General features: G+C 58.6%; 112 protein-coding genes (2 of these 112 running past the window's edge). 50 read left to right on the top strand and 62 right to left on the bottom strand.

The genetic code is table 11. The features are described 5' to 3' along the window. The 5 genes from atuD to ppnP all read left to right on the top strand — a co-directional run. A protein-coding gene (atuD, locus tag KSS91_RS08305; RefSeq protein WP_015094073.1) for a citronellyl-CoA dehydrogenase crosses the window boundary here: on the top strand, nt 1-155 show its 3' end. The gene continues 1003 nt to the left of window position 1, outside the view; 155 of the gene's 1158 nt are visible here — the last part of the coding sequence; its start codon lies off the left edge, out of view; it ends in the stop codon at nt 153-155. Further along, nucleotides 152-949, top strand: a complete 798-nt coding sequence (locus tag KSS91_RS08300; protein WP_217837571.1) for an enoyl-CoA hydratase/isomerase family protein — start codon at nt 152-154, stop codon at nt 947-949. Before atuD ends, KSS91_RS08300 begins: the two co-directional genes overlap by 4 nt. Before the next feature lie 110 nt (nt 950-1059). After that, nucleotides 1060-3021, top strand: a complete 1962-nt coding sequence (locus KSS91_RS08295) for an acetyl/propionyl/methylcrotonyl-CoA carboxylase subunit alpha (RefSeq protein ID WP_217837570.1) — start codon at nt 1060-1062, stop codon at nt 3019-3021. A gap of 71 nt (nt 3022-3092) precedes the next feature. Then, on the top strand, nt 3093-3635 hold the full coding sequence (locus KSS91_RS08290; protein WP_126050036.1) for a 3'-5' exonuclease: 543 nt from the start codon (nt 3093-3095) through the stop codon (nt 3633-3635). 69 nt (nt 3636-3704) lie between these two features. Continuing rightward, nucleotides 3705-3989: a pyrimidine/purine nucleoside phosphorylase gene (ppnP, locus tag KSS91_RS08285; RefSeq protein WP_007940055.1), complete on the top strand. Its 285-nt coding sequence runs from the start codon at nt 3705-3707 to the stop codon at nt 3987-3989. A gap of 84 nt (nt 3990-4073) precedes the next feature. Here the strand turns inward: ppnP and KSS91_RS08280 are convergent, their stop codons facing one another. Together KSS91_RS08280 and KSS91_RS08275 are read right to left on the bottom strand one after the other, a co-directional pair. After that, nucleotides 4074-4880 (bottom strand): MOSC domain-containing protein, encoded by an 807-nt coding sequence (locus tag KSS91_RS08280; RefSeq protein WP_217837569.1) that lies wholly within the window; start codon nt 4878-4880, stop codon nt 4074-4076. 188 nt (nt 4881-5068) lie between these two features. Continuing rightward, nucleotides 5069-6004 (bottom strand): chemotaxis protein CheV, encoded by a 936-nt coding sequence (locus KSS91_RS08275; protein WP_007973464.1) that lies wholly within the window; start codon nt 6002-6004, stop codon nt 5069-5071. A 449-nt stretch (nt 6005-6453) separates the two neighbouring features. Between KSS91_RS08275 and KSS91_RS08270 the strand changes: the two genes are divergently transcribed. From KSS91_RS08270 to KSS91_RS08260, 3 genes are all read left to right on the top strand, one after another. Then, complete coding sequence (locus KSS91_RS08270) at nt 6454-6924, top strand: hypothetical protein (protein WP_217837568.1); 471 nt, start codon at nt 6454-6456, stop codon at nt 6922-6924. A gap of 470 nt (nt 6925-7394) precedes the next feature. Further along, entirely contained in the window at nt 7395-8288 is an 894-nt protein-coding gene (locus tag KSS91_RS08265; RefSeq protein WP_217838376.1) for a sensor histidine kinase, read from the top strand. Next, nucleotides 8285-8944, top strand: coding sequence for a response regulator (locus KSS91_RS08260; protein ID WP_217837567.1), 660 nt, complete (start codon nt 8285-8287; stop codon nt 8942-8944). Before KSS91_RS08265 ends, KSS91_RS08260 begins: the two co-directional genes overlap by 4 nt. On the opposite strand, the gene yegS is transcribed toward KSS91_RS08260, so the two are convergent. Next, nucleotides 8928-9845 (bottom strand): lipid kinase YegS, encoded by a 918-nt coding sequence (yegS, locus tag KSS91_RS08255; RefSeq protein ID WP_217837566.1) that lies wholly within the window; start codon nt 9843-9845, stop codon nt 8928-8930. The two genes, KSS91_RS08260 and yegS, sit on opposite strands and share 17 nt — an antisense overlap. Before the next feature lie 155 nt (nt 9846-10000). Between yegS and KSS91_RS08250 the strand changes: the two genes are divergently transcribed. Next, nucleotides 10001-10306: a hypothetical protein gene (locus tag KSS91_RS08250; protein WP_437179749.1), complete on the top strand. Its 306-nt coding sequence runs from the start codon at nt 10001-10003 to the stop codon at nt 10304-10306. A 65-nt stretch (nt 10307-10371) separates the two neighbouring features. On the opposite strand, the gene KSS91_RS08245 is transcribed toward KSS91_RS08250, so the two are convergent. Both KSS91_RS08245 and moaB read right to left on the bottom strand, forming a co-directional pair. Further along, on the bottom strand, nt 10372-11559 hold the full coding sequence (locus tag KSS91_RS08245) for a molybdopterin molybdotransferase MoeA (protein WP_217838375.1): 1188 nt from the start codon (nt 11557-11559) through the stop codon (nt 10372-10374). Nucleotides 11560-11581: 22 nt separating this feature from the next. Continuing rightward, complete coding sequence (moaB, locus tag KSS91_RS08240; RefSeq protein ID WP_015094061.1) at nt 11582-12121, bottom strand: molybdenum cofactor biosynthesis protein B; 540 nt, start codon at nt 12119-12121, stop codon at nt 11582-11584. 81 nt (nt 12122-12202) lie between these two features. On the opposite strand from moaB, the gene mobA reads away from it, so the two are divergent. After that, the gene (gene mobA, locus KSS91_RS08235) at nt 12203-12817 is read left to right on the top strand and encodes a molybdenum cofactor guanylyltransferase MobA (protein WP_217837564.1); all 615 of its coding nucleotides are present in this window, start codon (nt 12203-12205) and stop codon (nt 12815-12817) included. Nucleotides 12818-12893: 76 nt separating this feature from the next. Next, a complete protein-coding gene (locus tag KSS91_RS08230; protein WP_007973479.1) occupies nt 12894-13115 on the top strand; it encodes a YgdI/YgdR family lipoprotein in 222 nt (73 codons plus the stop codon). Between the two features lie 85 nt (nt 13116-13200). On the opposite strand, the gene KSS91_RS08225 is transcribed toward KSS91_RS08230, so the two are convergent. The 4 genes from KSS91_RS08225 to KSS91_RS08210 all read right to left on the bottom strand — a co-directional run bounded on the left by KSS91_RS08225 (nt 13201) and on the right by KSS91_RS08210 (nt 16194). After that, nucleotides 13201-14091, bottom strand: coding sequence for a pseudouridine synthase (locus tag KSS91_RS08225; RefSeq protein WP_217837563.1), 891 nt, complete (start codon nt 14089-14091; stop codon nt 13201-13203). 63 nt (nt 14092-14154) lie between these two features. Further along, nucleotides 14155-14472 (bottom strand): hypothetical protein, encoded by a 318-nt coding sequence (locus KSS91_RS08220; RefSeq protein WP_015094058.1) that lies wholly within the window; start codon nt 14470-14472, stop codon nt 14155-14157. 172 nt (nt 14473-14644) lie between these two features. Further along, entirely contained in the window at nt 14645-14881 is a 237-nt protein-coding gene (locus KSS91_RS08215) for a glutaredoxin family protein (protein WP_015094057.1), read from the bottom strand. Between the two features lie 104 nt (nt 14882-14985). Next, the gene (locus KSS91_RS08210; RefSeq protein ID WP_007973484.1) at nt 14986-16194 is read right to left on the bottom strand and encodes an ammonium transporter; all 1209 of its coding nucleotides are present in this window, start codon (nt 16192-16194) and stop codon (nt 14986-14988) included. A gap of 328 nt (nt 16195-16522) precedes the next feature. On the opposite strand from KSS91_RS08210, the gene KSS91_RS08205 reads away from it, so the two are divergent. The 8 genes from KSS91_RS08205 to KSS91_RS08170 all read left to right on the top strand — a co-directional run bounded on the left by KSS91_RS08205 (nt 16523) and on the right by KSS91_RS08170 (nt 27203). Next, on the top strand, nt 16523-16837 hold the full coding sequence (locus KSS91_RS08205) for an ElaB/YgaM/YqjD family protein (RefSeq protein ID WP_015094056.1): 315 nt from the start codon (nt 16523-16525) through the stop codon (nt 16835-16837). A 1-nt stretch (nt 16838) separates the two neighbouring features. Continuing rightward, complete coding sequence (locus tag KSS91_RS08200; RefSeq protein ID WP_015094055.1) at nt 16839-17228, top strand: phage holin family protein; 390 nt, start codon at nt 16839-16841, stop codon at nt 17226-17228. Continuing rightward, nucleotides 17225-17569 carry a hypothetical protein gene (locus tag KSS91_RS08195; RefSeq protein WP_217837562.1) on the top strand — a complete coding sequence of 115 codons (345 nt, stop codon included), beginning with the start codon at nt 17225-17227 and terminating at the stop codon, nt 17567-17569. The genes KSS91_RS08200 and KSS91_RS08195 overlap by 4 nt, the downstream gene beginning before the upstream one ends. Nucleotides 17570-17787: 218 nt before the next feature. Further along, complete coding sequence (locus KSS91_RS08190) at nt 17788-19116, top strand: deoxyguanosinetriphosphate triphosphohydrolase (RefSeq protein WP_015094053.1); 1329 nt, start codon at nt 17788-17790, stop codon at nt 19114-19116. A gap of 177 nt (nt 19117-19293) precedes the next feature. After that, nucleotides 19294-19686 (top strand): response regulator, encoded by a 393-nt coding sequence (locus KSS91_RS08185; protein ID WP_217837561.1) that lies wholly within the window; start codon nt 19294-19296, stop codon nt 19684-19686. Nucleotides 19687-19931: 245 nt separating this feature from the next. Beyond that, a complete protein-coding gene (locus KSS91_RS08180; RefSeq protein ID WP_007973494.1) occupies nt 19932-20558 on the top strand; it encodes a response regulator transcription factor in 627 nt (208 codons plus the stop codon). A gap of 8 nt (nt 20559-20566) precedes the next feature. Next, complete coding sequence (locus KSS91_RS08175) at nt 20567-24208, top strand: transporter substrate-binding domain-containing protein (RefSeq protein ID WP_217837560.1); 3642 nt, start codon at nt 20567-20569, stop codon at nt 24206-24208. Nucleotides 24209-24257: 49 nt separating this feature from the next. Continuing rightward, the gene (locus KSS91_RS08170; RefSeq protein WP_217837559.1) at nt 24258-27203 is read left to right on the top strand and encodes an HD domain-containing phosphohydrolase; all 2946 of its coding nucleotides are present in this window, start codon (nt 24258-24260) and stop codon (nt 27201-27203) included. On the opposite strand, the gene KSS91_RS08165 is transcribed toward KSS91_RS08170, so the two are convergent. Both KSS91_RS08165 and KSS91_RS08160 read right to left on the bottom strand, forming a co-directional pair. Then, nucleotides 27204-27686, bottom strand: coding sequence for a GAF domain-containing protein (locus KSS91_RS08165; RefSeq protein ID WP_095966417.1), 483 nt, complete (start codon nt 27684-27686; stop codon nt 27204-27206). Next, entirely contained in the window at nt 27683-28573 is an 891-nt protein-coding gene (locus KSS91_RS08160) for an ATP-binding protein (RefSeq protein ID WP_217837558.1), read from the bottom strand. The genes KSS91_RS08165 and KSS91_RS08160 overlap by 4 nt, the downstream gene beginning before the upstream one ends. Before the next feature lie 123 nt (nt 28574-28696). Between KSS91_RS08160 and KSS91_RS08155 the strand changes: the two genes are divergently transcribed. Further along, nucleotides 28697-31060, top strand: a complete 2364-nt coding sequence (locus KSS91_RS08155) for a hybrid sensor histidine kinase/response regulator (RefSeq protein ID WP_217837557.1) — start codon at nt 28697-28699, stop codon at nt 31058-31060. On the opposite strand, the gene KSS91_RS08150 is transcribed toward KSS91_RS08155, so the two are convergent. The 3 genes from KSS91_RS08150 to msrB form a co-directional block, all read right to left on the bottom strand. Next, a complete protein-coding gene (locus KSS91_RS08150; protein WP_015094046.1) occupies nt 31044-31505 on the bottom strand; it encodes a MarR family winged helix-turn-helix transcriptional regulator in 462 nt (153 codons plus the stop codon). The genes KSS91_RS08155 and KSS91_RS08150 overlap by 17 nt on opposite strands. Next, the gene (locus KSS91_RS08145) at nt 31502-31987 is read right to left on the bottom strand and encodes a glutathione peroxidase (RefSeq protein WP_008002671.1); all 486 of its coding nucleotides are present in this window, start codon (nt 31985-31987) and stop codon (nt 31502-31504) included. Before KSS91_RS08145 ends, KSS91_RS08150 begins: the two co-directional genes overlap by 4 nt. Before the next feature lie 102 nt (nt 31988-32089). After that, on the bottom strand, nt 32090-32485 hold the full coding sequence (msrB, locus tag KSS91_RS08140) for a peptide-methionine (R)-S-oxide reductase MsrB (protein ID WP_217837556.1): 396 nt from the start codon (nt 32483-32485) through the stop codon (nt 32090-32092). 226 nt (nt 32486-32711) lie between these two features. On the opposite strand from msrB, the gene KSS91_RS08135 reads away from it, so the two are divergent. After that, complete coding sequence (locus tag KSS91_RS08135) at nt 32712-33923, top strand: pyridoxal phosphate-dependent aminotransferase (RefSeq protein WP_007973513.1); 1212 nt, start codon at nt 32712-32714, stop codon at nt 33921-33923. Nucleotides 33924-34240: 317 nt separating this feature from the next. Continuing rightward, complete coding sequence (htpX, locus tag KSS91_RS08130; protein ID WP_007973520.1) at nt 34241-35131, top strand: protease HtpX; 891 nt, start codon at nt 34241-34243, stop codon at nt 35129-35131. Between the two features lie 213 nt (nt 35132-35344). On the opposite strand, the gene KSS91_RS08125 is transcribed toward htpX, so the two are convergent. Continuing rightward, a complete protein-coding gene (locus KSS91_RS08125; RefSeq protein ID WP_217837555.1) occupies nt 35345-36001 on the bottom strand; it encodes a thiopurine S-methyltransferase in 657 nt (218 codons plus the stop codon). Nucleotides 36002-36103: 102 nt separating this feature from the next. On the opposite strand from KSS91_RS08125, the gene KSS91_RS08120 reads away from it, so the two are divergent. Beyond that, nucleotides 36104-36871: a DODA-type extradiol aromatic ring-opening family dioxygenase gene (locus KSS91_RS08120; protein ID WP_217837554.1), complete on the top strand. Its 768-nt coding sequence runs from the start codon at nt 36104-36106 to the stop codon at nt 36869-36871. A 154-nt stretch (nt 36872-37025) separates the two neighbouring features. Here KSS91_RS08120 and KSS91_RS08115 read toward each other — a convergent pair whose 3' ends face one another. Then, nucleotides 37026-38699 (bottom strand): DEAD/DEAH box helicase, encoded by a 1674-nt coding sequence (locus KSS91_RS08115; RefSeq protein ID WP_007973525.1) that lies wholly within the window; start codon nt 38697-38699, stop codon nt 37026-37028. A 424-nt stretch (nt 38700-39123) separates the two neighbouring features. On the opposite strand from KSS91_RS08115, the gene KSS91_RS08110 reads away from it, so the two are divergent. Further along, on the top strand, nt 39124-39915 hold the full coding sequence (locus tag KSS91_RS08110; protein ID WP_217837553.1) for a crotonase/enoyl-CoA hydratase family protein: 792 nt from the start codon (nt 39124-39126) through the stop codon (nt 39913-39915). Between the two features lie 102 nt (nt 39916-40017). Here the strand turns inward: KSS91_RS08110 and KSS91_RS08105 are convergent, their stop codons facing one another. Further along, on the bottom strand, nt 40018-40773 hold the full coding sequence (locus KSS91_RS08105; RefSeq protein WP_217837552.1) for a spermidine synthase: 756 nt from the start codon (nt 40771-40773) through the stop codon (nt 40018-40020). A 150-nt stretch (nt 40774-40923) separates the two neighbouring features. On the opposite strand from KSS91_RS08105, the gene KSS91_RS08100 reads away from it, so the two are divergent. Further along, nucleotides 40924-42270 carry a class II 3-deoxy-7-phosphoheptulonate synthase gene (locus KSS91_RS08100; protein ID WP_007973530.1) on the top strand — a complete coding sequence of 449 codons (1347 nt, stop codon included), beginning with the start codon at nt 40924-40926 and terminating at the stop codon, nt 42268-42270. 108 nt (nt 42271-42378) lie between these two features. On the opposite strand, the gene KSS91_RS08095 is transcribed toward KSS91_RS08100, so the two are convergent. Both KSS91_RS08095 and KSS91_RS08090 read right to left on the bottom strand, forming a co-directional pair. Beyond that, nucleotides 42379-43608 (bottom strand): winged helix-turn-helix domain-containing protein, encoded by a 1230-nt coding sequence (locus KSS91_RS08095; RefSeq protein ID WP_217837551.1) that lies wholly within the window; start codon nt 43606-43608, stop codon nt 42379-42381. An 80-nt stretch (nt 43609-43688) separates the two neighbouring features. Beyond that, nucleotides 43689-43904, bottom strand: coding sequence for a DUF1127 domain-containing protein (locus KSS91_RS08090; protein ID WP_007973532.1), 216 nt, complete (start codon nt 43902-43904; stop codon nt 43689-43691). Between the two features lie 95 nt (nt 43905-43999). Here KSS91_RS08090 and KSS91_RS08085 point away from each other — a divergent pair, with 95 nt between their 5' ends. Next, a complete protein-coding gene (locus KSS91_RS08085; protein ID WP_116580071.1) occupies nt 44000-44854 on the top strand; it encodes a LysR substrate-binding domain-containing protein in 855 nt (284 codons plus the stop codon). Here KSS91_RS08085 and KSS91_RS08080 read toward each other — a convergent pair. Then, nucleotides 44844-45578: a sulfite exporter TauE/SafE family protein gene (locus KSS91_RS08080; RefSeq protein ID WP_217838374.1), complete on the bottom strand. Its 735-nt coding sequence runs from the start codon at nt 45576-45578 to the stop codon at nt 44844-44846. The two genes, KSS91_RS08085 and KSS91_RS08080, sit on opposite strands and share 11 nt — an antisense overlap. 125 nt (nt 45579-45703) lie before the next feature. Between KSS91_RS08080 and KSS91_RS08075 the strand changes: the two genes are divergently transcribed. The 4 genes from KSS91_RS08075 to KSS91_RS08060 all read left to right on the top strand — a co-directional run bounded on the left by KSS91_RS08075 (nt 45704) and on the right by KSS91_RS08060 (nt 49012). Then, nucleotides 45704-46660, top strand: a complete 957-nt coding sequence (locus KSS91_RS08075; protein WP_217837550.1) for a LysR family transcriptional regulator — start codon at nt 45704-45706, stop codon at nt 46658-46660. Between the two features lie 67 nt (nt 46661-46727). After that, nucleotides 46728-47189: a MarR family winged helix-turn-helix transcriptional regulator gene (locus tag KSS91_RS08070; protein ID WP_217838373.1), complete on the top strand. Its 462-nt coding sequence runs from the start codon at nt 46728-46730 to the stop codon at nt 47187-47189. A gap of 352 nt (nt 47190-47541) precedes the next feature. Then, nucleotides 47542-47961 (top strand): organic hydroperoxide resistance protein, encoded by a 420-nt coding sequence (locus tag KSS91_RS08065; RefSeq protein ID WP_095966403.1) that lies wholly within the window; start codon nt 47542-47544, stop codon nt 47959-47961. Nucleotides 47962-47995: 34 nt separating this feature from the next. Beyond that, nucleotides 47996-49012 (top strand): alpha/beta hydrolase, encoded by a 1017-nt coding sequence (locus KSS91_RS08060; RefSeq protein WP_217837549.1) that lies wholly within the window; start codon nt 47996-47998, stop codon nt 49010-49012. 183 nt (nt 49013-49195) lie between these two features. Here KSS91_RS08060 and KSS91_RS08055 read toward each other — a convergent pair whose 3' ends face one another. Next, nucleotides 49196-49765 (bottom strand): elongation factor P, encoded by a 570-nt coding sequence (locus KSS91_RS08055; protein WP_007955690.1) that lies wholly within the window; start codon nt 49763-49765, stop codon nt 49196-49198. A 48-nt stretch (nt 49766-49813) separates the two neighbouring features. Further along, a complete protein-coding gene (gene earP / locus KSS91_RS08050; protein ID WP_217837548.1) occupies nt 49814-50956 on the bottom strand; it encodes an elongation factor P maturation arginine rhamnosyltransferase EarP in 1143 nt (380 codons plus the stop codon). Between the two features lie 124 nt (nt 50957-51080). Here earP and KSS91_RS08045 point away from each other — a divergent pair, with 124 nt between their 5' ends. Both KSS91_RS08045 and KSS91_RS08040 read left to right on the top strand, forming a co-directional pair. After that, nucleotides 51081-51491, top strand: a complete 411-nt coding sequence (locus KSS91_RS08045) for a hypothetical protein (protein ID WP_217837547.1) — start codon at nt 51081-51083, stop codon at nt 51489-51491. Nucleotides 51492-51493: 2 nt separating this feature from the next. Next, on the top strand, nt 51494-51976 hold the full coding sequence (locus tag KSS91_RS08040) for a GreA/GreB family elongation factor (RefSeq protein WP_015094030.1): 483 nt from the start codon (nt 51494-51496) through the stop codon (nt 51974-51976). 6 nt (nt 51977-51982) lie between these two features. On the opposite strand, the gene cysB is transcribed toward KSS91_RS08040, so the two are convergent. The 5 genes from cysB to KSS91_RS08015 form a co-directional block, all read right to left on the bottom strand. Continuing rightward, a complete protein-coding gene (gene cysB, locus KSS91_RS08035; RefSeq protein ID WP_015094029.1) occupies nt 51983-52957 on the bottom strand; it encodes an HTH-type transcriptional regulator CysB in 975 nt (324 codons plus the stop codon). 113 nt (nt 52958-53070) lie between these two features. After that, the gene (locus KSS91_RS08030; protein WP_008023285.1) at nt 53071-53574 is read right to left on the bottom strand and encodes a universal stress protein; all 504 of its coding nucleotides are present in this window, start codon (nt 53572-53574) and stop codon (nt 53071-53073) included. Between the two features lie 95 nt (nt 53575-53669). Beyond that, complete coding sequence (locus KSS91_RS08025; protein ID WP_015094028.1) at nt 53670-54575, bottom strand: 5'-nucleotidase; 906 nt, start codon at nt 54573-54575, stop codon at nt 53670-53672. 25 nt (nt 54576-54600) lie between these two features. Next, the gene (locus KSS91_RS08020; RefSeq protein WP_217837546.1) at nt 54601-55554 is read right to left on the bottom strand and encodes a putative 2-dehydropantoate 2-reductase; all 954 of its coding nucleotides are present in this window, start codon (nt 55552-55554) and stop codon (nt 54601-54603) included. Then, nucleotides 55551-55937: a thioredoxin family protein gene (locus KSS91_RS08015; RefSeq protein WP_015094026.1), complete on the bottom strand. Its 387-nt coding sequence runs from the start codon at nt 55935-55937 to the stop codon at nt 55551-55553. The genes KSS91_RS08020 and KSS91_RS08015 overlap by 4 nt, the downstream gene beginning before the upstream one ends. On the opposite strand from KSS91_RS08015, the gene KSS91_RS08010 reads away from it, so the two are divergent. Both KSS91_RS08010 and KSS91_RS08005 read left to right on the top strand, forming a co-directional pair. After that, entirely contained in the window at nt 55936-56379 is a 444-nt protein-coding gene (locus KSS91_RS08010; protein ID WP_015094025.1) for a PilZ domain-containing protein, read from the top strand. The two genes, KSS91_RS08015 and KSS91_RS08010, sit on opposite strands and share 2 nt — an antisense overlap. Before the next feature lie 187 nt (nt 56380-56566). Beyond that, nucleotides 56567-57643, top strand: a complete 1077-nt coding sequence (locus tag KSS91_RS08005) for a 3-deoxy-7-phosphoheptulonate synthase (protein ID WP_015094024.1) — start codon at nt 56567-56569, stop codon at nt 57641-57643. 85 nt (nt 57644-57728) lie between these two features. On the opposite strand, the gene KSS91_RS08000 is transcribed toward KSS91_RS08005, so the two are convergent. Then, entirely contained in the window at nt 57729-58016 is a 288-nt protein-coding gene (locus KSS91_RS08000) for a GNAT family N-acetyltransferase (RefSeq protein ID WP_007973562.1), read from the bottom strand. A gap of 641 nt (nt 58017-58657) precedes the next feature. Here KSS91_RS08000 and oprI point away from each other — a divergent pair. Then, a complete protein-coding gene (gene oprI / locus KSS91_RS07995; RefSeq protein ID WP_003199355.1) occupies nt 58658-58909 on the top strand; it encodes an outer membrane lipoprotei OprI in 252 nt (83 codons plus the stop codon). A 123-nt stretch (nt 58910-59032) separates the two neighbouring features. Here oprI and KSS91_RS07990 read toward each other — a convergent pair whose 3' ends face one another. From KSS91_RS07990 to KSS91_RS07980, 3 genes are all read right to left on the bottom strand, one after another. After that, the gene (locus tag KSS91_RS07990) at nt 59033-60007 is read right to left on the bottom strand and encodes a L,D-transpeptidase family protein (protein WP_095966395.1); all 975 of its coding nucleotides are present in this window, start codon (nt 60005-60007) and stop codon (nt 59033-59035) included. A gap of 904 nt (nt 60008-60911) precedes the next feature. Then, nucleotides 60912-61205 (bottom strand): hypothetical protein, encoded by a 294-nt coding sequence (locus KSS91_RS07985; protein ID WP_003226812.1) that lies wholly within the window; start codon nt 61203-61205, stop codon nt 60912-60914. A 56-nt stretch (nt 61206-61261) separates the two neighbouring features. Beyond that, nucleotides 61262-61867, bottom strand: coding sequence for an arylesterase (locus KSS91_RS07980; protein ID WP_007973565.1), 606 nt, complete (start codon nt 61865-61867; stop codon nt 61262-61264). A 10-nt stretch (nt 61868-61877) separates the two neighbouring features. Here KSS91_RS07980 and KSS91_RS07975 point away from each other — a divergent pair, with 10 nt between their 5' ends. Genes KSS91_RS07975 through greB form a run of 3 tightly spaced genes read left to right on the top strand, consistent with a single transcriptional unit; the run spans nt 61878 to nt 65597 of the window. After that, nucleotides 61878-62561 (top strand): ABC transporter ATP-binding protein, encoded by a 684-nt coding sequence (locus KSS91_RS07975; protein ID WP_126049985.1) that lies wholly within the window; start codon nt 61878-61880, stop codon nt 62559-62561. Beyond that, nucleotides 62561-65065 (top strand): ABC transporter permease, encoded by a 2505-nt coding sequence (locus tag KSS91_RS07970; protein WP_217837545.1) that lies wholly within the window; start codon nt 62561-62563, stop codon nt 65063-65065. The genes KSS91_RS07975 and KSS91_RS07970 overlap by 1 nt, the downstream gene beginning before the upstream one ends. 34 nt (nt 65066-65099) lie before the next feature. Further along, nucleotides 65100-65597: a transcription elongation factor GreB gene (gene greB, locus KSS91_RS07965; protein WP_007973570.1), complete on the top strand. Its 498-nt coding sequence runs from the start codon at nt 65100-65102 to the stop codon at nt 65595-65597. A 3-nt stretch (nt 65598-65600) separates the two neighbouring features. On the opposite strand, the gene KSS91_RS07960 is transcribed toward greB, so the two are convergent. From KSS91_RS07960 to KSS91_RS07950, 3 genes are all read right to left on the bottom strand, one after another. Continuing rightward, nucleotides 65601-65909, bottom strand: coding sequence for a class I SAM-dependent methyltransferase (locus KSS91_RS07960; protein WP_217837544.1), 309 nt, complete (start codon nt 65907-65909; stop codon nt 65601-65603). A 248-nt stretch (nt 65910-66157) separates the two neighbouring features. Beyond that, nucleotides 66158-66592 carry a DoxX family protein gene (locus KSS91_RS07955; protein ID WP_095966389.1) on the bottom strand — a complete coding sequence of 145 codons (435 nt, stop codon included), beginning with the start codon at nt 66590-66592 and terminating at the stop codon, nt 66158-66160. A 103-nt stretch (nt 66593-66695) separates the two neighbouring features. Beyond that, nucleotides 66696-68117, bottom strand: coding sequence for an MltF family protein (locus tag KSS91_RS07950; RefSeq protein WP_217837543.1), 1422 nt, complete (start codon nt 68115-68117; stop codon nt 66696-66698). A 224-nt stretch (nt 68118-68341) separates the two neighbouring features. Here KSS91_RS07950 and KSS91_RS07945 point away from each other — a divergent pair, with 224 nt between their 5' ends. From KSS91_RS07945 to KSS91_RS07935, 3 genes are all read left to right on the top strand, one after another. Continuing rightward, complete coding sequence (locus KSS91_RS07945) at nt 68342-69157, top strand: TatD family hydrolase (RefSeq protein WP_217837542.1); 816 nt, start codon at nt 68342-68344, stop codon at nt 69155-69157. A gap of 190 nt (nt 69158-69347) precedes the next feature. After that, the gene (locus tag KSS91_RS07940) at nt 69348-70829 is read left to right on the top strand and encodes a methyl-accepting chemotaxis protein (protein ID WP_217837541.1); all 1482 of its coding nucleotides are present in this window, start codon (nt 69348-69350) and stop codon (nt 70827-70829) included. Nucleotides 70830-71050: 221 nt separating this feature from the next. Beyond that, nucleotides 71051-71416: an Mpo1-like protein gene (locus tag KSS91_RS07935; protein WP_095966385.1), complete on the top strand. Its 366-nt coding sequence runs from the start codon at nt 71051-71053 to the stop codon at nt 71414-71416. Here KSS91_RS07935 and KSS91_RS07930 read toward each other — a convergent pair whose 3' ends face one another. The 3 genes from KSS91_RS07930 to KSS91_RS07920 all read right to left on the bottom strand — a co-directional run bounded on the left by KSS91_RS07930 (nt 71417) and on the right by KSS91_RS07920 (nt 73586). Beyond that, on the bottom strand, nt 71417-72214 hold the full coding sequence (locus tag KSS91_RS07930) for an acyl-CoA thioesterase (protein WP_217837540.1): 798 nt from the start codon (nt 72212-72214) through the stop codon (nt 71417-71419). It abuts the gene before it with no gap. A 234-nt stretch (nt 72215-72448) separates the two neighbouring features. Next, the gene (locus KSS91_RS07925; protein ID WP_217837539.1) at nt 72449-73207 is read right to left on the bottom strand and encodes a CHAD domain-containing protein; all 759 of its coding nucleotides are present in this window, start codon (nt 73205-73207) and stop codon (nt 72449-72451) included. Between the two features lie 100 nt (nt 73208-73307). Further along, nucleotides 73308-73586, bottom strand: coding sequence for a hypothetical protein (locus KSS91_RS07920; protein WP_007973587.1), 279 nt, complete (start codon nt 73584-73586; stop codon nt 73308-73310). Nucleotides 73587-73807: 221 nt separating this feature from the next. On the opposite strand from KSS91_RS07920, the gene KSS91_RS07915 reads away from it, so the two are divergent. Further along, nucleotides 73808-74845 carry a patatin-like phospholipase family protein gene (locus KSS91_RS07915; protein ID WP_015094013.1) on the top strand — a complete coding sequence of 346 codons (1038 nt, stop codon included), beginning with the start codon at nt 73808-73810 and terminating at the stop codon, nt 74843-74845. Between the two features lie 143 nt (nt 74846-74988). Here the strand turns inward: KSS91_RS07915 and KSS91_RS07910 are convergent, their stop codons facing one another. The 6 genes from KSS91_RS07910 to kdpF all read right to left on the bottom strand — a co-directional run bounded on the left by KSS91_RS07910 (nt 74989) and on the right by kdpF (nt 83059). Further along, nucleotides 74989-75678, bottom strand: a complete 690-nt coding sequence (locus tag KSS91_RS07910) for a response regulator (RefSeq protein WP_217837538.1) — start codon at nt 75676-75678, stop codon at nt 74989-74991. Nucleotides 75679-75726: 48 nt separating this feature from the next. Further along, nucleotides 75727-78378, bottom strand: coding sequence for a DUF4118 domain-containing protein (locus KSS91_RS07905; protein WP_217837537.1), 2652 nt, complete (start codon nt 78376-78378; stop codon nt 75727-75729). A gap of 131 nt (nt 78379-78509) precedes the next feature. Beyond that, a complete protein-coding gene (gene kdpC, locus KSS91_RS07900; protein WP_015094010.1) occupies nt 78510-79055 on the bottom strand; it encodes a potassium-transporting ATPase subunit KdpC in 546 nt (181 codons plus the stop codon). 142 nt (nt 79056-79197) lie between these two features. After that, nucleotides 79198-81255 (bottom strand): potassium-transporting ATPase subunit KdpB, encoded by a 2058-nt coding sequence (gene kdpB, locus KSS91_RS07895; RefSeq protein ID WP_007973593.1) that lies wholly within the window; start codon nt 81253-81255, stop codon nt 79198-79200. An 11-nt stretch (nt 81256-81266) separates the two neighbouring features. Then, entirely contained in the window at nt 81267-82961 is a 1695-nt protein-coding gene (kdpA, locus tag KSS91_RS07890; protein ID WP_217837536.1) for a potassium-transporting ATPase subunit KdpA, read from the bottom strand. Between the two features lie 8 nt (nt 82962-82969). After that, nucleotides 82970-83059 (bottom strand): K(+)-transporting ATPase subunit F, encoded by a 90-nt coding sequence (gene kdpF / locus KSS91_RS07885; RefSeq protein WP_007899818.1) that lies wholly within the window; start codon nt 83057-83059, stop codon nt 82970-82972. Nucleotides 83060-83402: 343 nt separating this feature from the next. Between kdpF and rfbB the strand changes: the two genes are divergently transcribed. The 6 genes from rfbB (at nt 83403) to KSS91_RS07855 (ending at nt 88930) form a co-directional block, all read left to right on the top strand. Beyond that, on the top strand, nt 83403-84485 hold the full coding sequence (gene rfbB / locus KSS91_RS07880; RefSeq protein WP_217837535.1) for a dTDP-glucose 4,6-dehydratase: 1083 nt from the start codon (nt 83403-83405) through the stop codon (nt 84483-84485). Continuing rightward, entirely contained in the window at nt 84482-85357 is an 876-nt protein-coding gene (rfbA, locus tag KSS91_RS07875; protein ID WP_217837534.1) for a glucose-1-phosphate thymidylyltransferase RfbA, read from the top strand. Before rfbB ends, rfbA begins: the two co-directional genes overlap by 4 nt. A 46-nt stretch (nt 85358-85403) precedes the next feature. Then, the gene (rfbD, locus tag KSS91_RS07870; RefSeq protein ID WP_217837533.1) at nt 85404-86273 is read left to right on the top strand and encodes a dTDP-4-dehydrorhamnose reductase; all 870 of its coding nucleotides are present in this window, start codon (nt 85404-85406) and stop codon (nt 86271-86273) included. Nucleotides 86274-86531: 258 nt separating this feature from the next. Beyond that, a complete protein-coding gene (eat, locus tag KSS91_RS07865) occupies nt 86532-87896 on the top strand; it encodes an ethanolamine permease (protein ID WP_217837532.1) in 1365 nt (454 codons plus the stop codon). Between the two features lie 142 nt (nt 87897-88038). Beyond that, a complete protein-coding gene (locus KSS91_RS07860; protein ID WP_007973599.1) occupies nt 88039-88206 on the top strand; it encodes a DUF2897 family protein in 168 nt (55 codons plus the stop codon). A gap of 166 nt (nt 88207-88372) precedes the next feature. Further along, the gene (locus KSS91_RS07855; protein ID WP_217837531.1) at nt 88373-88930 is read left to right on the top strand and encodes a TetR/AcrR family transcriptional regulator; all 558 of its coding nucleotides are present in this window, start codon (nt 88373-88375) and stop codon (nt 88928-88930) included. Here KSS91_RS07855 and fabF read toward each other — a convergent pair. Both fabF and KSS91_RS07845 read right to left on the bottom strand, forming a co-directional pair. After that, entirely contained in the window at nt 88927-90201 is a 1275-nt protein-coding gene (gene fabF, locus KSS91_RS07850; RefSeq protein WP_217837530.1) for a beta-ketoacyl-ACP synthase II, read from the bottom strand. The genes KSS91_RS07855 and fabF overlap by 4 nt on opposite strands. Nucleotides 90202-90232: 31 nt before the next feature. Beyond that, nucleotides 90233-91027 (bottom strand): SDR family NAD(P)-dependent oxidoreductase, encoded by a 795-nt coding sequence (locus tag KSS91_RS07845; protein WP_217837529.1) that lies wholly within the window; start codon nt 91025-91027, stop codon nt 90233-90235. Between the two features lie 487 nt (nt 91028-91514). On the opposite strand from KSS91_RS07845, the gene KSS91_RS07840 reads away from it, so the two are divergent. Then, nucleotides 91515-92795, top strand: a complete 1281-nt coding sequence (locus KSS91_RS07840; protein ID WP_217837528.1) for a Wzz/FepE/Etk N-terminal domain-containing protein — start codon at nt 91515-91517, stop codon at nt 92793-92795. A gap of 149 nt (nt 92796-92944) precedes the next feature. On the opposite strand, the gene KSS91_RS07835 is transcribed toward KSS91_RS07840, so the two are convergent. The 3 genes from KSS91_RS07835 to KSS91_RS07825 are packed head-to-tail and all read right to left on the bottom strand — an operon-like array spanning nt 92945 to nt 97429. Further along, nucleotides 92945-94315: a TolC family outer membrane protein gene (locus KSS91_RS07835; protein WP_217838372.1), complete on the bottom strand. Its 1371-nt coding sequence runs from the start codon at nt 94313-94315 to the stop codon at nt 92945-92947. 35 nt (nt 94316-94350) lie between these two features. After that, complete coding sequence (locus KSS91_RS07830; RefSeq protein WP_217837527.1) at nt 94351-95673, bottom strand: HlyD family type I secretion periplasmic adaptor subunit; 1323 nt, start codon at nt 95671-95673, stop codon at nt 94351-94353. Between the two features lie 13 nt (nt 95674-95686). Continuing rightward, nucleotides 95687-97429, bottom strand: a complete 1743-nt coding sequence (locus KSS91_RS07825; protein ID WP_217838371.1) for a type I secretion system permease/ATPase — start codon at nt 97427-97429, stop codon at nt 95687-95689. A 289-nt stretch (nt 97430-97718) separates the two neighbouring features. On the opposite strand from KSS91_RS07825, the gene KSS91_RS07820 reads away from it, so the two are divergent. After that, nucleotides 97719-99485, top strand: a complete 1767-nt coding sequence (locus tag KSS91_RS07820; protein WP_217837526.1) for a calcium-binding protein — start codon at nt 97719-97721, stop codon at nt 99483-99485. A gap of 116 nt (nt 99486-99601) precedes the next feature. Here the strand turns inward: KSS91_RS07820 and KSS91_RS07815 are convergent, their stop codons facing one another. The 14 genes from KSS91_RS07815 to tviB all read right to left on the bottom strand — a co-directional run. Then, entirely contained in the window at nt 99602-99937 is a 336-nt protein-coding gene (locus KSS91_RS07815) for a ComEA family DNA-binding protein (RefSeq protein WP_217837525.1), read from the bottom strand. Nucleotides 99938-100049: 112 nt separating this feature from the next. Continuing rightward, nucleotides 100050-102044, bottom strand: a complete 1995-nt coding sequence (locus KSS91_RS07810; protein ID WP_217837524.1) for a polysaccharide biosynthesis protein — start codon at nt 102042-102044, stop codon at nt 100050-100052. A gap of 103 nt (nt 102045-102147) precedes the next feature. Beyond that, nucleotides 102148-103173 (bottom strand): MraY family glycosyltransferase, encoded by a 1026-nt coding sequence (locus KSS91_RS07805; protein ID WP_217837523.1) that lies wholly within the window; start codon nt 103171-103173, stop codon nt 102148-102150. A gap of 64 nt (nt 103174-103237) precedes the next feature. Further along, a complete protein-coding gene (locus KSS91_RS07800; protein WP_015093997.1) occupies nt 103238-104200 on the bottom strand; it encodes a UDP-glucose 4-epimerase family protein in 963 nt (320 codons plus the stop codon). A gap of 20 nt (nt 104201-104220) precedes the next feature. Then, the gene (wecB, locus tag KSS91_RS07795) at nt 104221-105348 is read right to left on the bottom strand and encodes a non-hydrolyzing UDP-N-acetylglucosamine 2-epimerase (RefSeq protein ID WP_015093996.1); all 1128 of its coding nucleotides are present in this window, start codon (nt 105346-105348) and stop codon (nt 104221-104223) included. After that, complete coding sequence (locus KSS91_RS07790) at nt 105341-106351, bottom strand: polysaccharide biosynthesis protein (protein ID WP_015093995.1); 1011 nt, start codon at nt 106349-106351, stop codon at nt 105341-105343. Before KSS91_RS07790 ends, wecB begins: the two co-directional genes overlap by 8 nt. Before the next feature lie 33 nt (nt 106352-106384). Then, nucleotides 106385-107242 carry a dTDP-4-dehydrorhamnose reductase family protein gene (locus KSS91_RS07785; protein WP_217837522.1) on the bottom strand — a complete coding sequence of 286 codons (858 nt, stop codon included), beginning with the start codon at nt 107240-107242 and terminating at the stop codon, nt 106385-106387. Continuing rightward, a complete protein-coding gene (locus KSS91_RS07780) occupies nt 107239-108483 on the bottom strand; it encodes a glycosyltransferase family 4 protein (protein WP_217837521.1) in 1245 nt (414 codons plus the stop codon). The genes KSS91_RS07785 and KSS91_RS07780 overlap by 4 nt, the downstream gene beginning before the upstream one ends. Nucleotides 108484-108486: 3 nt before the next feature. Beyond that, a complete protein-coding gene (locus tag KSS91_RS07775; protein ID WP_217837520.1) occupies nt 108487-109626 on the bottom strand; it encodes a glycosyltransferase family 4 protein in 1140 nt (379 codons plus the stop codon). Between the two features lie 24 nt (nt 109627-109650). Next, nucleotides 109651-111576 carry an asparagine synthase (glutamine-hydrolyzing) gene (asnB, locus tag KSS91_RS07770; RefSeq protein WP_217837519.1) on the bottom strand — a complete coding sequence of 642 codons (1926 nt, stop codon included), beginning with the start codon at nt 111574-111576 and terminating at the stop codon, nt 109651-109653. Nucleotides 111577-111610: 34 nt separating this feature from the next. After that, on the bottom strand, nt 111611-112795 hold the full coding sequence (locus KSS91_RS07765) for a hypothetical protein (RefSeq protein WP_217837518.1): 1185 nt from the start codon (nt 112793-112795) through the stop codon (nt 111611-111613). 142 nt (nt 112796-112937) lie between these two features. Continuing rightward, complete coding sequence (locus tag KSS91_RS07760; protein WP_217837517.1) at nt 112938-114161, bottom strand: oligosaccharide flippase family protein; 1224 nt, start codon at nt 114159-114161, stop codon at nt 112938-112940. Nucleotides 114162-114166: 5 nt separating this feature from the next. Then, complete coding sequence (locus tag KSS91_RS07755; protein ID WP_217837516.1) at nt 114167-115216, bottom strand: NAD-dependent epimerase/dehydratase family protein; 1050 nt, start codon at nt 115214-115216, stop codon at nt 114167-114169. A 59-nt stretch (nt 115217-115275) separates the two neighbouring features. Then, nucleotides 115276-115343, bottom strand: partial view of a Vi polysaccharide biosynthesis UDP-N-acetylglucosamine C-6 dehydrogenase TviB gene (gene tviB / locus KSS91_RS07750; protein WP_217837515.1) — the 3' end only. It continues 1210 nt past the right edge of the window; only the last 68 of its 1278 coding nucleotides appear in the window; its start codon lies off the right edge, out of view; the stop codon is at nt 115276-115278.

The raw sequence follows: 115343 nt of genomic DNA, 5'->3' as shown, positions 1-115343 counted from the left end.
TGCAGTATTGGGGTGGCATGGGCTTCATGTGGGACAACCCGGTGGCCCGCGCTTACCGCGACGTGCGGCTGGTGTCGATTGGCGGCGGCGCCGACGAAATCATGCTGGGGATCATCTGCAAGTTGATGGGCATCCTGCCGGGGAAAAAGAAATGAACAACCTGCCGGTTTGCCAGACCTTGCTGCTGGAACTGCACAACGGCGTGTTGCACGTCACCCTCAACCGCCCGGAATGCCGCAATGCGATGAGCTTGCAGATGGTCGCTGAGTTGCGCTCGGTGCTGGCGGCGGTACGCGATAAGCCAGGGGTTCGCGCGCTGGTGATCGGTGGCGTCGGCGGGCACTTCTGTGCTGGCGGCGACATCAAGGACATGGCCAACGCCCGCGCTCAGGGCCCCACTGCGCACCGGGACCTGAACCGGGTGTTCGGCGCACTGCTGCAAGAGGTGCAACACGCACCGCAAGTGGTGATCACGGTACTGCAAGGCGCGGTACTCGGCGGTGGTCTCGGCCTGGCCTGCGTCAGCGATATCGCCCTGGCTGATCACCAGGCGCAATTCGGCCTGCCAGAAACCAGCCTGGGTCTGCTGCCGGCGCAAATTGCGCCATTCGTGGTGCAACGCATCGGCTTGACCCAAGCCCGGCGCCTGGCCCTGACCGCGGCGCGTTTTGATGGCCACCAGGCACGGCGCATGGGGCTGGTGCACTTTGTCGAACATGATCCGCAGGCCCTGGCCGAGCGTCTCGATGAGGTGTTGGCCCATGTCTTGTGTTGTGCGCCGGGGGCGAATGCGGCGACCAAGAAACTCTTGCTGGCCAGTGCGGGTCAGCCGTCGGATGCCCTGCTCGATCAGGCAGCCGAATGGTTCAGCGAAGCGGTGACCGGGGCAGAAGGCGTCGAGGGAACGATGGCCTTCGTGCAAAAACGCAAACCGGGGTGGGCCTCCTGAAAAGCTTCGCTGGCAAGCCAGCTCCCACACTGGAATGCATTTCAAATGTGGGAGCGGGCTTGCTCGCGAAGAGGCCCGAACAAACACCGCAAAATCCAGAGAGCCAACCCATGCCCGGACTGAAAAAAATCCTCATCGCCAACCGCGGTGAAATCGCCTGCCGCATCCAGCGCACGGCCCAGGCGCTGGGCTATCGCACGGTTGCCGTGTTCAGCGACGCCGACGCCGATGCCTTGCACGTGCAGATGGCCGACGAGGCGGTCAACATCGGTCCGGCCGCGGTGCACCAGTCTTATTTGAACATCCCGGCCATTCTCGACGCCGCCCGGCGCACGGGCGCGGATGCGATCCATCCGGGCTACGGTTTCCTCTCGGAAAACGCCGGGTTTGCCCGCGCTTGCCAGGATGCCGGCATCACCTTCATCGGCCCCAGCCCCGAGGCCATCGAATTGATGGGTAGCAAGCGCCTGTCGAAGATCGCCATGATCGAAGCCGGTGTGCCCTGCATCAAAGGCTATCAAGGCGCCGAACAGGACGACGCCACCCTGAGCCGCGAAGCCGAGCGCATCGGCTATCCGTTGATGATCAAGGCCAGTGCTGGCGGCGGTGGACGCGGCATGCGCCTGGTGCACGAAGCCGGCAACCTGCTGGAACAGATTCGCACTGCACGCTCCGAAGCCCTGAACGGATTTGGCAGCGGCGAACTGATTCTCGAACAGGCACTGATCGAACCCCGTCATGTCGAGGTTCAGCTGTTCGGTGACCGGCAAGGCAACCTGATTTACCTCGGCGAGCGCGACTGTTCGGTACAGCGCCGGCATCAAAAAGTCATCGAGGAAGCACCCTGCCCGGTGATGACCCCTGAACTGCGCCAGGCCATGGGCGAAGCGGCGCTCAAGGCCGGCCGGGCAGTGCATTACGTCGGCGCGGGCACCGTGGAGTTTCTGCTGGATGCCCGCGGGCAATTCTATTTCCTGGAGATGAACACCCGACTGCAAGTCGAGCACCCGGTGACCGAATTGATCACCGGGCTGGACCTGGTGGCCTGGCAACTCAACATTGCCGAAGGGCAACCGCTGCCCTTGCGCCAGGAGCAGGTGCAACTCACGGGCCACGCCATGGAAGTGCGCCTGTATGCCGAAGACCCGGCCCAGGGTTTCCTGCCGCAAACCGGTCGCGTCGTGGCCTGGGAACCGGGATTGCAGGACGGCGTGCGGATCGACCACGGCCTGATCGAAGGTCAGCTCATCAGCCCCTTCTACGACCCGATGCTCGGCAAGCTCATTGCCCACGGCGCCACCCGCGAGGAGGCCCGGCGCAAATTGCTGCGGGCGGTACAGGACAGCGTGCTGCTGGGCGTGCAAAGCAATCAGCGTTTACTCGCCAGTCTGCTGGAGCACCCGCAGTTCGCCAGCGGTGACTTCAGTACCGGGTTCATCGCGCAGCACTTTGCCGACCCTGCCTGTCTGCAGTCCCATGCCCCGGACGCGCAACACCTGGCCATCGCCACCGCCCTCTTCTACCAGGCGTCGGCACAGGCTCATCCAGCCCCGCTGGGCGGTTGGCGCAACAATGCCAGCGTGCCCCTGCACTATCGCATCAGCCTTGAGGATCAGGACTGGGTGGTGACGTTGCAGGCGATCCCGGGTGAACCATTGCGCATTCAGGTCGCCGAACGCAGCATCGATCTGAAGATCCTCCACTGCGACGGGCGCCGGGCCACCCTCGAAATCGATGGCATCCGCCAGCGCCACGCCTATCGCCTGGAGGCAGGGCAACTCTGGCTGTTTACCCGGCCGGGCAGCTTGCAGTTTGCCGATCGCACTCAGGCGCAGGTTTCCAGCCGGGCCAGTGTCAGTTGCGGCACCCTCAAGGCCCCGATGGACGGTGCGATTGTCGACGTCCTGGTCAATGAAGGCAGCCCGGTCACCAAGGGCCAGCTGCTGGTGGTACTGGAAGCGATGAAAATGGAGCACCCCTTGAAATCAGGCATCGACGGTGTCCTGAAACGCTTGCAAGTCAAAGTCGGGGATCAGGTGAAAAACCGGCAGATACTGTTGGAGGTCGAATAAGGCGCTAGGCGGAACCGCCGGGTTTGGCTACGCTCAAAGCCTATCAGGACGCGGATACCAGGAACCCTGCAATGCCTCATTGGCTGGTCATTGATCTGGAGGCCACCACCGATGAGGGTGGATGGCCCGTAACGGATATGGAAATCATTGAAATCGGCGCCACCCTGGTGGACCGCAAGGGACGCGAACTGGACCAGTTCCAGCGCTTCGTCCGCCCCTTGCGGCGGCCGTTGCTGACGCCGTTTTGCCGCGAGCTGACGCACATCACCCAAGCCAACATCGATGCGGCGCAACCGCTGGGCGAAGTCTGGCCGGCATTTGAGCGCTGGCTCGGCCAACACCACACGCGACTTGAAGGCTGGGCCAGTTGGGGCGACTACGATCGCAAACAGCTGCTTCAGGATTGGCAGCAACTGGGACTTGCCAGTGCCCTGGCCAACGTGCCCCACATGAACCTCAAACAGCGCTTTGCCAAGGCCAGGCGTCTGGAACGCCCGCTGGGGCTCAACGGCGCCCTGCAACTGGCCGGCCTGCAGTTCACCGGCCAGCAACACCGGGCGCTGGAAGATGCGCGCAATACCGCACGCCTGCTGCCACTGGTTCTTCCTCTTTAGACAGGTGACGACACTCGGGGCCTTGTGCATACTGGCCGGCCCTTTTTAGCCCTTTTCGAGGAATCGCCCATGTTTAAAGTCAACGAGTACTTCGACGGCACCGTCAAGTCGATCGCCTTTGGCACCGCAGAAGGTCCAGCGACCATCGGCGTCATGGCTCCGGGCGAATACGAATTCGGCACCAGCCAGCGTGAAATCATGCACGTGGTCAGTGGCGCATTGACCGTCAAACTGCCAGACAGCAGCGACTGGGAAACCTTCGCCGCCGGCAGCCAGTTCAACGTGCCGGCCAACAGCAAGTTCCAGCTCAAAGTGGCCGTCGACACCGCTTACCTGTGTGAATACCGCGGCTAAACCCGCAGGCTTTGCCGAAATAAAGGTCAGCGCAATAAAAATGCCCGTGTTTTTCGACACGGGCATTTTTTGTTCTGCGCAAAATTATTCGAGGATCTCCACCGGCATGCCGACTTCAAGTCGACCGTTGCCGTCGTTGACCAGGTTCTGGCCAAACATCGCGCCGTCCGCCTGCGAACGGTATTTCTGCAAGGTTGCCAGGGGTTCGCGGTCGTCGCTGCGCTCGCCGGTTTGCGGGTCGATGGTGGTCAGGATGCAGCGTGAGCAGGACTTGACCACGCGGAACTCGACATCGCCGATGCGGATACGCTTCCAGCCGTCCTCGGCGAAGGCTTCACTGCCTTCGATCACCAGGTTTGGCCGGAAACGCAGCATCTCCAACGGACGCCCGACCCGTTTCGACAAGTCCTCGAGGGAGGTCTGGCCAATCAGCAACAGCGGATAGCCATCGGCGAACGCCACCTGGTCGTGATCCTTGCCGTAGCCCGCCTCCGTCATCCGCGCCCGATCCAGCGGCACTTGCACCAGACGTGTCGGTTTACCAATAAATTCGCTGACCCAGGCTGCGGCTGCATCGCCTGCATCGGGGACCCGCAAGGTATCGCGCCAGATCGTCACGCCAAGCAGTTCTGCATCAAGGCCGGGCAAGGCTACGTCGATCGGCGAATGACCAGGCGCACTGAGGGTCAGGCCGCCTGCGGCATTCCACAACGCCGACAACTGGCTCATCTGCGCCACCGCACGCTGGGTCAGGAAACGACCGCTGGCTTCATCCACCAGCATCCAGCGGCGATCGCCGTCCAGACCGAGTTTATCGAGACCGATCCGTTGCAGCGTCTCGCCCCTCGCGGACTTCAACGGATAACGATACAGCGCGCTCAGACGCAACATGGCCAGCTCCCTCTTAGGCAAAACGCCACCCTATACGAGCTTGATGACTGAATCAAAGACTGAAAACCAAACACCGTAAACCCTGTGGGAGCGGGCTTGCTCGCGAAGGCGGAGTGTCAGTCGATCACTATGCCAACTGTCACTCCGCCTTCGCGAGCAAGCCCGCTCCCACAGTTGTGCAGACCCGCTCAGGCCGGTACTTCGTCAAGCATCAGGCGCTGACGCACCACGTCGACGAGTTTGTCCGGTTGGAATTTGGACAGGAAATTGTCGCAGCCGACCTTTTTCACCATCGAATCGTTGAAGCTGCCGGACAAAGAGGTATGCAGCACCACGTACAAGCCACGCAGGCGCGGGTCGTTGCGAATTTCAGTGGTCAGGCGATAGCCATCCATTTCCGGCATTTCCGCATCGGTGAAGACCATCAGCAGTTTTTCGGTCATGTCCACGCCGGTGTCGGCCCAGGCCTTGAGCATGTTCAAGGCCTTCAACCCGTCGCTGGCGATGTGCATCTTCACGCCCAGCTGTCCCAGGGTATCGCGCAATTGCGCCAGGGCCACGTTCGAGTCATCCACCAGCAGCACCTCTCGGCCACGGGCGCGTTCAAGTACCGGATCTTCGAGCTTGTCACGGGAGACCTTGGCGTTGTACGGGACGATTTCGGCCAGGACCTTTTCGACATCGATGATTTCCACCAGTTGATCATCGACCTTGCTGATTGCCGTCAGGTAGTGCTGGCGGCCGGCGCTGCTCGGGGGCGGCAGGATGGCTTCCCAGTTCATGTTGACGATCCGGTCCACGCCGCCGACCAGGAAGGCCTGAACCGAACGGTTGTATTCGGTGACGATAATCGTGCTGCCAGGCCCCGGCACCAGCGGGCGCATGCCGATGGCCTGGGACAGGTCGATCACCGGCAGGGTCTGGCCGCGCAGGTTGACCACGCCGCAGACAAAAGGATGGCGCTGCGGCATCAGCGTCAACTTTGGCAACTGCAGGACTTCCTGTACTTTGAAGACGTTGATCGCGAACAATTGCCGTCCGGCGAGGCGGAACATGAGAATTTCCAGGCGATTCTCACCCACCAGTTGCGTGCGTTGGTCTACCGTGTCGAGAATGCCGGCCATCAATGACTCCTGGTCTTGTTCGGATGAATTCACTTAGAGAAGGTTATCGGCTGTTTTTGCCGAAGCTTGACCCGCTCTAAAATGCCACGCACAGGCATTGATGTCACATTGGCATCATGCTTTACTGGCGCTGTGATTACATCTGCTGCACGTCTGCGCCGCGACCCCGGTTCTTGCGAAAGGTTCCGCTGCGTAAGGGATTCCCCTATCAACAATCAGGTGCAACCTGATATTCGCAATATCCAATAGCCATTAATGTGACGCCATTCTCATTGCATGAACGGAGTCAGGCTTTTGTGTGCGATCGCAAGCCAGTGGCCAACCACCCTCTCGTGTTCCCCAGCCTGCCGCCGTTCGTTCGCCCGACGACTCGGCAATGCCGGGGTTCCGACCGCCCTCGTCGACACACACGATATCCCCTCATTTGACATGACGTTGTGGAGATAAGTATGCCGAACGATCGTAAAGAGTGGGCCCAGCGGCTCCCGGAGTTTCTCGTCGAAGCTGAAACACTCCTGGCTAAAACCGAGGAATGCCTGAGCCATCTGCAGTTGATCAGCAATGACAAGGACGCCATCGACTGCATGCTCAGCACGCTGCTCAAGCTGGCCAACAAGGCCGATGCCCTGGCGCTGGCGGCCGTGTCTGAGTTTTCGCTGCATATTCATGGTTTGCTGAACCACGCACAGAACAACATGAGCCTGCACGACGAGGCGCTGAGCGCCCTGAAAGACTGTCTGACCCTGATTGCCTGGCAGCTCGAACTCATCGACCAGACCACCGGGCAACTCAGCCTCGACGACAGCGAGCAGGTCACCCTTATCGAAGCCTTTGCCTTTCAGGTCGGGCAAAGCCGGTTTCAGCCACCGGTCAATTCCAGGCCGCTCACCCTCGTGCCCTATTCGGAACGACGGGCTTGAACTAATCCAACTATGCCGTATGGCCTGGTTTGGTTATCAGTACCGCACTGTTAATTGAGTGCGCACATGTCGCAAATGAATATTTCATTGCTATAAGCGACATCCTTAAAACAACCACTATTGCCTATCGACAATTGCGCGCCAGCCTTGATCGGGTATTGCCCGGTATCAACAGCCCCCGGGCTATCGGCATTTTGCGATGGCGACAACCAACTTGTTCCATTATGGAAGCATTGTCGAAACGACTGGATTCCTGACTTTTCGGACATGCATACGGACGCGACCAACGGTATCTTAAGTGCTACTATGCCGCCTGTTAGTTGACGCCAATTAATGGCTGCGTGATCGCAGCCGGACACAGCTCACTGCAGTTCGCAGCTGAACTCGTCGGCGCTCCACATAAAAAACAGGGGCCTGTCAGCCAGCATGACCGGTCAGCCCGCAGCGAACATCCATTGGCTCCATCCGCTATGTACGCCAGCCTCAAGTCAATCGCCAAGTGGCCCCCCTCCCGGGAAAATGCTCGCAGATTCACGCTGTTGCTATGCGCCTGCTCGACCCTCGGCAGTTTGCTGGTCCATGGCTTGTCCATTGCGCTGCCCCTGTCATTGCTGCTGCTCAACATTGCGGCGCTGACCAGTGTTGTCGTGCAGTACTGCCTCTCGCGCAAATCGATCAAATTCGAGCCTCAGGAGCTGGCCGACCGGCTATTGCAAGTCCAGGAAAACGAGCGTCACCGACTGAGCCGCGAACTGCATGACGACATCGGTCAATTGCTGACCGCCGCAAAATTGCAAAGTGACTGGCTCAAACGCCGGATGCCCGAAGAGCTCCAGGGACAATGCACGGTCCTGTGCGACACACTGGAAGAAACCCTGGCCAAAGTTCGTGACGTATCCGCCATTCTCAATCCCCGGCAGTTGACCAGCCTCGGGCTGGAAGCCAGTCTGCGGGCACACCTGCTCAAGACCCTGGCCAACACCCCGGTGCACTGGAGCCTGGAATGCCAGCAGCGCCTGACCGGCATACCGGAGGAAATGGCCGTGGCGGCTTTTCGCATTACCCAGGAAGCGGTCACCAACATCCTGCGACATGCCCGGGCCAAGAACCTGCTGGTATGCCTGCAGCGCCTGCCCCAAGGCCTGAGATTGCAGATCAGCGATGATGGCCAGGGCTTCGCACCCGCAACAGACCCAGGTCGCGAAGGGCAACGCGGTATGGCCGGGATGTCGGAACGGATAGATCAACTGGGCGGCACGTTGACCGTTACCAGCGAGCCGGGCAAAGGCACTCAAATCGAAGCTCTATTTCCCTGGGCGCCCCGTGCGCTCGAACGGGCCAGTTCGAATAAGGTTATGCATTGACTTGTAACTTGCTACTGGTGGATGACCACTCGCTGATCAGGGCTGGCGTGCGCGCCCTGGTAATGGACCTGCCCGGCTACGCCGTCATCGGTGAGGCCAATGACGGCTCGCAGTTGCTCGAAATGGTCGGGCATCTGTCCCCGGATATTGTCCTGCTGGATATTTCGATGCGCCAGACCGGCGGCCTCGAAGCCTTGCAACAGCTCAAGCGGGTGCACCCGCAGAGCAAGGTGCTGATCCTGTCGATGCACACCGACCCGGCCCTCATCATGCAGGCTCTGGAGTCCGGAGCACACGGCTACCTGCTCAAGGACACCACGGCGACCGAACTCGAGCACGCGCTGGACGCCTTGCGCAACAACGAGCGCTATCTGAGCCCGGCCATTGCCCACACGGTGATCACCCAGGCCCTGATCCGAAATCAGAAGCACCAGCCCGAACCTGCCGACTCGCACAACCTGACGGCACGCCAGCTGGAAATCCTGCGGTTGATCGTTCGCGGCAAATCCACCCGAGAGATTGCCAACGGCCTGGGGTTGAGCGTCAAGACCGTCGAAACCCACCGTTCGCAGATCATGAAGCGTTTGCAGATCTACGATGTGGCCGGCCTGGTGCTGTTCGCCGTGCGTGAACAAATCATCAGCCTTGATGACTAGGCACTTCACTGGCCCGTAGCAGCGGCGAGTCTTCAGGCAAATGCACGCGCAACGCCGCCGGGCGGACCGAGAAACGCAGGTTATCCCCGACCAGCGGCTCACCATCAAGGTTGATGCAGAGCCCTTCCGAGGCCTTGATCTCGACCCATGGCAGGCGCACCCGGACAAACATGCTGTCGATGCCGAAACCTTCGGTCAGCAGGTTTTTCAATGTACCGACCACCTCCTGCGGTGCCGGCAGGATACTGATGTCCAGCAAACCATCATCGACCAGGGCCTGTGGGCACAATTCCCGCCCGCCACCGGCCTGCCGGCCATTGCCGATGCCCAGCGCCAGCAGATCGCCGCTCCAGTGGAAATCCGGTCCCTGCAATTCACCGTAGGCGGTATGCAGCTCATTGAAGCGTGACAGGCCGGTGAACAGGTAAGCAGCACCACCGAGGATTTTCTTCAACTCCTCCGAGGTGTTCGCCGTGACATGACTGCCAAACCCACCGGTCGCCATGTTCAGGAATATCTGCCCGTCGACCTCCCCCAGATCAATGGCGGTCGGCGCGGTATCAAGCAACGCAAGCGCCTGATCAGGCTGCAGGGGCACGCCTGCCGCACGCGCAAAATCGTTGGCGGTTCCCAGCGGCATCAGTATCAGGCTGGCTTTTTTCGAGTGCTCCGCCATGGCCTCGGCGATATCGCGCAAGGTGCCATCGCCGCCACCGGCGATGATGTGTCGATAACCGGCCGCCAACGCTTCGCCCACCAGTCTCTGCGCATCGCCGGCTTCCCAGGTCAATCGCACAGCCAGCTCCCAGCCTTGTTCACGACGGTTTTCGACGGCGGCGCGAACCGCCTCGTTGAGTGCCTGTTTGCCATGCAGAATCAACAGCGCCTTGCGATCGCTCATTACTTCACTCCCGTTTGAATGGCATCTGGGAGATGTTGACCGCGCAGGCGCTGTTAAAGGTCGCCAGAAAACCAATTATTTCCAGTCAGGCAACTTGATCCCCTACGGCAGGATTTTTCTTACAGGACGTGAGGAATCTGCTCAATTGACCGCAAATCCGAATTGGTAGACCTTGGGGTTTCAGCAGGACACCACAGGGACGTGCCAAGCAAGGCCAAAACCCTGGATTACCGGCCAGCACAAGAGCCACGGGAGAAATTGATATGGAACCTCGCGTCACCGAGCTGGAAACACACCTCAAGCACATACGCAGGGACCTGGACGAAATCCGCGGTGACGTCAAATCCATCAAGCACAGGCTCGCCTACTCCACCTGTGGAACGGTCGTGATCCTCGGTCTTCTTGGCTGGATCGCCAATAGCCGTTTCGAGCAGGTCATTTCATTGTTCCTGGCACATTGAATGGCCATCAGGCAAAAGCCCGGTTCAATCAACCGGGTTTTTGCCTGGCTAATCCGCTGAAGCGGTCAGCTCAGTACTTCGCTCAACGGAATGAAGAAAACGCTATCGCCCTGAACCAGCGTGCGACCTTCCAGGACTTCTACCAGTCCATCAGCCCAGGCAGCGCTGCGCAGTACACCGGAACTCTGGTTTTTGTAGATCGTCGCCCTGCCGTTTTCCAGCCGTCCACGCAAATACTCCCGCCGATTGCCAGGTTGGGGCCAGTCAAACCCTGCCGGTACCTGCACCCTCAGCGGCTCGACTTCCTTTACACCCTGACGACGCAGGAGATAGGGCCTGGTCAACAAGGCAAAAGTCACAAGGGTCGATGCCGGATTGCCCGGCAAGCCGATCACGGGCACACCGCGAAAATGTCCGAACGTCAGCGGTTTGCCGGGCTTGATGGCTAGTTTCCACAGCGTCAGTTCGCCCTCTTCACGCAAGGCGATACCCAGAAAATCGGCTTCTCCCACCGATACGCCACCGGTCGAGAGGATCAGGTCGACATCCTTCAACTCACCCAATCGGGAACGGGTGGTTTGCAGATCGTCCGGAAGAATGCCCGCGTCGACGACTTCACAGCCCAGACGCTGCAACCAGCTGCACAACAACACCCGGTTGCTGTTGTAGATCTGTCCCGGACCTAGCGTCTGGCCCGGCTCAACCAATTCGTCGCCGGTCGACAGCACCGCCACACGTACCTTGCGAACGACCTCCAGCTCGGCGTAGCCCAATGAGGCAGCCAATCCTTGCTCGATCGGCCCCAGGCGTGTGCCTGCCGGCAGAATCAACTCGCCGACGGTCGCTTCCTGGCCTTGCGGACGGATGTTCTGGCCCTGGCTCAAGGCTTGCGTGAAACGCACTCGCTCATCCGCCTGGACCTCGGCGTTTTCCTGCATTTCGACACAATCGGCACCGGCGGGAACAGGCGCTCCGGTGAAAATGCGCGCACAGGTTCCAGGCTGCAACGGATCGGGGGCCTGGCCGGCAAACACCTTCTGGCTGACCACCAACGGCTCTCCCGTCCAGTCAGCCATGCGCAAGGCATACCCGTCCATGGCACTGTTGGGCCAAGGCGGCAGATCAAGGGTCGACAAAAGATCTTCAGCCAGTACACGCCCCTGCACCTGCGCCAATGGCAAGCGTTCACGCTCGACAATCCTTGAGACCTCGGCCATTTCCAACAAGCGTGCCAACGCCTCCTCGACGGGCATCAGGCTGCCGGTCTTGCCCGGCTTACCCACGGGATTCACAAGGCGCAGCCTGTTTCAGGTGAGGCACGAAATTGCACGGGCGATGCCGCGAATCCAGCTGTTCGGCCAGAATGCCGTCCCAACCGGTGCGCACGGCATTGGTCGAACCCGGCAAACAGCAAACCAGCGTGCCATTGGCCAGTCCGGCCAACGTCCGGGACTGAACGGTCGAGGTGCCGATATCGGCAACCGAGATCTGGCGGAACAGCTCACCGAATCCATCGACCTGCTTGTCCAGCAGGCAGCTGACGGCTTCCGGTGTGCTGTCACGCCCGGTAAAACCGGTTCCGCCGGTGATCAGCACCACCTGCACGACATCGTCGGCAATCCAGTTGGCGACTTGCGCACGAATTTTGTAGAGGTCATCTTTGAGCAACACCCGGGCTGCCAGGTAATGACCGGCGGCGCTCAGGCGGTCGACAAAGAGCTGGCCCGAGGTGTCGGTTTCCAGCGTGCGGGTATCGCTGACAGTCAGCACTGCAATGTTCAGCGGTGCGAAAGGTACATCAGCCTTGGCTTTCATAGGCTCGTCCAGTTGTAGGAGAAACAGCCCGGTGTTATATCACAGCGCTCCGTTTTTTCGCCGCTCCCATGGAGACCTGCCATGACCATGAATTCACAATTGCCACCCTGCTCCATTCTGCTCCTGGCGGGCGGTCGCGGCCAACGTATGGGGGGGCGGGACAAAGGGTTGCTGGAATGGCGCGGCGAACCGCTGATTGCCCACTTGCATCGCAAGACCCGCCCGCTGACCGATGACCTGATCATCTCCTGCAATCGCAACCTGGAGAAGTATGCGCCCTACGCCGACCAGTTGGTCCACGACGATGAAGGTGACTTCCCCGGGCCCCTGGCGGGAATTCGCGCGGGCCTGGAAGCGGCCCGCCATACCCATATGCTGGTCCTGCCCTGTGACGTTCCGGGCATTGATGCGGCGCTGATCGGCACCATGCTCGAGACCGCCAACCTGAATCCGGACAAGCCACTGATGGTGCGGCACGATGACCACTGGGAGCCGTTGTTGTGTGTGATTCCAGTGCTGCACAGGGCAGCCTTTGAAAAGGCCTGGAACGAGGGTGAGCGCAGCCCTGGCCGGTTGATGCGCAAGCTCGGCGCGACCGCGCTGCAATGCCCAGACAAAGACCCTAGGCTGGCCAACCTCAACACGCCGGAACTATTAAGCAGTCATGCAAGCGGTCACGACACTGTGTCAGACTGACATTGATCAGGAACTTGCGCGGACGGTTCACGTCTCAAGTTCAGCAACCAAAGAATTCATATTCGGAGACACACTCATGATGCAACGGACACTCGCCACTTTCATGCTCGCACTGGGCCTCGCCACCCTCGCCGGTTGCGCGTCGCCTACGGTGATCACCTTGAATGACGGTCGCGAAATCCAGGCCGTCGACACGCCAGAGTTCGACAAGGATTCCGGCTTCTACGAATTCGAACAGCTCGATGGCAAACAGACCCGCATCAACAAAGATCAGGTCCGTACCGTCAAAGAGCTGTAACCGGGTGCCGCCGGATACAGAAAAGCCCGCTTGATGCGGGCTTTTTCATGCCTGAAGAACAGCACTTCAGGGACGCCGTTCAGGATCACCATTGCAGGGTGATTTCACTCTCGAACTCACGCACCTGGCCTGTGACCGGATCGATGAATCTCAGCCCCTGGGCCAGCAGCTTCAAAGGATTGGCGTAGTCATCCTGCGCATCCTTGAGCACCTCGGGGTAAAACGGGTCGTTGCAGATAGCGGCGCCCAACGCCGCCATGTGTACCCGCAACTGATGTTTCTTGCCCGTCACCGGGTAAAGACCATACCGCCAGAGTTTCTCCTGTTTCTCCCTGACTTCGATCGCCGTCTCGGTGTTGCAGGCCCCCGGCCCTTCCTGCATGCGGAAGAACGGCTCGCCATCGATCAGCCGGCTTTTATGAACCCGCGGGAAAGCAAGTTCAGGCAACGCCGCTGCGATGGCCTCGTAGCGCTTTTCGATCTGCCGGGTTGGAAACAACGACTGATAAGCCGAACGACTCTGCGGATTGGCGGAAAACAGTACCAGCCCTGCGGTATGCCGGTCGATGCGATGCAATGGCACCAGATGCGGATTGTCCAGGCGACGGATCAAGCGCCTGAGCAGCGTCTGTTCGACGTATTCGCCAGCCGGCGTCACCGGCAGAAAGTGCGGTTTGTCGGCCACCACCAGATGCTCGTCCGCGTACAGAATCGACTCGATCACCGGGATCGGCTTTTCATCGGGCACTTCGCGAAAATAATGAATCCGCAAACCTTCCCTGTAGGCCAGATCGAGGGCTATCGGCATGCCCTGCCCATCGAGGACCCGGCCACGGGCGATTCTGTCCAGCCATTGTTCACGACCGATGGCGCTGAAATGCTCGCACAGACAATCGACAACGGTCTGCCACGGGCCAGGTGGCAAGTACAGCGTACTGGCCTGGCTGTGTGCCGCGGAAAAAGAAGAAGTGGACATACGAAAGTTCTAACCCTCAGTGCAGGGCGGCATTATCCAACAGCACGGGGAGTGAGCCTAGCCTCAAGCCGGAATCCGTGTGCGCGCCGCCGCTTCGGTGTATTCCTTGAGCCAGCGCAGTACATCGACCGCCTCCCAGCGAGCGGGGTCATAGAGGGCGTACAACAATCCCTGATAACCCACGACATCGAGTTGCCGGTGATAACCCGCGCGTTGAAACAAGGCTTCGATTTCTGCGAAACAGGTATTGAAATGCGTTTTGTTGAAGGGTGTCTTGCCCTCGGTCACCAGACCATCCAGACGCAACTCAAGAACAGCTTCACTCACGACGTCTGCGGACATCCGGTTCACGCTGTTCTTCAACTGTTCGACATTGACCACGATTCATCCCTCTCACGCCCGGGCTTGTCTGCTCGCTGCCGAAAATCAGCAGCGGCCATGCAAGCGCCACGAATAACTGTATGCGCATACAGTATCCGATCAGTACCGGATAAGCCAAGGGGATCAATCGCAAAGTTCGACAGGCGGGAAACACCACCAGCGCAAAAGCCGCTCAAAGCAAGAACGCCACCACCTCATCGGCACTGAATGGCCAGCCCAGTTCAGCACCGGTGTCGACCCGCCGCAACACCGGGATGCGCAGGCTGTAGGCGGCGAACCAGGTTTCATCTTCGGCGATATCCACCAGCTCCACCAGCAGACCGCGCTCGACAAACTCCATCAACATGGCTTCGGCTACTTCACAGAGATGGCATCCAAGGGTGCCGAACAGCTGACATTCGGGAAGCATGAGCACTCAACCGGAAAATGAAGTGACCATTCTAGGCCTGCTCCGAAAAACCGTCGAGCCATTGAGTCTCCTGCCTGATGCCACCGACGATGATCAGACCTGTGTCAGTCCTGGCTCACGGCGCCGATCTTGTGGATCGACAGGTCCGCGCCGTAATACTCCTGCTCCTGACTCAGGCGCAATCCATGCAGAGCCTTGATCACGCCATACACGGCGAACCCGCCGGCCAGCGCCACGGTGACGCCCAGTGCCGTGCCGATCAACTGGCTGATCAGGCTGACCCCACCTAGCCCGCCCAAAGCGCTCTGACCGAAAATGCCGCAGGCAATACCGCCCCACACGCCGCACAAGCCATGCAGCGGCCAGACACCCAACACGTCGTCTATGCGCCACTTGACCTGAGCGGCGGTAAAGCACCAGACAAACAACGCCCCCGCGACGGCGCCGGTCACCAGCGCTCCCACCGGATGCATCAGGTCCGAACCGGCGCAGATCGCCACCAGTCCCGCCAACGGTCCGTTGTGCAGAAAGCCGGGGTCGTTACGCCCGACGATCAGTGCGGCCACCGTACCGCCCACCATGGCCATCAATGAGTTCACCGCCACCAGTCCGCTGACACCTTGCAGGGTTTGCGCGCTCATGACGTTGAAGCCGAACCAGCCAACAATCAGGATCCATGAGCCCAACGCCAGAAACGGGATGCTCGAAGGCGCGAACGCGACCAGCCGACCTTCGCGATAGCGGCCATTACGCGGCCCGAGCAACAGCACCGCCGCCAGTGCCAGCCAACCGCCCATGGCATGCACCACTACCGAACCTGCGAAATCATGGAAACCGGCGCCAAAACGCTCCAGCAGCCAGGCTTGCAAACCCAGGTTGCCGTTCCAGACCATGCCTTCGAAGAACGGATAGATGAACGCGACAATCAACGCGGTTGCACACAGCTGCGGGACAAACCGGGCGCGCTCGGCGATTCCTCCGGAAATGATCGCGGGGATCGCCGCGGCAAAGGTCAGCAGGAAGAAAAACTTCACCAGTCCATAACCATGGTCGGCATTGAGCACGGCCGCCGGTTGCATGAAGGTCACGCCATAAGAAATCCAATAGCCTATAAAGAAGTAAGCCAGTGTCGATACGGCGAAGTCACTGAGGATTTTCGACAAGGCATTGACCTGGTTTTTCTGTCGCACGGTTCCGACTTCGAGAAAGGCAAAACCGGCGTGCATGGCCAGAACCATGACCGCACCGATCAGAATGAACAGCGTGTTGGAGCTATGGACCAGGGTGTCCACGGCGCTTTGCAGATTTTCCATGGGATGGGCTGACCTTATGGCAGAAAAAAGCACCAAAGCAGTTCGCGATGACAGACCGCGCACCAAGTTGCAGCCTCGAAGCATCAGAGGACTGATCTCGTTGAACCGCCATGGTGCACGGACACCGCCCGGGAAAAACCTGACCCGGACGTTTGCGCGAGTTTTTGATTGTTGGTCCTACGGTTTTACTGAAATCATGCCCGGCTATAGCGCAATGGTGCGGACCGGCGCACCACGACATAGCAAAAGTTGTACCAGTCATTTGTACTGAACCTTCGCAGAAGGCTCATACTCGAACGCATCAGAAAGCCACTTATGGAGATCCACCATGGCCCGCATCCAGGCAAAGACTGCTCAAGAAATCCTGATGAACGATTTTCAGACACTGGTCAGTGACACCGAACGGTTGCTGGAGCACACCGCGACCCTGGCCGGCGACCAGGCCGACGAGTTGCGCGAGCAGATTCACGAGAGTCTCTTGCGTGCCCGTGAAACCCTGAAGCTGACCGAAGACTCCCTGCGCGAACGCGGCAAGGCGGCTGTCACCGCCACCGAAGACTATGTCCAGGCCAACCCTTGGCAATCGGTCGGGATCGCGGCCGGCGTGGGTTTCCTGATCGGCCTGCTGGCCAGCCGGCGCTGATATGTCGATCGGTGAATCCGGCCCGTCTGCGACGGGAACAAGCTCCTCATCGCGGCGCCTGGGTGCTGCCTTCCTGGGGTTGCTGCACAGCCATGTCGAACTGTTCGGCATCGAGTTGCAGGAACAGAAAGCCCGCACCGTCAGCCTGTTGCTGTTTGCCGGTCTGGCGCTGGTGTTTGCGTTGCTGCTGCTGGTAGGGCTGTCGACCCTGGTGCTGATCGTGTTCTGGGACACCTATCGCCTGACCGCCATCATCGGGCTCTGCGTGTTCTACACCCTCGCCGCCATATTCTGCGCGATGCGTTTGAGGGCAGCGATTTTCGATGAGTCCTCGCCCTTCCACGGGACGCTGGAAGAGCTGGCCAACGATCGGGAGCGCCTGCTGCCATGAACCTGCCTGAATTGCCACGCAACAGCTCACGCACGGAAATGCGCAAGGCGCTGATTCGCCTGCGCATGGAAATGCACCGCCAGGAAATCCGCCACGAATCCGCGCAACTGCTGCAACCGTTGCAACGCGTGCGCGGGATGACGCAGAACCTGCAGGAAGGTTTCGGCATCAAACACGCTCCACTCTGGGGCGTGGCCGCCGTCACCTTGCTGGGTTTTCTGACCGGCAAGGGTGCAAAGAATGGCGGTGGCCTCAGCAGCCTGACCCGGCTGATCCGCCTCGGCACCACACTGGGGCCGTTGATCAAACTGATCATGCAGGGCTCTTCGCGCAAAGACTGATCAGTTTCTTTCTGGCTACGTTCTTGCAGTGTCGACGGGATGCCCCCTCTCTATCGAGGGGGCGCAGTCCTGTGCACCTGTCCGGTCAATTGCCCCCCTGCGAAAAAAGTTCTTGCAAGGTGGCCTCGATATCGACGGCGCCCGGTTGTAGTTCCGCTTGCAGGTCATGACGCGAAACGGGAAGCTAGGCCATCAGTCACCTGACGGAGAGTCCCGCCTTGGATTGGCACACCCTGCTTACCCGCGAACGCCTCGGAAAGCCTCTGCACAGCCCTGAAGAACTTGGCCGCAGCCCTTTTCACAAAGACCACGACCGCATCATTTTCTCGGGGGCTTTCCGCCGCCTCGGGCGCAAGACCCAGGTCCATCCGGTGTCCAGCAATGATCACATTCATACGCGCCTGACCCACTCGCTGGAAGTCAGTTGCGTGGGGCGCTCGCTGGGCATGCGGGTCGGCGAAACCATCCGCAACGCCCTGCCCGACTGGTGCGAACCCAGCGACCTGGGGATGGTGGTGCAATCGGCCTGCCTGGCGCACGACATCGGCAACCCGCCTTTCGGCCATTCCGGTGAAGACGCGATCCGTCACTGGTTCCAGCAAGCCGCCGGCCGTGGCTGGCTGGATGCAATGAGTGAAGCCGAGCGCAATGACTTCCTGAACTTCGAAGGCAACGCCCAGGGCTTTCGGGTACTTACTCAACTGGAGTATCACCAGTTCGACGGCGGCACCCGACTGACCTATGCAACCCTGGGCACCTACCTGAAGTATCCATGGACGGCCAGGCACGCCGATTCGCTGGGCTACAAGAAACACAAGTTCGGCTGTTATCAGAGCGAGCTGCCGCTATTGGAGCAGATCGCCCATAAACTCGGCCTGCCACAACTTGAGGAGCAACGCTGGGCGCGGCATCCGCTGGTGTACCTGATGGAGGCCGCCGACGACATCTGCTATGCGCTGATCGACCTGGAAGACGGTCTGGAAATGGAATTGCTGGAGTACGCCGAAGTCGAGTCCCTGCTGCTGGACCTGGTGGGCGACGACTTGCCGGAGACCTACCGCCAGCTCGGTCCCGGCGATTCGCGCCGACGCAAACTGGCAATCCTGCGCGGCAAGGCCATCGAACACTTGACCAATGCCGCGGCCCGCGCCTTCGTCGAGCAACAGCACGCACTGCTGGCCGGCACATTGCCCGGCGACCTGGTGGAGCACATGCACGGGCCCGCCAAGCGTTGCGTGTTGAACGCCAAGGACATGGCCCGCAAGAAAATCTTCCAGGACAAGCGCAAGACCCTGCACGAGATCGGCGCCTACACCACCCTGGAAATTCTCCTCAATGCCTTTTGCGGCGCAGCACTGGAGCAGCACAACGGCCGGACCCCGTCATTCAAGAGTCGCCGCATCCTTGATCTGCTGGGTAACAATGCACCCGATCCTCACGGCCCGTTGCACACGTCGTTTTTGCGCATGATTGATTTCATCGCCGGCATGACCGACAGCTATGCCAGTGACATGGCCCTGGAAATGACCGGACGTGCCAGCCACTGAGGTGCTTCGTTTGATCAGCCATTACGGCGTTCGTTTTGGCTGATCCCCCCCTCAACCTCCAACAGCACTCAAGTCTCGTCGAATTGCCCTACAACACATGGCGAGCGAACTGATCGCCTGTCCGACACTCTCGCGAAACAATCGCCCTCCCTCTGTTCGACAGATGAAATGTGCACCATGGCCGAAGACGATCTACGCATCCTCGTGGTGGAAGACCACCCCTTCCAACTGATAGCCACTCAATGCCTGCTGGAAAGTTATGGCTTCACCCGCCTGACTACCGCCGACAGCGCCAGAAGCGCCATGCAGCAGATGCTCGGGGTCGACCAGCCATTCGACATCCTTTTATGCGATCAATGCCTGCCCGATCTGACCGGACTCGATCTGGTCCGGTTCGCCAGTCAGCGAGGGCTGATCAGACAGGCGATCATGCTGAGCAGCCTGACGACGTCTGAACTGGATGAACTTGTAAAAACGGCCACTGAACACGGGCTGCCATTATTGGGCTACATGATAAAACCATTGAAACAATCTGAATTTAGAGACCTGTTGACCTTGGCACCAACATAAACAAAAAGCACATATAAGAACCGACAAATACACAGCGTAAACCTACAAACAACTTCCAAAAAAAACCCACCAGACCGCCAAATTCCCCAGACTTCCTAATAAGAAACCTAGTTAATACGTAGTCCTATTCCTTTTAATTTGTAGGATTTCTCCTATATTGCTGCTACAGCCCGGTCCGTTCATGCGTCCCTTCAAGCATCTGAGCTAAGGTGCGCGCTTTATTTGAGCTCGCATGGGACTTGATTATGAACTCCGTTTTTATTGTCGACGATCACCCGGTTATCCGCCTTGCCGTTCGAATGCTACTGGAACACGAAGGTTACAAAGTCGTCGGCGAAACTGACAATGGGGTCGACGCCATGCAGATGGTTCGCGAATGCATGCCGGACCTGGTCATTCTCGATATCAGCATTCCAAAACTGGATGGCCTGGAAGTGCTGTCCCGGTTCAACGCAATGAGTAATCCACCTAAAACACTGGTACTGACCGCACAATGCCCGACACTCTTCGGTATTCGTTGCATGCAATCCGGAGCCTCGGGTTATGTTTGCAAACAAGAGGACATCAGTGAATTGGTGAGTTCCATAAAAGCAGTATTTTCAGGTTACAACTATTTCCCGAGTGAAGCCTTGAACCCCATCCACGGAGATGAAACACGCTGCATCGAATTGGAACTGTTCAAGTCCGTAAACGACCGGGAACTGATGGTCCTGCAACTTTTTGCCCAAGGTCGCACAAACAAGGAAATTGCCAAGGGCATGTTTCTGAGCAACAAGACCGTGAGTACCTACAAAAAGCGCCTCATGCAGAAACTCAAAGCCAAATCCCTGGTTGAACTGATCGAGATGGCAAAACGTAACGCACTCGTGTGAGAACCTGGATGCCCAGCCGTTTGAAGGTCTATCTGATTCAAGTGACCGCAGGTCTATGCGTGAGCACCTCGTTGTTCGGAGCACCGGGCAATGAATTCTACACGCTGCTCAGTCGCGCGAAGGTCGGGGCGCTGGAGATTCGACTGGATGAATCCCAGCAACAATGGATAAACAACAAAAATCAACTGACGCTCGGCACGTCAGCCCCGGACTACCCCCCTTTCGACCTGACCACCAGTGGTCAGGACTATGAAGGCTTTACCGCCGATTACGCTGGCCTTCTGGAAAAAGCAACCGGTTTGCCGGTCAAGGTTCAGCGTTTCGAATCCCGAGGGGCCGCGATCGCTGCGCTGCAGAACGGCGATGTCGATCTGCTTGGCAGCGCCAATGGATTCGAAGCTGGAATTGCCGGGATTGCCCTGTCCATACCCTATGCCGTCGACCAACCCGTATTGGTGACCCGCGAAGGGGAAACCCGATCCCTCACCGATGGCCTGGCCGGATTGCGCCTGAGCATGGTGTATCACTATTTGCCGCTGGCGGAAGTCAAGGCGTTGTACCCAAAGGCGATCATCACGTCCTATCCGTCCTACCAGAATGCGATCAATGCCGTTGCCTTCGATCAGGCGGATGTGTTTCTCGGCGACACGATTTCAACTCACTACATGATCAACAAGGGGTACTTGAACAACATCCGGATGGCCAACTTCGGCAAACATGAAGCCCATGGCTTCAGCTTTGCCGTCAACAGGAACAACCCCGAGCTGCTCGGCATCATCAACGCGATGATCAAGGCCATTCCCTCCAGTGAGCGAGAAAACATCGCCAAACGCTGGAGCGCCGGCAGCGACATTCTGCTGACCGATCAAAAGCTGCAACTCACTGACCGGGAAGAACGCTGGCTGGCACATCACCCGGCAGTGCGCGTCGTCGTCAACGAAGCCTATGCGCCACTGACGTTTTTCGATAGCAATGACAACTTTCGCGGGATCAGCGCGGATTTGCTCGAGCTGATCAGGCTGCGCACCGGCTTGCGCTTTGACATCCAGCGCAGTCGAAACGATGACGAGATGATCGAACTGATCAAAAACAACCAGGCCGATGTGATCGCCGCATTGCTCCCCAGCGCCAAACGTCAAACCCAACTGAACTTTACCCGCCCCTTCCTGGAAAACTCCTACGTCCTGCTGACGCGCAAAGCCGCCGACAGCCCGACCAACCTCGAGCAGTTGCAGGACAAGCGCCTGGCCATTGCCCGCGGCAATCCACTCATGGATTACCTGCGCACGGAATTTCCCCGGATCAGGTTGATCGAAGCTCCAGATACCTTCAGCGCCGTAGAGTTACTCGACGAAGGTCAGGCCGAGGGCGCGGTGAACTCGCTGGTCATTGCCAATTACTTCATTTCGTCGCGGCTGTTCGAACACACCTTGCAAATCAGCACCACCATTGGCACCGAGCAGGCAGCGTTCTCGCTGGCCACTGCACGGGATGCCAAAGAGCTGAACGCCATTCTGAACAAGGCGCTGCTGAGCATCTCGCCGGAGGAACTGGGCATCATCAACAGTCGCTGGCGCGGCTATTCGGCGTCCTCGCAAAGCACCTGGCGCAACTATCAAAGACTGTTCTACCAAATCGTCATTGGTGCCGGTGCGCTATTGCTGATTTCCATTGCGTGGAACGACTACATGCGACGCCAGATCAAGCAGCGCAAGGCCGCCGAGCGTGCATTGAACGATCAGTTCGAGTTCATGCGATCGCTGGTCAATGGCACGCCCCATCCTATCTACGTACGTGATCGCCAGGGATTGCTGCAAAGTTGCAACGACAGTTACCTGCAAGCGTTCTGCGCCAGGCGCGAAGATGTCATCGGCAAAAGCGTCATGCAGGGGGCGATGAGCAATGTGTTCGAAGCCCGGGAGTACCAGGCTGACTATCAGCGCGTGGTGACCGAGGGCAGACCGTTGATCGTCGATCGCGAACTGCACATTGGTGGCCGGCGGCTGACGATCTATCACTGGATTCTTCCCTACCGCGATTCCAGCGCGACAGTGCAAGGCATCATCGGTGGCTGGATCGACATCAGCGAACGCCGGCAACTGCTCGATGATCTGCGTTGCGCGAAAGAACACGCCGATAACGCCAACCGGGCCAAAAGCACGTTTCTGGCCACGATGAGCCATGAGATCCGCACGCCGATGAATGCAATCATCGGCATGCTTGAACTGACACTCAAGCGTCTTGATCATCGGCACCCGGAGCGTCCGGCCATCGATGTCGCGTACAACTCGGCGAAAGGCTTGCTGGAACTGATTGGCGACATCCTCGACATTGCCAGAATCGAATCCGGGCGCTTGAGCCTTAGCCCGGAGCGCGTCAATCCGGGTGAACTCGTGGCCTCGGTCGTACGGATTTTCGATGGCCTTGCCCGACAGAAGGAACTCGAACTGAAGCTGGAGTTTTCTTCGGCCAACCCGACCTTCGATGTGTTGCTGGACCCTTTGCGCTTCAAGCAGGTGCTGTCCAACCTGATCAGCAATGCCATCAAGTTTACCGAGCAAGGCCAGGTCCGGGTCATTGTCGACCTGCACCCGGCAATGCAGCCTGATCGTGTGCAAATGCGGGTGCAGGTTCACGACAGTGGAATCGGGATCAGCGAACAGGATCAATACCGGCTGTTCGAGCCCTTCGCCCAGGCCGACAACGCCACTCAATCGGCCAGTGGGGGCGCAGGGCTGGGGCTGGTCATCAGCCGCAATCTCTGCGAGATGATGGGCGGCAGTCTGCAACTGCGCAGCGAGCCGGGTGTCGGCACTCAAGTGGAGGTATTGCTGCACCTGGAAACGTTACCGCTGCAACAATCTGCCCAGGTGGCCGAGACGCAAATTGTCGTCGCCACAACCCCATTGGATGTTCTGGTCGTCGACGATCATTCGGCCAATCGCTTGCTCACCTGCCAGCAACTGGAGTTTCTAGGCCATCGATTTACCGTCGCGGCCGATGGCCGGGAGGGATTGGAGGCATGGAAAGACCAACCGTTTGATCTGGTGATCGCCGATTGCAACATGCCGGTCATGAACGGTTACGAGCTGGCCCGTGCCATTCGCCAGCACGAAAGACAAAACCATCGCCCTCCCTGCACCGTGCTCGGTTTTACCGCCAACGCCCAACCGGAAGAAATACAACGCTGCAAACAGGCCGGGATGGATGACTGCCTGTTCAAACCCCTGAGCCTCGGGGCCTTGAGCCAGTGGATGGAAAACATTGAGCCCACCCATGCAACCCCGGCGTTCAGCCTGCACGGGTTGAAACTGCTGACCGGGGGCAACCCGATTTTGAACCGCAGATTGCTCAACGAGTTGGTCAACAGCAACCGCCAGGATCTGCAAACGCTGCTGTCGCTATCCAGCTCCGGGGATACGCAGGCGCTGCAGGACATTGCCCACAAAATCAAAGGCGCAGCCCGGATAGTGCAAGCCTCCCCCCTGATCGACCGTTGCGAGGCGCTTGAAGCCGCCTGCCATGAGGATTTCGATCGCGAAGAAGTGGCCGGATGCTGCAAATCCATGGAACGCACCATGCTTGAGCTGGAGGAGGCGTTACTACGTCAGATCAAGCATTACGACGAAGGCGCAATGACAGAGCCTTAACTATGCTTGGACCCTCAGCAGGGTGTTGACCCTCATGGAGAAACCCGCAATGCCTGACCCACTGCGCACGGATCCACGCCGGTTTCCACTGCATGTCCATATCAGCGTGATGTTCACCTTTCTGTTGTTGCTGACCGGAGTGCTGCTGGGTCTTTTCAACTACCGGCAAACGACCCAGATCATACTGTCGAGCAGTGAAAAGCTCTTCAACCGTATCGAGCAGGATGTCCGGCTGGACCTGCACGCAACCTATGAGCCCATTCGCCACCTGTTGAGCCTGCTGGCACTCAATCCGGCGGGCCAGTCCACTGATCTGGAACACCGCCTGGCACTGCTCGAACCGTTCAGCCAGTCACTCGAGGACAACCCCAATCTGGCGTCGCTGTACCTGGGATACGACAACGGCGACTTTTTCATGGTCCGCCCGCTGCGTACTCCGCAGGTCAAAGCGCTGGTCAAGGCCCCGGACACGGCGGTTTACCAGGTCTGGAGCATTGAACACGACAGCAGCGGCCTGGCTCGTTCCCAGTCTTTGTTTTTTGACCGGAACCTGGCACTCGTCAGCCGCCAGGACAACCTGAACGACACCTACGACCCTCGCAGCCGTGCCTGGTTTACCAGCGCCCGTAGCAACAATGACCAGATCACGACCGAACCCTATATCTTTTTTTCCACCCATGACATTGGCACGACGCTCGCGCGACGCAGTGGCGACAAGGCAATCATGGCCGCCGACCTGACCCTGGCCGAACTCAGCGCGACCCTGGCCAAGCACGTCGTGACCCCCCATACCGAAATCGTGCTGTTCGATGCCGAAGGCAATGCCATTGCCTACCCCGACAGCCGCAGGCTGATCATCGATGATCAGACATCGCGCCTGATCAAGGCTGCGGACCTGAGCCCCAGCCTGGGTGCGCTGCTCAACAACCCCTCCCAAGGCAGTCGCCTGGATGCCAACGGCCGGCAGTGGATCGTGGCCCGCAGCAGCATGCAGGAAGGCGGCCCCCAAGGCCTGCAACTGGCGCTGCTGGTACCGGAAGACGAGTTGCTCGTCGATGCTTACCGGATGCGCTGGCAAGGTGCGCTCATTACCCTGGCAACGCTGCTGTTATGCGTGCCGCTGGGTTGGCTGACCTCCAGAATCCTGGTCAAACCCTTGCGTGCGCTGGTGCAGGAAGCCGATGCGATTCGCAGTTTCGATTTCAATTTTCCGCTTTCCCGTCGCTCGCCGGTGCTCGAAGTCGACCAACTGAGCGTGTCGATGGCACGGATGAAAGACACGCTGGCGAGCTTCTTCCAGATCACTGACAGCCTCAGCGCCGAAACCCGTTTCGCCCCGCTGCTGGAACGCGTTTTGTTTGAAACCGTGAAAATCGGTCAGGCCCAGGCCGGCCTGATCTATCTGCGCGAAGGTGATGGCGGGTACATGGAACCCCACGGACTGGTCATCAATGACACCACCGAAAACCTGCAATCTTTCGACATCCGCGGACACTCACTGGAAAACCCGCAAAGCCCCCCATGGCTGCAGCAACTGGCAAACGTCGACAACGTCGTCAGTAACCTGGGGTTCGAGCAAGCGGACGATCTGCAGAAAGTCTTGCTCGCGCTGGAAAGCCCGCGAGTCCATCTGATCGGAATCCGCCTGCACAATCGTCACAACGAAACCGTGGGCCTGCTGGTGTTGCTATTGGCCGACAGCGGCGAGCACAGCGATCTGGACAAACTGCGACCGGACCGCATTGCGTTTCTCCAGGCGGTGTCCGGCGCGGCGGCCGTGTGTATTGAAAGCCAGCGCCTGCAGGCCCGGCAAAAACAGCTGCTGGACGCCTTCATTCAACTGCTGGCCGGTGCCATCGACGCCAAAAGTCCCTATACCGGCGGCCATTGCCAGCGCGTGCCGGAACTGACCCTGATGCTTGCCCGCGCGGCGGCGGCAAGCCAGGACCCCGCCTTCAGCGCCTATCGGCCAACCGACGATGAATGGGAGGCACTGCACATCGCTGCCTGGCTGCACGATTGCGGCAAGATCACCACGCCGGAATACGTCGTCGACAAAGCCACGAAGCTGGAAACCCTGACCGATCGCATCCACGAAATCCGCACCCGCTTCGAGGTACTCAAGCGCGATGCCTGGATCAGCTACTGGCAGGCCATTGCCCTGGGCGGTGACGAGCAAGCGCTGGCAGAACTGCGTGATGCCAGCCTGGCCGGGCTGGATGATGATTTCGCCTTCATTGCCCATTGCAATCTGGGTGGCGAAGCCATGGCCGACGCTGATCTGCAACGCCTGCGCAGCGTGGCTGAACGCACCTGGACCCGGACCCTGGATGACCGGCTGGGCGTGTCCTGGGAAGAGAACCGGCGCCAGTCCAGAACGCCCGCCCCCACCCTGCCCGTCAGCGAACCCTTACTGGCGGACAAGCCCGAGCACCTGTTCGAACGCAGCGAAAACGAAGTGATACCGCAAGACAATCCCCTGGGTTTCAAACTCGACGTTCCGCCCCACAAATACAATCGGGGTGAGCTGTACAACCTGAGCATTGTCCGGGGCACCCTGACGAGCGAGGAGCGTTATGTCATCAATAACCACATCGTCCAGACGATTCTGATGCTCAACCATCTGCCGTTCCCCGGACACCTGCGCAGCGTCGCGGAAATAGCCGGCGGGCATCACGAAAAAATGGACGGCAGTGGTTATCCGAAACGCTTGAAACGAGAAGACATGAGCCTGCCGGCGCGAATGATGGCGATTGCCGATATTTTCGAAGCGCTGACGGCCGCCGACCGCCCTTACAAAAAAGCCAAGACCCTGAGCGAGGCGCTGGGCATCATGGCGTTCATGTGCCGTGATGCACACATCGACCCGGAACTGTTCGGGCTGTTCATCAGGGCACAGATCTATTTGCAGTACGCCAGGCGCTTCCTCGAACCTGCGCAGATCGATGCGGTGGACGCATCGGACCTGCTGGCCAAGGCCGGTCTGGCGTCTTGATCAGCAGTCGGTCAGACGCAGGAAAATCGCCGCCAGTTGTTCGATACCGGCCTGGTCCTGCGGGGTGAACCGTGCCAGTTTCGGGCTGTCGAGGTCGAGCACGCCGATCAATCGGCCGTCCTTGACCAGCGGCACTACCAGTTCGCTGTTCGAGGCGCTGTCACAGGCAATGTGGCCGGGGAACGCGTGCACATCTTCGACCAACTGGGTCTGCAAGGTAGCGGCTGCCGTTCCGCAGACACCACGTCCGAACGGAATCCGCACGCAAGCGATCTGCCCCTGAAACGGGCCCAGCACCAGCTCCTCATTGCGGTTGAGGTAGAAACCGGCCCAGTTCAGGTCATCGAGCTGATTGAACAGAAACGCCGAGAACTGCGCGGCATTGGCGATGAAATCCCGCTCGTCCGCCAGCAAGGACTCAAGCTGCGCGTGCAGCATGCCGTAGCCTTCGAGGCCCTGGCCACTCTTTTGTAAATCGATCATGCCTTGTGCTCCAACAGTTTCAGCCCGACCCAGTAACGGGCAAATTGATAAGCGCAACGTCCATTGCGATTGCCTCGGCCTGTGGCCCAGCGTACCGCCAGGATGTCCAGCTCTTCGCTGCGCTGCCATGCCAGCCCGGCTTTGCCGGCCAACTGGCCGATCCAGTGTTCGACGACATTGAGGAAGTGTTCCTGGGTAAACGGATAGAACGATAGCCACAGGCCGAAGCGGTCCGACAGCGCGATCTTGTCTTCCACCGCCTCGCTCGGATGCAGTTCGCCGTCGACCCGCTTCCAGTTCTCGTTGTCACTTTCCTTTTCCGGCACCAGGTGGCGACGGTTCGACGTGGCGTACAGCAAGACGTTGTCCGGCGCCTGTTCCAGCGAGCCATCGAGTACGCTTTTGAGCACTCGGTAATCGCCCTCGCCCGACTCGAACGAGAGGTCATCGCAAAACAGCACGAAACGCTGGGGCAGTTTGCCGATCTGTTCGACCACTCGCGGCAGGTCTGCCAGGTGATCGCGTTCAATCTCGATCAGACGCAAACCGGCTTGAGCGTGCTCGGCCAACAAGGCGCGCACCAGCGAAGACTTGCCGGTGCCGCGCGAGCCCCAGAGCAAGGCGTGGTTGGCGGGCATGCCATCGAGGAACTGTCGGGTGTTGCGCCCAAGCTGCTCAACTTGCCGTTCGACGCCGATCAGGTCCGACAGGCGCATGTCGAGGCTGACCTGCAGCGGCATCAGATAACCGCCGCGTGACTCACGCTGCCAGCGCGCGGCCAGGCATTGCGTCCAGTCGATGGCTGGCCGGGGTGCCGGCAGCAACGGCTCGATACGCGCCAGAACGGCATCGGCGCGTTCAAGAAAAGCATTCAATCGGGAATCCACGACTTCTCCTCGGGCACGTTCACAGTAATGATGGTGATACAGCGACCAAACACAGCGTCACACAAGCGGCTGCCCCCGCAGTACAGGCCTCGCGAGAACATCAACAGGCAGGCATGATCGACTATGCTTGAGCAGCGAAAGGAAACGGAAGTGGTTCACCCCCCCATGGACATCAAATTCACCAACCGGCTGTCATTCAAGCAAGCCCGGCTTACCGTGCTGGTCGGTTTCATTCTGGGCACGCTGCTCAGCCTGCTGCAAATAGGCATCGATTATGCCAGTGAAGACGCCTCCATCAATCGTGAAATCCTTTCATTACTGGAAATCAGCCACAACCCGGCCTCGCGAATCGCCTACAACATCGACGCCGAACTCGCCAAGGAACTCACCCAGGGCCTGCTGCGCTCGCCGGCGATCATCGGCGCGAAACTGACCGACAACAACGGCACCGTGCTGGCGAACTCCAAGCGACCCGAGGTGCAAAACGGCTACCGGATGTTCAGTGACTTCCTGTTCGGTGCCAGCCGACAGTTCGAAGACCGGCTTTACCTGGATAATTTACCCAACGAATCCCTGGGTACGCTGCGGCTGAAGGTCGATACCTACGCCTTCGGCAACCGGTTCCTGCGCCGGGCCGAAGTGACCCTGATCAATGGCTTCGCCCGCAGCCTGCTGCTGTCCGGCATCCTGCTGGCGCTGTTCTATGTGATGCTGACCAAACCCCTGGTGCGGGTGATCCGTGAACTCAGCGGTCGCGACCCGGGCAACACCGAACCGACGTCGCTGGAGTGTCCCGCCGGGCACGCCAACGATGAGATTGGTGTACTGGTCAAGGTTGCCAACCAGCAATTCAAAAACATCGCCACCGAAATCCGGCAGCGGCGCAACGCGGAAAACCGCCTGACCGAATATCTTGGCCAACTGGAAAACATCGTCTCGGCCCGCACCGCCGAACTCAAGGCGATCAACGCCCGGCTGAGCCAATCCAACGAGGAACTGGAAGCCGCACGCAGTACCGCCCTCGACATGGCCGAAGCCCGCTCGGTGTTCCTGGCCAACATGAGCCATGAAATACGCACGCCCCTCAATGGCTTGCTCGGCATGATCGCGCTGTCCCTGGACGGACCGCTGAATGCCGAACAACAGCAACAGCTGTCGATCGCCCATGACTCGGGCAAGGTACTGGTGGAACTGCTCAACGATATCCTCGATTTGTCGAAGTTCGATGCCGGTCAACTCGAACTCGAACACATCCCCTTCGACCTCGGCTCACTGATCGAGGATACCGCCAACCTGTTGTCGCAGAACGCCGCCCCCAGCGTCGAACTGACCTGCCTGATCGATCCGTATTTCCCGACTCTGGTGCTCGGCGATCCGACCCGGGTGCGGCAGATCGTCAGTAACCTGCTGTCCAACGCCCTCAAGTTCACCCGTTTCGGGCGTGTCGACGTACGCCTGTCAACGTTCGGGGACGGCGTCAGAATCGAAGTGTGCGACACCGGCATCGGCATCCCTCAGGAAGCCCAGGCCAGGATCTTCCAGCCTTTCACCCAGGCCGGAGCCGGTATTACCCGCCAATTTGGTGGCACCGGGCTGGGCCTGGCGCTGACCTGCAACCTTTGCGAAGCCATGCAAGGGCGCCTGACGATCAGCTCCGAAGCGGGATTTGGCAGTCAGTTCTGCGCGGATCTGCCATTACCCAGCCATACCCGCGCAATGCCTGCTGCCTCGCTCAATGGCAAAGTCGTCGCCATCACGGCCGCCAGCAGCGGGCTCGGCGAACTGTTGAACAGCCTGTTGCCTGGCTGGGGGCTGGACTATGAACGGCGTTCCATGGATGACTCACTGCTTGGCCTGGCAGCCGACGTGCTCATCACCGACTGCCCCGAATGCCTGTTCAGTTTGCGCCCAGCCCTCAGTGCGCCGATCCTGTTGATCACCGCGTATGGCAATTTCATGCCCAGCGAAGAGGTAAACGCCCTCGCCCCTCTGCAACAACAGGCCCGTCCCCTGGCTCGCAATACGCTGTATCAGAGCTTGCGGCGGATCCTGCAGCCACAACCCCAGCCGATCAACGATGTCCGGCTCGAAACGCAATGCCCGCTACGCCGTGGGCGCGTGCTGCTGGTGGAAGACAATCCGGTGAACCAGTTGGTGGCCAAGGGCATGCTCGGCAAGCTCGGCTGCGAGGTCACCACCGCGGCTCATGGTGCCGAGGCTCTGGATCAACTCGAACAACGGGAGTTCGACCTGGTGCTGATGGACTGCAACATGCCGGTGATGGATGGCTATGAAGCCAGCCGGCAAATCCGCCGCAGCGGACGCTGGCCCCAACTGCCCATCGTCGCCCTGACGGCCAACGCCATGTCGGAGGAGCGCGAACGCTGTCGTGCCGCGGGCATGAGCGACTACCTGGCCAAACCCTTCCGGCGCGAAGAACTGGCCGCCCTGCTGGACTTGTGGATCCCCGCTACGACAGCGCCCTGATCTGTCCCAACAGGTGGTCGAGACCATCGCGCAAGTCGTTGAGACGATTCAGGTCGACCCCACTGTCGCACAACAACCGCGCCTTGAGTGGCCCGACCTGATCGCGCAAGGCCGTTCCGGCTGGCGACAGGCTCAGGTGCACTTCACGCTCATCGCGCGCCGAACGCTGACGCTGCACCAGATGCATTTGTTCGAGGCGCTTGAGCAAGGGTGTCAGCGTGCCGGAATCCAGGGCCAGACGCTCCCCCAATGCCTTCACGGTCGGTTGCTCGGGGGCTGCTTCCTGCCACTCCCACAGCACCAGCATCGCCAGGTACTGAGGGTAAGTCAGGCCCAACTGATCGAGCATTGGCTTGTAGGCGCGAATGACCGCACGGGAAGCTGCGTACAGCTTGAAACACAGCTGGCTGTCGAGCTTCAGGGAATCGACGGACAAGGTGTTCATTTGAGCAGGGCTTCAATCTCGCGGGTCAGGTCCTGCGGCTTGGTCGCCGGGGCGAAGCGCTTGACCAGTTGCCCGTCCTTGCCGATCAGGAACTTGGTGAAGTTCCACTTGATGCCCTGGGAACCCAGCACACCCGGAGCGCGCTTTTTCAACTGCACGAACAAGGGATGGGCGCCGGCGCCGTTGACTTCGATCTTTTTGAACAGCGGGAAGCTGACACCGAAGTTCAGCTCGCAGAATTCGGAGATCGCCCCTTCATTGCCCGGCTCTTGCTTGCCGAACTGGTTGCAGGGAAAACCGAGCACCACCAGGCCCTGGTCCTTGTAGGTCTGCCACAACTCTTCCAGGCCTTTGTATTGCGGAGTGAAACCGCACTTGCTGGCCGTGTTGACCACCAGCACGGCCTTGCCGGCGAAATCCGCCAGGGTCTTTTGCTCTCCCTTGATCGTGGTGCAAGGGATGCTCAGCAGGTTGTCGCTCATGTTTGAGGTTCCGAGTGAATGGAAGAGACAACAAAGTAGCGAGCAATTGAATTGCGTGCAATTTAAATATCCGGAAAGCGATCATCGGATCGCTTCGGGGACTTATTCGCGGGGCACCAGGTCCAGGCACACCGAGTTAATGCAATAACGCAGGCCGGTCGGCGGTGGGCCATCAGGGAAAACATGCCCCAGGTGCGCGTCGCATTTGGCGCAGACCACTTCGGTGCGGATCATGCCGTGGCTGACATCACGAATCTCGGTCATGGCGCTGTCGCCGATCGGCGCGTAGAAACTCGGCCAGCCGCAGCCGGAATCGAATTTGGTCCTGGAGTCGAACAGCGGTTCGCTACAGCAGATGCAGCGGTAGACACCGTCGGTTTTGGTGGCGTTGTATTTACCGGAAAACGGACGTTCGGTGCCTTTGAGGCGGCACACGTTGTACTGCTCTGGATCGAGCATCGCCTTCCATTCTTCCAGGGTTTTTTCCAACTTTTCCATCATCACACCTCAGCGGCTGAAAAAGCCCGATCTGTACCTTTTCCACGGATCGGGCGGCACGTATGATTGCGCCTCGTCAAACGCCAGTCTGGCAGCCAGACCACGCGCATTCAAACGGAAATATGGGTGCTGCATTTCAAGGCGTCAGGCCTGTGTGAATACGCAGGATTCCCAGCACGGCTGTCCAAGCGCCGTCTGGATCGTTCATTTTCGGGAACACATCGCCATGCAGGTCAGCAAATCGAACAAGCTCGCCAACGTCTGCTACGACATTCGCGGCCCGGTGCTCAAGCACGCCAAGCGCCTGGAAGAGGAAGGCCATCGCATCCTCAAGCTGAACATCGGCAACCCGGCGCCTTTTGGTTTCGAAGCGCCGGATGAAATCCTCCAGGACGTGATCCGCAACCTGCCGACCGCCCAGGGCTATAGCGACTCCAAGGGCCTGTTCAGTGCGCGCAAGGCCGTGATGCAGTATTACCAGCAAAAGCAGGTAGAAGGCGTCGGCATTGAAGACATCTACCTGGGCAATGGCGTTTCCGAACTGATCGTGATGTCGATGCAGGCCCTGCTCAACAATGGCGACGAAGTACTGGTGCCTGCGCCTGACTACCCGCTATGGACCGCCGCCGTGAGCCTGTCCGGCGGCAATCCGGTGCACTACCTGTGCGACGAGCAAGCCAACTGGTGGCCGGACCTGGCCGACATCAAGGCCAAGATCACCCCGAACACCAAGGCCCTGGTGATCATCAACCCGAACAACCCGACCGGCGCCGTGTATTCGAAGGAAGTGCTGCTGGGCATGCTGGAACTGGCCCGCCAGCACAACCTGGTGGTGTTCTCCGACGAAATCTACGACAAGATCCTCTACGACGATGCCGTGCACATCTGCACCGCCTCCCTGGCGCCAGACTTGCTCTGCCTGACCTTCAACGGTCTGTCCAAGTCCTATCGCGTGGCCGGTTTCCGTTCCGGCTGGATCGCCATTTCCGGTCCGAAACACCACGCCCAGAGCTATATCGAAGGCATCGACATGCTGGCGAACATGCGCCTGTGCGCCAACGTGCCGAGCCAGCATGCGATCCAGACCGCCCTGGGTGGCTACCAGAGCATCAATGACCTGGTGCTGCCGCAAGGTCGCCTGCTCGAACAGCGCAACCGCACCTGGGAGTTGCTCAACGACATTCCGGGCGTGAGCTGCGTCAAGCCGATGGGCGCGCTGTACGCATTCCCGCGCATCGACCCGAAAGTCTGCCCGATCCACAACGACGAGAAATTCGTCCTCGACCTGCTGCTCTCCGAAAAGCTGCTGGTGGTTCAAGGCACCGCATTCAACTGGCCATGGCCAGACCACTTCCGCGTCGTAACCCTGCCACGTGTCGATGACCTGGAGATGGCCATCGGACGCATCGGCGGCTTCCTCAAGTCCTACCGCCAGTAAGTGCCCTCCACCGTGCGACACGCCTGCGCGTCGCACGGTAATTTTCATCCGGCAACATTTGTTTGCATTGCGTCACTGGCAGTCGTTTTGCCCGCTGCCGAACAACGCCGTGCCTGCTCGCGCCTAACAAAGGCGGGGCGTTCGACATGAATTGACTGACAAACACTTCCTGCACTCGCGTCGGAAATGCCCTGCAAGCAGCTAAACTATTGCCGTAGGACACAGTTTGAAATAGTCACCCGGTTGAATACCCCGGTGCAGCACCTTATATACCCCGCAGTACGCTACATCTTTAGCATGAGGAGATTTCTACAACCATGATGCGCATCCTGCTGTTCTTGGCCACTAACCTGGCGGTCGTGCTGATTGCCAGCATCACCCTGAGCCTTTTCGGCTTCAACGGGTTCATGGCGGCCAATGGGGTTGACCTCAACCTCAATCAGCTGCTGATTTTCTGTGCGGTCTTTGGTTTCGCCGGTTCACTGTTCTCGCTGTTCATCTCCAAGTGGATGGCGAAGATGAGCACCAGCACCCAGATCATCACCCAGCCACGCACCCGTCACGAGCAATGGCTGCTGCAAACCGTCGAGCAACTGTCCCGCGAAGCCGGGATCAAGATGCCCGAAGTCGGTATTTTCCCCGCCTACGAGGCGAACGCCTTCGCCACCGGCTGGAACAAGAACGACGCACTGGTCGCCGTGAGCCAGGGCTTGCTCGAGCGCTTTTCGCCCGATGAAGTGAAAGCCGTCCTGGCCCACGAAATCGGCCACGTGGCCAATGGCGACATGGTTACCCTGGCGCTGATCCAGGGCGTGGTGAACACCTTCGTGATGTTCTTCGCCCGGATCATCGGCAATTTCGTCGACAAAGTGATCTTCAAGAACGAAGAAGGCCAGGGCATTGCCTACTACGTGGCGACCATCTTCGCCGAACTGGTTCTGGGCATCCTGGCCAGCGCCATCGTCATGTGGTTCTCGCGCAAGCGCGAATTCCGTGCCGACGAAGCCGGTGCAAACCTGGCCGGCACCGCCGCAATGATTGGCGCCCTGCAGCGTCTGCGGGCGGAACAAGGCCTGCCTGTGCACATGCCCGACACCCTGAACGCCTTCGGCATCAATGGTGGCATCAAGCAAGGGTTCGCTCGCATGTTCATGAGCCACCCGCCACTGGAAGAGCGTATCGACGCCCTGGCTCGTCGCCGCGGCTAATACACTCCACAGCAAAGCAAAAGGCCCGCAGCGATGCGGGCCTTTTTTTGTCTGCTTGAACACTTCGGTGTGTTTCAGGGCCTCTTCGCGGGCAAGCCCGCTCCCACAGTTGACCAGGTTAAACCAAAACCTTATGACTGGCCCAATCCCATGTGGGAGCGGGCTTGCTCCGGGCGGCGTTCCGACGAAGAGGCCGGTGCTAACACCTGGATATTATCGACTGGAAACCCTATACACCCGCTCCTCAAGTCGCGTCACACCCGCCTCCAGGAACTTCCCGCTCTCACTCAGTACGTCCTGATCCTCCAGAACCTTCAGCGACCATGACGCGCCCAACAATCGCTGCACCTCATCATCGAGCACGGCAAACGGCGGTCCGTCCATCTGTACCTGGTCATAGTCCAGCGTGATCAATAATCCGCGACACTCTTTCGGCAGAATCCGATTCAGGTGCGCCGCATATTGCTCACGCATCTTCGCCGGCAACGCAATCAACGCGGCGCGATCATAGAGCGCGGAGCAATCAGCCGTGTCACCGGCCGTCAGCTCAAAGAAATTGCCGCACCAAAGCTCGATGGAACCTGCCCGATAGACCTTGAACGGCCCCTGCTCACTGACGGCCGGATCAAAGCCATGCTCGCTGAAAAACTCCTCGATGGCTTTTTCCGACAGTTCGACTCCCAGGACCTCATGGCCTTGATGGGCGAGCCAAAGCAAATCCAGGCTTTTACCACATAACGGCACCAACACGCGCGCCCCCTCTTCAAGGCTTAACGCTGGCCAGAACCGCTTCAGATAAGGGTTCACCTGCGGCAGGTGAAAGCCGATCTGATTCGCCGCCCATTTCTTGTGCCAAAACTCCGGCTGCATAAATAACCCCGAAAATTCGATCAAAACACCCTAAAACTTATATTAGATTTAGATTAATGATCTGACTGAAGATGTTGCATCTTAACTCTCAGGAGCTCATTCATGTTCCCCAGTCTGTACATATCCCACGGCTCTCCCATGCTCGCCCTGGAACCCGGTGCCAGCGGGCCGGCACTGGCCCGCCTGGCCGCCGAGATACCCAGGCCCAAAGCCATCGTGATTGTGTCTGCGCACTGGGAAAGCAATGAGCTGCTGGTCAGCGGCAATCCGCAGCCTGAAACCTGGCATGACTTCGGTGGATTCCCCAAAGCCCTGTTCGAGGTCCAGTACCCGGCACCCGGCGACCCGCGACTCGCCGCAGAGGTTACCGAGCTACTGAAAACCGCTGGCTTTCCTGCGCGCATCGACAACAATCGGCCTTTCGACCATGGCGTCTGGGTGCCTTTATCGCTGATGTACCCACAAGCCGACATTCCGATTGTCCAGGTTTCGCTGCCCACCCGGGCCGGCCCCGCTCTACAGACCCGCGTTGGCCATGCGCTGGCCAGCCTGCGCGAGCACGGCGTCCTGCTGATCGGCTCCGGCAGCATCACTCACAACCTGCGGGAGCTGGACTGGCACGCCGGCCCTGAGAGCGTTGAGCCCTGGGCGCTGGCGTTTCGCGACTGGATGATCGAGAAGCTCGAAGCGAACGACGAAGCCGCACTGCATGACTATCGCGCGCAGGCACCGCATGCCGTGCGCAACCACCCCAGCGACGAACACCTGTTGCCGCTGTACTTTGCCCGCGCCGCCGGCGGGCCGTTCAGCATTGCCCATCAGGGGTTCACCATGGGCGCACTGGGCATGGACATCTATCGTTTCGGCTAACCAATAAAGCAAAAGATCGCAGCCTTCGGCAGCTCCTATGGAGGAATGCGATCCCATGTAGGAGCTGCCGCAGGCTGCGATCTTTTTACAGGTAAAAAAAATCCCCGAACCAGTCGGGGATTTTTCATGTTCGATCAATCAGCCCGAGAGCGGATCAATCTTCGCGGTAGCGACGCAGCTTCAACTGCTTGCCGGCAACGCGAGTGTCCTTCAGCTTGGTCAGCAACTTCTCCAGACCATCTTCCGGCAGCTCGACGAGGCTGAAGCTGTCACGCACCTGGATGCGACCGATCGCTTCACGCGCCAGACCACCTTCGTTGAGGATGGCGCCCAGCAGGTTCTTGGCGGCGATACCGTCACGCGCGCCCAGCGCGGTACGGCAACGTGCACGGCCTTCGCCCAGCGGCATCGGAGCACGACGCTCGCGGTCGCCACGCTCAGGACGATCACCGGAACGCTCTGGACGATCGCCACGCGGTGCATTGTTCGGCACCAGTGGACGCTCTTTCTCGATAGCGGCCAGGTTCAACGCTTGACCGTTGGTTGCCTTGCGCAACAGGGCTGCGGCCAGGGCACGCGGGCTGCAACCGATGTCGGCGGTCAGGCGATCGAGCAGATCACCGTGAGTCGATTCGGCCTCGGCCACCAGCGGCGACAGGCTGTTGGTCAGTTTCTTGATGCGCGCATCCAGAACGGCTTGAGCGTCCGGCAGGCGAACTTCAGCAACCTTCTGACCGGTTACACGCTCGATCACTTGCAGCATGCGGCGCTCACGCGGAGTCACCAGCAGCAGTGCACGACCTTCGCGACCGGCACGGCCGGTACGGCCGATACGGTGAACGTAGGACTCCGGATCGTACGGCATGTCAACGTTGAACACGTGAGTGATGCGCGGAACGTCCAGGCCACGAGCGGCAACGTCGGTGGCCACAACGATGTCCAGACGGCCATCCTTGAGGGAGTCGATCACGCGCTCACGCTGGTTCTGGGCGATGTCACCGTTCAGCGCAGCGGCTTTGTAGCCTTTGGCTTCCAGGGCACTGGCCAGGTCCAGGGTCGCTTGCTTGGTGCGCACGAACATGATCAGGGCGTCGAAATCTTCCACTTCCAGCAAGCTGAGAACGGCCGAAGTCTTCTGGTCAGCGTGAACCAGCAGGTGAGCCTGCTCGATCGCGGTAACGGTCTGGGTCTTGCTCTGAATCTTGACGTGCTTCGGATCGCGCAGGTGGCGTTCGGCGATTGCACGGATCGACTGAGGCAGGGTTGCCGAGAACAGTACGGTCTGACGGGTTTCCGGCATGGCCTTGAAGATGACTTCCAGGTCGTCCATGAAGCCCAGCTTGAGCATTTCGTCGGCTTCGTCGAGAACCAGGTGGTTCACGGTCGCCAGTACTTTTTCGTCGCGACGCAGGTGGTCGCACAGACGGCCCGGAGTGGCGACAACGATTTGTGCGCCATTACGGATTGCTTTCAGTTGTGGGCCCATCGGCGCGCCGCCGTAGACAGCCACAACAGTCACGCCCGGCATTTGCTTGGCGTAGGTTTCGAAAGCGGTTGCAACTTGTAGCGCCAACTCACGAGTTGGGGCCAGGATCAGAGCTTGCGGCTCGCGCTTGGACGGATCAATGCGGTGCAGAATTGGCAGGGCAAAGGCAGCGGTTTTACCGGTACCGGTTTGCGCCTGACCAATCATATCGTGACCGGCGAGAATGATCGGGATCGACTGCTGCTGAATGGCCGAAGGCTCTTCATAGCCGGTAGCGACTACTGCAGCGACAATATTTGGATGAAGTTCAAGAGCGGCGAAGCCGCCGATTTCCTGGGTCATGGGTCTGCCTCTAAGTGCATCCGCAAAGACCCATGCTCCAAAGCTGCACATGCCGTGTTGAGACTCAAGAGTCGCCCTGGCAGCTTTGTCGGCGGGGATTTGCGAAAACGAATGAATGAAAAGAATCGTAAAGGAAGAGTCCGCTGGGCGGACGTGCAGCCGAAGCTGGCTTCGGGGAATTGCGCTACCTAAACGCGGCCCGGTTAAAGGCCGGCGCGCACTATACCGGAATTCGTCAAAAAAGGGAGCTTTTTTTATCGGAAATCCACCGGATACACCGTTGTGTCACAGGCTTTGCGAATAATCGGTCAGCCGTCTATTTTTCAAAGGCCCGGCCTTGCGGGTGATGGCGCTAAAACGGTTCACCCTTTACCGTGCAGACCGCAGGTCCCCGCACGCCTTTCCCACCCCCGAGGACCGCTCCATGAATCAGTCCAGCTCCAGTCGAGTCAGCCGTGAACGGCGCGGCCATGTGTTCCTGATCGGCCTGGATCGGGTGGCCAAGCGCAACGCCTTCGATCTCGACCTGCTCAATGCGCTGAGCCTGGCCTATGGCGAATTCGAGGCCGACAGCGAAGCGCGGGTGGCGGTGGTGTTCGCTCATGGCGAGCACTTTACCGCCGGGCTCGACCTGGTCAATGCCAGCGTCACACTCGCAGATGGCTGGCAGGTTCCGCCCGGCGGCTGTGATCCCTGGGCGGTGTTCGCCGGTCCCAGGGTCAGCAAACCGGTCATTATCGCCGCCCAGGGTTATTGCCTGACCATCGGCATCGAGCTGATGCTGGCCGCCGACATCAACCTGTGCGCCAGCAACACCCGGTTCGCGCAGATGGAAGTGCAACGCGGGATCTTCCCGTTCGGCGGTGCCACCCTGCGCCTGCATCAAGTGGCCGGCTGGGGCAATGCCATGCGCTGGTTGTTGACCGGGGATGAGTTCGACGCCCGTGACGCCTTGCACCTGGGTCTGGTGCAAGAGGTCATGGCCAGCGAGGACTTGCTGCCCCGGGCGATTGAACTGGCCGAGCGGATCGCCCGTCAGGCGCCGCTCGGCGTTCAAGCGACATTGATGTCTGCGCGACAGGCCCGCTACGAAGGGGAAACCGCAGCGGCACAGGCGTTGCCGCTGCTGGTGAAGAAGTTGATGGCGAGCGAGGACGTCAAGGAAGGTGTGCAGTCGATGGTGGAGCGGCGGCCCGGTGTTTTCAAAGGCTGCTGAAAATCCGTGTAGGAGCTGCCGAAGGCTGCGATCTTTTGATCTTGAAAAGCAAAATCAAAAGATCGCAGCCTTCGGCAGCTCCTACAGGGGGATCAGTGTGCCTCAGGTTGCCGGGCGAATCGCCTTGATCAACGACTGCAACGAATACCCCAGCCGCGGCGCCAGCGTTTCGGCGCGGGCGACCAGGCCGTCCATGTCCAGCTCCTGATCCAGCTCAGAAGGCACGATCAGGATCACGTTGCCCTCCTTCACCGGCAGCTCCCAATAGTGCCGGTGATACAAACCGCGCAACAAGGCGGCGCCCAAGGGTTTGCCATCGTCGGTAGCCCACTGATTGATCACCAGCCAGCCACCCGGATTCAATCGTTTCTGGCAGTTTTCCAGGAAACTCCAGGCCAGATGCCCGACACCCGGGCCGACATCGGTATAAAGGTCGACGAAAATCAGGTCCGCCGATTCTGCGCTATCCAGCAACTCCAGCGCATCGCCAACGCGGATGTACAGGCGTGGATCGTCATCCAGCCCCAGATATTCAATGGCCAGGCGCGGCACGTCCGGGCGCAGCTCGATGGCTTCGACATCTTCCAGCGGCAGGAACTTGAGGCAGGCCTGGGTCAGCGTACCGGCGCCAAGACCGAGAAACAGTGCGCTTTCGGGCAGTTCATGGCACAACGCGCCGATCAGCATCGCCCGGGTATAGTCGTACTCGAGCCAGCTCGGATCGGCGGTGAACACGCAGCTTTGCTCGATGGCATCACCGAACTCGAGAAAACGGTAATCGGCCACTTCCAGCACACGAATCACACCGAACTCGTCCTGTACCTCGGCGAGCAGATGCTCGACGCGTTCCTCAGTCATTTCATCTCCTGACCGTCACCGGGGCCGGCAACGCAATAACACCGCGTGTAGAGAGCGGCAAAGGCGAGATTGTCAGCGATGCGACGGGAACAGGTCACGCACTAATTTGCTGATAACATGGACGTCCGAGCGAAAACACTAGAGACCGTGATGAGCCAACCCTGGAGTCCTGACAGCTGGCGCGCCCTGCCGATCCAGCAACAACCCCGATACCCCGACGCCGCGCATTTGCAGCAGGTCGAGCAGACCCTGGCCAGCTATCCGCCGCTGGTGTTTGCCGGTGAAGCCCGTGAGTTGCGCCGTCAGTTTGCCGAGGTGACCCAGGGCCGCGCGTTTCTGTTGCAGGGTGGCGACTGCGCCGAAAGCTTCGCCGAATTCTCCGCGGCGAAAATCCGTGACACCTTCAAGGTGTTGCTGCAGATGGCCATCGTGATGACTTTTGCCGCCGGCTGTCCGGTGGTCAAGGTCGGGCGCATGGCCGGGCAGTTCGCCAAGCCGCGTTCGGCCAACGACGAAACCATCGATGGCGTGACGCTGCCCGCCTACCGTGGCGACATCGTCAATGGCATCGGTTTCGACGAAAAAAGCCGCGTGCCGGACCCCGAGCGCCTGTTGCAGTCGTATCACCAGTCCACCGCCACGCTGAACCTGCTGCGCGCGTTCGCCCAGGGCGGGTTTGCCGATCTGCATCAGGTGCACAAGTGGAACCTGGACTTCATCGCCAACTCGGCACTGGCGGAAAAATACAGCCACCTGGCCGATCGCATCGATGAAACCCTGGCGTTCATGCGCGCCTGCGGCATGGACAGTTCGCCGCAGCTGCGCGAGACCAGTTTCTTCACCGCCCACGAAGCGCTGCTGCTGAACTACGAAGAAGCTTTCGTGCGGCGCGACAGCCTGACCAACGATTACTACGATTGCTCGGCGCACATGCTGTGGATCGGCGACCGCACCCGCCAGCTCGACGGCGCCCACGTCGAATTCCTGCGCGGGGTGAACAACCCGATCGGGGTCAAGGTCGGCCCGAGCATGAACCCCGACGACCTGATTCGCCTGATCGACGTGCTCAACCCGGACAACGATCCCGGCCGCTTGAACCTGATCGCACGGATGGGCGCGAACAAGGTCGGCGATCACTTGCCGCAACTGATCCGTGCCGTCCAGCGTGAAGGCAAGCAGGTGCTGTGGAGTTCCGACCCGATGCACGGCAACACCATCAAGGCCAGCAGCGGCTACAAGACCCGCGACTTCGCGCAGATCCTTGGCGAGGTGAAGCAGTTCTTCCAGGTGCACGAAGCCGAAGGCAGTTATGCCGGTGGTATCCATATCGAAATGACCGGGCAGAACGTTACCGAGTGCATCGGTGGTGCGCGGCCCATTACCGAGGACGGTTTGTCGGATCGCTACCACACCCATTGCGACCCGCGGATGAATGCCGATCAGTCGCTGGAACTGGCGTTTTTGATTGCTGAAACCCTGAAGCAGGTTCGGCGCTAGTTATTGGCTGCCTGACAAGACGCCTTCGCGAGCAAGCCCGCTCCCACACTTGATTTGTGAACGACACAGAACCAATGTGGGAGCGGGCTTGCTCGCGAAGGGGCCAGTTCAGTCACCATCAATCTGTGCCAATGCCACCCGCAACCTTGCCGCACTCGCCCGCGGGCAGTTCAACTGAACCTGCGCCAGCCCCAGCCAATCCGCCATCTGCCGCAGATTGACCGCCAACGCCAACATCCCCTCGTCATCCAGCCCCGTTTCTTCTTCATTCACCGCATGCACAGCCAAACGACCCGCCGCCCGCTCGGCACGCAGATCGACCCGTGCGGCAATCCGTTCGTTGTGCAGAAACGGCAGCACGTAATAGCCGTAAACGCGCTTGTCCTGCGGCGTGTAGATTTCCAGCCGATAACGGAAATCAAACAGCCGCTCCGTGCGGCTGCGCTCCCAGATCAGCGAATCGAACGGCGAGAGCAAGGCACTGGCCGCGACTTTGCGCGGCACCTTCGGCTCAGGCAGACAATAGGCCGGTTGTCGCCAGCCCTGGACTTCGCAGATCAGCAATTGACCGGCCTCGACCAACTCGGCCAAACGTGGACGACTGTCCGCAGGGTTCAGGCGGAAATAGTCACGCAAATCCTTCTCCGTACCGACACCCAGGGCCGTTGCCGCATGCCGTAACAGGCCGCGCTGGGCGTCATCTTCATCCAGAATCGGCTGCGCAAGAACCGCCGAGGGAATTACCCGTTCCGGCAAATCGTAGAGCCTTTCGAACCCGCGCCGTCCGGCAACGGTCACTTCACCGGCAGCGAACAACCATTCCAGCGCATGCTTTTCCGCACTCCAGTCCCACCAGGGCCCGGCACGCTCCTGACGGGTCGACAGGCTTGCGGCACCCAGCGCGCCCTGCTGCTCGACCGATGCCAGCACGCGACGAATCGTGTCTTGCTGCTCACGCCCAAAACGCGCCAATTGCTGATAGATGTCTTCGCCACGGCTCGCTCGCTGCATGCGCCAACGCATCAGCGGGTATAGGGAAAGCGGTAACAACGAGGCTTCATGGCCCCAATACTCAAAAAGTGTTCGACGCCGGCCCTGGCTCCAGGCAGCCTGGTCGAGCAAGTCGGAGGAGTAATGGCCAAGGCGGGAAAACAGCGGAAGGTAGTGCGAGCGCACCACTGCATTGACCGAGTCGATCTGCAAAATGCCCAGCCGTTCGATCAGTCGGTTGAGCGCAACTGCCTTGATCGCCGCTGGCGATTGCCGCCCGTTGAACCCTTGGGCGGCCAGCGCCAGACGCCGAGCCTGTTTGAGGGTAAAGGACAATGTTGCGGGCATGGGCATCTCCTTGTCTGCTCGCAACCTACCTCACCGGTAAGGGGTTTGTGTAGCGTGGCATTCATCATTTATTGATCGGGTCATTTATGCATCGGGTCGCTCCAGAACGGTTTGATCGACTCGTTCTCCACATCCGCACGACTCATGCCGATGTCCTTGAGTGCTTCGTCGCTCAAGCTCGCCAGCAGTTCGCGCTCGCGATGCAGTTCGTACCAGCGGCCGACCTTGTGCAGCAGATCGGATATCAGGTGAATCGAGTGTTTTTCCGCACCGTGGAACTCATGTTGACCTTTCATCTTGTTGCCCTCCGTTTGGATGGCTCCAGTCTCGCGCCGGGTCTAAGATCAATCCAACGAATGTTTCTGATGTCACATATCTCGGAGATTGATGGATGTCGGCCTACCCGAGTATCGATACCGAAGTGCTGCGCACCTTCGTCGCCATCGCCGACCAGGGCGGCTTTACCCGCGCCGGCGAAATGGTCAACCGCACCCAGTCAGCCGTCAGCATGCAGATGAAACGACTGGAAGAAGATGTGCTGCAGCGTCAGCTGTTCCAGCGCGACGGACGGCAGGTGCGGCTGACGGCCGAAGGCCAGGTGCTGCTGGGCTATGCGCGACGGATCCTCAAGCTGCACAGCGAGGTCTTCAATACCCTGCGTGAACCCGACATGGTCGGCATGGTGCGCATCGGTACGCCGGACGATTATGTGATGCGGTTTCTCCCGGGGATCCTGCGCCGGTTTGCCCAGTCCTATCCGCTGATCCAGATCGAAGTGCACTGCGAATCATCGAAACAGCTGTTGATGCGCCAGGACCTGGACCTGTCCATCGTGACCCGCGAACCGGGCAGCGAAATCGGTCAGTTGTTGCGCAAGGAACGTTTTGTCTGGGCCGAGGCGCAATGCTACAGCGCCCACGAACAGACGCCGCTGCCGCTGGCGATGTTCAACAGCGATTGCTTCTGCCGCCAGTGGGCGTGCAATGCCCTGGATGCCCGGGGGCGCGATTACCGGGTGGCGTACAACAGCGACAGCCTGTCGGCGATCATGGCCGTGGTCAGCGCCGGCCTGGCAGTGACCGCGCAACTTGAAAGCCTGATCACCGCGGACATGCGCATTCTGGGTGAAGCCGAGGATCTGCCGTTGCTGCCCGAGGCCAGTATCATGCTCGTGCGCAACCTGCATAACCCGTCACCGATCACCGAGTGCCTGGCCGAACACATCATTGATGGCTTCAAACTTTAAAAGCGAGCGTCACTGCACAGAACACCAGGAACCCGCAAAACAGCCCGCGCAGCAGCCGCTCCGGCAAGGCGTGGGCAACCTTCACACCCCAACTGATGCTCATCAACCCCCCGACCGCCAACGGTAAGCCGATCCCCCAGTTGACCTGATGGTGCACGGCATAAGTCAGCAGCGTCACCCCCGTGCTCGGCAAGGCCAGCGCTAACGATAACCCCTGCGCAACCACCTGACTGGTACCGAACAGACTGGTCAACACCGGTGTCGCCACCACCGCGCCCCCCACGCCGAACAACCCACCCATTGTGCCGGATGCAGCGCCAAGCACGCCCAGCCAGGGCCATGAGTAGTTCATCTGTGACGCCGCCGTGGTGCGGGAGGCGAACATGCGAACGAAGTTGTACGCCGACAGTGCGATCAGAAACGCGACAAAACCTATGCGCATGGTTCGCGCATCGATGCCCACCGCCCAGATCGATCCGAGCCAGGCGAAGCAGAACCCCATGATGGCCAACGGTAACGCGTGTTGCCGCTCGATCCGGTTGCGCTGATGGTAGCGCCACAGCGCCAGCATCACGTTCGGCACGACCATCACCAATGCCGTGCCTTGGGCAATCTGCTGATCGAGCCCGAACAGCACGCCCAATAGCGGAATGGCAATCAGGCCACCGCCGATTCCGAACAAACCGCCAAGCGTGCCCAGTAAGGCACCGAATACCAGGTACATCAGAAACTCAATCACGGCCAATTTCTCCTCACATCACGCCATTGATCCTACGCAGTTGCTTATGGCACGGAAACGCACAGCGACGCACAATGGCTGTGCCAAATTCGCACAAGCACAGACTTGCCATGAATCCCAACCAATTGACCGACCAACTGGCTTTATTCCTCGATGTACTGGAAACCGGCAGTTTTTCCGCCGCCTCGCGCCGTCATCCGATGACCCCTTCGGCCGTGGCACGGCGTATCGACAGCCTGGAAAACGCGGTCGGCAGTCAGCTGTTCATCCGCAGCACGCATGCGGTGCGCGCTACCCCGGCAGGATTGGCCTTCGCCGAGCGAGCACGGCGGATCGTCGCCGAGTTGCGCCTGGCCCGGGCCGAGGCCGTGTCCTTGAGCAGCGCGCCGGAAGGCCTGATTCGTATCGATGCGCCAGCAGCCTTTGGGCGCCGGCACCTGGCACCGGTGATTGCCGACTTCCTCATGCTCTATCCGGGACTCGATGTGCAACTGCATCTGATCGACAGTTTCGTCGACATGCAGGGCCAGAACCTCGGCAAGGTCGATCTGGTGCTGCGCGCCGGGCAATTGGCCGACACCCGGCTGGTGGCCACGCCACTGGCGAGCATGGTGCGTATTGCCTGCGCCAGCCCTGACTATTTGCGACGACGCGGCGTGCCGAGCGATCCATCACAGCTGAATGAACACGACGGACTCGATTGGGATGGTCTGGCCCCGCCCTTCGCCTGGCGTTTCGAACGGGACGGGCACATGCAGTTGCATCGGCCGGCACGGGTGCGCATGAGCGCCAACAATGCCGAGGCGCTGGTATGCGGCGCATTGGCCGGATTGGGTATCGCGCACCTGCCGACCTGGCTGGCCAGCGAGTACCTGTTACGGGGTGAGTTGCTGCCGCTGTTCTGCGACAGCGGTCTGCCGAAACCGGAAAACACCGGCATCTATGCCTTGCGCCTGGAACAACAACCCAACCCCCGTAGCCGCTTGTTGCTGGAGTACCTGAAAACCCGCTTCAGCCCGGTTCCGCCCTGGGATCTGCTGTTGCAAACCCATTTGCAACGGCACTGATCAAAATTATCTGGCGCATTAAAGATTCGCCCGCTAGATTCCAATGATCACAGATCAAGGCTTCGACATGAGCACCGAGCGCAACACCCCGGACAACTGCGACAACCTGCTACTGGATAATCAGGCCTGCTTCGCCCTGCACTCCACTTCGCTGATGATGACCAAGGTCTACAAGCCCTTGCTGCAAGCGCTGGGCCTGACCTACCCGCAATACCTGGCGATGATGGTGTTGTGGGAAAGGGATGGTTTGACGGTAGGCGAAATCAGCACGCGATTGCTGACCGACCCTGGATCCTTGACGCCGCTGCTCAAGCGCCTGGAAGCCGAAGGCCTGCTCAGCCGAACCCGCAGCCGCGAAGATGAACGCGTGGTGATCGTCGAGCTCACCGAACAGGGTCGGGCGTTGCGCGACAAGGCGCGTGATATTCCCCAATGCATCCTCGGCGCCAGCGGGATGACACTGGAGCGCCTGCAAAACCTGCAAGCGGAGCTGCAAGAGCTGCGTCGCCACCTGCAAGACAGCCTTTAGCCTTCAAACCACCACAAATCCCCTGTGGGAGCGGGCTTGCTCGCGAAGGCGGTGTGTCAGTCGACGTAAATTTCGAATGACACACCGCCTTCGCGAGCAAGCCCGCTCCCACACTGCTTTTGTGCGGTGCTATAGAACCCGCCGCCCCCCCCAAAAAAAGTCGCCTGTAAAACCTCAATCCGCTCTAACTCAATAGTTTCAGCCAATCCTGCTTAACCGCTCGTCGGCCCTGGCAAATTTATTTTGTTTTTTATCTTGCGCACTAAACATTAGCGCTATACATTTACTTCGTACTTACTTAGCGCGCAAACATTTAGCGCAAACAACTCAACCCCTGAACGAGGCTTTCACCATGCAAACTCTCTACACCGCAATCGCAACTTCCACCGGTGGCCGTGACGGTCGTGCGGTTTCCAGCGACAACATCCTCGACGTCAAACTCGCCACGCCGAAAGAACTCGGCGGTGCCGGCGGCGCAGCCACCAACCCTGAGCAACTGTTCGCCGCCGGCTATTCCGCCTGCTTCATCGGCGCCCTGAAATTCGTCGCCAGCCAGACCAAGCGCAGCATCCCGAGCGACGCGTCGATCACCGCCCATGTCGGCATCGGCCAGATCCCTGGCGGTTTCGGCCTGGACATCGACCTGCACATCAGCCTGCCAGGTCTTGAACAAGCCGATGCCCAGACACTGGTCGACGCCGCCCACCAGGTCTGCCCGTACTCCAATGCCACCCGTGGCAACGTCGATGTGCGCCTGCACGTAACCGTCTAAGCGCTGACTACTCAGGCCCGAACAGGAAACGAACATGAACACTTTCAGCAAAGTCTTGACCGGTACCCTTCTCGCTCTGTCGATCAACGGTGCGTTCGCAAGTGATGGGGTTGAACACAACACCCAGGCGTTCCTCGATGTGCTGAATGCCGGTACCGGCAAACCACTTGAACAACTCAGCCCGAAAGACGCCCGCGCCGTGCTGACGGGCGCGCAGGCCGGGGTGAAACTGACACTGCCAAAAGCCGATGTCAGCCAGAAGACCATTCAAGTCGATGGCCAACCGCTGAACCTGACCATAGTCCGGCCGGCCGGAGTCAAGGGTGAACTGCCGGTGTTCATGTTCTTCCACGGCGGTGGCTGGGTACTGGGGGACTTCCCGACCCACGAGCGGCTGGTGCGTGACCTGGTGACCGGTTCTGGGGCAGCGGCGGTGTTCGTGAACTACACGCCGTCGCCGGAAGCCCATTACCCGGTGGCGATCAACCAGGCTTACGCCGCGACAAAATGGGTGGCCGAGCACGGTAAGGAGATCAACGTCGATGGCAAGCGCCTGGCGGTAGCCGGCAACAGTGTCGGCGGCAACATGGCGGCCGTGGTTGCACTGATGGCCAAGGACAAGGGAACCCCGGCGATCAAGTTCCAGGTGTTGCTGTGGCCGGTGACGGATGCCAACTTCGAAACCGACTCCTACAACCAGTTTGCCGAAGGGCACTTCCTCACCAGAAATGCGATGAAGTGGTTCTGGGACAACTACACCACCGACGCCAACCAGCGTAACGAGATCTACGCCTCGCCTCTGCGCGCAACCACCGCCCAGTTGAAAGGCTTGCCGCCAGCGCTGGTACAGACCGCCGGTGCTGACGTGTTGCGCGACGAAGGCGAAGCCTACGCCCGCAAACTCGATGAAGCCGGAGTACCGGTGACCTCGGTGCGCTACAACGGCATGATCCACGACTACGGTTTGCTCAACGTGGTGAGCCAGGTGCCGGCGGTGCGCTCGGCGATGTTGCAGGCGTCTGAAGAGCTCAAGCAACACCTGAAGAAATAACGCCGTACACAATGTGGGAGCGGGCTTGCTCGCGAAGGTGGCGTGTCAGTCGACATAAATATCGAATGGGAAGACGCCTTCGCGAGCAAGCCCGCTCCCAAAGGGGGTCGTCGCTGAAGGTGAAATTCCAGGCACAAAAAAGCCCGACTCAATGGTCGGGCTTTTTCATTCCTCAAGCAGTGCTTATTTGGCACGGCCTTTGTAGGAACCGCCTTCGCGGGTATCGATCTCGATCATGTCGCCGATTTCGATGAAGTCAGCAACCGACAGCTCGGTACCGTTCTTCAGTTTGGCAGGCTTCATTACCTTGCCGGAAGTGTCGCCGCGAGCGGAACCTTCGGTGTAGTCAACCTGACGCACGATAGTGGTCGGCAGCTCTACGGAAACCAGACGGCCTTCGAAGAACACGGCTTCGCAAACGTCGGTCATGCCTTCTTCCACGAATGGCAGAACGCTTTCGATGTCTTCGGCGTTCAGCTCGTACATGGTGTAGTCGGTGGTGTCCATGAACGTGTAGGAGTCGCCGCTGATGAAGGACAGGGTCGCTTCCTTACGGTCGAGGATCACGTCGTCCAGCTTGTCGTCCGCACCGTATACGGTTTCGGTCTTGTAGCCGGTCAGCAGGTTCTTCAGCTTGGTCTTCATGATCGCGCTGTTACGACCGGACTTGGTGAATTCAGCTTTCTGAACCAGCCAAGGATCGTTGTCGATACGGATCACGGTACCGGGTTTGAGTTCTTTACCAGTTTTCATTGCGAATATCCGAATTTGGATGGGATTTACAAAAATCTAGGCCGCGTATCATATCCAATTTCCATAAAACTGTACCAGCGCCGTGGCAAGATCGGCCTGCAAGGCCTGTTCCAGACACCACGCCTCGGCGTGTTTTTCCAGCTCTGGCCAGTGTTTACGGGTGGATTGCCAGTGGTCGGGCATTTTTTCACCGGCGTTCCAGGCTCGCCAGAGACCGCTGATCGCCTCCCGTGCAGGGTCCGATAGCCCCTTCACATAGAGTTCGAGGAAGGCTTCGAGCTTGTCCAGATGGATATCTTCTTCCTGCCGATAGATGTGCCAGAGAAATGGCCGGCCCGCCCATTGAGCGCGCACAAAGGAATCTTCGCCACGCACGGCATTGAAATCGCAGCACCACAGCAAGCTGTCGTATTGGTCCTGGCGGACGAATGGCAGCACTTGCACGGTCAAGGCGTCACGCACATGCACGGCACCGGCCGCCAACCCCTGCTCACCGAGCCAACGCTCGACATCGCCGAGAATCCGCCCTTCCGGCACCAGCAGATGAGTGGCCGTCGAATCGCCAGCCATCGCATCGAGCCAACTGGCCAACCCGGTGTTTTCGTAGGCAAACAATGAGATCAACTGTGCACCGGGTGCAGGATCAATCCCTAAACCGTGCAGGAATTCTCTTTGAGCTTGCGGGTCCTGCTGAAATTGCCGACGACGCTCAAGCAACCCGCGCTCACGCAACAATCCGCCAGTGCCCTTCTGGAAACCCGGGAAGAAAAAGAACTTCTGTACGTTCTTGTATTTCACCGAGGGCAAACCGTGACAGCCGATCACCCAGTCCTCGGCACTCAGGTAGTCGAGGTTCATCCACAGCGGAGTCTTTTCCCGTTCGACCATGGCATCCATATAGGCGCTCGGCAATTGGCAGGCGAATGCAGCAATCACCACATCGGCGGCTTCAGTCCGTTGCCACTCGGCTGGCCATTGACGCACTTCGACGCCTTGCTGCCATTGCTGCGCGGCGTGGATGTCGATTTGCGGACACAGGCGCTCGAACGCTCGCAGATCATCGACCCATAGACGCACCGCCAGTCCATGTTCGGCCACCAGTTGCCGGGCCAGTCGCCAGGTCACGCCGATGTCGCCGAAGTTGTCGACCACGGTGCAAAAAATATCCCAGCGGGTTTTCAGTTCAGGCATTCCAGGCTCCCGTTGGCAAAGGCGCCGATTGTCCGCATAAATTACCCCGTGCAGAAGAGCCGACGACGATTATTCTTCATGCGACAATCGCCACTCGCCAGTGACCTTTCGCCAGGAAGCAACCATGCCCCATCGCCCCGCTCCGCGCCGATCCTTCCCGATCAGCCTCAATGCCCTGCAACTGACCGGCAGCATCGCCCTCGGCATGTGGCTGGGATTCATTGCCATTGTGCTGACCTGCTGGCTCGCTTCACGCCTGCTTTTCAGCGAACAATTGGCACCCGTGGCTGCAGCTGTGGAGCAATTGGCCAAGCCACCGGTGGTGACTCAACCGGTGCCGGACATCCCGCCACAGAGCCCGCTGTTCGAGCAATATGAAGAAAACCTGCGCAAGAGCGAACAGGCTCAACGGCTCGATCAGGCGCGCAGCAGCACTCGCAACCTGGCCAACCCGAACTGTCAGTTCTGGCTGCAACAGGACCGGACTGCACCCAGCGAAAAAAGTCGCGCCAACGTCCTGCAATTCTGCGATTGATCATGAATAAGCACACCGTCCACCAGCTGATTCTCGACAAGCTGCAGATCGATCTCGACATCGCCGAACGGGCCGCGCAAACCGCCTACGAAACGGCGACCCACGAAGAAAACATCGCCGAGAACAAATACGACACCCTGGGGCTCGAGGCGTCCTATCTCGCGGCCGGGCAAGCCAAAAGGGTCGAGGAAATCCGCCAGTCACTGAGCCTCTGCCAGAACCTGGCCCTGCGCCCGTATGACGAACAGCGGGGCATCGAAGTCGGCGCGCTGCTCGGGCTCGAAGACGAAAAGGGGCGCGAACAATGGCTGTTCCTGGCCCCTGATGCAGCCGGGTTGAAAGTCGACCTGGTGGGGCAACTGATCACCGTCATCACCCCGCGCTCACCGCTGGGCAAAAGCCTGCTGGGCAAGTTCGAGGGCGACGAGGTGGAAATCACGGTGGCGGGCGCTCGGCAACAGTTCGCTGTCACCGAGGTCGTTTAGACGGACTTAATGGACTGGCAGTTCGACACCTTCGAACAGCTCTTCCAGTTCCTGCTTGTTGTGGCATTGAATGGCCTTGGCCATGACTTCGCGGGTCAGGTGCGGCGCGAACTTCTCGATGAAGTCGCACATGAAACCACGCAGGAAGGTGCCGCGACGGAAGCCGATCTTGGTCACGCTGGACTCGAACAGTTCGCTGGCATCAAGTACGACCAGATCGCTGTCGAGTTTGGTGTCGACCGCCATTTTCGCCACGATGCCCACGCCCAGGCCCAGGCGAACATAGGTCTTGATGACGTCGGCGTCGGCGGCGGTGAACACCACTTTCGGCGTCAGGCCTCGATGGCTGAACGCTTCGTCGAGTTTCGAACGGCCGGTAAAACCGAACACGTAGGTAACGATCGGGTATTCGGCCAGCGCTTCGAGGGTCAGTTTCGACAGTTTGGTCAGCGGGTGGCCCTGAGGCACGACCACGCAGCGGTTCCAGCGGTAGCACGGCATCATCACCAGATCACCGAACAGTTCGAGCGCTTCGGTGGCAATGGCGAAATCCACGGTGCCGTCAGCGGCCATTTCGGCGATTTGCATCGGCGATCCCTGGTGCATATGCAGGGCAACGTCCGGGTATTGCTTGATGAAATTGCTGATCACCGGCGGCAATGCATAACGCGCCTGGGTGTGAGTGGTGGCAATCGACAGGGTGCCTTTCTTCTCGTTGGAGAATTCCTGGGCGATCTGCTTGATGCTTTCAACCTTGCGCAGAATCTCGCCAGCGGTGGTGATGATGCGCTCACCGGCCGGGGTGACCCGGGTCAAGTGCTTGCCGCTGCGGGCAAAGACTTCGACGCCCAGTTCATCTTCGAGCAGACGGATCTGTTTGCTGATGCCCGGTTGAGAGGTGTAAAGGCTTTGGGCTGTAGCGGAAACGTTGAGGTCGTGGTGCGCCACTTCCCAGATGTAGCGCAATTGTTGAAGCTTCATATGAATCCCTCAAAGCAGGTAGACGCCACGGGCATCAGCGACGATATATAACTATATTAATGGCTCGAAGAATAAATCTAGAACTTTTTTATCAGATTGCCATTATTCGTGTGCTAGAGGTCCCCTTGACGACGACGTTGCACCAGCGGCACCAGATAGACCGGTACCTTGGACAGTTGCAACACACGGGCGGCGGTCCGGCCCAAAGGCGTTTCCGCACCCGCACCATGGCTGTGACTTCCTACGATCAACAAATCCACGGAGAGTTTCTGCGCCTGGTCCAGAATCACCTGCGAGGGGTCGCCCTGCAGCACCCTTACCGCCTGAATTCGCTCCAGGTCGTGCTCCCCTTCATCCCCCAGTTCCTCACGAAAACTGTCGAGCACCCGCTGCTCGATACTGGCAATCACAGTATTCAGGCCCTGGCTGTGAAACTCGTTCAGCGCCTGTTCATCGAGATAACTTTGCAGCACCGATTCGGCAAACAACCCCATGGGCTCAACCGCATGCACGACGTACAAATTGGCATTGAAGGTGCGGGCCAGCTCCAGGGCATGCTGCATCACCACGGGCGCGTACAGGCCAAGGTCAGTGGCGTACAGCATCGAACGAATCATATGACCTCCTCGACTGCCAACATGGCGGACATTTGATTGAGCTTAGCAGTGCCTTGGCGACTACGACGTCCGGCGCAACACATTGAACGGCGGGCTTAAACCTTTTGCTCGTTGCTTATGCCGTGGGGCACATGACCGGTGGCGACGACTTCACGGGCCAATTCGCAGTGGCCGGCCTGATCATCGAAAAACACATCGGCGGCGAAGGCTTCGAGAAAGGCGGACTTGGTCAGGCCGCCGAGGAACAGCGATTCGTCAAGACGGATGTCCCATTCGCGCAACGTGCGAATCACCCGCTCATGGGCGGGTGCCGATCGCGCCGTGACCAGCGCGGTACGAATCGGACAGGCGTCCTCCGGGAACTCACGCTGCAACAGGTTCAGGGCCGCGAGAAAGCCCTTGAACGGCCCACCGCGCAACGGCTCGCGAGCGGCCTCACGCTCGCTGGCCTGGAACGCCTCCAGACCACCGGCCTGATAAATGCGCTCCGACTCATCGGAAAACAGCACCGCGTCTCCGTCGAAGGCAATGCGCAGCTCGTCGCTGGCCGCACGGCTGGCACCGCCAGACAGGATGGTCGCCGCGGCGAATCCGGCGTCCAGGGCATTGCGTACGTCTTCGGCGTGGGTCGAGAGAAACAGGTCGCAACCAAAGGCCTTGAGGTAGGGATACGGACTACGTCCGCCGACGAATGCCGCACGGGAAATCGCCAGTCCGTAGTGGTCGATCGAATTGAATACCCGCAGCCCGGTGTCGGCGCTGTTGCGCGACACCAGAATCACCTCGACCCGGGCGCGACCCAGGCTATTGTTGAGGTTCAGGAGTTTCTGCACCAACGGAAAAGCATCGCCGGGCGAAAGGATTTCGTCTTCGTGTTCGATCTGATACTGCCGGTAGGCTTCGACACCGCTCGACAGATAGACCTTGTGGCTTTCGCTCAAATCAAACAGCGCCCGCGAAGAAATCGCCAGCACCAGCTTGTCGTCAATTGCCTTTGGCATGCCCTTCCCCCTCAGGTCGGTCGACTCAGGTGTTGCGTCGATCAATGAAACTCAAGCTGCGATACAAAGCCTCGATGCGCGGCATTTCACATCCCGCGGCCCTGGCGGCCGCCAGTGGTCGAGCGTAGATCGCCGCCAGCTCCAGCGGCCGCTTGTGCAGGAAATCGTGGTACATGCTCGGCCAGTAGTCGGGCATTTTTTCGGTCACCATGAACAAGTGCTCGGCATACCCTGCCGGTACGTCGTGCCCGCAGGCGATGGCGCCTTGCACCACTTCAGCCATCAGCGCCCTGATTAGTTCGCGACTGTCGGCATCCGCCATCAACGGTGTGGTGCTCGCCCCGAGCAAAACCGAGAGACCGTTGTAGGGGATATTCCAGACCAGTTTTTGCCAGCGCGCCTGATGCAAATTCGCCATGGCCTGGGAATCGAGCCCGGCGCTGCGGAACAGGCCGACGCCCTCCTCGACTATTGCAGTGCGTGTCGGCCCATCGGCGGGACCGCTGTGATAACCCACGTGTACCGCGCCCAGCGCCTGATGGGTGATGACGCCCGGCGCCTCGCGATGGACGCAGATGTAGCAGAGTCCGCCGAGCACATGCAGCGAATCGGGGAGCAACTCGCGCAGGCTGTCTTCCACGTCCAGGCCATTTTGCAACAGCAGCACTTTGGCATCCGGTGCCGCCGCCTGCAGGATGGCTGGTGCCAGATCTGCGTTGCTGGTGGTTTTCGCGCCCACCAGCAGCCAGTCGCAGGGCGGCATGTCTTGCGCCTTCGAGTAAGCCTGTACCGGGTTCAGTTTCAGCGCACCGTGGGGCGCGCTATCGACTTGCAACCCGTGCTCGGCCACGGCGCAAAACTCGCTGCGCAGCAGAAAATGCACATCAAAACCGGCACGCGCCAGCATCACCCCGTAGAACCCGCCGATTGCGCCGGTCCCGATAATGCCGATTGTCGGCCTGGCAACTGTCCCCATCATGGCAACTCCTCTGCTGTTCGACTCAACGCCTGGCGCACGGCTCGATTGAGCTCTGTGTCGGTCAGGCGCGATTTCAGTGTTCCGAAGAATTCGCCGTCGCGAACGACAAACAGCGCCGGCAAGTGAAAGACCTGATAACGCTCGACCACTCCGCCGTTATTGCCGGCATCGATCCAGCACAGCCGATCGACGACCAGATCGAGTGTCGGCAATTGCTCGCGGGCAAAACGGCAGCTGGCGCAGCCGACACTGGTGAAAATAACCAGCGAAACACCGTTCATCGCCAGCAACCGTTGGTCGGCGTCAAAATCGGTCAGTTCCAATTCGACCACTATACTGGGGAGAACAATGTCAGATGGCCGACACATGGAGTCTGTGTTCATGGGACGATTCATTCCTCACCCTGACGATGTGCCTGTCGAATTAACCTTGCTCAAACCCGAGTGTATTTCGCGACGGCAGCTGCACACTATCAGCCTCGGGGGCATGGCTTGCAATTATCACCGCGCGTGGCGCTACGGCACGGCACTGGAAGTACGCATGCCGACCGTGAACCCGGACATGCGCTACCTGGGCTATGTCGCCTGGTGCCTGCGGCGCAAACGCGGTTATCTGGTGGGCATCGCCTTCGTCGACGAACAAACGCTGTTCAGCGCCCGAATGGGTGAGCAGGTGTGCCAGATCGAACGCTACTGCCGCCTGCATGAGTCCCACGAAGACTTGCAGGATGTTCAGGCCCTGGCGCTCGAATGGGTCCAGGAGCATGCCGACGAGTTCTCTCACGATTCGGTGCGCAAGGCTTTTGCGCAGCCGGTACTGGAATAGGGGTGTTCTTGATCGGTTTGCCCCTCATGGCAGGGAAACTGACTGCGAAAGCCCACCAAACCGGTGTCTGCCCATTGTCGAGCCACGGTGTAACGCGCTAAGGTTCAGCTCCCCGACGCGCTTAATCTGCTGTGCTCCGCCGCGCGGGTTCGCTGGCGGCCGGCACCCGTGACCTGACGAGTAAACGATGGCTGATTTACCGATCAACGACCTAAACGTCGCCTCCAACGAGACGCTGATCACTCCCGATCAGCTCAAGCGCGATATTCCCCTGAGCGACGCCGCACTGCGCACCGTCACCAAGGGCCGCGAAGTCATTCGCAACATTCTGGATGGCACCGACCACCGCCTGTTCGTCGTCATCGGGCCTTGCTCGATCCACGACATCAAGGCCGCCCACGAATATGCCGAGCGCCTGAAGGCTCTCGCTGCCGAAGTGTCCGATACCCTGTATCTGGTCATGCGCGTGTATTTCGAGAAGCCACGTACCACCGTCGGCTGGAAAGGCTTGATCAACGACCCGTACCTGGACGACTCGTTCAAGATTCAGGATGGCTTGCACATCGGTCGCCAGTTGCTGCTGGACCTGGCCGAAAAAGGCCTGCCGACCGCCACCGAAGCCCTCGACCCGATCTCCCCGCAGTACCTGCAGGACCTGATCAGCTGGTCGGCCATCGGCGCGCGCACCACCGAATCCCAGACTCACCGTGAAATGGCGTCCGGCCTGTCCTCGGCCGTCGGCTTCAAGAACGGTACCGACGGCGGCCTGACCGTGGCGATCAACGCCCTGCAGTCGGTTTCCAGCCCGCACCGCTTCCTGGGTATCAACCAGGAAGGTGGCGTCTCCATCGTGACGACCAAGGGCAATGCCTACGGTCACGTGGTGCTGCGCGGCGGCAACGGCAAGCCGAACTACGATTCGGTCAGCGTTGCGCTTTGCGAGCAGGCGCTGAACAAGGCGAAGATCAAGCCGAACATCATGGTCGATTGCAGCCACGCCAACTCCAACAAGGATCCGGCCCTGCAACCGCTGGTGATGGAAAACGTCGCCAACCAGATCCTCGAAGGCAACAAGTCGATCATCGGCCTGATGGTTGAAAGCCACCTGAACTGGGGCGCCCAGGCGATCCCGAAAGACCTCGCCGACCTGCAGTACGGCGTGTCGATCACCGACGCCTGCATCGACTGGACCGCAACCGAAAACACCTTGCGCAGCATGCATGCCAAGCTCAAGGATGTGCTGCCTAAACGCGATCGCAGCTGATCGCCTGACGGCTTGTTCAAAAAGCGCACACAAAAAAACGCCGGGTAGAACCCGGCGTTTTTTTATGCATTCGTTTGACTGAAAGTCACTGACTCAGCTTGGCCGCATGCCGCTGGTGACGCTCCATGTAGCGCTCGACGTAGGAGCAAGATGGAATGACGGTGTAGCCCATTTCGTCAGCGTACTCCAGCGCCTTCTCGGTCAAGGCTGCCGCAATACCGCGACCACGCAATGCGTTGGGCACGAAGGTGCGATAGATATCCAGGGTCTGTTTCCCCAGATCCATATAGGTCAGATAGGCACGATGACCGTCCACATTGGTCTCGAACTGATGACCAGCCTGGTCATGGTGGATGGACAACGCCTCGCTCATCACTACTCCTCGCGGGTCTGGAATTCCGACCCCTACCTTACCGATGTTTTTCCGGCGAAGGAACATCTACGCCACCCCGTGCCTGAATGGACACCGAGAAGAACTGCACCGATCTCGCGCTACCGAGCACGTACAAATAGTAGGCACCATTGGCAGAAATGCTCAAGGTGCGCTCGTCATCATGCAGGTTGGCGGGTGCTGCTCCGTAATCACGCAGGAATGGCTCGACCGAAGGTCACTCCGGGTCGATAGCCTGAACATTGCCGGATGTTGAGACTTAAGACGAGCGTCCGTTGTTAAAGTCACCTGAACATCGAGAAAGATAGTGAGAGGTGCCACGCAAAAGCCGAACAAAAGTGTAGACGAATCCATATAGGCGGACTTTAGCCAGCCGGGGAAAAAGAGCGCTGTGCCGAAGGAACTTTTTCTCGGCAGTTCGCTCAGCCACGGGCCTTGCAGCTGGATATTTTTTAAACAATTCAGTTAAAAGTTGCTCGAAAAAGAATCAACGCCTACAATTTTTTTTGCTTCTTGCTTCACGTCAGTTTTACTTACTACAAGTAATGGGTAGTATGTACGCCGGCTATTTCCTCAATCGGAGGAGATAGCTACTTAATAGAAAGTCCTTGAAGGGGAACACGATGAACAACGTTCTGAAATTCTCTGCTCTGGCTCTGGCCGCAGTTCTGGCTACCGGTTGCAGCAGCGCATCGAAAGAAACCGAAGCACGTCTGACCGCTACTGAAGACGCAGCTGCTCGCTCCCAGGCTCGTGCAGACGAAGCTTACCGTAAAGCTGATGAAGCTCTGGCTGCTGCTCAAAAAGCACAACAGACTGCTGACGAAGCTAACGAGCGTGCTCTGCGCATGCTGGACAAAGCTAGCCGCAAGTAATAATCCCTCGGGATTGTTATCAAGCCGACCCATTTTTTGGGTCGGCTTTTTTATTGCCCGGCGTTTCTCCAGGCAATAAAAAACCCGTCGACGCGGTCAGCGTCGACGGGCTCTTGACCCGCGTTACTGCAGCGGATCGATCGGCGTGCTCGACACCATCGGCGCGATGCCGTTGCCCGGCACAGCGATCTCTACCGGCAGGCCGTCTTCGGCGGCCACCACGTCCCGCACCACATCCCAGTTCATGCGCAGGTTGTTGGTGATGTCTTCACGCTTGAGCATCGCATTGATGACCGCTGTGTGCTTGTCGACCACCGACGGGTTGCCCTTGTCGTCCAGCGGCGTGTGCGCCTCCAGATAGACCTTGCCGCCACTCATGCCGAACTTGTACGGGTCGTTGATGATCCGTACCGAGGTACCGACCGGCACCATGCCTGCCATTTGCAGCACGTTGTTGTTGAACATGCGGAAGCAACCGTGGCTGGTGCGCATGCCGATACCGAACTTCTTGTTCGAACCGTGGATCAGGTAGCCCGGAGTGCCCAGGGTGAACTTGAACGGGCCCAGCGGGTTGTCGGGGCCTGCCGGCACAACGTTGGGCAGCGGGTCACCGTCTGCCGCGTGCTCGGCCTTGATCGACGCCGGAGGCGTCCAGGTCGGGTTAGGCGTCTTGGCGGTGATGCTGGTATGGGCAATCGGCGAGCCCCAGCCTTCACGACCGATACCCAGCGGGAACGTGTACACCACGTTCTTGCCTTTCGGGTAGTAGTAGAGACGGTACTCGGCCAGGTTGATGACGATACCTTCACGCGGGCCTGGTGGCAGGATGAAGCGGGTCGGCAGAATGATTTCCGTGCCGGCGCCCGGCAACCATGCATCGACACCCGGGTTGGCCGCGACCATTTCCGTGTAGCCCAGGTCATAGGCAGTACCAAGATCGGCGAACGTGTCTTCGTACTTGGCCTTGATCACCTGCACCTGGCCGATGATGTCCTCACCGGGCGGTGGCAGGGGCAACTCCAATGCTGCAACGGGACCGGCCACAAAAAGGGCGGCAAGAGTCAGGCAGCGGGTGACGGCAGGAAAGCGCGGCAACATCCGGAAAATCCTTCGCATGATCAACAGAGGGTATAAGCACGTGATTGTACACTGCCGCCCGTTATTTCGGGGAGATGGCCCGATTGCAGGCAGTGCAAGGTGATTTTGCGATTATCTTCGCTCCCACACTGGGCCTCTGGCCACTGAAGATCCCTGTGGCGGGCTTGCTCGCGAAGGCTTTGTGTTGGGCGATGTGTTTTTTACGGGTGTACATATCCATTGCTGCGGTCACGGCCTCTGGCGGTTCCGCTCTTACAGCGGGTCACTTTGGAAAAACGGAACGCCGCCCGGCCTGTAGGAGCGAGCTTGCTCGCGATGGAGGTCAACGTTGGTAGAAGCGCCGATGGAGGTCGTCACAGGTTGACGGACAGGCTCAGGGCGTGAGGGGGCGTACACCGCAAAAGCAAAGCGAGGCGGCCTAGCGGCCGGCCTGTTTGCTGGGTTCGTTCGCCTGTGATGTACCTGCGCCTGTCAGGCCGCCATCGCGAGCAAGCTCGCTCCCACAGAAGAGCAAAGGACGATCGGTGCCCCCCCACGCTCTTCACCACTCATCAGGCCGAGCGTTAGCTCGCCTGCCGCTCTTGATCTTGATCCACCCGCCCCCTCGGCAGGCTGAGCGCAGGTGTTCATCCGGGGATGGGCGCGCAGTGCAGTTCGACGCAGTCGAACTCATTGCATGTAGGTCGAAGCGAAGCCGACCGGAGGGCAATGCCCCCGGATGAATACCGGAGCGAAGGTACCCCGAGCCTCAGCGAGGGGCCGTACGTTCGGGGCGAGCGTTTTTTGCTTCCTTTTTTAGGCGCTTGTAAAAAAGGGAGTCGCCGTCAGGGCGAAACCATAAGCCGCCGTTACCTAAAAAACGGATATGTACCCAATCAGCAAAAGACAAGCGCACAACTACGAATCAAAGCTCAAACCGCAATTCAGGCCAGATCGGCGACGTCCCCCGCTTCTGCGACTCAAGAATGGCCCGGCACAACGAACACAGCCGCTGATCCTGAAACACCCGGCGATCAACACTCGACCAGCGCGGTTGTGCCGGCAACAGGCTGCCGCAAAGGGTCCGGTCAGCCGAGCCGCCCAACTCCAGCTGACGGGTCACCAGATGCACCCGCACTTCCTGGCAGGCGAACAGATCCAGCTGTTCGTCAGGCTCGATCAGTTGATAGGCAAATAGTGACCAGGCGGGACGCGGCATCGGGGGCTCCAAATCGGGGGCGCCACCTTAGCCGAAAGCCTGCGTCTAGAAAAGTGTCATAACAGCGGTTTTAGAGTAGGCCAGACATTTTCCAGCAACTTGTCCTGGGCCCCGGCCGCCGGGTGTATGCCGTCGGCCTGCATCAACTCCGGATGACCGCCCACGCCGTCGAGGAAAAACGGCACCAGCGGGATCTTTTTCTCATCGGCCAGGTTGCTGTAGACCTCGGCGAACGCCTTGGTGTAACGCGCACCGTAATTGGGTGGCAATTGCATGCCGAGCAACAGCACCTTGGCACCGCTGGCCCGGGAGCTGTCGATCATCGAAGCAAGATTTTGTTGCAATTGAGTTGGCAGCAAACCGCGCAGGCCATCATTGCCCCCCAACTCGAGGATCACCAGTTCCGGTTTATGCTCTGCAAGCAGCGCGGGCAGGCGCGCCTGGCCTCCGGCACTGGTGTCGCCACTGATGGACGCATTGATCACTTTGTCGTCGAAACCTTCGCGCCTGAGCCGTTGTTCAAGCAGCGACACCCACCCCAGCCGGGTATCCAGCCCGAAACCGGCGCTGATACTATCGCCAACGATCAGGACTGTACCCGCCGCTGCGTTTTGGGCCATGCACATCAAGGCCAGGCCAGCACTCAAAAACCAGACACGCATCGGACTCTCCATGGGCGCAAGCATTCTCATCGCGAAGGACCTTAGCAAAGTGGTTCCCAGCGCGGAAGGTGAACTGACCATCCTGCACGAACTCAGCCTGGAACTGAACAAGGGCGACAGCCTGGCCATCGTCGGCGCTTCAGGTTCCGGCAAATCCACACTGCTGGGCCTGCTCGCCGGTCTCGACCTGCCGAGCAGCGGCGAAGTCACCCTCGCCGGGCAAGGCCTGAGCAACCTCGATGAGGACCAGCGTGCGCGCATCCGCGCCGAGCATGTGGGTTTTGTCTTTCAATCGTTTCAGCTGCTCGACAGCCTCAATGCCCTGGAAAACGTCATGCTGCCGCTGGAGCTCGATGGCCGCAAGGACGCCCGCGAACGCGCCACCGAGTTACTCCAGCGTGTAGGTCTCGGCCAGCGCCTGACGCATTCGCCGCGCCAGCTCTCCGGGGGCGAGCAACAACGCGTGGCGATTGCCCGCGCGTTTGCCGCCGAACCCGATGTGCTGTTCGCCGACGAACCGACCGGCAACCTCGACAGTCACACCGGTGAGCGCATCAGCGACTTGCTGTTCGAACTCAACAAGGAACGCGGCACGACCCTGGTGCTGGTGACCCACGATGAACGCCTGGCCCATCGGTGCCGGCGCCTGATCCGTCTTGAAGCCGGCCTGCTGGTCGCCCCTCTGGAGCCTTGATGGCACGCCTGCCGCTGTTGCGCCTGTTCAGTCTCGCCATCCGCCAATTGCTGCGCGACGCCCGCGCCGGTGAATTACGCGTATTGTTTTTTGCCTTGCTGGTGGCCGTGGCCGCGAGCACTGCCATTGGCTATTTCGGCGCCCGCCTGAATGGCGCCATGATGCTGCGCGCCACTGAGTTTCTCGGCGCCGACCTGCTCCTCGAAGGCAGTTCGCCCGCACGCCCCGAACAGATAAGAAGCGGCACAGAGTTGGGACTGCAACATGCGCAGGTGGTGGAGTTTTCCAGCGTTATCGCCACAGACAACGGCATCCAGTTGTCCAGCATCAAGGCGGCCGATGACACCTACCCGCTTCGCGGCGAACTGAAAAGCGCGCCCGCCCCGTTCGCCACGCAAAGCGCCGGTGGCGGGCCGCAACCCGGTGAAGCCTGGGTCGAGGCACGCCTGCTGACCGCCCTGGACCTGAAGATCGGCGATAGCATCGATGTCGGTATGAAAACCCTGAAACTGGCGCGGGTGCTGACCTACGAACCCGACCGCGCCGGCAATTTCTACAGCCTGACGCCGCGGGTGCTGATCAATCTCGACGACCTTGCGGCAACCGGCGTGGTGCAACCCGGCAGCCGGGTCAGCTATCGCGAATTATGGCGAGGCAATGCCCAGGCACTCGAGATGTATCGGCAACTGATCAAACCGGGACTCGCCGCCAACCAGCGTTTGCAGGACGCCCGGGATGGCAACCGGCAGATCGGCGGAGCCTTGGGCAAGGCCGAACGCTACCTGAACATGGCCAGCCTGGTGGCGGTGTTGCTGTCCGGCGTGGCGGTGGCGTTGTCGGCAACCCGCTTCGCCACCCGCCGCTTCGATGCCAGTGCCTTGCTGCGCTGCCTCGGACTATCGCGCCGGGAAACCATGGTGTTGTTCAGCCTGCAACTGACTGTGCTCGGACTGCTGGCCAGCATCAGCGGCGCCCTCCTCGGCTGGCTCGCGCAGCTTGGGTTGTTTGCCCTGCTGCACGACTTGCTGCCGACCGACGTACCTCCGGGCGGACTGTTTCCGGCCGTCGCCGGGATCGGCACCGGACTGGTGGCCCTGGCCGGTTTCGCCTTGCCGCCGCTGGCGGCTCTGGGCCGGGTTCCGCCATTACGCGTGCTGCGCCGGGACATGCTGCCGATCCCTTCCAGCACCTGGATGGTCTACGGTGCAGCGCTGGGCGCCCTCGGCCTGATCATGTGGCGCCTGAGCCTGGACCTGGTGCTGACCTTTGCCCTGCTCGGCGGTGGCGTGATTGCAGCGCTGGTGCTGGGCGGTTTGTTGTTGCTGCTGTTGAAGAGCCTGCGGCGCTTGCTTGCGCGTGCGTCCTTGCCCTGGCGCCTGGGACTCGGGCAATTGCTGCGTCATCCGCTCGCTGCCGCAGGCCAGTCCCTGGCGTTCGGCCTGATCCTGCTGTCGATGGCGCTGATTGCGCTGCTGCGCGGCGAATTGCTGGATACCTGGCAGAACCAGTTGCCGAAAAACGCCCCCAACTACTTCGCCCTGAACATCCTGCCCGCGGATAAACAGGCCTTCACCGATCACCTGATCGCCATGTCGGCAAAATCGGCACCCTTGTACCCGGTGGTGCCGGGGCGCTTGATCAGCATCAACGGCGAACCGGTGCAACAGATCGTCACCAAAGAATCGGCCGGGGACCGGGCAATCCAGCGCGACCTGAGCCTGACCTGGGCGGCGGACCTGCCGGAGGGCAACAAGCTCACGGCGGGCAATTGGTGGAACGAACAAACGCCAGACGATATTCCCGGCGTGTCGGTGGAAGGCAAGGTCGCTGAAAGCCTGAAAATCAAGCTCGGCGATCATCTGGTTTTCAGCGTGGGCGGGGTCAATCGCGAGGCGAAAGTCACTAGCCTGCGGGAGATCAACTGGGATAACTTCCAGCCGAACTTTTTCATGATCTTCCAGCCCGGCACCCTCAAGGATCTGCCGGCGACTTACCTGACCAGCTTCTATCTGGCAGCGGGACATGACCAGCAGATCGTCGACCTGTCCCGCGCCTTCCCGGCGGTGACGATCCTGCAGGTCGAAGCCTTGCTGGAACAATTGCGCAGCATCCTCGCCCAGGTCACCCTGGCGGTGGAGTACGTATTGTTGTTTGTGTTGGCGGCTGGGATGACGGTGCTGTTTTCCGGCCTGCAGGCGACGCTGGACGAACGCATTCGCCAGGGCGCGCTGCTGCGCGCGCTGGGGGCCGAACGACAATTGCTGGTCAAGGCGCGGCGCATCGAGTTCGGTTTGCTGGGGGCGGTCAGCGGTTTGCTGGCGGCATTGGGGTCGGAACTGGTGAGTCTGGTGCTCTACCGCTATGCCTTTGACCTGCCGTGGCATCCACATCCCTGGCTGTTGCTGCTGCCACTGCTGGGCGCGGTGCTGATCGGCGGTGCCGGTGTGTTCGGCACCCGTCGGGCATTGAACGCCAGCCCACTGACAGTCCTGCGCGAGGGTTGATAGACTCCAGCCGTCTCCACCACAAGAAGTTGCCATGAGCCGTTACCGCCCTCCCCGCACCGCCGGCACCGCGCTGATCACCCCCGAGGGTGAAGCGCGGATGCGCGCCGAATTCCATGAGCTGTGGCATGTGCGTCGACCCCAGGTTACCCAGGCTGTCAGCGAAGCCGCGGCACAGGGTGATCGCTCGGAGAACGCCGAGTACACCTACGGCAAAAAGATGCTGCGAGAAATCGACAGCCGCGTGCGTTTTCTCACCAAACGCCTGGAAGCGCTGAAGGTTGTCAGCGAAAAGCCCAGCGATCCGAACAAGGTCTATTTCGGCGCCTGGGTCACGATCGAGGACGAGGATGGCAAGGAGTCGCGCTACCGCATTGTCGGGCCGGATGAACTGGACCTCAAACAAGGCCTGATCAGCATTGACTCGCCATTGGCCCGAGCCCTGATCGGCAAGGCACTGGACGCCGAAGTCCGGGTCCAGACACCGACCGGTGAGCAGTGTGTTTATATCGTGGCGATCGACTACCCGTAAACCTCAAGGGCGGGTGATCAGCCCTTGCCGGGCAACGCGAGTCAGTTGCCTGATCACTTCAGGAGCATCTTCGAGGCTGGGGGATTGAATCACTGCCAGATCAAAAGTGTCGTCGGCGAAACGGGCGAGAGACTCACCGTCTTCGACAAACTGGATCAGAAAGGCAGCGGGACCGCCGGTACGACGTGGCCAGCCATCGAGATAACGCAAGAGCGTCGGCTGATGTTTGCCGCCAAGCAGGATTTTTGGATTGCGCTGGGTGAGATGTGCCGTGATCGGCGCGGGACGTACTACCGGGTTTAGTGCATTCATTGTGTCGTGTCTCTGCCTCAAAAGTCTGCATGGCAGGTGAGAGGCAACACCGAACCAGCGCTTTAGCGGTATTTCGAAGCCTGTTCCGGCTTCTATCGGCAACTGAATGAGTCACCTGGCGCCCCGCAAGTAGCTGTTTAAATCGGCGCATGGGCAACATCCTAGAGAAGCTGACTGGACAGTGTCAAGAATGACGCTCAACAAAAAAGACCCGCACGAGGCGGGTCATTTTCGTTGAACCAGAGCGGTCAGCCGGCGATGACACGGTCCGCCGAGAGTTTGCCCGCACCTTCGATCAGCACCGCGATACTGCCACCGAGCAAGGCCAGGGCGAACTCATAACCGTTGTTGGCCATGAACAGTCCATTGCTGATGTGCACCGAGAAAATCGCGACCAGCGACAGGAAGACCAGGCCCAATGCAGCCGGGCGAACCAGTAAGCCGATGATCAGCGCCAGGCCGGCAAAGAATTCGGTGCCGCCCGCCAGTGCCGCCATCAGGTAACCCGGCGTCAGTCCGAGGCTTTCCATGTACTGTGCGGTTCCGGCCAGACCATAACCACCGAATGCCCCGAAGAGTTTTTGCGCGCCGTGAGCGGCGAAAACAATGCCGACCACGATGCGCAGAACGGTCAGGCCGTAGCCAGCGCGGGTAAACAGTACCTTGTTGATCAGAGTGCTCATGCTGTTTAAATCCTTGTCAGTGTGTGTGGGTTGGGCGCCATATTAATCAATAAATCACATGTTAAAAGCGCAAAAAACCCGCTATTACAATCAGATTAGTTGATCATTTGCGAGAGACAACCTTTTGTCCCTGGGGCTCCAACGACTCCCGCTCCCGGTCGAACGCCAAGTAATACTTGTTCACGCTATTAACATAGCTGACGGGCCCCATACCCACCTGCTCCATGGCCACGCGCTCGACCTGGAAGAACCACTGGTTGGGATTCAGTCCTCGCCGCCGGGCTTCGGTGCGCATGCCCTGAACCCGCTCCGGTCCGATGTTGTAGGCCGCCAGCACGAAGGCCATGCGTTCGCGCTCGTTGAGTTTCGGGCTGGCAAAGAACTTGCGCCGGATCATCGCCAGGTACTTGGCCCCGGCCTGCACATTGCCGTCTACGTCCTGAATATTGCTGACCCCCACCCGCTGCGCCGCAGAAGGCGTGATCTGCATCAGTCCGGTCGGGCTGCCGCCACTGCGGGCGGTGGGCTGCAACGCCGACTCCTTGAAGGCCAGCGCCGCCAGGCTCAGCCAGTCCATGCCCTGGGCATCGGCGTGTTTCTGCAGCACCGGCCGGAGTTTTTCCAGGCGCTGCCGGTCCGTCTTGGCCAGTGGATAGTGCACTTGATAGAGACGGCGATAGATGCGCAGGAATGCAGCGTCCTGATCCGATGGTTTTTTGTAGACGGTGAGGAAGCGATTGATGCTGGCCCGCAGCATCGACGCATCGCGGCGTACGAACCAGAACTCCTCGCCCGGCTCACGGATGACGACCTGCTTGTCGAAACGCAGCTTGGGCAGGATCTTGCCCCAGCGCTCGGCAATCGGTTGCTCGACGATGGTCAGGTGAAAGATTCCACCCTGGACCATCTCCAGTACGTCCTCGACGGCAAGGCTCGGATCGACCCACTCGATGTTGACCGGTGGCAGTTTGTGCAAGGCGAGCTTTTGATTGATCTGGCTGACGGCATCCCCGGCGGCGCTGCCGGCGGGTAACGCCAGGGTCTTGCCGGAGAGCTGTTCAAGCCGGGTGTAGCGGCGTTCGCCCTTGATGCCCACCAGGACCAACGGGATGTTGCTGGCAATCGGCTCACTTGTGCTGACGGCAAAGCCCGGTTGCAGATCGAGCAACTCGCCTGGCGCCACCAGATCGCCCTCCCCGCGCTGCAAGGCGCCCAGCAGTTGATCCTTGGCCTTGGGAATGATCTTGAGGGTGATTTCCTGACCGTCACGGGCGTGACCGTTGAGGTATTGCTCGAACGCTCTCAGGCGATGGTATTCAACCCCGATCGCCTGCCCCTGGACTTCACCGGAACTGTTGCGGCTCTGGTTGACCAGCACCCGCAGCACACGACTGCTGCGGATCTGCGCAAGGTCGCGCACCTCGCTGGCCGGTACGGCTTGCAGCGGCCCGGGCAGACGCGCGACCGCCGTCATCGGCAGTAGCAGCGAACAACACAGCAATAGCAAAACCGAGGGACGAATCATCCACTCTCCGGAAAGAATATGAGGCCGCGTCAATGAAACGCGACGACAAAAACAGGGTGCCCAGGGCGCTGACAACGGGCGAAAGACTGGCACAGTGATGGCAAAATTACCAAGCCAGCCTGGTCCGCGGCTCAAGAGACAGCGTTAACCCGTTGTAGTTCTTGGCTTTTCTTATAAATCCACGGCTCTGATATGCTTTCCGGCCTTTGGGCCGAGGTAGCACCATGCAACTCATCGATATCGGCGTCAACCTGACCAACGCCAGTTTTGCCGACAAACACCAGGCCGTACTCGACCGCGCCTACGCGGCCGGCGTGTGCCAACTGGTGCTGACTGGCACCAGTGTCGAGGGCAGCGAACAGGCCCTTGAGCTGTGCCGGCAACTGGACGAAAGCAATCAGCGCCTGTTCGCCACCGCCGGTATTCACCCGCACTGCGCCAGCGACTGGAACGCCGACAGCGCCCGACGTTTGCGCAGCTTGCTTGACGAGCCGAATGTGGTGGCCGTGGGTGAATGCGGGCTGGATTTCAACCGTGATTTCTCGCCACGCCCGCAGCAGGAAAAGGTGCTCGAAGAACATCTGGCCTTGGCCGTCGAATTGCAGTTGCCGGTATTTCTGCACGAACGCGACGCCAGCCAGCGTTTGCTGGAGATCCTGCGCGACTTCCGCGACCAATTGCCGGCCGCGGTGGTGCACTGCTTCACCGGGGAGCAGAAGGCGCTGTTCAGCTACCTCGACCTCGACCTGCACATCGGCATTACCGGCTGGATCTGCGACGAGCGCCGGGGCACGCATTTGCATCCGCTGGTCAGGGAGATCAAGCGCGGACGCCTGATGCTCGAAAGCGATGCACCGTACCTGCTGCCGCGCAGCCTGCGCCCCAAGCCGAAAAACGGGCGAAACGAGCCGGCGTACCTGACCGAAGTATTGCGCGAAGTGGCACTGCATCGCGGGGAAAGCCAGGAGGATCTGGCGGCACACACCACAGCCTGTGCACGCGCGTTTTATGGCCTGCCATTGATCTCCTGTTCACCATAAATCCCTGTGGGAGCGAGCTTGCTCGCGATGGCGGCAACACATTCGGTACGGATGTGACTGACAAACCGCAATCGCGAGCAAGCTCGCTCCCACAGGTTTGAAATTGATCTGCATCAAGAACCAGCCACCTGAGTAGCGGCACAATAATGGCACCTTGCCAAAACTGTTTCCGCTATCAGAGAAGACCTCCATGGGTGCCTGGCTTAGCAATATCTCGCTGAAATACAAATTCTGGGCGGTCAACGCCGTCGCGTTCATCACCACCCTGTTGCTGGTGCTATACGCGGTGCAGCTTGAGCAGCAGGCCCGCAGTCACGCCTCACAGGCTTCAGCCCAGGCCCAGGCGCGATTGCTCGAAGCCTGGCCCGCCGGGCAACCGCTGCCCCCCGCCGACAACCTGCTGGCGTTCAGCCGCGGGCAAGCCCCCATGCTCAATGAGCACCCCGTGCAAGAACTGGCCGACGCCAATGGCTGGGTCGAGATCAACCCGATGCCGCTGTTCGGTGACAACCCGTTGATGGGCGCCGAAGTGTTCGCGCGCGCCGACGGGCAGCGGGTCGCCGTGATCGCCCACGGTCCAAGCCTGGGCCAGGTGTTCAGCGAGCGCTTCGCCCACTACGCGGTGGCGGTGTTCATCCTGATGCTGGCCATGCTCGGCGCATCGCAGTTGCTGATCCGATTCCTGCTCAGCCAGCTCAACACCTTGAAAGACGTCATGTTGCACGTGGAGAAAACCGGCGACCTGTCGACCCGCGTGCCATTGGCTTGCAGCGACGAAGTCGGCCAGATGGCCAACGCCTTCAACGCCATGCAGGCCGGTTATCAACGGGTGGTCAACACCGTCGCCAGCACCGCCCGGCAACTGGATATCGGCGCCGCGCGGCTGGCGGCGAGCATGAATGAAGTGCGCCACGGCATGCTCGGTCAGCAAAGCGAAACCGATCAGGCCGCCACGGCGATCAATGAAATGACCGCCACGGTCTATCACATCGCCCAGCACGCGGGCGCCACCCGTGACCTTTCACAATCGGCCGATACCCTGGCCGGTAGTGGGCAGGAAGTGGTGACGCGGGTGCAGCGCTCGATTGCCGGGCTGTCCACCGGCGTGCAGCAGACCGCCGAGATGATTCAACGCCTTGCCGAGGACAGCCAGAAGATCAACGGCGTGGTCAACGTGATTCACAGCATCGCCGAACAGACCAACCTGCTGGCGCTCAACGCCGCCATCGAAGCGGCCCGGGCCGGCGAGATGGGGCGCGGCTTTGCGGTAGTCGCCGATGAAGTACGTAACCTGGCCAAACGCGTGCAAGCCTCCACGGACGAAATCACGATCATGGTGTCGGCGTTGCAGGCCGGGACGCGGGACGCCGTGGATTTCATGCAAGATAGCTCGTTCAAGGCCGATGACTGCGTACGACAGGCGCAAGAGGCCGGCGCAGCCCTGGCTGAAATCACCGGCGCAGTGGCACAGATGCGTGAAAGCAACACACAGATCGCCGTGGCGGCCGAGCAGCAGAGCCAGGTGGCGGAAGAGATGAACCGGGCGGTGGTGAGCATCCGTGACGTGACTGAAAACACGGTGCAGCAGACGGTGACTTCGGCGACTACCAGCAATGAGTTGGCGGCATTGGCCGGGGAGTTGAGCAAGGCGATAGGTCAGCTCAAACTCTGAGGGCCCTTTCGCGAGCAAGCCCGCTCCCACAGGTGACCGCGTTCTTTCATTGAAATACGCTCAAAATGTGGGAGCGGGCTTGCTCGCGAAGGCGTCAGAACTGGCACCATCAATTCCAGTCATGGCACCTATCAAGCCAATAGCCAGCCTTGATTCGCCGCCGGCGTTGACCGGGCCTATTCTTCATTACATGTGTTCAACATGGATCGAGGATCAGCAACATGGGCAAACGTCACCCCAACCTTCCCGCCTGGCAATGGCGAGCGTACCCGAACAATCATCAGCACCCGACCAATCTGGTGTTACACCTGATCGCGGTGCCGCTGTTCATCGTGGCGTTTCTGCTGATCGTATCCGGGGTCTTCAGCCTGAGCCTGGCCAACATCGCCATTGGCGTGATCGGCGTGATTGCGGCGCTGGCCCTGCAACGCCACGGCCACAGCATGGAGACGCAAGCCGCCGAGCCGTTCAGTGACCGCAAGGATGCAGTATCGCGCCTGTTGGTCGAGCAGTTTCTGACCTTTCCGCGGTTCTTCCTCAGTGGTGGCTGGTGGCGCGCCTGGCGTGAGCGCCACCGTCGTCACTGATCAGGCGAACACCGTCACCGTCTGCCGGCTCATGGCGATCAACCGGCCATCGGCGCTCCACATTTTGGCGGCGGCGTGCCCGTAACCGTCGGCGGCGTGCTCGGTCTCGACGAGGTATTTGCACCAGTCCAGGGTGGTCAATTCCAGCAGCGGTTGCACGAACTCGATGGTCCAGGTCAGCGTGCTGCCCATCGCCGGCTTCTTCAAAAACGGCATCAGGGCCGGCGGCCAGGCGTCCACCAGTGCGAGGATATGCGCCTCGCCGATGGCCTCTTCCTTGTCATCGCAGCGCAAGCGCACCCAACCACCCATTTGCCGCGATGTGCTACCGCTGAACGGCAGCCCGCCAACACTCCAGCGCATCGCCAGGTGCCGCATGAACTCAGGGATGACGCCTTCGATAAAAGGCAATTCCTGGCATTCGTCCCAGTGCTTCATTTCAGGTGCCGGTTCAGCGGCCACGGCCACCACCGAAGGGCGTGAAGCGCCGAAGCTCCCCTGGATCAACGTCACCACCTGGCCCTTCTGCATCACCCGGCCCAACACCTGGCTGACCGCCTTGCCTTCGCGCAATACGTCGACTTCAAAGCTGACTGGAACCTCAGGCTCAACCGGGCCGACAAAGGTGATCGCCAATGAGCGCACCGGACGATCCGCTGGTACCCGGGCACGCATGGCTTCGTACTGCAAAGCCGCCACCACGCCACCGAAACTGGCGCGCCCCTGGCCCCAGGAGGCCGGAATGGACAGCTCCAGCGGCTGGCTACGGACAGCGTCAAGCAGTTCGGAAAAACGCATGAAAACCTCAAGGGATCGGAAAAAGATGAAGGGATCTTAACCAGCCGGCGAGATGGATACATCGCCTATTCCGGACAAATTGACTGACAGATAAGTCGCGCAGGTTTCATATCGAACATAAACCTCCTGTGGGAGCGGGCTTGCTCGCGAAGAGGCCATCAGCTTCAGCATCAATGCTGACTGACACACTGCTTTCGCGAGCAAGCCCGCTCCCACATTTGTTCGGTGGTGATATCAGGATTTGAAGCAATCGCGACTGAGCTTTTCCAGCACCCGGTCCGCCCGGCTTTCTGCCTCGGCCATGGTGGTTGTCCAGACCGCGACACAGGGCCGCAAATCCGCTTCCTGCTCAGCCATGGCCAGCCATTGCACGCAATCGTGCCACTCACCCAGCGCGCCCTGAGCCGATTTCAATCGGGGCATGGCCGCTTTCGGTAAACGGTCCAGCTCGGGGTAAGCGTCGATACCATAGCGCACGCGCTTGATCAGCAGGCGTAGCCGATGACGGTCGTGGGCCGGGTCGTGCAGTGCTTCATCGAGTTTTTTCCACTGCTTGCCCAGGCGTTTTTCGATGCGCTTGCGCAGGCCCTTGAGCAATCCCTGGCGCTGGGCAGCGCGCAGAAAACGCGGAAACGCATCGAGCACGATCAGCAATTGCGCGAGCTCGGGACTGGCCGCCACGGCCGGATAAGCTTCGGCCATTTGCGCCATGCGCCACTGTGCAGCGTGAGGTTGACCGTGCTCAAGCAGGTACGCCGCCAGCACTTCGCGATCACGCAACGGCGTGGTCAGATCGCCCACCCGCGAGGCGGCCACCTCCAGTTGTTCGACACCGGGCAACCCGCGCAAAGGCCGCAACAGACTGCGTAACCGACGCATGGTTGTGCGCAGATCGTGTAAAGCTTCAGGGTCAGTCCGCTCTCTCAAGCGGGCCTGACAGGCCAGCAGACGAACTTCCAGGCCCAGGACATGAGCCACCAGCCGATCGATCATGGGGGTTTACTCCGTAAACAGCGCCAGGCTGCAAGCTACGAGCTGCAAGCCCGATGAGTCTTGCAACTCGTAGCTTAGAGCCTGCAGCTGCTTTTTGCCTTCAGCGCCCCGCGCGCGATTCACGAATATAGAAACGAGCCTTCTCGGCTTTCCTGGTGCAGCCTTCGAACCCCTCGAATTGCTGCTGGGTCTTGGCCGCGGTCAACAGCGACAGGGCCTTGGAGTAGCTGACGGTCCCGGCGAAACCTTCGGCTTTGGCCAGGTCCAGTTCATGCCATGCCGCATCCAGGTTACTTCCGCAACTGTCGCGGTAGGCGGTTTTTCCGGCACAACCGGCGAGTGCCAGGGCAATCAATGGCACGCAGATCCAGGCTTTCATCACTTACTCCTCAAAAATAGGTCAACAGTCATGCAGGTAAGACGGTGTAGCACCTGAAAAGTGCCGTTGGTCCGCTGTGCGAACTATAGCGCTGACGAGAACAACCATGTGCCGCCATGGAGTGTCGAAAATACGACGCTCTTGCCCCCTCGAACGACCATGACGATTGAAGCATGCCCCTCGATGGGTGCATTGTTGAAGCATTCAAACGAGGGCGATTCATGAAAAAGCGTGTCGCACTGGTATTGGGCTCGGGTGGAGCCCGGGGTTACGCACATATTGGGGTCATTGAAGAGATCGAACGGCGCGGCTATGACATTGCCTGTATCGCCGGTTGCTCCATGGGCGCGGTAGTGGGCGGGATCTACGCCGCCGGCAAACTCAATGAATACCGCGACTGGATCGAGAGCCTGGATTACCTCGACGTGTTGCGCCTGGTGGACGTCAGTTTTCGTCTGGGGGCGATTCGTGGCGAGAAGGTGTTCGGGCAGATTCGCAAGATCGTCGGCGAGATCAACATCGAAGACTTGCGTATCCCCTATACCGCCGTTGCCGCCGACCTGACCAACCAGCAGGAAATCTGGTTCCAGGAAGGTTGCCTGCACCAGGCGATGCGCGCCTCGGCAGCGATTCCCAGCCTGTTCACCCCGGTGATGCAGGGCAACCGCATGCTGGTCGATGGCGGCATTCTCAACCCGCTGCCGATCGTGCCCGTGGTGTCGAGCCATTGCGACCTGATCATCGCGGTCAACCTCAACTCCACCAACCAGCGCCACTATCAATTGCCGGTGATCCAGCGCCCTGCCGCGTTCAAGAGCCGCTTCGACAACCTGATGAGCTCTGTCGGCTCGAAGTTGCCGTTCCGGCGTAAACAGGCGGAACAATTGTTGATCCTGGAGCAGGAAGCGTTGAAAGCCGAAGGGGCGGATTTCAACCCGTGGATCGAGTCCGCCGAACCCGAAGCCCAACAACCCGCGGCCGCCCCGGAAGCCAGTGGCGCGCCCCGCTCCGCCACCGGTTCGTTCATCATCGACAACGTCGGGCCGGCATCCTTGCTCGACTTGATCAACCAGAGTTTCGAGGTGATGCAGACGTCGCTGGCGCAGTACAAGATTGCCGGGTATCCGCCGGACATCCTGATCAACGTGCCCAAGCGCGTGTGCCGTTTTTTCGAGTTCTACAAGGCGCCGGAGCTGATCGCGCTGGGACGGGAGATTGCGCGCGATACGCTGGATCGGTATGAGAATGAGCAGAATTGAACGTCTGAAAGTTCTCGATTGAATGTAATGCCCTCTTCGCGAACAAGCCCGCTCCCACATGGGATTTTGTGTACACCAAAGATTCACTGTGGGAGCGGGCTTGCTCGCGAAAACGCCAGATCAGTCACCACAAAATTTCAAAACTATTCACTCAACAACCGATACCCCACCCCCGCCTCGGTCACGATAAACCTGGGTTGGGTCGGGTCATCCGCCAGTTTCTGGCGCAAGTGCCCGACCACGATGCGCAGGTAGTGAGTATCTTCGGTGTGTGTCGGCCCCCAGATGTCCTTGAGCAATTGCTGCTGGGTGATCACCCGCCCGGGATGCCGCGCCAGTTGCGCCAGCACGGCGTACTCCTTGCGAGTCAACGCAACTTCGATACCGTCGAGCAATACCCGGCGATACGCCAGGTCGACCGTCAAAGGACCGAAGCTCAGCGCCGCTGGCTGGGTTTCGCCGACGGGCGCCTGGCGCAGCAACGCACGAATCCGCGCCAGGAATTCCTGGATACCGAACGGCTTGGTCACGTAGTCATTGGCGCCGCCATCCAGGGCCTCGACTTTCTGCCCTTCACTGGCGCGCACGGAGAGCACCAGCACCGGCACCGTCGACCACTCGCGAAAATCGCGCAATACCTGTTGGCCGTCCATGTCCGGCAAGCCGAGGTCGAGCACCAGCAAGTCCGGTTTGTTTAATGCAGCTTGGGCCAAGCCTTCACTGCCAGTGCCGGCCTCCAGCACTTTGTAGCCCTGGGAAGCGAGGCTGATGCGCAGGAATTTGCGGATCTGCGGTTCGTCGTCGATGACCAGTATGGTCGCGGTCTGGCTCATGAATTCACATCAACAAAAAGAAGTGGCAAGAGAGTAGCGCAAGCACGATCAGGCTTCACTCTCGTATCCCGGCTGAGCCTGTAGCGGCAGGTGTAACGTGATGCAGGTACCGCGTCCCTCGATGCCGTCGGCGACGCTGATGCGCCCGCCATGGGCACCGACCATGCCCTGACAGATCGCCAGCCCCAGTCCGGTGCCCTGTCCGCCACGATCACCTCGCGCCGCGGTGTAGAACATGTCGAAAATCTTCGCCCGATCCTCCTCCGGAATCCCCGGGCCCTCATCGCTGACCGAAAAAAACAGCTCACTGTCGTCGGCCCCGGCGCGCAATTGCAAACGCCCGTGGGGCGGTGAAAACCGCGCGGCGTTTTCCAGCACGTTGACCAATGCCTGTTCGATCAGCGCGGCGTGCACATACAGCAGCGGTAACTCGGCCGGCACGTCGGTGCTGACTTGCAGCGGCGCAAGGACTGCGCGCAAGCGATTGAGCGCACTGCCGACGATATCGGCCGGTGACACCCAGTCCCGCGCCAGCTTCAGGGCTCCGTGGCCGAGGCGGGTCATGTCGAGCAGATTCTGGATATAACGATCAAGGCGCTCGGCTTCATCGCGGGTGCCCTCGAGCAGCTCACGCCGATCCTCCAGCGGGATCGCTTCACCCAGGGCCAGCAGGCTATCGATACTGCCGCGCATGGACGTCAAGGGTGTGCGCAAATCGTGCGACACCGAAGCCAGCAAGGCACTGCGCAACTGCTCGGTTTCACCGTGCAGCCGCGCCGCTTCCAGATCATCGGCCAGTTGCGCACGGGCCAGCGCCTGGGCCAGCGGCTGGCTCAGCGCGGTCAACAAGCGACGGCGCTGGCCACTCAGGGTCTGGCCTTCCTTGGCGCACACGCCAAGCAGCGCGAGCGGGCCGTCCTCGACCGATAACGGCCACCACCACCAGCGGCCGAACGGCAAGGTGCCGGTGCCCGCACCTGCCGGTTGATCGTGCTGCCAGGCCCAATCGGCGGCGGCGCGCTCAGCTTCGGTAAACTCCAGCGGGCCACCGGTTTCGACTTTCCAGCCGCTCTGCCCGTCGCGATTGAGCAGACACAGCTGCACGTCGCTCCAACCGTTGAGGTGTTGGGCGGCCGCACTGACCACGGCCTGGCGGTCGGTGGCGGCTGTCAGTTTGCGTGACAGGTCGAGCAATTCCGTGGTCTCTTCCTGGGTATCGCGCAGTGCCTGCAATTGCCTGCGCTGGCGCGCCGCGAGGTTGCCGGTGAGGGCTGCCATCAGCAGGAAAAACAGCAAGGTCAGCACGTCTTCTTCGCGCTGGATGCTGAAAGAAAAAGTCGGTGGAATGAACAGGAAGTCATAGGTCAGAAACGACAACGCCGCACAGGCCAGCGCCGGCCCGAGACTGCTGCGCACCGCCACCAGCAACACGGCGGCGAGGAACACCAGTGAAATATTGGGCAGTGGCAATACACTCGCCACGGCCCAGGCCAGGGCACTGGCCATGACCGTCGCGACCACCGCCAACGCGTAGTCGAACCAGACCAGCGGCCCCATCGACCGCTGATGAGGTTGATGCTGTTGGTGATCGCCGTCGAGAACGTTGATTTCCAGTCCGCGCGCATTGCGCAGCAGCCGCGCCGCCAGCCCGCCACCAAACAGGCGTCGGCGCAATCTCGGCCGGGACTGGCCGACCAGCACCAGACTGGCACGACGTTCGGCGGCATGCTGGATCAAGGTTTTCGCCACCTCACCGGCGCGCAGCAACACCACTTCGCCGCCCAGGCGCTCGGCCAGTTGCTGGGCGCTCTGCAGGCGCAGGCGGGACTGTTCGTCACGCACGCGGCCGTTGTCCACGTGCACCAGGCTCCAGGGCAGGTGCCGCCGTTGGGCCACGCGACTGGCATGCCGTACCAGACGCTCGGCCTGGGCATCGCCGTCCACCCCTACCAGCAAACGCCCGCGCACGGCTGGCGCCGCTTGTCCAAGTTGGCGATAGCCCAGGGCCAGATCGTTATCGACCTGAGCCGCTGCGGTTTGCATCGCCAGTTCGCGCAGGGCTGTCAGGTTGGTCTGGGAAAAGAACGCGTCAATGGCCGCCCGCGCCTGCTCCGGCACATAGACCTTGCCATCGCGCAGGCGCTCGAGCAGTTCCCGTGGCGGCAAGTCGATCAGCAGCAGTTCGTAGGCTTCTTGCAGCACCCAGTCCGGCAAGGTTTCACGGACCTGTACGCCGGTGATGCCACGCACCTGATCGTTGAGGCTTTCCAGGTGCTGGACGTTGACCGTTGTGTAGACATCGATGCCGGCGGCGAGCAGTTCCTGAATGTCCTGCCAGCGTTTTTCGTGACGGCTGCCGGGTGCGTTGGTGTGCGCCAGCTCATCGACCAGCACCAGCTTCGGTTTGGCTTTGATCAGACCGTCCAGGTCCATTTCTTCGAGCAACACACCACGGTATTCCGAGCGCACCAACGGCTGCTGCGGCAAGCCGCTGAGCAGTACTTCGGTTTCGGCGCGGCCGTGGGTTTCGACGACGCCGGCAATGACCTTCACGCCTTGACGCAGTTGGGTGTGGGCCGCCTGGAGCATGGCGTAGGTCTTGCCGACTCCGGGCGCGGCGCCGAGAAAAACCTTGAGCCGGCCACGGCCATCGCGGGGCAGGTCTGCTAACAGCGCGTCGGCGCGGCCGGAGTTGCTCATGCTTGAAGTTCTCGTCTTTCAGATGTTGATGTAGTGATTGTCAAACCGCCTTCGCGAGCAAGCCCGCTCCCACAGGAGTACGCATTCCAATTGTGGGAGCGGGCTTGCTCGCGAATGGCAGCACCACGGATCTAAAGCTTTTCCAGCGCCAGATTCAACTCAAGCACATTCACCACCGGCGGACCTACCAATGGCTGTTCGATGTGCGCGTCCAGCAGCTGTTGCAGTGACGCGACCGGCAGATTGCGCGCCGCCGCGACACGCGCCAGTTGATAGGCAATCGCCGCCGGTGGCAAGTGCGGATCGAGACCGCTGCCCGACGTAGTGACCAGCGCCAATGGCACCGCCCCCTGGCCGGGCACCAGCAGCTTGCCGGCTTCGTCGATCACTCGCGTGGCGAGAGCCGGGTTGCTCGGCGAGAGGTTGCTGGCACTGCTCGATACGGTAGCAAAGGCACCGGCCGAAGGACGCGGGTGGAACCAAGCGTCGCCGACGAAATCCTGGGCGATCAGCGAGGAACCGCGGACCTTGCCCTCGGCATCGCGCACCAGGCTGCCGTTGGCCTGATCCGGGAACGCGACCTGGGCGACGCCGGTAACCACCAGTGGATAAGCGACGCCAGTGATCAGCGTCATCAGGACCAGCAGGCTCAGGGCCGGGCGTATCAATGTGGACATTTCAAAATCCTCGAATTCGTAATTCAATCAATTGGACCGTGTCGCATTCTTCGCGAGCAGGCTCGCTCCCACAGGGCGAAAGCATTTCAAATGTGGGAGCGAGCCTGCTCGCGAAGGCGGTGCATCTGGCCCCCCGCGCAGGTCAAACCAGATGCAACGCCGTCAACAGCATGTCGATCGCCTTGATGCCCACGAACGGCACCAGGATCCCGCCCAGGCCATAGATCAGCAGATTGCGTCGCAACAGCGCCGCCGCACTCGCCGCCTGCACGCGCACACCGCGCAATGCCAGGGGAATCAGCACCACAATGATCAAGGCGTTGAAAACGATCGCCGACAGAATCGCGCTCTGCGGACTGCTCAGGTGCATCACGTTGAGCACGCCCAGTTGCGGGTAGATCGCGGCGAACAGCGCCGGCAGGATCGCGAAGTACTTGGCCACGTCGTTGGCGATGGAAAAGGTCGTCAGCGCACCGCGGGTAACCAGCAATTCCTTGCCGATCTGCACCACGTCCAGCAACTTGGTCGGGTCGCTGTCGAGATCGACCATGTTGGCCGCTTCACGCGCCGCTTGCGTACCGTCGTTCATCGCCATGCCGACGTCCGCCTGGGCCAGCGCCGGGGCATCGTTGGCGCCGTCGCCGCACATGGCGACCAGACGCCCGTCGTTTTGCTCGTGACGAATGCGCGCCAGTTTCTTCTCCGGCGTGGCTTCCGCCAGCACATCGTCCACACCGGCCTCCGCAGCGATGGCGGCTGCAGTCAACGGGTTGTCGCCGGTGACCATCACCGTGCGAATGCCCAGCTTTCGCAACTCGGCGAAACGCTCGCGGATACCAGGCTTGACCACGTCCTTGAGGTGGATCGCGCCGAGCAACTTGCCGTCGGCGCAGACCAGCAAGGGGGTGCCGCCGCTTTGCGCGATCTTGTCGATTTCGCGGGACAAGGCCGGTGCCAGGTCAGCACGTTTCAGGCCGACGAACGCCAGCAACGAATCCACCGCACCCTTGCGGTATACGCGCCCTTGATAGTCGACACCGGACAGGCGGGTTTCGGCACTGAATGGCACGGCTGTCAGCAGGTCGGCGGACGGTTCCGGTTGCGGATGAGTGCCACGCAGGTACTCGACGATCGACTTGCCTTCAGCAGTGTCGTCGGCCAGCGACGCCAGCAACGCGCCTTCGGCCAACTCCCTGGCTGTCACGCCTGGCGCGGCATACACCGCCGAGCAACGACGGTTACCGAAGGTGATGGTGCCGGTCTTGTCCAGCAGCAGGACGTGCACGTCCCCCGCCGCTTCCACCGCACGACCGGACTTTGCGATCACGTTCAGGCGCACCAGACGATCCATGCCGGCGATACCGATGGCCGACAACAGGCCGCCGATGGTGGTCGGAATCAAGGTGACCAGCAGTGCCACCAGGAACACCAGCGGCAGGCTGCCGTTGGCGAAGTGGGCGAACGGTTGCAGGGTGACGACCACCAGCAGGAAAATCAGGGTCAGGCCGATCAGCAGGATGTCGAGCGCCACTTCGTTCGGGGTTTTCTGGCGTTTGGCGCCTTCGACCAGGGCGATCATGCGGTCCAGGGTCGACTCGCCAGGGTTGGCGGTGATCTTCACCAACAGCCAGTCGGACACCAGCCGTGTATTGCCGGTGACGGCCGAGCGGTCGCCGCCGGACTCACGAATCACCGGTGCCGACTCACCGGTAATCGCCGCTTCGTTGACCGCTGCGATACCTTCGAGCACTTCGCCGTCACCGGGGATCATCTCCCCGGCTTCGACACGCACCACATCACCTTTGCGCAGGCTGGTGGCCGGCACCACCTGGAACGTGCCGTTGCTGGTTTTGCGCCGGGCGCTCAAGCCTTCGCTTCCGGCCTTGAGGCTGTCGGCGCGGGCCTTGCCACGACCTTCAGCCAAAGCTTCGGCGAAGTTGGCGAACAACACGGTGAACCACAGCCACACGGCAATTTGCGCGGCGACGAAGGTCGGTACGGCCGTATCGGGAATGAAGCACAGCACGGTGGTCAGGATCGCGGTCAGTTCGACCACCAGCATCACCGGTGCGCGCTGCAGTTGCCGTGGATCGAGCTTGACGAAGGCTTGCACCAGCGCCGGGCGCCACAGGGCCGAGATCGCAGTTTTCGGTTGCTCCGGCGCCTTGACGGCGACGGTTTTGGATACAGGCATATTCATCTTCAACTTCCTCAGAAGGCCATGCTCAGATGTTCAGCAATCGGGCCCAGTGCCAGGGTCGGCAGGAATGTCAGGCCGCCCACCAGCAAAATGGTCACAGTCAGCAAGGTCACGAACAGGGGGCCGTGGGTCGGGAAGCTGTTCTGACCAATCGGTGCGGTTTTCTTCATCGCCAGGCTACCGGCCAGGGCCAGAACCGGGAGGATGTAACCGAAGCGACCAATCAACATGCCCAGGCCCAGCATCAGGTTGTGAAACGGCGTGTTGGCACCGAAGCCGCCGAAAGCCGAACCGTTGTTGGCACTGGCCGAGGTGTAGGCGTAGAGCAACTGACTGAAACCGTGGGCGCCAGGGTTACTCACCGAGGCCACCGGGCCTGGCAGGCTGGCGGCAATCGCGCCGAGCACCAATACGCCAATCGGCATGACCATCAGGGTCACCACCAGCAATTGCACTTCCCTGGCTTGCAGTTTCTTGCCGAGGTACTCCGGCGTACGACCGATCATCAGGCCGGCGAGGAACACTGCGATCAGCACGTTGAGCAACATGCCGTAGAGCCCGGCACCGACGCCGCCGAAGATCACCTCGCCAACCATCATGTTGACCAGGGCCACCATGCCGCTCAGCGGATTGAGGCTGTCATGCATGCCGTTGACCGAGCCGTTGGACGCCGCCGTGGTGGTCACCGACCAGAGCACCGTGGCGGTAGTGCCGAAACGCGCTTCCTTGCCTTCCAGCGGCGCAGTCTGCTCGACGGCTACGTTGTTCAGGGTCGGGTTCGGCTGGTATTCAGCCCATAGCGAGGTCGCGCCGCCGATCAGGAACAGCGCCAGCATGCAGGCGATGATCGCGCGACTCTGACGCAGGTCCTTCACGTAGTGGCCGAAGGTAAAAACCAGCGCCACCGGGATCAGGATGATCGAGGCCACTTCGAACAGGTTGCTCCAGGCCGTCGGGTTCTCGAACGGATGCGCCGAGTTGACGCCGAAGAAGCCGCCACCGTTGGTACCCAATTGCTTGATCGCAATCTGGCTGGCAGCCGGGCCCAGGGGAATGACCTGGTCAACGCCTTGCACCGTCACCGCATTCACGTACTGCGCGAAGGTTTGCGGCACGCCCTGCCAGACCAGATACAGCGCCAGCAACAGGCACAGCGGCAACAGGCCGTAGAGGGTGGCGCGGGTCATGTCGACCCAGAAGTTGCCAAGCGATGCCGTGGATTTGCGCCCGATGCCGCGGCACAGCGCAACCAGTACGGCCAGGCCAGTGGCGGCGCTGACGAAGTTCTGCACGGTGAGGCCGGCCATCTGGCTCAAGTAGCTCAAGGACGCTTCGCCGCTGTAGGACTGCCAGTTGGTGTTGGTCATGAAACTGACGGCGGTGTTGAACGCCTGCGTCCACTCCTGCCCCGGCAGGTTTTGCGGGTTCAGCGGCAAATGGTCCTGGAACAGCAGGATCGCGAACAGCAGCAGGAAACCCGCAAGGTTGAAGGCGAGCAAGGCCAGGGTGTACTTCTGCCAAGTCTGTTCGGCGTGCGGATCGACGCCGGCCAGCCGATAGCAACCGCGTTCGACCGGGCCCAGGACCGGCGACAGCCACGTGCGCTGCCCCTCCATCACCTTGTAGTAGAAACGCCCGAGAAACGGCGCCGGGACCAATACCAGGGCGAAAAACCCGAGGATCAGCCAATAGTCATAACTGTGCATAGCCGCTCCTAGTTCCGGTCCGCGCGCAACAGCGCAACCAACAGATAAATGAACAGCCCCACTGCCAACAGCAGTGACACTCCGTCCAGAACGCTCATGGAAGTTCTCCGTGTTACGGCGTATTGCCGCGTGTGGAGTCATTGTCGGAAAGGAGGCTGTAAAGGAGCGAGACCGAGGGTGCGGGCCGGACATAAAGAAAGCGTAAAGAGTGGGTTTACGCTGGGGTTACGGGGTGCGCGAAGGCCTTCCGATACGTAAAAAACCGCGAAGGTCGTACCTGGAACTCCAAATTGTGCGCAAGAGTAGTGAGTGACGGCGGCAACTCATGGATAATCGAACCTGATTGGCGCGACGCAACCAAATGGGTCAAGAACTCTTGCACCTCCCCGCTCGCGCCTGCAAGCTACCGCCATTCGCATTACTGAAAAAGGCTGGCCCAACGTGCGTATCCTTATTACCGGCGGAGCCGGTTTCATAGGCTCGGCCCTTGTCCGCGAGCTGATTCAACACACCGGGCATGAAGTGCTCAACCTGGACAAACTGACGTATGCCGGCAATCTCGAATCGCTGACCAGCATTGCCAACGACACGCGCTACGAGTTCGTTCAGGCCGATATTGTTGACCAGGCCACCGTCAGTGCAGTGCTGGCCCGTTTCCAGCCTCACGCGATCATGCACCTGGCTGCGGAGTCCCACGTCGATCGATCCATCGATGGGCCATCGGAATTCATCCAGACCAACATCGTCGGCACCTACAGCCTGCTCGAAGCCGCCCGCGCGTATTGGCAAGCCCTCCCGGCGCCCGAGAAAAGCGCGTTCCGCTTTCATCACATCTCCACTGACGAGGTTTACGGCGACCTGCACGGTGTCGACGACCTGTTTACGGAAACGACGCCCTACGCACCCAGCTCGCCCTACTCCGCCAGCAAGGCCGCGTCCGACCACCTGGTCCGCGCCTGGCAGCGAACCTATGGCCTGCCCGTGCTGCTGACCAATTGTTCGAACAATTACGGGCCTTTCCACTTCCCCGAGAAACTGATTCCACTGGTCATCCTCAACGCCCTGGCCGGCAAGCCGCTGCCGGTGTATGGCAACGGCCTGCAAGTGCGCGACTGGCTGTTCGTCGAGGATCACGCCCGGGCACTGCTCAAGGTGGTGACCACCGGAACCGTCGGCGAGACCTACAACATCGGCGGGCACAACGAACAAAAGAACATCGACGTGGTGCGCGGCATCTGCGCCCTGCTTGAAGAACTGGCACCGCACAAGCCTGAGGGCGTTGCGCAGTACGCCGACCTGATCACGTTCGTCCAGGATCGTCCTGGTCATGACTTACGCTACGCAATCGACGCCGGCAAGATTGAGCGCGAACTGGGCTGGGTGCCCGAAGAAACCTTCGAAACCGGCCTGCGCAAAACCGTTCAATGGTACCTGGACAACCTGGAATGGTGCCGCCGTGTCCAGGACGGCAGCTATCAGGGTGAACGCCTTGGCGCCATCAATCCCAAGGAGCTGCTCGCATGATGAAAGGCATCGTTTTGGCGGGTGGCTCGGGCACGCGCCTGCACCCGATTACGCTCGGCGTGTCGAAGCAACTGTTGCCAGTCTACGACAAGCCCATGATCTACTATCCGATCTCGGTGCTGATGCTGGCCGGCATCAAGGATATCCTGCTGATCTCCACCCCGCAGGATCTGCCGCAGTATCGCAATCTGCTGGGTGACGGCAGCCAGTTCGGGGTGAACTTCAGCTTTGCCGAGCAGCCATCTCCGGACGGTCTGGCCCAGGCTTTCCTGATTGGCGAGGAGTTCATTGGCGATGACCCTGTGTGCCTGATCCTGGGCGACAACATCTTCCACGGCCAGCACTTTGGCGAACAATTGCAGAACGCGGCAAAACGCTCTTCCGGCGCCACCGTGTTCGGTTATTGGGTCAAGGACCCCGAGCGCTTCGGCGTCATCGACTTCGACAGCGATGGCCGTGCGCTGTCGATCGAAGAAAAACCGAAAAAGCCGAAATCCAGCTATGCCGTAACCGGCCTGTATTTCTACGACAACGACGTGATCGAGATCGCCAAAGCGGTGAAACCTTCGCCTCGCGGCGAGCTGGAAATCACTGACGTCAACAATGCCTATCTGCAACGCGGAGACCTGCAGGTCGAGCGTTTTGGTCGAGGTTTCGCCTGGCTCGACACCGGCACCCACGACAGCTTGCTCGAAGCCTCTCAATACGTACAGACCATCGAACACCGCCAAGGCCTCAAAGTCGCCTGTCTCGAAGAAATAGCCTATGAAAATGGCTGGATCGACCGCGAACAGCTGCTGGAGCGCGCCCGGTACTTTGGCAAGACGGGTTATGGCCAGTACCTGGCCAAACTGGCAGGGGAAGCGCAATGAATCTGTGTGAGCCCGATTTGCCTCGTGAAGAGACTGGGCTGCAGCCATGAAAGTACTCATCAATGGTCGCAACGGTCAGGTCTCACATGAACTGCAACGGCGACTGGGGGCTATCGGCGAACTGATTGTATTGGGTCGCGATCAACTCAATCTCGCGCAACCCGATCAGATTCGCCGCCAGGTGCAAAACGTCAGGCCCGATCTGATCATCAACGCGGCGGCCCATACAGCGGTCGACCAGGCAGAAAGCGAGCCGCAAGCAGCCTTTGCCATCAACGCGATCGCTCCCGGCATACTCGCCGAAGAGGCGCTGGCTCTGGACATCCCGTTGATACATTACTCCACGGACTATGTTTTCGACGGGTTGAAAGCCGGTCCTTACAACGAGGACGACACGCCCAATCCGCTCGGGGTATACGGCAAGAGCAAGCTGGCCGGTGAACAGGCCATCAAGGATGTGCAAGGCAAATACCTGATCCTGCGTACCAGTTGGGTCTATTCAACCCATGGCCGCAACTTTCTACTGACGATGCAGCGATTGCTGCAAGAGAAACCGGAGTTGCGGGTAGTCGCCGATCAAATCGGAGCACCTACCTGGGCCGGCACAATCGCCAACAGCACCCTTGCCCTGATTGAACACTGGCAGGCGAATGAGGTGGCCAACTGGGGTACTTATCACCTGAGCGCTCAAGGTGAGACCTCCTGGTTCGGCTTCGCCCAGGCAATCGGCGAAGCATTGCGGCAACAGGGCAAGCCCTGCGCCGCCCTGTTACCGATCCCGTCCAGCGACTACCCGACGCCCGCCGCCCGGCCGCTCAACTCGCGCCTGGATTGCAGTCGCTTGCAACGCGATTGGGGCGTCAGTCAACCTGACTGGCAGACGGCGTTGCGCGAGTGCCTTACCGAACAAACCTGAACATCAACAGCAGCCCGCACCTGCTTTGAAATTCGACGTATCCGCATCACAGCGGCGTCGTAGCAGACATGCGGGCTTGCTCGCGAAAGCAGCATTAGTAGCAACGACGCCCCCGACTGACGCACAAAGTTCGCACATTCAGTTGCGAACATCTCCGATACGACGCCTTTCAGTCCATTACGACGCCCCCTCGAAAAATGGCACGCCCACTGCACTGGCCTCCCCCCGAGCGTTCCAAACCACTCAGGGAGCAAGCGCATGAACACACAACTCAAACCCACGCTGGGCACGTTGCATCTGTGGGGCATTGCCGTCGGGCTGGTGATTTCCGGGGAGTATTTCGGCTGGAGTTATGGCTGGGGCGTGGCCGGGACCTTGGGCTTTCTGGTGACCTCTTTCATGGTCGCCACCATGTACACCTGCTTCATCTTCAGTTTCACCGAGTTGACCACCGCCATTCCTCACGCTGGAGGCCCCTTTGCCTACAGCCGTCGTGCGTTTGGGGAAAAAGGCGGATTGATCGCCGGCCTGGCGACATTGATCGAATTCGTTTTCGCCCCACCGGCGATTGCCCTGGCCATCGGCGCCTATCTCAATGTCCAGTTTCCAGCCCTGGACCCGAAACACGCGGCAGTCGGTGCCTATATCCTGTTCATGGGACTCAACATCCTCGGCGTGAAACTGGCGGCGACCTTCGAGCTGGTGGTCTGCGTGTTGGCGGTCGCTGAATTGCTGGTGTTCATGGGCGTGGTCGCGCCGGCGTTCAGCTTCAGCAACTTCGCCCTCAATGGCTGGGCCGGCACCGACGTGTTCGGCGCCCCGGCGATTGCCGGAATGTTCGCGGCCATCCCCTTTGCCATCTGGTTCTTCCTGGCCATCGAAGGCGCCGCCATGGCCGCCGAAGAAGCCAAGGACCCGAAACGCACCATTCCCAAAGCCTATATCAGCGGTATTTTGACCCTGGTGCTGCTGGCGATGGGCGTAATGTTCTTCGCCGGTGGCGTCGGCGACTGGCGCACCCTGTCAAACATCAACGACCCGCTGCCCCAGGCGATGAAAACCGTGGTCGGCGAAAGCTCCGGGTGGCTACACATGCTGGTGTGGATCGGCCTGTTCGGCCTGGTGGCGAGTTTCCACGGGATCATCCTTGGCTATTCGCGCCAGTTCTTCGCCCTTGCCCGCGCCGGCTACCTGCCGGCGTCCCTGGCCAGATTGTCGCGCTTCCAGACTCCCCACCGTGCGATCATCGCCGGCGGCGTGATCGGCATCGCGGCGATCTACAGCGACGGTTTGATCAACCTCGGCGGCATGACGCTGACGGCGGCGATGATCACCATGGCGGTATTCGGCGCCATCGTCATGTACATCATGAGCATGCTCAGCCTGTTCAAGCTGCGCAAAACCGAGCCGAACCTGGAGCGCACCTTCCGCGCCCCGTGCTACCCGCTGGTGCCGTTCATTGCGCTGATGCTGGCGGTGGTATGCCTGGTGGCGATGGCCTGGTTCAACACCTTGATCGGCCTGATCTTCCTGGGCTTCATGGCCGCAGGTTTCGTGTACTTCACGCTCACCGCGCAATTGCGCGCCGACGCACCGGCGGATGCGATGCTGACCGGACTTTGAAAGCGTTCAAGTGAACCTTGAACAACAGGCATAGAATGGGGGTGATAGCGATGGAACTGCGATGAAACCCCGTCACTCAAAGTGCTATACGCGATCGGTTGACGAACCCTCGTCGACCCGCCTGCTTTTCAAGGAGAGTCCTATGCCCTGGTATGCCTGGTTGATTCTGGTCGTTGCCATTGGCTCGATCGTTGGTGGTCTGATGATGCTGCGCGACACCGCTCACAAAGTCGAACTGACCGAAGAGCAACGTAAGCGCGTCGCCGAACGCAATGCGGAAATGGACGCCAAGGAAGCGCAGGACCGCTGAATGAAAACCCCGCCTTGAACGGCGGGGTTTGTTTTTGCGTGGCTGCCCTGAAATCATGCCGATTTGTACCCATATCGAAGCATCTGCATGCTTTTTAGAAATAGAAGTACAGTCACCATGCAATTTTCATTGGTTAATATGGGCCGCATTGATGCGGAGATATCAGATGCGTTACTCGCAGGACCATAAAGCCCAGACCCACCAACGCATAATCAAGGAAGCTTCAGCGCGATTTAGACGCGACGGTATCGGCGCGACCGGGCTGCAACCCCTGATGAAAGCACTGGGCCTCACCCACGGTGGCTTTTACTCGCACTTCAAGTCCAAGGACGAACTGGTGGAAAAAGCCTTGCAAGAGGCTGGCGTACAAGTCGACGAGTTGTGCGCGCAAATCTTCGCCGAGGAACACCCGCTCGAAGCCTTCATCGACACCTACCTGTCCGAATGGCATCAAACCTCACCTCACGAGGGTTGCCCGCTGCCGACCATTTCTTCGGAACTGGGGCTGCGTGGTCAACCGAGCCCCACCAGCGACGTCGTGCTCCGGGCGCGACTCGAGCAGATCCGGCACACTCTTGACGGAGAGCACACCGCCGACCGTAGCATCGTCATCATGTCTACGCTGGTTGGCGCCCTGCTGTTATCACGCAGCGTGGCTGACGCCGGGTTTGCCCAACGGATTCTCGACGTCGCACGCGAACACCTCAAACACCCGCAGGATTAACCCTGCCAACGCTTGAACAGCACACTGGCATTGACCCCGCCAAATCCGAAGCCGTTGGACAACGCATATTCGATGGCCATCGGCCGTGCGCTGCCATGAACAATGTCCACGCCTTCAGTGGCAGGGTCCGGTTTTTCGAAATTGAGGGTCGCCGGCACGACCTGGTCGCGGATTGCCAGCAGCGTAAAGATCGCTTCGAGTCCACCCGCGGCACCGAGCAAATGTCCGGTCGCCGACTTGGTCGATGTCACTGCGATGCCGTTTTGCGCACCGAACAACGCCTTGATCGCCGCCAGCTCACCCAGATCCCCTACCGGAGTCGAGGTTGCATGAGCATTCAGATGCTGGACCTGAGCCGGAGAAACACCGGCCTGTGCCAATGCCAACGACATCGCTCGCCGCGCACCGCTGCCGTCCTCGGGACCGGCGGTCAAGTGATAGGCATCGGCGCTGGTGCCGTAGCCGACCAGCTCTGCCAGGGGCTTGGCGCCCCGGGCCAGCGCATGGTCCAGAGACTCGATGACCAGTAGCCCGGCCCCTTCACCCATGACAAAGCCATCGCGACCACTGTCGAAAGGTCGTGATGCGCGCTCAGGCGTTTCGTTGTAAGCACTGGACAAGGCACGAGCAGCCGCGAACCCGGCAAGGCTGACCCGATCGATCGCCGCTTCCGTACCGCCGCACACCGCGATATCCGCCTCACCCGCACGAATCATTCGCGCCGCGTCGCCAATCGCCTGAACCCCGGCAGCGCATGCCGTGACCGGCGCGCCCAATGGCCCCTTGAAGCCATGCTGGATCGACACATGACCGGCCGCGAGGTTGACCAGAAATGAAGGAATGGTGAACGGAGACAAACGCCTCGGACCACGGCTATCGGTAGTACGCACCGCGTCGGCAATCGCACCGAAACCACCCACGCCTGAACCGATGATGGTGGCCGTACGCTCCTGGGCATTGGCATCCAGCGCTTGCCAGCCGGCTTGCTCCAATGCCTGACGCGCGGCTTCCATGGCGAACAGAATGAAGCGGTCCATCTTCTTCTGCTCCTTCGGCGGGGTCGCCCGGTCCGGATCGAAACCCGCCTGCGGGTCATCCGCCAAGGTCGGCACCGCACCGCCGACCTTGGCCGGCAGATCGGCAATCACCTCATCCGGCAGATTACGCAGCCCGGAACGCCCGGCCAGCAGCCGCTCCCAGACCACTTCGACACCGCTCCCCAGCGGCGACACCAGGCCCATGCCTGTTACAACCACACGACGATCATTCATACCGCTCACACCTCAATCTGATTGATGGCACTTACCGATAACGGGCAGCAGCCTTGCTTTTGGACAGGTTAGGCGCCATCACAAGACGCGCCGCCACGAACGCATTCCAATCCGCCGCATCGGGCAATGAAGGAATAGTGATCAATTCGCCCTGATCCAGACCCGACAATGCAGCATCGACCATCTCACCCGCCTCCATCACCATGTCCGCAGGAATTTGTGACGCATCGATGCCGGAGCGCTCCCAGATCTCGGTTCGGGTTACACCGGGCAGCACCGCCTGGATCTTCACCCCGGTGCCGTCCAGTTCGGCGTTCAACGATTGAGTCAGGCTCAATACATAGGCCTTGCTGGCGCTGTAGGTCGCATTGAAACGCTCGGGAAACAAGGCCACCACCGACGCAATATTGATGATTGTGCCGCGCCCGGCCTTGGTAAAACCGGCTGCAGCCGCCGCGGCCAATCGCGTGACAGCGGTGATATTCAACTGAATCATTCGCTCCAGTTGGTCGATATCGGCATTGGCCAAAAGCCCGTCCGCCGCCACGCCGGCGTTATTGAGCAACAGACTGATACTCGAATCGCTGCGTAACCGCTGTTCGAGCTGCAGCACATCTGCTTTTTGAGTCAGGTCCGCCTTCAGCACTTCAACCTCGATCCCATGCTCCGAACGCAGTTTGCTCGCGGCCGCCTCCAGTCGCTGCTCGTCGCGAGCCACGAGCAAAAGATCAAAACCACGGGCCGCCAACCGCTCGGCGTAAACTGCCCCGATGCCGGACGAAGCACCGGTGACAAGGGCCGTACCTTGGGACTGAACTGAATTCATGACGGTGCTCCTGAAGGATGCTGAGGGACGCCTGACACCAGGGCACGCCGGCGCAAGCGGTATTTATTATAGTCATAATTCAAACGCAATATGATAGCCGTAATTTTATTTCTCGAGAAACGCTCGGCTCTCGTCGGGGGACCCTGCCAGAATGAGAGTAGACCCTGAATGAACATGAAACCTCGCCGGGCCTATACGAAGGAATGAATGGTATTGCGGACCGGCCGATAAATGGTGGGGGATGAACAAAGCGCATTAAGGATACCGAGGGGACAAGGGGCTCATGCGTAGAACCAGTCCTTGAAGCCATCGAGCGATACCAGATCAGCCCTGGGCTCGTAATTGCGAGCGTTTCTCACCCTTGCTGTTTGGTAACAAATGCAGGAAAATCCAAAAAAATTTAACCAGATGTAAATTTTTCAACCTGGATGACGATAACTTTCCAGAAACACTTTTGGAGCGTCTGTCCAAACTTTCAGAGCATGCGATGAATATTCCAGTAAATACAATTGATACCCCACGACACGAAGTTGCTGAAGTAAAGGAGCTTATTGGTAGCCTCTGGAGCCAACGGGCGATTGTTTTACTGTTTACTGCACTGACTGTTACTGCCGCTATTGCTTATGCACAATTGGCAACTCCGGAATATGAGGCTGAAACTACTATTCGCCCCGTTCCACTGGCTGACCTGGACGAGTTGAACGAGTCCGGACTTTACAAAATCCGGCCAAGTGATGCGTTGAATAACGTTGGCTCATCAATGCAGTCTTATGATGTCCGCCTGAAGTTCTTCCAGGCCAACCCGCAGTTCCTTGCGCCATTGCAGGCACCTGGGCAATCCATTGAAGAAACATTTGACAAATTCAATGAAAAAGCATTTTTGCTTGAAAAGATCGACCCTAAAAAGAGTTCCAGCCTTACCGAAGCCGTTGGCCTTAGTCTCAGGTATCCCCAGGGTGTAGATGGCGTAGGCATCTTGAAAGCCTTTACCGACTACGTCGTTAAAGCCGAGAAAGAAAAAGCTGCCGCAAACTTGAAAACACTCGTTGCCAATCGTATCGACAACGTGGAAAAGAAGCTGGAGTCAAAAAAATCCGTCTATGAGGCGGAAAGAGATTCAAAAATCGCCCACTTGCTGGAAAAAGACAAGTTAAAAAAACAAACACTTCAAGACGAACTCAAAGCATTGCGTCAACAACTGCAAAGCCGCAGACAAAACCGCATCAAAGAGCTTGACGAAGCCATCGTCATCGCCAAGAAACTCGGCATTGTGAAACCCACCACGCCCTCGGCGCTGGGAGATGGAGAGCAGGCACATCAGGGCAACATGATCCGCACTGAAGTCAACAATCAGAAAATACCTCTGTACTTCCTGGGACAGGCGGCACTGGAAGCAGAACGCGCCACCCTGGTAACTCGTAGTTCCGATGACTTCACCGAACCGCGCATTGATGAGATTCAAAAAGAACTCAGCCTGCTGGCTACAAACCGCGAAGCGGCACTTCTCAAAGAGCGGGATAATCCTGAGATGTTCGTCAAGGACTTCGCAGACATTCGCGGAGAGTTGACTCACTTGAAACAGCTGAGTGTAAACTTCGATCAATTCAACCTGGTACAAGTTGATAAAGATGCGACAGCACCTCAAGCACCTATAAAACCGAAGAAAGCCCTGATCGTCGGATTTGGCCTGATCTTCGGATTCATACTTGGCGTGGGTGTCGCCATTCTGCGTCGCGCCCTGCTTTCAATGCACCCATCTCGTCGTTGATTGTCGAGGGCTGCGCCTGCTCTGCAGGCGCAGCCCGACTTGACCCATTGCTTTAATGCCCGCCTTTATCGCCGTAAAAACCAACATCGCTTTTTCGACGCTCCAACTTGTCCAACGCGATGCGCCAAGAGCGGTTAACAGGCGACAACTTATTCGCGCAGTGTCTCTGGTGAAGTGATCGCTTGATCATTGCCACTCAACCAGACATTGACGTTCTCGACACTCTCTTGCGACAACTTTCCGGCCCAACGATTCAGGATAAAAAGGTTGGTTATAAAGTCGTACTGAGCCTTCAGCAGATCGCGACGTGCCGTGAACTCGTTCTGCACTGCAGTCAATACATCCACGGCATTGACCACACCATAGGTGAATGCCTTTTCTGCCGCGATGCGCGACTGCTCGGCCGAAGCCAGTGCATTGCGGTTGGCATGAATCTTTTCCACGCTTGAGTCTGCAGTCAAATACGCGTTAGTCGTTTCCTTGACCACCTGACGGCGTGTCGCCACCAATTGCTGTTCTGCGGTGAGCTGATCCTGATACAACTGCCTGACCCGCGCGGATGTCGCACCACCGCTATAGATCGGAATCTGTACCCCAACACCCGCGACATAGCTGTCGGTCTGCGGCGCCAACGAATTGTTGTAACCCTCGTTGGTCTGTTGTGCGCTCAGGTTCAGATTGACCGTGGGATAGTGCCCACCCTTACCGGCGCGCAGGGCAGCCTCGGCAGCCTCCTGCGCATTTTCACCGGCCTTTATCGCCGGATTATCGGCGATCGCCAAATTCACCCAACTCTCCAGGCTTTCAGCGGACACCTTCAATTGGACGTCATTACGCACACGGCTCAGCTTCTCTTTGACCGGCCGTCCGATAATCTCCGACAACGCGACGCGGCTCAGACTGGACTGGTTGCGCGCTTCGACTTCCTGGGCGGCCAGCGAATCGACTCGAGCCTGGAGCTCCAGCAAATCGGTAACCATTGCCAACTGTTTGCTGTAGAGCGCACTGACCCTGTCGAGGTTTTTCTGGGTAGCCCTGCGCTCGGCCTGCACCAGCTCAAGTTCATCATCGGCAGCCAATGCAGCGAAGTAACGCTGCGCAAGATCCACCGTGGCCTCGGCCTGAGCTTCCTTTGATTCGGAGTCCGCCTGCTTTGCCAGGCTTTTGAAGTGCTGGTAGTTTTCCCAGGCAGCCTTGTTATACAAAGGCTGGGTCAACCCCACCGAATAATTGCGGCTGTTGTAGGCCTCGTCGATCTGAATGTTGGACTGTTTGATCCGGTTGAATCCGGCGTTAGCCGTCACCGAGGGCAACAGACTGCCAAATGCCTGGTTTTGCTGTTCGACCCCGGATTGAGCCTTGGAGTAGGAAGCGATCACCCGAGGGTCTTCCAGGCGTGACTCGCGGTACAGCTGCATCAAGTCAACCGAGTAATTCTGCTTGCTGACCGAAGCCGTTGGCGGTGTCGTGATAGAGGACCGGGCGACGGGCGCTTCGGCGGCATGAACAGGCAAAGCCATCGAACCCAATACCAGGCAGGGAAACAGACGCACGATCACTCCTCGATCATCGACTGGGCGATAACGTCACGTGCCGGCTGCATCAAGTACTGCAGCATGGTGCGCTCTCCGGTGTTGATCAGCACGTCTGCCGGCATGCCCGCCAACAGCTTGCGATCACCCAGTTTACGCGCCCCTTCCCGAGTCACGCTGATCCGGGCCAGGTAATACGGCGCGCTGGTTTTCTCGTTGATCAGACGGTCGCCGGAAACACTCGTCACTCGACCTTCGATGACAGGCGTCGTGGCCGAGTTGAAGGCATTGAAGCGAATGTCCGCCAACTTGCCGACAGCGATTCGGTCGATGTCATTGGGCGAGACCTGCGCCTCGACCACCAGATCGGAAACCGATGGAACGATATCCAGCAAGGGCGTCGCGGGTCGCACAACGCCACCGATGGTGTGAATCGTCATGCCGATCACCATCCCGTCATCCGGAGCGCGGATAACCACCCTGCTCAGGCGATCCTCCAGCGCCGAGACTTTTTCCTGCAAGTCATAGGCCTTGGTCTGGGTCTCTGCCAACTGCTTGGTAACGTCGGCGCTGAAGTCCTTGTCGATCTGCAGGATCTGCAACTGGGTTTCGTTGATCTGCAACTTGGTCTTGATGTTGGTCGAGCGGTGATCCGCCACTTCAGACTTGAGCAAATCCAGCTTGCGCGCCTGTTCGAGCATCCGCTGCTTGTCGACAAAACCCTGGGCCAGCAATTCTTTCAGTTCGGCAATTTCGCCGCTATAGGATTCCTGCAAGCTGGCCTTGGTACCGATCATGGTGTCGGTTCCCTTGATTTGCTGATTCAACTGACCAATACGCTCTTGCAGGACCGAGATTTGTCCAAGTCGCGAGCTACGCCTTGCGTTGAACACCTGAGTCTCGCCGTAACGCGCTTCGGAACTGCGCTGATTGTCGGAAAGGAGGTCATTGGGGAATGCGATCGCCGGCAGGTCATCCCGCTCGGCAAGCAGGCGCGCCTCCATTGTCCTGGCAGCAATCAACTGGCTGCGGGTCATTTCGTATTCGGAGCGCAGTTGAGCGTCGTCGAGTACGATGATCGGGTCGCCTTTTTTCACGACATCGCCATCATGGGCAAGCAGGTCCTTGACGATGCCGCCCTCCAGATGCTGAACCGTCTTGCGATACGTTTGCACGGTGACGACACCCGGCGCGTAAGCCGCGCCGTCCAGCGGAGCAAACGCCGCCCATCCGCCAAACAGGCCGAACGTCACCAACACAATGAGAAATCCTTTACGGCGTACGGACCTGTCGGACATGGGCAGATCTGCGAAAGTATCGGCAGGAGTAGTGAGCGTGCGGTTCATCGATAACTTCCTGTCAAACTTCGGTCGAAGCGACTTCTGTGCCTGCCCGTGCGCCAGGCTTTTGCTGGACGGCCAATTGATTCGCGTTGAGTTGCGCCAGGACCTGATCCCGTGGGCCGTACAAACTGATCGTGCCGGCATTCATCACCAGCAAGCGGTCAAGCTGGGCCAGAATCGAGGTCCGGTGGGCGATCACGAAAACCGTTGCCCCGGTGAGTTTTATCTGTTGCAGCGCCAACGCCAGCGCTCGTTCACCGACCTCGTCCAGGTGAGCGTTCGGCTCATCCAGCACGATAAGCCGCGGGCTGCCATAGATTGCCCGGGCCAACCCGATACGTTGCCGCTGCCCACCCGACAGATTGATGCCGCCCTCTCCGATGACCGTATCGTAGCCATCAGGCAGCATCAGAATCATTTCGTGGACACTCGCGGTCCTGGCCGCCAGCACGACTTTATCCGGGTCCACGACACCAAAACGCGCGATGTTGTCGCTGATAGTGCCTTCGAACAGTTCAATGTCCTGCGGTAAATACCCGAGGTGCGGTCCCAATTGGCCTTTGTCCCAATTGGCAATATCGGCAGCATCCAGACGGACGACGCCATGCTGTGGCTTCCATACGCCCACCAAGGCCTTGGCAAGCGTCGACTTGCCCGAGGCGCTTGGCCCGACGACACCGATCATTGCGCCTGCCGGTGCACTGAAACCGATGCCTTTGATGATCGGGGCCTTTGCTCCGGGAGCGCCCAAGGTGAGGTTCTCCACCGTCACATGGCCGATTGGAGCGGGCAATGGCATACGCTCAGGTTCGGCTTTTTGCTGGTCGAGAATGCTGTTCAGACGTGCGTATTGTGAACGGGCGGCGATAAATCCTTTCCAACTGCCGATCATCAAGTCCAGGGGGGCCAGCGCTCGACCCAGCAGCACTGAACCTGCAATTACCAGCCCGGCGTTGATCTCATGGCTGACCGCCAGATAAGCGCCGAGGCCGAGAATCAGTGATTGAACTATCAGACGGAAAGTCTTTGATATCGACGTGATGATCCCGCTGCGATCGCTGGCTCGGGATTGCAACAGCAGCACCTTCTTGTGCCGCAGACTCCAGCGTGACATGAGGGAGTCAAGCATGCCCATGGATTCGATCACTTCGGCATTGCGCAAATTCTTGTTGGTTTGCAGCGTCGCGCCAATGCTCTCTTTATTGGCCTCCGCCAGAACCTTGCCCGTGGATTGTTCATTGATACAGGCCAGCGCCAGCAAGATCACTGCACAACCGATTGCCGTCCAGCCATACCAGGGGTGAAACAGGAACAGCACCGCGACATAGATCGGCAGCCACGGCGCATCAAAAAAAGCGAACAGACCGTTCCCGGACATGAATTGGCGCAGCCCGGTCAGATCGCTGAGCGGCTGGGCCGACGCGTCCTGGCCACCGCTGTCCAGTGCCCGCTTGAAACTGGCCCGGTAGACATCCCGGCTCAGCAACACGTCGAGCCTGGTGCTGACACGAACCATGATCCGCGAGCGTACCCACTCCAGCAGGCCCATGGTCACGAGCAGGAAGGTCAGAATAAGGGTCAACATGGCCAGCGTCGTCAGGCTGCCGCCCGTGACGACCCGCCCGTAGACCTGAAGCATGTAGAAGGTCGGGACCAACATCAGTGCGTTGATGAACAGGCTGAAAAAACCCACCGACATGAAACTGCTCCTGCAGGCCCTCAGGGCTTCCTGCAAGCTGTTTTCGGGTGTACTGCGTATCATCTCGGAACTGACAACCTGGTGTGTTGATCGGGGATTGCGGGGCGCGCGAGTGTATCACCTGAACAACGATTGCAGTATGAAATCGCCAGCATCCCGGCTTTGCCCTGCAATCGACGAACAGCGCTGGCCCTTACTCTCTGAGGATTTATAATTCCGTTAGAGTTGATAATGGTTCTTTAACATACCGGCCAAAGAACTGTAACATGTGTGAAATTTTGGCCAGCAACGGCGTTTGCAGAACGATTTGGATATCGGGAGCGGCCACCCAATCAATATGGAGTCACTCTTGATCAATTATTTTTCTTTACTCGCCAATATCGTCCGGGAAGAAGCGGCTGCAACCGGCGCGCTGCTGCAAGACGTCGCCCGCGAACTATTGGCCACCAATACAACTCACTCCGATGGTGCCTGGTGGGCTGCCCACGGCAATGACCCCTTCTATACCGCCGAGCAAATTTACAAAACCGTCACCGGCGACCCGACTGCCGAACGCGCAGAACTTCTGTGCGGTAATATGGTTAACGTTTTCAGCGGCCTCTGTGCGGAGCTTGGCCTGCAAAAACGCACCATCTGGACGTATTCAGACTCCCAGGGGTTCTTTCAGGGGCATACGTACCTTGAAATTTTCAATACAACTACCAACAAATGGGAAATTCAGGACGCGGACTACAACGTCTATTACACCGACGTTCGCACTGGCGAGCGTGTCGGTGTCAAGGACATGATGAACGCAGATGACGTTGAATATTTCATCCCTAATAATGCAACTGAATCCGGATGGTCAGAAACAGGCGCAGAAGCCTTGCGCCTGGCTAATCTATATGCAGCGCAAATAATCACTACAGAGCATAAGCTCTATACCAGTAACGACAGTCTGAGCGATACCTTGCTGGACAGTATTGCCAATTCTCTTAGCGGAGTCTTTGAATACACGGTAGATAGCGGTGTCGCCGATCTGACTGCCACGCATCTGACAGATAGCGACGCCGTCACCAGCAACGGTAGAGCCACTATCACCGGCAGTTCGAGCGCTGACTTCATTTCATATGATGGCAGTTCACTCAGCCCGGTGTTCGCCACACTCATCGGTGGAGCCGGTGATGACACGCTTGCGCTACGTTTTTCCGGCGGTCAACTTTACGGTAATGCGGGCAATGATGTCCTGATTGGCGGGCAGGCTGCAGATCTGCTGGTCGGCGGTACGGGTGATGACTACCTGTCTGGCGGCTACGGTGCGGACCAGTATGCGTTTTCCAAAGGCGACGGTTTCAACGACACCATCGACAGTTTCGGCGTAGGTGTCGACCAGCTTGTTTTCCTCGGCGTAAGCGGTACCGGTGGTACCGGTCGTACGAAAATTTCGGAAAAAGAGTTCAACTTCAGGATCGACCAGAAATTGACCTCGGACGGTGTCTATCTTCGCTATGACACCGATGGTGACGCACGTTTTGATGGCGGGATGCTGATCGAAGACCGTACGACACTGCTCACCGCCAACGACGCCACATTTGTATTCAACGCCGACCCACTCAAAGGCTTCAATACGACTGCCGTCGCTGGCAATCCTGGTTCCGGCTACGCCGAAAAAATCTACGGCGGCAGTGCGGCAGACAAAATCCTCTACACCGGCACGCGTGGCGCAGAACTGGCTGGCAGCACCAGCGGAGCAAACAGCGGCAATGACATTATCCAGTCTCACTCGGATGCGAACTGCTCGCTGTATGGTCAAGATGGCAATGATGTATTGGCTGGAGGAAACGGCGGCGACTTCATCGTCGGTGGCACCGGCAACGACCTGCTGATTGGTGGAAAAGGGCGGGACGTCTTCGTATTCAACGCAGGCTCGGGCGCAGACACCATCCAGGATTTCAAACAAGGTGAAGACACCCTCTACATCTACGGCTGGACGACTACCAAGTCCGTGACGCAGACGCTGCAGGACAATGGACTGGTTGTGACTTTCGACACCGCCGGTGACGGTGCTCACGGGGGCAATATCACGCTACTTGGCCAGACCACCTTGCTGAACAATGCCGACCTGTACTTTGCCTGAGTTCGGATGAGCGACCGCAACGTACCGTACAAGTAAAAAGGGCTGACCCGCCGGATATAAGTCTCGCTACAGAAAAAGGCCGATCAATGATCGGCCTTTGTCGTTTCAATCACGCCTCAGTTCACTTCGATCCTGTCGCGGTTTCTATCCAGTATCGCTTTGCCGATACCCTTCACTTCCAGTAATTCGTCAACTGACGCAAACGCACCATTACTGTCACGATGAGCAACAATCGCTTGAGCTTTGGCTTCGCCCACTCCAATCAACTCGCGTTGCAGCGTAGGTGCATCAGCACTATTGAGATCGACTTTGCCAGATTGCGTCTTGGCGACGACATCTTGCACCAACGGCGCTTTCATGACTTCAGGTGCGCTGACAGGTGCGGCGATTGCCGTAAGAGAGGTGCTGGTGAGAAGGGCAAAAACCAGAGAATGGAAACTGCTTGTACGCATTAGTGAAGCTCCATGCTGTCGTTTGAGAAAGCAGCTTTTCCGAAGCTGCTCTCCAAACTTAGGCCAATACATCGAACTGTCAAAAATGTGTACGTTACTGGATATGAAACAATCAGGGTTCCAAGCGGCGCTGCTGGTAAATCCAGTCGACAATCTCACCGTCCGGGGTATAGCCGCTGACGGTGTCGCGCAACAATTGACGGACGCGCGCATAGTCGTCCTGATCGACCGCGGCAAGCAACTCGGTCAGCTTGACCTTCAGCACATCCCAGGACAGATGATCCTCGTTGGCCGTCATGATCATCGGGTGCTGAGTGGCCGCCACGTTGTCACCAATCAGCAGCTCTTCGTAAAGCTTCTCACCCGGACGCAGCCCGGTGAACTCGATAGCAATGTCGCCATGCAGGTTCTTTTCCGAGCGCACGCTCAGGCCGGACAAATGAATCATCTTCTCGGCCAGTTCGACGATCCTCACGGGCTCACCCATGTCGAGGACAAACACATCACCACCCTGCCCCATGGAACCCGCCTGAATCACCAACTGCGCCGCTTCCGGGATGGTCATGAAGTATCGAGTGATCTTCGGATGCGTGACCGTCAGCGGACCACCCGACTTGATCTGCTTGTGAAACAGCGGAATGACCGAACCCGACGAGCCCAGGACGTTACCAAACCGCACCATCGTGAAGCGCGTTTTGTTCACACGGGAGACATTGCTCGTATCTCCGAACAAAACCGGAGCCAACTCACGACTCAGCGCTTGCAACGTCAACTCGGCAAGGCGCTTGGTGCTACCCATGACATTGGTAGGTCGCACGGCCTTGTCCGTCGAAATCAGGACGAAGTTGGCCACTCCTGCCTGAAGTGCGGCCTGGGCCGTATTAAGCGTGCCTATCACATTATTGAGCACACCCTCGGCAATGTTGTGTTCGACCATGGGCACATGCTTGTAGGCGGCGGCGTGATAAACCGTGTCCACTCGCCAGGTTTTCATGACATCCAGCAACTTGTCCGGGTTGCGAACCGATCCGAGAATCGGCAAGAGACGAATGGACAGCGACTCTCGAGCGACCCGCTGCTCCAACTCGGACAGGATGGAGTAAAGATTGAACTCACTGTGTTCAAACAGGAGAAGCGTTGTCGGGCGCAGTGCCAGAATCTGCCGGCAAAGCTCGGAGCCAATGGAGCCCCCGGCGCCCGTGACCAACACGGACTGCCCCGTGATGCAATGTTCGAGTAAATCAGCCTGGGCCGGGACGGCGTCACGCCCGAGCAGGTCGGCAATGTCTACTTCCTGGATATCGTCGACCTTGACCCGGCCACTGGCCAGATCCATGAAACCCGGGACGCTTCGAACGTGCAGCGGAAAGCCTTCGAGAAATCCGAGAATCTCGCGACGGCGGCCACGGTTTGACGAAGGAATGGCGAGGAGAATTTCCTGGGCACCGGTGTTATCGATCATCTGCTGGATGTGCTTGGGCTTGTACACCTGCAATCCGGAAATCACCCGGTCGGCGATCCCGCTATCGTCATCGATAAAGGCAACAGGCCGCATGACGCGCCCCATCCGCAAGGCTGCAACAAGTTGATTACCCGCCGCCCCTGCGCCGTAGATAGCCACTTTCGGCAGACCGTCATCGCGGCTGGTGAACGGGACGTGCTGGGCGGCGCTGAACCAGTCGCCCATAAAGTACTGACGCATGGCCAGGCGCAGACCGCCGATCATGATCAGGCTCAACCACCAGTAGTTGAAAATGATCGAGCGCGGAACGACGTTTTGATGATTGCTGTACCAGTACACCACGACGCCAAGTATCAGAGCCGATAGTGTCACCGCCTTGATAATGGCAATGAGCGCGTCATTTCCAAAGTACCGCATGACCGCACGGTACATGCCAAAGCGAACGAAAAGAGGAATGGCGATGACAGGTGCACTGACAAAAAGCCAGACGTGCTGAGTGAACGGGTTGACCAGTTCGTCCACCCCAAGTCGCACGACAAACGCCATCCACAGGGCAAACCAGACCAGCGAAATATCAGTCAGGACCTGCAGAATGCGTTTATGTCGTCTTGGCAGACTTAACAACTTTGCCCGAATCTTATCCATAACCCCTCTAAACACCTGTCGAAGCTCCTAGCATTGATACAGCAACTGCAGCTTTCGTTAACTCACTTACCGACAAAGCAATACTCAAAAACCAATGCGTTCATCACGCCTTGCCAGCGATTTCCAACTCGCCCGCGTGAAACTTGAAAGCCAGCAAGACCAGAGGCACATAGGCCAGGACCACGCCTGCCACGCCATCGATATATTGCATGACGACCAATATAGCCACTGGCACTAACCACAACAAATTGATCGCAGCAATTGTCAGCGTGACCGCCCGATGGCTGCCATATTGTCGTGAAGCATACTGGTACCCATGGCTGCGATGGGCCTCATAAACCTTATCCCCGCGCAACAGTCGACGAATGAGGGTAAAGGTGGCATCAACAATAAAGACGCCCAACAAAATGAGCCAGGCCCAGAGAAACAGTGGATTGGTCCATGCTGCATAGAGTGACATCACCGCCAGCACTATGCCCAGAAAACCACTGCCGGCATCGCCCATGAAAATCTTCGCCGGTGGGAAATTCCAGGCCAGGAAACCCGATACGGCCATCGCCAGCACCAGCGGAGCAATCGCGAGGCTGGTGTGGCCTGCGATCCAGTAGACCAGGCAAGCACCGACACAGGCACAAATCGCCTCGACGCTGGCCAGGCCATCAATACCATCCATGAAGTTGTAGAGGTTGAGCATCCAGACCAGATAGAACGCACCGATGACATACCCGAACCCGCCGAGACTGAACTCGAAGCCGAACAGGTTGATCGGCGCCATCCCGCCAATCCAGATCAATGCCCAGATGGCACCCGCGAAATGCGCAAGCAGCCGCCAGCGCGCGGCAATATGCCCATGATCGTCGAGAAACCCGATGATCGCGATCCAGCCGCCGGCCCCCAGCAGAGCCAGCGCCATCGGCCAGGCGACGGCCTCTGCCCAGGCCAGGACTGGCAACGCGATCAGAAAGCTCAGGACGATAGCCACACCACCACCCCGGGGGGTTGGGACCGAGTGTGAGCTACGCGCATTAGGAACATCTATCAAGCTGCGTGCCAGCGCGTATTTGCGCAATGCACCGGTGCCCAAGAATGAAACACCCACCACCAACGCCAACAACCATATTGTGTTCAAAGGTCAACTTCCTGAAACAGCCACAATCAATTCTGCAATTGAACCGGCATTGTCATAAGCCAGCTTAGCGCTGCCTTTCCTTGTAGTAGTTGGCAGCCGAGACAAGCGCCTCATCGACGCTGACCGGCGGAATCCAGCCCAGCAACTCTCGAGTTTTGCTGATATCGACTTGCAACGAACCGCACAGACGTTGCGACAAAGCCTTTTTGCCGAGCAACTGCGCCCCTCGTTCAAGCAACACGCTTGGCACAGGCAACAGGCGGGCAGGTTTACCCAATGCCTTTGCCATCCGCGTCAACAATTGTGTCGTGGACAAATCCTCCCCGTCGCTGACGAGGAAGGTCTGATTGGCGGCGGCTGGATGACGGATGCAGGTCACGATCAAATCCGCAAGATTTTCCAGCGCGACCAGGCTGCGTCGATTATGGATAGCCCCGAACGGCAGGGGTATTCCCTTGTCCAGCCAACGCATCATGTTCAGGAAGTTGGCTCTCACGCCCGGACCGTAAACCAGTACCGGACGGATGATCACCACTTCCATCCCGCAAGTGCTCGCAATTTCACGCAGCCCTTGCTCGGCCTCCATTTTCGAAACGCCGTACGGATCACCTGGTGCGGGCGTCGCGTCGGCGAAGTAAGGCTGATTGAGCGGCGTACCTTCGCCATTCACCTTGATCGAACTGATGAACACAAAGCGACGAACACCCGACGAGGCTGCCTGCCGAGCGAGGCTTAGCGTGCCCTCGACATTCACCTTGCGAAACGCCTCCAGCGGATCGGATTCGGTGTCATTCATGACGTGAACGCGAGCCGCGCCATGAATGACAACCTCTACTTGATCCAGCGCCTGAGACCAATCGGTATCAGCACTGAGCCCGGCGGTTCGAACGGTAATAACGCGCGACGGACAGTCAGGCAGGGCGTGCCCACGAATGGCTGCCACCGGTTCCAGATCGTCAGAGGCCGCCAAGCGACCCAATACTGCGCGACCGACGAAACCCGTAGCACCTGTCAATAAAACACGCATTTTTCAAACCTCGACGACGCTCAGGATTTCGACCAGACAGTACGATTGATGTAGTCGGTGTAACTCAGTACGACCCGAACGACCTGCTTCGACACAGGACCTGCCTGGTAATCCCTGACAACCGGGATAACGCGCTGGCTACGATCATGTTGGCTGGTGACTACACGTACGGCATCCAGAACACCCTCCACTTTCAGGCCGCTCATGATGAGAGTGCCTTCATCCATCCCTTCCGGACGCTCGTGCGCATTACGAATGGTAATGGCGGGCAGATTCAGAAGAGAGGCTTCTTCGGTGATGGTGCCGCTATCGGACAGCACGCAGAACGCCGACATCTGCAACTTGATGTAGTCGAGCAGACCGAATGGCTTCGAGAAGCGAATCAGGGGGTGGTCCAGCGATTCGCCTATCGCTTCCAAACGTTTGCGCGTACGAGGATGCGTGGAAACGATGATCGGGTACTGGTACTTGTCGGCCAGGGCTCTCAGCGTTTTGAGCAAGTCGCGAAGGTTTTCCGGCGTATCGACGTTTTCCTCACGGTGAGCGCTGATGATGAAGAACTTGTCCTGCTCCAGGCCTTCTCGCGCCAGCACGTCGGAAGTGAGGATTTTCGGCATGTAATAGTCGAGCACCTCCTCCATATGCGAGCCGGTCTTGATGATGGTTTCAGGACGAATGCCTTCAGCGATCAGGTAACGCCGGGCATGTTCGGTCAAGACCATATTGATATCGCTGAGGTGATCGAGCACCTTGCGGTTCAATTCTTCAGGGACGCGCTGGTCAAAACAGCGGTTGCCGGCTTCCATATGGAACACCGGAATCTTGCGGCGCTTGGCGGCAATGACGGCCAGACAGGTATTGGTATCGCCGTAGAGCAGAAGTGCATCAGGCTTTTCGGCCTCGAATACTTCGTCCGCCTTCGAAATGACTTCGGCGATGGTCTTGGCTGCGGTATCGCCGGCAGCACCCAGAAAGTAATCAGGCTTGCGAATTTCGAGATCATCGAAAAAGACCTGATTCAATTCGAAGTCGTAATTTTGACCCGAGTGAACCAGCACATGATTAACCTGCTTATCAAGCTCGGCAATAACGCGGCTCATCTTGATAAGTTCTGGTCGCGTCCCGACCAGCGTCATGACCTTAAGCATCAAGTTGCTCCTGAATGTATTCCAGATTCAACAGAACTTTCTTCACGCCTTCTACATCGAGACGCTCGGTGTTGTGGGAGGTGTAGTCGTCGAGATCGGAAATTTCCTGCTCGCCCTCGACAAAAAACTTCTTGTAGTTAAGGTCGCGATTGTCCGAAGGGATGCGGTAGTAGCGTCCCATGTCTTCGGCCTTGGCCATTTCTTCTCGGGAGATCAGCGACTCGTAGAGTTTTTCGCCATGGCGAGTACCAATGACCTTGACGGCATTGTCGCGAACAAACAGTTCCTTGAGTGCCTGGGCCAGGTCCGCCACTGTCGAGGCTGGTGCTTTCTGGACGAAAATATCACCTTGCTCGGCATGCTCGAACGCGTGCAGGACCAGGTCAACGGAATCCTCGAGCGACATCAGGAAACGTGTCATGTTCGGGTCGGTAACAGTCAGCGGCTCGCCACTCTGCAGCTGATTGATGAACAACGGGATCACCGAACCGCGCGATGCCATGACGTTACCGTAGCGGGTTGCGCAAATCACCGGGCCTGTCGCCGGAATCATCCGCGATTTGGCAACCATCAGTTTTTCAGCCATGGCCTTGGAAATGCCCATGGCATTGATCGGGTATACCGCTTTGTCGGTACTGAGCACGACAACGCGTTGCACGCCCGAAGCAATAGCCGCATTCAAAACGTTCTCGGTGCCCATGACGTTGGTACGCACGGCTTCCATTGGGTAAAACTCGCAGGAAGGCACCTGTTTCAGGGCGGCGGCGTGGAAAATGTAATCCACCCCCACCATCGCCTGATCCAGGCTGTCGCGATCACGCACGTCACCGATGTAGAACTTCACCTTGTCATTCGACAAGGCAATGCGCATATCTTCCTGCTTCTTCTCGTCACGGCTGAATACGCGAATCTCTTTTACATCAGTATCCAGAAAACGCTTCAACACCGTATGGCCAAACGAGCCCGTACCGCCCGTGATCATCAAAACTTTATTATCGAACATAACTACCTTCCCAAACCTGATTGAATTTAATGATCAACGCAACGCGCGCATCGACTTAACCAATTCCAACCACGACGGTGGAACGTAACCGGTTGCCGCCTGAAACTTCGAGGAGTTCAGCGAGCGATCTATAGCAACTTGACTGTCCGCGATGATCTCGATTTCCTTTTCGTAAACTTCCGCTACCAGCTTCAGAAGAGTCAACTTGTCAATCGGTGCCACCGAAACATGATACAGGCCGTGAAGCTGTGGATTCGGGATCACATAGTCGCGAATGACACGTGCCAGCTCAACGGTAGGCAGTCCTGAGAAAATGGCCTTCTCATAGCCCTTGACCGGCCCGTTCTGGGACAGGAACCAGTCCACCAGCGAGTACTGGCTCCCCAGTTCGTGACCGATGATGGAGGTGCGCAACGTGACGGCATTCAGATCCGTGTGAAGCTCGCCGATGTACTTGGACTTTCCATAGAGATCCTCCGCATCGGAGATATCTTCCTCGGTATACATGCCTTTACGGCCGGAAAACACGCAATCGGTGCTGATATGAATCAGGCGAGCACTGGACAGCGCGCACAATTTGGCAATGCGATGCGGCAACATGGCATTGATGGGCAGCGCAGAAAGTGGGTCCTTGGCATCGGCCAATTGCTTGATCAGCCCGACGCAGTTTACGACGACATCAGGCTTGACCCGTGCCAGAACCGAAACCAGTGAGTCCTGGTCAAGCACGTCGACATTACTGATCAACGAACTGTGCATGTCCTCAGAAAAGTATTTTGCGCCACCCGGATTGCGCAAAGTGCCCCACACCTCGACGTGCGGGTTTCCATGGAATTGCCTGAACACTGTGCTACCCAGCATTCCGGTGACCCCTAACACAAGAACTTTCATTTTGAGATACCTTTTAATTCATTGATCCTGCTACTGAGGATTTCGACCAAACGCTGGCTTTGCCGCTCCATCTCGAAATGCTCGAGGTAGTACGCCCGACCCGCCTGTCCCAACGATTCCCGTTCATCCGAAGTCATGCGGAAAAGTTGCTCAATGCAGTTGGCCATACCTTCGGCGTCCTGCGCCGCAGTGGTCAAACCGGCTCCGGCCTCCAGAATGACGCGCGCACCCTCGCCATCCAGCGCGGCGACAATCGGCCTCCCCGCTGCCAAGTAAGCCTGGACTTTACTGGGGATGGTATAGGAGAACGCCTCATCCTGCTTCAACGTCACCAACAATCCCTGCGCACGGCTGAAAAAATGCGGCATTTCAGTGGCCGCAAAGCGTCCGGCAAGAACAAGGTTGTCCAAACCGCGGGATTCCTTCTGGTTTTCGATCCAGCTCAACATGCTGCCGCTACCGACCAGCACAATCCTGACCTTCGACAAATGGCGAAGCTTGTCAGCGACCTCCACGAGGGTCTCGACCGACTGCGCGGTGCCCAGGTTTCCGGCAAAAACAAGACAGAAATGATTGTCGAGCTCCGCAAGCAAAGGCGCAGGAATCCGGGTCTCCTCTACACTCGGCGGCAGATCCTGATAGGAGTTGGGGTAATACACGACCTTGCCAGGGTTGGCATAACGGGCGACCGGGTCTCGAAACGCCCTCGATTGAACAAGCAGCGTATCGACGAAGGCGTAAATACCCCTCACCAGCCAGCCCACAACGCGCAATATTGCCTTGTTCTTGATGAACCCTGTCGCACTCAAACTCTCTGGCCAAAGATCTTGAACCCATACAACCAGATGGCTTTTGAGTTTCCACTTCAAGTAAATCGCCGGAATAACCGACGTAATGGGAGATGGCGCAAATACAAAAATCGCATCATAGGCCTCCCCTTTCACTGCGCGTGGGTAGTGCTTCAAGCCATTCAAGATAAATGACAAATAGTTTAGCACTAGGTTTTTTGCACCAGAAGTACCACGAGGTCTGAGCGGTGCACGAAAAACACTGACAGAGGACTCGAATACCTCTTCCTGAGCCCCGGAGGCACTGTAGCCGTTAAAGACTACACCATCCGGGTAATTGGGCTTTCCGGTAAGAATTTTTACAACATGGCCCTGGGCAGATAAAGTTTTAACCAGATCATTGATAATAAAAGACTCTGGCCAAAAGTATTGCGACACCACAAGAACCTTCATTTATCAAACACCTTTTTTGGGGCTCACGGCCAACGCCAGCAACTCTGACCATGTTTTTCTCGAGGTTTTTTCCCAGTCAAATTTATCGCTCTGGGTCACCGCCGCAACGGACAACGCCTTCAAAGTATCAGGGCTTGTCAACGCCTCAGACAACACATTTTTTATATCTTTTGAATCAAACGGAGAAAAATACAGTGCTGCATCTGCTCCAAATTCCGGCATCGGCATTACGTTGGAGCAAATCATCGGCCTTCCGGAAGCGAGCGCTTCGAGAAGAATATTAGGGCAGTTCTCGCACGATGAGGCAAAGAGATTCAGATAGGCGTGATGATAAAGTGGAGGAAGCGCCTGATAGGGAATAGCGCCCAATAAAAGCACTTGACCTTCAAGGCCTAGCGTTGCAATTAGAGACTTTACCCGATCGGCCTCCGGCAGGTTTGTTTCGCCCACAAGAACCAGTGGAAATTTTTCGCGAAGCTCCTTTGGTAGTTCAGCATAAGCGCTAACCACTTCATAATGATGTTTGTAAACATCAAATCGCGACACGTATAAAACATATTCTCCAGCTGGCAAAAAATCCGGCCGAAGGACAGCAGAGTCGCCATGCGTCCTGAATACCGAGCCGATTCCGTGAGGAATCGTAACTGGATTCTTGATATTGGTCAGCGACTCAATGACACTTCGCGCGTAATTTGAAATGAATATCGTCAGATCCGCTTCACGCATGCTCTTGAGCATAATACGATTCAACAACCAATTTCGCAGACGCTGCAATCCAAGTGGAATGCTTTTGCGTACGCGCAAATCAAATGGAATCATGTTCCGAAACATAGTCGCAACTTTGCAACCAGCTGGAGCAGAGGTGCCCACTACGCCACCGGGACAAAACAGAACGTCAGCTTTCTCAGCCTTCAAAATACCGGGCAGCACCCACCGCTCCCACACGGCTCTCACAATCGGGTTTTCAGTGGGCCATGCTGGTTCGATCCGCCTGATCCTCGGATGATCCGGCAGCTTGAGTGACGCCGGGGCGAAAACCAGAATCTCAAGATCCGCATTGTCAGGTACGAACTGAAAAAGATTGATCAGATATGTCTGACCTCCACCAAGACGGGCAGAGAGTGCATTGAAAACTATCTTCATGGAAAACCTTTTGCTCAATCTGAATTAGTGGCTATTTTTATCGAGCCAGGATTGGAACATTAGAATATTCCACAAATGAAGACTGCGATCGTATGTTCCGTTCTGATGCTGGAGCCATGCCGAGCGAATTTTCTGACAATCGAAGTAGCCCTCTCTCTTGAGCCGTTCCTCCGTCAACAGGTCCTCTGCCCACTCTTTCAGCGGCCCTCGCAACCATTGCGCCAATGGAATAGAGAATCCCGCCTTCGGCCTGTCAAAAAATGAAGTAGGAACATATCGCTTAAGAAGCTCGCGAAGCGGCCACTTCCCCACACCATTTTTTATCAGTTGGTCTGACGACAAGGAAAACGCGAGTTCCGCAACCCGATGATCAAGCAATGGAGCGCGGGTTTCCAGGCTTGCGCTCATCGCACCACGATCCACTTTAACCAGCAAATCGTCAGGCAAATACTGAGAGACGTCCCAGCGACGCATTTCCTCGACGTAATCCACTGCCGACTCCCAGGAAACTACATCTTGCCGTTGAGCATCGACACCCAGCACCACATTGTCGTTCGACTGCCACTGAGACATCAATCCGGTATACATCTGCGCCAGATTTTCAGAGCCCAACAACTCGGACATTCTGTAGATACGTCGACCATTGACTTTGGTTCGAAGGCTGCCCGGCAGAATCGAACAGACGTTGTCCCAACCTTTGGACGAAAGCGAACGAAGTGAGTAAGCCATGACCTGGCGTGCAGGCAAAGGCAGTTTCTTAATGCGCGCCCATAGCCCTGCCGTAATCTGATAACGGGGATATCCGGCAAAAAGCTCATCGCCACCATCACCGGACAGTGCTACGGACACATGCTGTTTTGTCATCCTGGAGACCAGGATTGTAGGTATTTGAGAGGAGTCAGCAAAAGGTTCGTCGTATATTTCCGGCAGGTGCGGAATTATTGAAACAGCATCATCGGCACTCAGATAAAACTCGGTGTGGTTAGTCCCCAAGTGCTTGGCAATCGCTTTGGCGTAAGGCGCTTCATCAAACTCGGGTTCATTAAACCCGATCGTGTAAGTGTTGATACTGGTAGAGCTTTGTGATTGCATCAACGACACGATCAAGCTTGAATCGACACCACCTGACAAAAACGCGCCAAGTGGAACATCGGCGATCATTTGCGACTTTACTGCAGCAGACAATCTTTGACCGACAACATCCACAACTTCCTTATCGCTGGCCTGCGAAAGCTCGTGTTTTAACTCACCAGCCGGCGGTAATGACCAGTAGGAAACGGGTTCCAGCGCACTAGAAAACGAGCCGACATTCAAATAGTGTGCCGGCTCCAACTTTTTAATGCCTTCATAGATGGACTCCGGAGCCGGAACGTAACCATATCTTACAAACTTGGCTAGCGCATGACGATCAATTCGCAGATCGCTACCAAATGCAGCCTTGATCGCCTTCAACTCGGAGGAGAAGACAAAACGGTCGCCCACAATACCGTAGTAAAGTGGTTTTTCTCCCATTCTGTCTCGTGCCAATGTAATCGTTCTGGAAACTTTATCCCAAACAGCAAATGCAAACATGCCCACCAGGTTTTCAAGGGTTTTTTGTACCCCCCACGCACCGAGCGCTGCCAGCAATACTTCTGTATCGGAGTGCCCGCGCCAGACACGCGTCAGACCTGACGCGATCAACTTCTCGCGCAACTCATTAAAATTGTAGATTTCACCATTGAAAACAATAACATACCGCTCATCATCGGAAACCATCGGCTGACTTCCGTGTACCGAGAGTTCCAGGATCGAAAGCCGTCGGTGTCCCAGCGACACTCCACTATCGGCATCTGACCAAACTGCTCCATCGTCGGGCCCACGATGTATCAGCGCATCCACCATCTTGCCAACGGCAACGGCGCCTTGCTGATCCAGCTTCCACCCGACAACTCCCGCAATTCCGCACATACCTACTCTCTCAATCCAATGAAAATATTAAAACTCACTTCAAAACCCGAACGAGTTTCATCGTGAAGAATAATCCTAATGCCATCACATAAAAAACCAATGAGTTCAGCAAGTATATTTCGCCGTACCAAACCCAGTGCATAACCGATGCAGCACACAGCATGTACAAGAAAATTCGCAAAAAATCATCCTCGCGGCAGCGCGAGTCGATCAACCGCAAGAAGCAGACACTGATGAATCCATTGAGGAAAACACCAAACAGTCCGAAATTCTCAAAAGCCACGCCGGCAACGTGGATCCCGCCGAGCCCGGTAATGTAATACCAGAGGGCAGGATTATCCACCATAATGGGTTTTTCCATACCCAAAGCCGAATAGAAAGGTGACGGTGCCAACGAAAGGAACATATCGAGGTAGGTCTGGCCGTAACGCAGGTGCTCCCCATCCCAGAAATTGGTTAACTGCTGAACAAGCGGTAAAATTATCGCATTCCAGGAGTTGAACAATAAATACTGAGTAATGTTATCCGACGTTAAGTCCACATCCATTCGGCTCATTGAAACAACAACACCGCTGACGAGCAGAAGAACCATGAATACAGCAACGAATAACAAAGCTTTAAGCTTGAAAAATTGATTATAGCGAAACAACAGCCCCAGAATCGAAGCGACAACCAGGACAACAAAATCACGATCCCCCGTCATTGCGTTGGCCACACAATAGGAAACCACTAGAGCCGCAGATACAAAAAACATCGATCTGGACGGGTAAGAAAATGCCAAGGCAATGATCGCAATGATGGAGAAAACCACCACTGATTCGATACCCGCGAACATTTCAAGCAGTGCGTTCGCGTTCACAAGCCTGAAGCTGATAAAAAAGACGGACAGCGCAAGAAAAATCGCGCCTGCCAGTTTGAAGTCCAACGCAGAAAAAAATGTTTTCCGCTCTGCGTGCAAACTTCTGGGCGGCACCAGCAATGACAATAGATAACCAACGAGTCCACCAGCAACACCAAGAAACCAGACCAACGAAAGTCGGAATACTAATAAGTCATCCAGATAAAAATCATAGTCTCCAATAGGCCAAAGTGTAATGGTTTCGCCCCACAAGCAACTGACAAGCCCCAAAAAAGGCACCGAATAGCAAACGGCGTACAACGCAACGAGATATTTCTTTGATATCAAGCACAGAACGCATTGCGTGAGCAATACCAGCAAGCACGTCGAAACCAGTAATATAACCATTAACCTTGACCAACAAAAACAAAGCAACTGAACCGTAAACCAGACTCAATACTGGCCCCAATATTACTTTCAGCCATACACCCCGTGTCACCAACACACATGTTCAACATATTCATCACTGTACCAACTTACGGCCACCCAGGACCGCCAGCACGGCAATCTGAGCTGCCAGCGCCAAAACAAATGATCTGAAAAGATCGACGGCCAACATATCGCCTTTTAACCCTGCTACTACCGTCAGCGATAAATAAACAAACGCATAAACACAGCTACCAAGAAAAACAACCCTGGTCATGTTTTTACTATGCAATATTTGAGTGACGATTGTAGTCGTGAGCCCTATGCCACCCGCCAATACTGCGTAAGACAGAAGATCATTTTTGCTGCAAAAGCTACTACCGAGCAGGCACAACCAGTAGCTCTGCGACAAGACCAGGAACACAGGCAAACAAACTGAAATTGATAGCCCGAGCATCAAGTACAGCTTACTGGCACTCTTCCCGCGCCCTGCCAGCTTTACAATGGCATAGGATGTCAGCGAGCTTGGCAGCACGGTGACCAGAATATAAAAAAGAAAAAACAGATTAAAATAGCCAATCTCCGAGACATTCAAGCTCGAGTTGGCAAATATCATCAGACAAACAATATGAACAGGTGCACCAAGAAGCATACTACCGGCAATAGTCGGAGCCCCTGAGCGTGAAAGCAATGCCACCATTTGTCGAAAGAAGGAAGACTCTTGGTCCCCCTTGTCATCATGACTGAACTGGTTTTTCTTTATTGTAAAAAATCCATATGCAGGTGCGATTAGCGTACAAACCGCGAGGGCAAGAATGACCCCCTCTATTTGCCCTGCAATCTTCGCAATGGAAACTACCAGCAGCAACCCAAGAAGACCATGGGCCGCCAGTGCAGCAGCCCATTTCCCCGAAGTGTTAAGGGAGAACATCAACCCGGTTATAGTCAAATTGCAAACACAAGCGAAACCTAGAAAAAATGCTCCGATCAGCAAGTAACCAGGATTCATTTCGTAAGAGGAAGCAGGCGCCGGAAAAATCAAAAACACGATGACACAGAGGGCACCTACAATGATGCCCCCCCATGACATGAGCCCCAAGGACGTCTTGTAATTTACTTCCTCGGCATTCAGGACCGCATAACGACTCAACGCCACGCTCAAGCACTCTCCTACCACCGTTGCGATGCCTGTGACTATCGCGTAATGGTAAGAGAATACACCGTATAGTTCGACGCCTAAAATTCGTGCCAAACTGAACAACAATACAAACATGCATAGTTTGTTTGCAAGGACAGTGATTGCACAGATCTCTTTAATCACTAGCCTTAACTTCTTGCAAAGAACGAGACATACCAACTTGCTGCTTTCAGCATACCCTCACCAACAGTGAAAAGCGGTTTGTAGCCCAACAAACTCTTAGCTTTATCAATATTCGCCTGCGAATGCCTTACGTCGCCAGCCCGGAAATCCCGATAGACCATATCCGATGTAGACTTGACATCAACGCGAGCCAAAGCGTCCTTGATGCAGGAAAAAACCTGATTCAATGTTGTCCTGTCACCGACGGCGACATTGTAAACATTATTCTTTGCTTCAGGACTGGCACAGGCAGCCAGTATATTGGCTTGAACTGCGTTTTCTACGAAGCAAAAGTCCCGGCTTGTTTCACCATCACCATTGACGAAAACCTCCTCGTTATTGATCATGGCCGCCGTCCACTTAGGAATCACGGCTGCATAGGCGCCATTCGGATCCTGTCGCTTGCCAAAGACGTTAAAATAGCGAAGCCCAACGGTATTGAACCCGTATGTACTGGAAAAAACCTCAGCATACAGTTCGTTTACATACTTTGTGACCGCATAAGGGGACAGCGGTTTGCCAATCACACCCTCAACCTTTGGAAGTCCAGGATGATCGCCATAGGTAGAACTCGACGCTGCATAAGTAAAACTTTTTACTTGCGCATCCTTCGCCGCAACCAACATATTCAGAAAACCGTCGATATTGGTACTGTTCGTTGTAACAGGATCATTGATGGAACGTGGAACAGAGCCTAACGCCGCCTGGTGCAAAACGTAATCCACCGGAATATCGGTGGCCGCCGGGAAAGTCATCGCGGTTCTGCAATCGTCAATATTTCTGATATCACCTTTTACCAGCACGAAGCGCGCCCATTGCTCAGGACTCACTACTGATTGCACTTCATCGAGATTTCGCTGGTGCCCTGTTGCAAAGTTATCGAGACCCACAACCCGCTGATCTAATTGCAGCAGTGTCTCCAATAAATTGGAGCCAATAAATCCGGCCACCCCCGTAACCAGCCAAACCTTTGGGGATTGTTGAATTTCAGCTTTAACTTCTTCGAAACGGATCATTTGATTCTCGACTTGTTTTTCCGGCGGTAACGAATCAGGGTCTTTACAGACCCTGATACTCAGAGACGCAGATCTGATTGAGAGGCATCAAGCAGATACTTGAGATCGTAGAGAACGTGCTCTGCTT

This window comes from Pseudomonas azerbaijanorientalis (genome assembly GCF_019139795.1).
Taxonomy (GTDB): domain Bacteria; phylum Pseudomonadota; class Gammaproteobacteria; order Pseudomonadales; family Pseudomonadaceae; genus Aquipseudomonas; species Aquipseudomonas laurylsulfatiphila.
This window is presented reverse-complemented; position numbering and strand designations above follow the sequence as displayed.

Coding starts and splice junctions, on each gene's coding strand:
- KSS91_RS08300 (WP_217837571.1), top strand. CDS start 152: ATGAACAACCTGCCGGTTTGCCAGACCTTGCTGCTGGAACTGCACAAC.
- KSS91_RS08295 (WP_217837570.1), top strand. CDS start 1,060: ATGCCCGGACTGAAAAAAATCCTCATCGCCAACCGCGGTGAAATCGCC.
- KSS91_RS08290 (WP_126050036.1), top strand. CDS start 3,093: ATGCCTCATTGGCTGGTCATTGATCTGGAGGCCACCACCGATGAGGGT.
- ppnP (WP_007940055.1), top strand. CDS start 3,705: ATGTTTAAAGTCAACGAGTACTTCGACGGCACCGTCAAGTCGATCGCC.
- KSS91_RS08280 (WP_217837569.1), bottom strand. CDS start 4,880: ATGTTGCGTCTGAGCGCGCTGTATCGTTATCCGTTGAAGTCCGCGAGG.
- KSS91_RS08275 (WP_007973464.1), bottom strand. CDS start 6,004: ATGGCCGGCATTCTCGACACGGTAGACCAACGCACGCAACTGGTGGGT.
- KSS91_RS08270 (WP_217837568.1), top strand. CDS start 6,454: ATGCCGAACGATCGTAAAGAGTGGGCCCAGCGGCTCCCGGAGTTTCTC.
- KSS91_RS08265 (WP_217838376.1), top strand. CDS start 7,395: ATGTACGCCAGCCTCAAGTCAATCGCCAAGTGGCCCCCCTCCCGGGAA.
- yegS (WP_217837566.1), bottom strand. CDS start 9,845: ATGAGCGATCGCAAGGCGCTGTTGATTCTGCATGGCAAACAGGCACTC.
- KSS91_RS08245 (WP_217838375.1), bottom strand. CDS start 11,559: ATGCCCGTCGAGGAGGCGTTGGCACGCTTGTTGGAAATGGCCGAGGTC.
- moaB (WP_015094061.1), bottom strand. CDS start 12,121: ATGAAAGCCAAGGCTGATGTACCTTTCGCACCGCTGAACATTGCAGTG.
- mobA (WP_217837564.1), top strand. CDS start 12,203: ATGACCATGAATTCACAATTGCCACCCTGCTCCATTCTGCTCCTGGCG.
- KSS91_RS08230 (WP_007973479.1), top strand. CDS start 12,894: ATGATGCAACGGACACTCGCCACTTTCATGCTCGCACTGGGCCTCGCC.
- KSS91_RS08225 (WP_217837563.1), bottom strand. CDS start 14,091: ATGTCCACTTCTTCTTTTTCCGCGGCACACAGCCAGGCCAGTACGCTG.
- KSS91_RS08215 (WP_015094057.1), bottom strand. CDS start 14,881: ATGCTTCCCGAATGTCAGCTGTTCGGCACCCTTGGATGCCATCTCTGT.
- KSS91_RS08210 (WP_007973484.1), bottom strand. CDS start 16,194: ATGGAAAATCTGCAAAGCGCCGTGGACACCCTGGTCCATAGCTCCAAC.
- KSS91_RS08205 (WP_015094056.1), top strand. CDS start 16,523: ATGGCCCGCATCCAGGCAAAGACTGCTCAAGAAATCCTGATGAACGAT.
- KSS91_RS08200 (WP_015094055.1), top strand. CDS start 16,839: ATGTCGATCGGTGAATCCGGCCCGTCTGCGACGGGAACAAGCTCCTCA.
- KSS91_RS08195 (WP_217837562.1), top strand. CDS start 17,225: ATGAACCTGCCTGAATTGCCACGCAACAGCTCACGCACGGAAATGCGC.
- KSS91_RS08185 (WP_217837561.1), top strand. CDS start 19,294: ATGGCCGAAGACGATCTACGCATCCTCGTGGTGGAAGACCACCCCTTC.
- KSS91_RS08180 (WP_007973494.1), top strand. CDS start 19,932: ATGAACTCCGTTTTTATTGTCGACGATCACCCGGTTATCCGCCTTGCC.
- KSS91_RS08175 (WP_217837560.1), top strand. CDS start 20,567: ATGCCCAGCCGTTTGAAGGTCTATCTGATTCAAGTGACCGCAGGTCTA.
- KSS91_RS08170 (WP_217837559.1), top strand. CDS start 24,258: ATGCCTGACCCACTGCGCACGGATCCACGCCGGTTTCCACTGCATGTC.
- KSS91_RS08165 (WP_095966417.1), bottom strand. CDS start 27,686: ATGATCGATTTACAAAAGAGTGGCCAGGGCCTCGAAGGCTACGGCATG.
- KSS91_RS08155 (WP_217837557.1), top strand. CDS start 28,697: ATGCTTGAGCAGCGAAAGGAAACGGAAGTGGTTCACCCCCCCATGGAC.
- KSS91_RS08150 (WP_015094046.1), bottom strand. CDS start 31,505: ATGAACACCTTGTCCGTCGATTCCCTGAAGCTCGACAGCCAGCTGTGT.
- KSS91_RS08145 (WP_008002671.1), bottom strand. CDS start 31,987: ATGAGCGACAACCTGCTGAGCATCCCTTGCACCACGATCAAGGGAGAG.
- msrB (WP_217837556.1), bottom strand. CDS start 32,485: ATGGAAAAGTTGGAAAAAACCCTGGAAGAATGGAAGGCGATGCTCGAT.
- KSS91_RS08135 (WP_007973513.1), top strand. CDS start 32,712: ATGCAGGTCAGCAAATCGAACAAGCTCGCCAACGTCTGCTACGACATT.
- htpX (WP_007973520.1), top strand. CDS start 34,241: ATGATGCGCATCCTGCTGTTCTTGGCCACTAACCTGGCGGTCGTGCTG.
- KSS91_RS08125 (WP_217837555.1), bottom strand. CDS start 36,001: ATGCAGCCGGAGTTTTGGCACAAGAAATGGGCGGCGAATCAGATCGGC.
- KSS91_RS08120 (WP_217837554.1), top strand. CDS start 36,104: ATGTTCCCCAGTCTGTACATATCCCACGGCTCTCCCATGCTCGCCCTG.
- KSS91_RS08115 (WP_007973525.1), bottom strand. CDS start 38,699: ATGACCCAGGAAATCGGCGGCTTCGCCGCTCTTGAACTTCATCCAAAT.
- KSS91_RS08110 (WP_217837553.1), top strand. CDS start 39,124: ATGAATCAGTCCAGCTCCAGTCGAGTCAGCCGTGAACGGCGCGGCCAT.
- KSS91_RS08105 (WP_217837552.1), bottom strand. CDS start 40,773: ATGACTGAGGAACGCGTCGAGCATCTGCTCGCCGAGGTACAGGACGAG.
- KSS91_RS08100 (WP_007973530.1), top strand. CDS start 40,924: ATGAGCCAACCCTGGAGTCCTGACAGCTGGCGCGCCCTGCCGATCCAG.
- KSS91_RS08095 (WP_217837551.1), bottom strand. CDS start 43,608: ATGCCCGCAACATTGTCCTTTACCCTCAAACAGGCTCGGCGTCTGGCG.
- KSS91_RS08090 (WP_007973532.1), bottom strand. CDS start 43,904: ATGAAAGGTCAACATGAGTTCCACGGTGCGGAAAAACACTCGATTCAC.
- KSS91_RS08085 (WP_116580071.1), top strand. CDS start 44,000: ATGTCGGCCTACCCGAGTATCGATACCGAAGTGCTGCGCACCTTCGTC.
- KSS91_RS08080 (WP_217838374.1), bottom strand. CDS start 45,578: ATGTACCTGGTATTCGGTGCCTTACTGGGCACGCTTGGCGGTTTGTTC.
- KSS91_RS08075 (WP_217837550.1), top strand. CDS start 45,704: ATGAATCCCAACCAATTGACCGACCAACTGGCTTTATTCCTCGATGTA.
- KSS91_RS08070 (WP_217838373.1), top strand. CDS start 46,728: ATGAGCACCGAGCGCAACACCCCGGACAACTGCGACAACCTGCTACTG.
- KSS91_RS08065 (WP_095966403.1), top strand. CDS start 47,542: ATGCAAACTCTCTACACCGCAATCGCAACTTCCACCGGTGGCCGTGAC.
- KSS91_RS08060 (WP_217837549.1), top strand. CDS start 47,996: ATGAACACTTTCAGCAAAGTCTTGACCGGTACCCTTCTCGCTCTGTCG.
- KSS91_RS08055 (WP_007955690.1), bottom strand. CDS start 49,765: ATGAAAACTGGTAAAGAACTCAAACCCGGTACCGTGATCCGTATCGAC.
- earP (WP_217837548.1), bottom strand. CDS start 50,956: ATGCCTGAACTGAAAACCCGCTGGGATATTTTTTGCACCGTGGTCGAC.
- KSS91_RS08045 (WP_217837547.1), top strand. CDS start 51,081: ATGCCCCATCGCCCCGCTCCGCGCCGATCCTTCCCGATCAGCCTCAAT.
- KSS91_RS08040 (WP_015094030.1), top strand. CDS start 51,494: ATGAATAAGCACACCGTCCACCAGCTGATTCTCGACAAGCTGCAGATC.
- cysB (WP_015094029.1), bottom strand. CDS start 52,957: ATGAAGCTTCAACAATTGCGCTACATCTGGGAAGTGGCGCACCACGAC.
- KSS91_RS08030 (WP_008023285.1), bottom strand. CDS start 53,574: ATGATTCGTTCGATGCTGTACGCCACTGACCTTGGCCTGTACGCGCCC.
- KSS91_RS08025 (WP_015094028.1), bottom strand. CDS start 54,575: ATGCCAAAGGCAATTGACGACAAGCTGGTGCTGGCGATTTCTTCGCGG.
- KSS91_RS08020 (WP_217837546.1), bottom strand. CDS start 55,554: ATGATGGGGACAGTTGCCAGGCCGACAATCGGCATTATCGGGACCGGC.
- KSS91_RS08010 (WP_015094025.1), top strand. CDS start 55,936: ATGGGACGATTCATTCCTCACCCTGACGATGTGCCTGTCGAATTAACC.
- KSS91_RS08015 (WP_015094026.1), bottom strand. CDS start 55,937: ATGAACACAGACTCCATGTGTCGGCCATCTGACATTGTTCTCCCCAGT.
- KSS91_RS08005 (WP_015094024.1), top strand. CDS start 56,567: ATGGCTGATTTACCGATCAACGACCTAAACGTCGCCTCCAACGAGACG.
- KSS91_RS08000 (WP_007973562.1), bottom strand. CDS start 58,016: ATGAGCGAGGCGTTGTCCATCCACCATGACCAGGCTGGTCATCAGTTC.
- oprI (WP_003199355.1), top strand. CDS start 58,658: ATGAACAACGTTCTGAAATTCTCTGCTCTGGCTCTGGCCGCAGTTCTG.
- KSS91_RS07990 (WP_095966395.1), bottom strand. CDS start 60,007: ATGTTGCCGCGCTTTCCTGCCGTCACCCGCTGCCTGACTCTTGCCGCC.
- KSS91_RS07985 (WP_003226812.1), bottom strand. CDS start 61,205: ATGCCGCGTCCCGCCTGGTCACTATTTGCCTATCAACTGATCGAGCCT.
- KSS91_RS07980 (WP_007973565.1), bottom strand. CDS start 61,867: ATGCGTGTCTGGTTTTTGAGTGCTGGCCTGGCCTTGATGTGCATGGCC.
- KSS91_RS07975 (WP_126049985.1), top strand. CDS start 61,878: ATGGGCGCAAGCATTCTCATCGCGAAGGACCTTAGCAAAGTGGTTCCC.
- KSS91_RS07970 (WP_217837545.1), top strand. CDS start 62,561: ATGGCACGCCTGCCGCTGTTGCGCCTGTTCAGTCTCGCCATCCGCCAA.
- greB (WP_007973570.1), top strand. CDS start 65,100: ATGAGCCGTTACCGCCCTCCCCGCACCGCCGGCACCGCGCTGATCACC.
- KSS91_RS07960 (WP_217837544.1), bottom strand. CDS start 65,909: ATGAATGCACTAAACCCGGTAGTACGTCCCGCGCCGATCACGGCACAT.
- KSS91_RS07955 (WP_095966389.1), bottom strand. CDS start 66,592: ATGAGCACTCTGATCAACAAGGTACTGTTTACCCGCGCTGGCTACGGC.
- KSS91_RS07950 (WP_217837543.1), bottom strand. CDS start 68,117: ATGATTCGTCCCTCGGTTTTGCTATTGCTGTGTTGTTCGCTGCTACTG.
- KSS91_RS07945 (WP_217837542.1), top strand. CDS start 68,342: ATGCAACTCATCGATATCGGCGTCAACCTGACCAACGCCAGTTTTGCC.
- KSS91_RS07940 (WP_217837541.1), top strand. CDS start 69,348: ATGGGTGCCTGGCTTAGCAATATCTCGCTGAAATACAAATTCTGGGCG.
- KSS91_RS07935 (WP_095966385.1), top strand. CDS start 71,051: ATGGGCAAACGTCACCCCAACCTTCCCGCCTGGCAATGGCGAGCGTAC.
- KSS91_RS07930 (WP_217837540.1), bottom strand. CDS start 72,214: ATGCGTTTTTCCGAACTGCTTGACGCTGTCCGTAGCCAGCCGCTGGAG.
- KSS91_RS07925 (WP_217837539.1), bottom strand. CDS start 73,207: ATGATCGATCGGCTGGTGGCTCATGTCCTGGGCCTGGAAGTTCGTCTG.
- KSS91_RS07920 (WP_007973587.1), bottom strand. CDS start 73,586: ATGAAAGCCTGGATCTGCGTGCCATTGATTGCCCTGGCACTCGCCGGT.
- KSS91_RS07915 (WP_015094013.1), top strand. CDS start 73,808: ATGAAAAAGCGTGTCGCACTGGTATTGGGCTCGGGTGGAGCCCGGGGT.
- KSS91_RS07910 (WP_217837538.1), bottom strand. CDS start 75,678: ATGAGCCAGACCGCGACCATACTGGTCATCGACGACGAACCGCAGATC.
- KSS91_RS07905 (WP_217837537.1), bottom strand. CDS start 78,378: ATGAGCAACTCCGGCCGCGCCGACGCGCTGTTAGCAGACCTGCCCCGC.
- kdpC (WP_015094010.1), bottom strand. CDS start 79,055: ATGTCCACATTGATACGCCCGGCCCTGAGCCTGCTGGTCCTGATGACG.
- kdpB (WP_007973593.1), bottom strand. CDS start 81,255: ATGAATATGCCTGTATCCAAAACCGTCGCCGTCAAGGCGCCGGAGCAA.
- kdpA (WP_217837536.1), bottom strand. CDS start 82,961: ATGCACAGTTATGACTATTGGCTGATCCTCGGGTTTTTCGCCCTGGTA.
- kdpF (WP_007899818.1), bottom strand. CDS start 83,059: ATGAGCGTTCTGGACGGAGTGTCACTGCTGTTGGCAGTGGGGCTGTTC.
- rfbA (WP_217837534.1), top strand. CDS start 84,482: ATGATGAAAGGCATCGTTTTGGCGGGTGGCTCGGGCACGCGCCTGCAC.
- rfbD (WP_217837533.1), top strand. CDS start 85,404: ATGAAAGTACTCATCAATGGTCGCAACGGTCAGGTCTCACATGAACTG.
- eat (WP_217837532.1), top strand. CDS start 86,532: ATGAACACACAACTCAAACCCACGCTGGGCACGTTGCATCTGTGGGGC.
- KSS91_RS07860 (WP_007973599.1), top strand. CDS start 88,039: ATGCCCTGGTATGCCTGGTTGATTCTGGTCGTTGCCATTGGCTCGATC.
- KSS91_RS07855 (WP_217837531.1), top strand. CDS start 88,373: ATGCGTTACTCGCAGGACCATAAAGCCCAGACCCACCAACGCATAATC.
- fabF (WP_217837530.1), bottom strand. CDS start 90,201: ATGAATGATCGTCGTGTGGTTGTAACAGGCATGGGCCTGGTGTCGCCG.
- KSS91_RS07845 (WP_217837529.1), bottom strand. CDS start 91,027: ATGAATTCAGTTCAGTCCCAAGGTACGGCCCTTGTCACCGGTGCTTCG.
- KSS91_RS07840 (WP_217837528.1), top strand. CDS start 91,515: ATGAATATTCCAGTAAATACAATTGATACCCCACGACACGAAGTTGCT.
- KSS91_RS07835 (WP_217838372.1), bottom strand. CDS start 94,315: ATGGCTTTGCCTGTTCATGCCGCCGAAGCGCCCGTCGCCCGGTCCTCT.
- KSS91_RS07830 (WP_217837527.1), bottom strand. CDS start 95,673: ATGAACCGCACGCTCACTACTCCTGCCGATACTTTCGCAGATCTGCCC.
- KSS91_RS07815 (WP_217837525.1), bottom strand. CDS start 99,937: ATGCGTACAAGCAGTTTCCATTCTCTGGTTTTTGCCCTTCTCACCAGC.
- KSS91_RS07810 (WP_217837524.1), bottom strand. CDS start 102,044: ATGGATAAGATTCGGGCAAAGTTGTTAAGTCTGCCAAGACGACATAAA.
- KSS91_RS07800 (WP_015093997.1), bottom strand. CDS start 104,200: ATGCGTGTTTTATTGACAGGTGCTACGGGTTTCGTCGGTCGCGCAGTA.
- wecB (WP_015093996.1), bottom strand. CDS start 105,348: ATGCTTAAGGTCATGACGCTGGTCGGGACGCGACCAGAACTTATCAAG.
- KSS91_RS07790 (WP_015093995.1), bottom strand. CDS start 106,351: ATGTTCGATAATAAAGTTTTGATGATCACGGGCGGTACGGGCTCGTTT.
- KSS91_RS07785 (WP_217837522.1), bottom strand. CDS start 107,242: ATGAAAGTTCTTGTGTTAGGGGTCACCGGAATGCTGGGTAGCACAGTG.
- KSS91_RS07780 (WP_217837521.1), bottom strand. CDS start 108,483: ATGAAGGTTCTTGTGGTGTCGCAATACTTTTGGCCAGAGTCTTTTATT.
- KSS91_RS07775 (WP_217837520.1), bottom strand. CDS start 109,626: ATGAAGATAGTTTTCAATGCACTCTCTGCCCGTCTTGGTGGAGGTCAG.
- asnB (WP_217837519.1), bottom strand. CDS start 111,576: ATGTGCGGAATTGCGGGAGTTGTCGGGTGGAAGCTGGATCAGCAAGGC.
- KSS91_RS07755 (WP_217837516.1), bottom strand. CDS start 115,216: ATGATCCGTTTCGAAGAAGTTAAAGCTGAAATTCAACAATCCCCAAAG.